Origin of the sequence: Psychroserpens sp. XS_ASV72, from assembly GCF_041224425.1 — a bacterium.
Taxonomy (GTDB): Bacteria; Bacteroidota; Bacteroidia; order Flavobacteriales; family Flavobacteriaceae; genus Psychroserpens.
Map to the genome: position 1 here is coordinate 115344 of NZ_JBGFGL010000075.1, position 115343 is coordinate 230686.

The following is a 115343-nucleotide window of genomic DNA, read 5'->3' on the forward strand; positions in this document are numbered from 1 at the left end:
ATCCTCAACTTCATTATCACTGTGTTGGCATCGCTACAGAAGCAGATGCCATACGTTCTCAAGCTAAAGCACTTAATGTGGATTCACATATTACCTTTCATGGTGTACTCAGCCATGAAGCACTTCAAGATGTATTAAACAAAACAGATATTTTTGTGATGCTCAGTTCTGAAACCAATTCAGGAGATGTTGAAGGTTTTGGCATTGCTATATTAGAAGCTAACGCACTTGGTGTTCCAGCCATTGGAGCTCTTGGTTCGGGTATTGAAGATGCCATCAAACCGAATTGTAATGGAGAATTAATTGAAGTGTCTAGTGCTGAGCAGTTTAAAATAGCAGTATCCAAAATTCTATCTCATAAAGAAGATTACCAAACACAAGCTGAAAATTGGGCCAAGGAGCACGATTGGTCCTACATAATTAAACACTATATTGCTTTGTTGAAATGAGTACATTAACCATTATTTCACATACAGAGCATTATAAATCCTCAGATGGAACCTTGGTAGGATTGGGATCAACCATTACAGAGATTAACCATTTGTTAGAGATTTTCGATCAGATTATTCATGTGGGCATGTTTCATGAAGAAGAAGCACCACCAAGTGCCTTGCCGTATATTTCAGATCGCATCACTTTTGTCGCGTTGCCTGCTTTAGGAGGTCACGGATTTATTGATAAGGTGAAAATCCTATGGAATACACCTCGAGTCTTAAAGATTGTTAGAAACAGTATTAACCAAGCAGATTATTTCCAATTTAGGGCACCAACTGGAATAGGTGTTTTTGTATTACCATACTTAACACTTTTTTCTTCTAAGAAAGGCTGGTTCAAGTATGCTGGAAATTGGAAGCAAAAAAAGGCTCCTTTGGCATATCAATTTCAACGTTGGTGGCTGAAAAAGCAAAAAAGACCAGTGACAATCAATGGTAAATGGGAGGATACACCAGAGCATTGCCTTGCTTTTGAAAATCCATGTTTAACTGAAAAAGAATTCATCGAAGGTGAAACATGTATTGAGAATAAGCAATGGAATGCAAGCGAGATTAGTTTGTGTTTTGTTGGTAGATTGGAAGACCAAAAAGGGATCGGACTTTTAATTGAGGTTTTATCAAGGCTTGACCAAAACGAAAAAACAAAACTTAAAGACATCCATATTGTTGGTGATGGTGCAAATGTTGGCACTTACAAACAAGCAGCGAGCGCAAGTGGTTTGAATTTTGTATTTCATGGTGTGTTGTCAAGAAAAGAAGTTCATCGAGTTTATAAAATATCACATGCCATTGTGTTGCCTTCAGCTTCTGAAGGTTTTCCAAAAGTTATATCAGAAGCCATGAACTATGGTTGTATACCTGTGGTGTCAAATGTGTCTTCCATTTCAAATTATGTAAAAGATAACATTAACGGATTTTTATTTTATCCAATAACTTTTGAGAATCTTGCTGATAAAATCAAAAAAATATTAAATTTGACTGATTTACAGTATTATAATATAATCAAATCCCAAAATCAGGAACTTATTAAATTTACCTACTCATATTATAACAAGCGAATAAAGGAGGAAATATTAAGATAATAGTGATTCTATTATATGAGAGATGTCAAGCATGTTTCACTTAATTTTTGACCTTTTTTTTATGCGTTTTATGGACCGATAATTTTTTTTGGTCTTTTAAAAAATTAGTTACTTTTAGCACTTGCTAGGAAACAAAGCTGAGTAGATGGTTTTAAAAAAAATATCTTGGATTTTCAAGAGACATCCATTTTTGTATATGGCGCGATTCAAGTTGTTGGCCAAAAACTCAAGCATAGAAGAGATTCAGAATTGCACTTATAATCAGTTTAATCATAAGGAAGATATTCCGGTTTACTTTCAAGAAATCAATTCAAGAGTCTTTGTGTCTGGAAAACCTGATTCAGATATGGACCTAATAAAGCAATTGAGCGTTTGGTTACAGAATAATATAAAAGGTGGTCCAGGACTAAGTGAGCCTTCAGATGAAGCCTTAAAGATCATGCTTTCTGGAAGAGGAGGAGTCTGTAGCGATATGGCTCAGGTGTTTAACAATTTTTGCGTTATTAATGATATTAAAGTGCGTGAATGGGGAAATACAAGAGCGCCTTTCAATAAGTCTTATGGAGGCCATTCATTTAATGAGTTTTATTCCAAAGAGCTAGATAAATGGATTTTAATTGATGTTTCAAGTAGCCTTTTCTTTTATTCAAAAGATAGTGAAACACCTTTGTCTGTTTTAGAGCTCTATGAGTTGGTTAGGGATAATAAGGAGGTTCTTTTCAGAAGTTTTAATACCAATAAAACACTTAATGTAGCTACAATAAACCGAAACTATCTCGATGTTGATACTGTCCCTTTTCTAATTTGTAACTATTCCAACAAAACCTATGATTCTTTTTTAAAGCGAACAAGACCCCTTATTCCAGTTTTTGTAACACACTTTATATTGTATCTTGTGGGCAAAAGTTATCATTATCGTTTTCCATTTGGAGATTATAAAAAAATTTTCTCTTAGTAGTTGATTTCTAGCTGCATGTAAGATGAATTTATTGATAAACGCTTTAGTTTACTATTGAAAACAGATATTACATATATTAATGCAATCATCTTGCATATTTTAATTGGAATGCTAACCTATTTCAATGAAAATCTTGCCAAGGTCTATTTTGCTATTGCATTGGTTTACTTTTTGTCTAAAATCATTTTATCTGAAAAATCATCCAAAACATTTCATGTTTTATGTGCCTGTGCCTATTTTGTAGGTGCTGAGGTATTGTTTAGAATCACCAGAGGATCTATTTCTTATGAAGCAGGTAAGTATCTTGTGATTCTATTTGTAATCATAGGAATGTTTTACAAAGGTATTTCGGGTAGGGCTTATCCTTATTTTCTGTATGTCTTACTCTTAGTGCCTTCCATTTTTGTGGCATCTACGACCTTAAGCTTTGATGCCAATTTTAGAACGAATATTGCATTTGTACTCAGTGGTCCGGTTTGTTTAGGTGCTGCAGCATTGTTTACATATGATAAAAAAATAACGTTCAACCAACTTAATAAGGTTTTGCTGTATGTATTGCTGCCCATAATTTCACATACAGTTTATATATTTTTTTACAATCCAAGTGTCAAGGACGTTCTGTCTGGAACAGGATCTAATAGAGATGCTTCAGGAGGTTGGGGAGCAAATCAAGTGTCAACCGTTTTAGGACTAGGCATGTTTATTTTGGTGGTTCGTTTATTTACCAAGTCACCATCATTGGGATTAAAACTATTGAATATAGGCTTATTTTCAGTCATTGCCTATCGTGCTATCGTAACATTTAGTAGAGGAGGAGTTATTACAGCAGTAGTGGCTATTTTGGCATTTCTTGCCATATATTATTCTAATGTTTCCAAGAAAAAGAAAAACGAAGTGGCATTAATGTTTATGTTTTTTGTTTTTGCGTTTAGCTTGACTTGGGTAGTAAGTTCTTCTCAAACCGATGGCTACATAGACTTAAGGTACACGAATAGAGACCACCTTGGAAGGGAAAAATCTGATGTCACGACGGGTAGAAAAGAACTCTTTGAAGAAGAACTTGAAGGATTTGTATCCAATCCTTTTTTAGGTATTGGATCCAGTAGGGCAAAAGATCAGCGTATTGAAGTTGAAGGTCAAGGTGTTACCTCTCATAGTGAGCTCAGTCGTTTACTTGCCGAACATGGTATTTTTGGCGTCATAATTTTAGTGATTCTGTTGTTTAAACCTTTAGATATGAAATCCCGAAGTAAACATAATTACTTTTTTTACGCATTCATGTGTTTTTGGTTCGCAACGATTAATCACTCATCAATGCGACTCGCTGCACCAGCATTCATATACTCCTTAGCACTTTTAAATGTAGTTAATGAAAAACGTTCTTTACATAGGAAACAACTTAATCAAGAAAACATCTAATATTTCTGGAATTCAGATTTTAGGTCCATTATTGGAAAATGAAGGTCTTAGAGTAACATATACCTCATCTCATAACAATAAGTTCTTGCGTATTATAGACATGGCTTATTCATGTTTAAAATATGCAAAGAAGGTAGATGTTGTTTTAATTGATACCTACAGTACTCAAAACTTTTATTACGCTTATATAATAGGAAGATTGTGTAAGCTATTAAAGCTAGAGTATATTCCTATTCTACATGGCGGAAATTTGCCTTCAAGGTTGAAAAACAGCCCTAATCTCAGTCAAAAACTTTTCAAAAATGCCTTCATGAATGTGTCACCTTCCTTATATCTCAAGGAAGCTTTTGAAGCTCATGGAATTAATAATATTATTCATATACCAAATGCTATTGAAATAGCGAAGTATCCATTAAAGCCAAAGGAATACAGGACGGTAAACCTCTTATGGGTACGTTCGTTTTCAGAAATATATAATCCCTTAATGGCGGTTGAAGTGTTAAAACTAATAAAAGCGCAGTATTCAGATGCCACACTTTGTATGGTTGGTCCTGATTCTGACGGAACGCAAAGCAAGGTCCAGCAATTAGCCAACACACTTGACTTACAAGTAAAATTCACCGGAAAGTTAACAAAGGAAGAATGGATAACCCTTTCAGAAAACTATAATATATTCATAAACACAACCAATTTCGATAATACTCCTGTGAGCGTCATGGAGGCAATGGCCTTAGGTCTTCCCGTAGTATCTACAAATGTTGGAGGTATTCCTTATTTAATTCAAGATGAGTTTGATGGTCTATTAGTAAATCCCAACGATAGTGTTGCTATGGCAAAAGCTATAAATGAATTGATTGATGATAAGGTTAAACGAAAATCGATCATAAGCAACGCTAGACGAAAAGTGGAGTCGTTTGATTGGGATGAGGTAAAAAAGAAATGGCTTCAATTATTGAAGGCTTAATAGCATATAGTTGATTTAAGTTTTTATCTTTAACGTTTATTTTGGTAAATGGATAAGAAAAAGGACATACATTTCGAAATCTCTGAGCGAAAAGTGCTACTGAGGATTTTTGACCTCCTTTTTATCTTTGTCGGACTCTATGTCTTAGAACTTACCTTAGATTTTGATTACTTAACTGTCAATAGAGATAATGGTGTTGCCTTATTTGTTTTGGGTCTTTACATCATGGTTTTTGGGACAATCTTTGAAATTTACGATCTTCAGAAGTCCAATAAATTAGATATTACATTCAGAAATATTGTTATTACAGCATCAACAACAGTTCTGTTTTATTTACTAACCCCTTTTTTCACCCCTTTTTTACCAGAGAACAGATTACAGATCGTATATTTTTATGTCGCAATTATCGTCATGTTGTTTTTATGGCGATTGGCTTACACAACATTCATCGTTTCACCACGCTTTTATAAAAAAGTGCTTTTGGTTGGAGAGATTTCAAATATTGAAAACATCGTCAAACCTTTACGTGAAACAGATCCTAACTACAAGATTATTGGTTTTATAAACTGTGAAAAGGAAGCAGAAGACCCAATAAAATTTAAAGGGCTCAAGGAATTTCAACCAGAAGAGCTCATGGATGTTATTCAAAAGCATAAGATTTCTGAAATATTAGTGGCTACTTACGATTCTGAAACCATTACACCAGAAATTTATCATGACTTGATCAATCTTTTAGAACATGGTTTCACCATACGGGAATACACCCAAGTTTATGAAGAGATTACCTATCGCGTACCAATCCAATTTGTAGGTAAGGATTTTTATAAGTATTTCCCGTTCAGCCGAAGCAATCAAAATACATTATATCTTTTTTTCCATAGATTGTTTGATATTTTATTCTCAATTTTAGGTTTAGTTTTGGGAAGTTTACTCTTGCCATTAATTCTTATAGGTAATCTTTTAGGAAATAGAGGACCACTATTCTATATGCAAGAGCGCGTTGGAAAAAACGGTAATGTTTTCAATATTGTTAAACTTCGCAGTATGGTTGTCGATGCTGAAACAGATGGTGCTAAATGGGCTCAGAAAAATGATGCAAGGGTAACTACTTTTGGTAAATTTTTACGTCGATCACGTTTTGATGAATTCCCACAGTTTTTTAATGTTTTAAAAGGTGATATGAGTATCATTGGCCCAAGACCTGAACGGCCTTTTTTTGTTAATGAGCTTTCAAGAATCATCCCTTTCTACGAAACAAGGCATATTATAAAACCTGGTCTTACTGGTTGGGCTCAAGTTAAAACAAGATATGGATCCTCGGTTGATGATAGTTTGACTAAATTACAATACGATTTGTACTATATCAAGCACCGAAGTATTTTCCTGGATTTTAATATTATCGTAAAAACCTTGAGTACCATTCTGTATTATAGAGGACAGTAATTACAATACTTGTCGTTTCTTTCTGAAAAACCCTATGAGAAACACAAAGAGCATGATAAAAATGCTAATACGTGCTATGTAATCACCTGCTAAAACATAAAAGGTCTTGTAGTCATTAGTAACCACTTGACCTGCTAGAGCACCCTTTTTACCATAACCCAAACGGGTCGTAATATCTCCTCTTGCATTGATAATTGCAGAGATACCTGTATTGGCACTTCTTGCAATATCACGTCTGGTTTCAATAGCTCGCAATCGCGCTAGGCTTAAGTGCTGTTTGTGGCCTTGAGATTCATTCCACCAGGCGTCATTGGTTATAATCGACAAGAAGTTTGCTCCATTTCTGATATATCCAGTAACAAACTCACCATAAACAGATTCATAACAGATGACAGGTCCTGTTTTAAACTTGCCGTTAGATGCAGTAAATACACCTCTAGAATCCTGAGTGGTTTTCATCGCTACTGTTCCACCAAGATCAATCATAGCATCACCAATGATAGGTTTAAGGATATTTTGGTAAGGAAAGTTCTCAATGCCTACAACTAATTTAGACTTATTGTATTGCGCAATAGAATCAGAAGTGTTGATGAAAATAGCCGAGTTATAATCGTCATACCATGTATTGGGTCTAAACTTATACGTGTTGGTTTCCTTGCGGATTCTATTTTTATCATTAAAAAAATCGATAAATGAGATACCTGTCAATATGTTAACCTGAGGATGTTTTGAAACATAGCGTTCCAAACGGTTTCTCAATAATGAATTGTCAAACCTACTTAAATGAGTACTCTCGGCAAAGAACGTTTCAGGCGTCATTATAAGGTCTGTTGAATCCGTTATTTTTGAATCCGAAAGTTCAACAAACAATTCCTCAAACTTTAAATTGCTCATTTGATATTTTTCAGAATACGGATCTATATTGGGTTGTAGAGCAATGATATTGATGGTTTCGCCTTCATGACTATAATTCACATACATAATTGAAGACAGTATAATTGGAATTCCAATCATTAAAGCGAGTTTTATGACCATGGATTTTATAACCGATTTCGACTTCGAGCTTAAGTAATTCAAAACACCTTTAAAGACTAATACATTTACAAGTAATATCCATAAAGTACCTCCAAAGGTTCCCGTATATTCATACCATTGAATCCATGTGATATGCTCGGAGAACCCATTTCCTAAATTTAGCCAAGGCCAAGAGAATTCCCAATTCAAATGAAGTTTTTCAAAGCTGATCCATAACGCCACTAAAAACAGAAGCGCACGATTTGTTGAAATCCGTTTGGCATATTTATGATAGATGAGGAACAATAGAGCCATCAAGGCTGAATTCACAAAAACCGCAAAAGCAGCTCCGAAAACACTAGCGTAAACCAACCAGCTGGTTGTTATAAGATTCCAAAGTACAAAGGTTAGATAAGCTAATCCGAACACCTTAAGTCCTTTCCGTTTGGTTTCAGATTGTCTGATGTTTTGTTCAGCAATCAGTAATGGTACAAAGGCAAAAAAGAGGAGTAGTGGAAATCCGTAGGTTGGCCAACCCAATGCGAATAAAAGTCCTGAACTTATGGCGAGTAGTATCCGATTCACTATCTAAAGATACTAAAATCGAGTTTCAACGAAAATACATTGCTGTATAATGCCACACTTTGATCGCCAATATCAGTAAAAGCATAATCCAACTGAATGCCTTTATATTTAAATCCCAACCCTAAACTTGGTTGGAAGGTCAGACTTTCAGAATTATCCAATTGAAGTTCATTTTGGAAGTTTCCCATGCCTGCTCTCAAAAAGACCAAATCCGTATAACCAAATTCAAAGCCTAAAGCTGGATTGATACTTGCAAAAGAGGTTGAAATAATATCGTTGTTTTCTTCAAAACGAACATTTAAATCAAAGGAAGCCAACAAGGAATAATCATAGTGAAAGATGAATTTTTTAGACATTCCGATTTGTAATTTAGGAATGGTTAACTCGGTTTTTTCAGGAACCGTTTGGTTTTGTCCATCGATCGCGTTCTGGATATCTTCAAGTTTATCTTCATCAAATGACCAAGCGTTAAAGGTTGTGGTGATGTCTCTTGCCATGATTCCAAATTTCCAATCATTTTTTGATTCAAACTGAATTCCAGCATCCAAACCAAAGCCCCAAGAATTGGCAAAATCACCAATAATTCTTCGAACTACTTTGGCGTTAACTCCATAGCTTAATCCAGGAATAGGTAAGTTTCTTGCATAAGAAAACGTTAGCGCATAGTCTGCTGTAGAAAACAAACTCACACGATCGTAATTGATGTTCCCTTGGTCGTCTATCAATTGTGTAGTGTCTAAAATGTCATCAACACCAAAACGAATCAGTGACACAGCAATGGCACTTCGATCGTCTAGCGGTTTTGCAAAGGCGATGTAATTGTAGTTGGCAATATTGGCAAAGTAGCTCGAGTGTAAGGCAGCAAGTTGGTTGTCCTCCAAATGCACTAACCCAGCAGGATTCCAGTAACCAGAGTTTACATCAGCAGTATGGGAAACCACAGCATTGCTCATTCCAAGAGCCGCAGCGTCAACACCAATATTTAAAAACTCATTAGAGTATTTTCGGGTGGTTTGCGCAGAAGCTATCAGTGTTACCAATGATAGAATAAGGAATGCGTAATTCTTCAATAGCAAAATTTTTTACAAAGATGCATAATATTTTCAATCTATTAAACTATAAAATAAAACAGATATTGCCTTTGTTTTGTTTAAGTCGTAAATAGTTTGCTATTTTTACATAAATCTTAATACATGCCATTAAAACGGTACATTCCTAATTTCATTACGCTTCTTAATTTATTCTGTGGAAGCATTGCTGTGCTCTTTGCAGTCAACAATAATTTTGTAGGTGCTGCAACCTTTGTTTTTTTAGGTGTTTTCTTTGATTTTTTTGACGGTTTTGCCGCTCGAAAACTCAATGTTCAAAGTGAGTTGGGTGTGCAATTGGATTCTTTGGCAGATTTGGTCACTAGCGGATTGGTTCCTGGAATAGTGATGTTTAAATTGATTGCGATGAGCTTGGAAGTTCCACAGTTTGAGCAAGGAGAACATTGGAGTGTTTTGATGAATTGGCAAGGACTGCAAATTGCGCCTTTATCTTTAATAGGCTTATGTATCACTTTGGCATCAGCATATCGTTTGGCTAAATTCAATATAGATGATGAACAACAAACCTATTTTAAAGGTTTGCCAACACCTGCCAACGCGTTATTGATTTTGTCATTGCCTTTAATTGTAGAATTTCAAAATAATATGGCTTTCAATGCCTTGATTTTCAATCCGTGGATCTTGATTGGAATCACTCTCTTAAGCTGTTATTTATTGAATTCAAAAATAAAATTGTTGGCCTTGAAGTTCAAGAATTTCAATTTTTCTGAAAATAAATTTAGGTATGCCTTAATTGCTTTAAGCATCGTCTTTATAATCGTATTTCATTTTATCGCCATACCACTCATCATTCTTGTTTATATATTACTGTCTTTAATTAACAACACTACGAACTAAATTATCGCTATGTTAGAAGTTATTTTTACCTTATTAATGCTCGTGCTACTACAAGCTGTATTGGGCTTTGACAATTTATTGTACATTTCTTTGGAATCTAAAAAAGCTCCTGAAACAGATCAAAAACGGGTAAGAAAAGTTGGGATTCTTATAGCTATTGTTTTAAGGATTGTTCTCCTTTTTGTCTTAGTGTCGGTTATTGATTACTTTCAAGAACCCTTTTCTTTTTTGACAGGAACAATTGAGAACGTTCTTGATTTTGCTTTCAACGGTCACAGTATAATTGTGTTGGCTGGAGGCGCATTTATAATTTACACAGCATTGAAGGAAATTTGGCACATGATAGCAAAGCATGATTTGAGTGAAGATATTGATGCCAACGGAAATGGGAAAAAGTCTTCAAATGCAGTAATCGTAAGCATTGTTTTAATGAACTTGGTCTTTTCCTTTGATTCTATTCTTGCAGCAATTGGTTTAACAAATGAAATTGAAAATTCAACAACAGCCTTTATTGTTATGGCAATAGCTATTGTATTGAGTGGTATATTAATGCTCGTTCTTGCTGATCGAATTTCAGTGTTTTTAGCTAAAAACAGAATGTATGAGGTGTTAGGATTGTTTATCCTTTTTATAGTTGGTATTATGTTGGTTACTGAAGGAGGTCATTTAGCACACTTGAAAATCTTTGGAAATGAAATTGTACCAATGAGTAAAACCACGTTTTATTTTGTCATCGCAATACTAGTGGTTACAGATATTGTCCAAAGTCGATACCAAAAGAAATTGCTTGCTGAAAAAGCTCAAAATATGGCTGACAAAGGAAATGTAAAAGAATAATTAAAAGTGTAGTTTCTTTTTACGTAACTCAAAATTCTGACCTAAATACACTTTGCGTACCATCTCGTCACTGGCAAGCTCTTCAGGTTTACCAGCTTTGAGTATGCTGCCTTCAAACATTAAGTAAGTTCTGTCGGTTATTGCTAAGGTTTCTTGTACGTTGTGATCAGTGATTAGAATGCCGATATTTTTCTTGGTGAGTTTGGCAATGATACGTTGAATGTCTTCAACAGCAACTGGGTCAACTCCAGCAAATGGTTCATCAAGAAGAATGAAGTCAGGATCGGTTGCCAAAGCTCTTGCTATTTCAGTTCTTCGACGCTCACCTCCTGAGAGTAAATCACCTCTATTGGTTCTGATGTGTCCCAAACCAAACTCCTCAATAAGAGATTCCATTTTATCGTGTTGCTCTTTCTTGCTTAGCTTAGTCATTTGCAAGACACTCAAAATATTGTCTTCGATACTAAGCTTCCTAAATACTGAAGCTTCTTGAGCCAAGTAGCCAATTCCATTTTGGGCACGTTTATACATTGGGAAGGCTGTGATTTCAGTGCTGTCGAGGTAGATATTACCACCATTAGGTTTAATAATGCCAACAATCATGTAGAAGGACGTTGTTTTTCCAGCACCATTTGGTCCCAATAAACCAACAATTTCACCTTGCTTCACTTCCAAAGACACATCCTTTACAACTTTTCTTCCGCTGTAGGACTTCATTAAATTATCGGCTCTAAGTACTTTCATATCATTGAATAAAAGCTAAAATAGGAAAATCTAAAATTCCTAATAACTCTTTATTAAAAGTTTAACGGTCTTGTTCCAGTGCATCCCAATACTCATAAGCTCTTCTCAAATGAGGAATTACGATAGTGCCACCAACCAAAGTTGCAATACTCATGGCTTCTACAACTTCTTCCTTGCTCAACCCTTCATTGTAACTAGATTCTAAATGGTATTTCACGCAGTCATCACAACGCAAAACCATAGATGCTACCAAACCTAAGAGTTCTTTGGTTTTCTTATCCAGAGCTCCTTCAGCAAAGGCATTTGTGTCAAGGTTGAAAATACGCTTGATAATTTTATTGTTGTCAGCCATAATGGCATCGTTCATTTTAGAACGGTATGAGTTAAATTCAGAAATAATATCAGACATTGAAAAGGTATTTTAAGCACTTGCTCTTTTTTGTTTTCGAGCTTGATTTTTAACAACGATTTTTGAAATATAAATACTGATTTGATATAAGATTAAAATAGGTATCGCTACAATAATTTGGCTGGCAATGTCAGGAGGTGTAATGATTGCTGAAAGCGTCAAGACGATGACCAAGGCAAATTTTCTGTACTTTTTCAGAACCTGAGGTGTTACCAAACCAATTTTTGTAAAAAAATATATGATGATTGGAAGCTCAAATACCAATCCAGACGCCAAGCACGACGATCTTACCATGGCAATATAGGAACTGATGTCAAATTCATTTGATATTTCCGGACTGATACTGTAATTGGCTAAAAAGTTTATAGAAAGCGGAGTTACGATGTAATAGCCAAACAAGACACCTAGAAAAAACAAAAAGGAAGTCGTGAAAATAAAACCCTTTGAATACTTGCGTTCACTCGCATGCAAACCAGGACTTATAAAACTCCATAATTGATATATCACATACGGAAAAGCCAAAACCAATCCTGCGTAAATAGAGGTCCATATATCAGCAGAAAATTGTCCTGCAACGGTTCTACTTTGGATTTTAAACGGAAACTCAGTAGCGCAAAAAGTGGTATCATTAATCCCAATAAACTGAGACGCTTTACATAACCATTTATAGGTTGGAAAATCCATGCGTTTAGGCGCAAATACGATATGTTCAAAAACGAATCCGCTAAAAATAAATGCAATGGTAGCACATATTAAAATGCCTAAGGTCACTCGTATCAAATGCCATCTTAAATCCTCAAGATGATCAAGGAATGACATTTCATTTGGGTTTGATTTTGCCATTATAGGATGCCTTCTTTAATTAAATCGTGAATATGGATAACTCCAGCATAAGCGCCATCTTTTTCAACTAATAATTGAGAAATACCATGTTCCTCCATCATTTCCATGGCGTCAATAGCCATAGCATCTTCTTCAATTCGCTTCGGATTTTCACTCATGATATCTTTTGCTGTTAAGTGAATGAAGTCTTCGTTTTTGGTTAACATTCGTCTTAGGTCACCATCAGTAATGATCCCAATAATTTTATCGTTATCAACAACCGCAGTAACACCTAACATTTTTTCTGAAATCTCAACAATGACTTTTTTTGCAGAGGTGTTCAGTTCTACTTTAGGTTTTTCATTTTGGGACGATAAATCATTAACTCTCAAATACAATCGTTTGCCTAAAGCACCTCCTGGATGGTATTTAGCGAAATCTTTACTTGAAAACCCTCGCTTTTCCAAAAGACAAATAGCTAAAGCATCACCCATTACCAATTGAGCCGTTGTACTTGTGGTTGGTGCCAAGTTATTCGGACAAGCTTCTTGTTCAACATACGTGTTTAACACAAAATCACATTGTTGCGCCAAGTAGGATTTGTTGTTGCCAGTAATGGCAATCATTTTGTTGTTGGCATTTTTGATTAAAGGAACCAATACTTTTATTTCTGGAGTATTGCCACTTTTGGAAATACAGATGACCACATCATCTTCCAAAATCAATCCTAAATCACCGTGAATAGCATCAGCAGCATGCATAAATACAGCAGGTGTTCCTGTGGAATTGAGAGTGGCGACAATTTTATTGGCAATAATGGCGCTTTTTCCAATACCTGTTATAACAACCCTACCTTTGGAATTGTAGATCAATTGTACTGTATTGGCAAAATCTTCAGTTAAGAGATGACTTAAATTGGCAATGGCATCTCGTTCTAAATCTATAGTTTTCTTAGCAAGATCTATAATAGATTGCGTACTGTTCAAAATTATATTTTTTTGAGTTTGATGAGTTTAAAGAAATTGTTATCTTTAGTCTTATGCAAATGTATCAAAAATACTAATAGGGATTAATGAGTGTTAAAGAAATTGATATACATTCTGCACTAAAACAATACTTCGGTTTTTCAAAATTTAAAGGACTTCAAGAAAGCGTTATTAAAAGTGTTGTAGAAGGAGAGGATGTATTTGTTATTATGCCAACTGGTGGTGGTAAATCATTGTGTTATCAGTTGCCAGCATTGATTAAGGAAGGTACAGCGATTATTGTTTCTCCCTTAATTGCCTTAATGAAAAATCAAGTTGATGCTATAAAAAGTGTTTCAGATAATGAAGGCGTAGCACATGTGCTAAACTCTTCACTGAATAAATCTGAAGTCAAACAGGTTAAGGAGGATATCAAAAATGGCATCACCAAATTACTTTATGTAGCGCCAGAATCCCTTACCAAGGACGAACATGTTGAGTTTTTAAGAACGGTCACCATTTCATTTATGGCTGTTGATGAAGCGCACTGTATTAGTGAATGGGGACATGACTTTAGACCAGAATACCGTAACCTTAGACATATTATCAAACGCATTGGTGAGAATATTCCAATCATCGGATTGACAGCGACTGCGACTCCAAAGGTACAAGAGGATATCCTGAAAAGCTTAGATATCCCAAACGCTAAGACTTACAAGGCTTCTTTTAACAGGCCTAATCTGTATTATGAGGTCAGACCAAAAACTAAAAATGTCGATGCAGATATCATTCGTTTTATAAAGAAGAACGAAGGAAAGTCAGGAATTGTTTATTGTTTGAGCCGTAAACGTGTTGAAGAATTAGCACAAGTGCTACAAGTCAACGGAATTAAAGCAGTTCCCTATCATGCAGGATTAGATCCTAAGTCGCGAGTCAAGCATCAAGATATGTTTTTAATGGAAGATGTCGATGTTGTTGTTGCAACCATTGCCTTCGGAATGGGAATTGACAAACCAGATGTGCGTTTTGTGATTCATCATGACATGCCTAAAAGCATCGAAAGTTATTACCAAGAAACTGGTCGTGCTGGTCGTGATGGTGGTGAAGGCCACTGTTTGGCTTTTTATGCTTACAAGGACATTGAAAAGCTTGAGAAATTCATGTCTGGAAAACCTGTTGCTGAACAGGAAATTGGACATGCCTTGCTTCAGGAGGTAGTAGCATTTGCTGAAAGTTCGGTGTCAAGACGTAAGTTTATCCTTCATTATTTTGGTGAAGAATTTGATAACGAAACAGGAGAAGGTGGCGACATGGATGATAATGTGCGACATCCAAAAAAACTGCATGAAGCCAAAGACGAGGTTTTGATTCTACTGAAGACCGTTCAAGATACCAACGAAAAATACAAATCTAAAGATTTGGTCAATGTGATCATTGGGTCCTCAAATGCATTGATCACATCCCATAAAACAGATACGCAGCCGTTTTTCGGTGTTGGAAAGGATAAGGACAAACGCTATTGGATGGCTTTAATCCGTCAAGTATTGGTTGCTGGATATTTAAAAAAGGATATTGAAACTTATGGAGTACTTAGGTTATCTGCTGAAGGTAAAAAGTATTTAAAATCTCCAATCTCATTTATGATGTCTGAAGACCATGTATATGATGAAGATTCTGATGACAGCATCATTACAGCTGCTAAAACTAAAGGTGGTGTTGCCGATGAGAAATTGATGGCAATGCTCAAGGATTTGAGAAAACGTAATGCCAAAAAACTTGGAGTGCCTCCTTTTGTAATTTTTCAAGACCCTTCTCTTGAGGATATGGCTCTAAAATATCCAATTACTTTAGATGAACTTAGTAATGTTCATGGTGTTGGAGATGGAAAAGCTAAAAAATATGGTAAAGATTTTGTGGCCTTGATTGAGCGTTATGTCGAAGAGAACGACATCATGCGTCCTGATGATTTTGTAGTAAAAAGTACAGGTTCCAATTCTGCGATTAAACTCTACATTATTCAAAACGTGGATAGAAAACTACCTTTAGATACGATCGCCTCGTCAAAAGGTATGTCTATGCCAGAATTCATTAAGGAAATGGAAGCTATTGTGTTTTCAGGTACAAAATTGAACATCGATTATTGGATTGATGATATTCTAGATGAAGACCAGCAAGAAGAAATCCATGAGTATTTTATGGAATCGGAAACAGACAAAATATCTGAAGCCGTAGAAGAATTCGATGGTGATTACGAAGATGAAGAGTTGCGTTTATATCGTATTAAATTTATGAGTGAAGTCGCCAATTAGTCCATTCTTCTTCATCAATTGACTCATATTTTGAGAATACAATATTTTCTTTTTTACAGTTTAAGACCATTTGCTCTACTGATGTACGATCTATCTTTGAAGCATCCGCTTCATTGATTTGAAAATCAATTTTTGTAATCCATCGTCCTTTTACGTCTGTATGGTCAGATTCCAGTTCAAGCATATCAGATTGTAATTTCAAATCTAGTCGTGGACCTTTGATGTCAATCGAAGCGCCTTGCTTCACTTTTATTTTGAAGCTTCCAACAACAACTGTTTGAAAAAAATAATAACCGCCAAGTTCATTCAAGCCAGCATACAAAACATTAGATTCTGAAATAGCGAAAGGATTATTTTCAATATCCTGAATAATGGCTTCAACTGAATCTGTGTTTTCAATCGGTTGGTCTTTAGTCTTACCTAATAAATTTTGAAGGGAGAATTTCATGTAATTGATTTCAGCAAAACTACTGGATTAGCTATCAACAACAAAATTTTGAATAGTGTTATCCTTTTTGATTCTATGCTTTTTACTCCTAGTTAACTTTGTTATCTTTGCACCTTAATTAAAATTCTACAATATGAAAGATGGTTTATATGCCAAATTCAATACTTCTAAAGGTGCCATTCTAGTCGCTTTAGAATTCGAAAAAACACCAGGAACAGTAGGTAATTTTGTGGCTCTTGCTGAAGGAAATCTTGAGAATTCTGCAAAACCTCAAGGGAAGCCTTATTATGACGGATTGAAATTCCACAGAGTGATTCCTGATTTTATGATTCAAGGTGGTTGTCCGCTTGGAACAGGAACTGGAAATCCTGGTTACAAATTTGATGATGAGTTTCATCCAGATTTGAAACATGATGGACCAGGTGTTTTGTCCATGGCAAATGCTGGACCAGGAACTAATGGTAGCCAGTTTTTCATAACGCATGTTGAAACACCTTGGTTAGACAATAACCATACAGTTTTTGGGAAGGTTACCGAAGGACAAGAAGTCGTTGATGCTATTGCTCAAGGTGATGAGATTGAAAGTGTAGAGATTATTAGAGTTGGTGATGCTGCTGAAAATTTCAACCCTGTTGAAGCATTTCGAGTATTTGAAGGTGCTCGTGAAAAACGTTTAGAAGCTGAACGTGAAGCTGCTAGAGCTGAATTGGATAAATTAGCAGCTGGTTTTGACGAAACGAAAAGCGGATTGCGCTATAAAATCATTCAACAAGGAAATGGTAAAGCTGCGGAAGCTGGTAAACAAGTATCAGTTCACTATAAAGGACAGTTAGCCGATGGAACGGTTTTCGATTCTTCGTACAAACGTAACAAACCAATCGATTTTCAAGTTGGTGTAGGTCAGGTGATTCCTGGTTGGGACGAAGGCATTTGTCTATTGAAAGTAGGCGATAAAGCACGATTGGTAATTCCAAGTGATTTAGGCTATGGTGCAGCAGGTGCAGGAGGTGTCATTCCTCCAAACGCAACACTTGTATTTGATGTAGAACTGATGGATGTGAAATAAATAATACCAAATACCAATAAAATTATAAAGCACCTATTCCAGGTGCTTTTTTTATCTCAAAATTATTTTTTTAATGATCTCTTTTCCAAGGGATTCATTGAGCATTTTAATGATTTTTTCCTTTCCGTAACTTAATTCCTCCCTAAGAACACTAGAACTCAATTGCACATGTAAGGTGTCTTTGTCCAATTGTACATTCGTGGTATAATTATTTACGCCATTTCCCATCATTTCAGCCCAAGCCTCTTTAACATTTACTTTGTCTAATCCCGATTGAAGATTATTAGCATCAACAAATTCCTTAAGTATCTCACTTATAGGTAAGTTGTCATTATGTCGTTTTGCCATATCAATTTTTTTGAGCGGATGCATTCATATTTATCGGCTCATACCTTTTATAAAGATACATATCTTTATTGGCATTAACTATTAATAACTCGGTTTCATTAGCATTTAAAACGGTTTCCTTCCATTCTGAATAAGGTGTTGAATAGATAAGATGTAAACTGTCATTAGAAATTTTAACGCTAACACCCTCTTTATCAGTAGATGTGGTATAAGTGCCTTCTAAGTTCGGTTTCAATTTGGTTCTGAATCCGGTAGTATTATCAGAAATCTCTATATACTCCACAGTATCATTGTAGGTGTATTCCTTTTTAGTACCATCGGATAAGGTGACTTCTTGAATTTCCCAATAGCCATTGATATGCTTTAATAGTTCGTTCGGATCTTTTGAGCAGCTGAAAAGAACTGCACTAGAAAGAAATAATAGTAAAAACTTCGATTTCATGGCTATAGCTTAAATATTTTATACGATTGATGGATTTGCTTCACTACATTTTCTGTACGTTCGGCATGCGTATCGCTAATGAATAACTGTCCGAAATTTTCATTGTCAACCAATGCTATGATTTGGGAGACTCGTTGTTCATCTAACTTATCAAAAATATCATCCAATAAGAGTAAAGGCGTGACACCACTTTGTGCTTTTATGAAATCGAATTGTGCTAATTTCAAGGCAATTAAAAAAGACTTTTGCTGTCCTTGACTTCCAAATTTTTTAATGGGATGGGATTCAATTTCAAAACTTAAATCATCTTTATGGACACCTACACTTGTATATTGTAAAGCTTTGTCTTTTTGGACATTTTGTTCCAGTAAGCTCTTTAAATCAGAATCGTGTAACTGACTTTTATATGCTAAAGTAATATGTTCATTATTGTTGCTAATTGCCTGATAACGAGATTTGAATATTGGAATAAATGTTTGTAGAAAAGCTTCTCGAGTTTTGAAAATCTCTTTTCCGTAGTTGTGTAATTGTTCATTATAAACCTCAATGGTTTGGGCATTGAAAGTATTGTTTGCCGCAAAGTATTTTAGTAGTGCATTTCGTTGCGATAAGACCTTATTGTAATTGATGAGATTGTTGAGGTAGGTTTTATCGCTTTGTGAAATAACACTGTCAATAAATTTTCGTCGCGTGTCACTACCTTCAATAATTAAATCACGATCTGCTGGAGAGATGATAACCAAGGGAATAAACCCAATATGGTCACTAAACTTGTCATACATCTTTCCATTGCGTTTAATAACTTTTTTTTGACCTCGTTTAAAGGATACTATGATTTTTTCAGAACGCTCGTTTTTTTCAAAAGCACCATCGACTACAAAAAAATCTGCTTCATGATTGATGTTTTGCGTTGTTACCGGATTGAAGTAACTCTTTCCGAAGGATAGATGATAAATAGCATCAAGCACATTGGTTTTACCTACTCCGTTTAAGCCAACGAAACAATTAATTTTATGGTCAAATTCGAAATCTTCACTTTCGAAGTTTTTGTAATTTACCAAACTAAGGGTCTTTAAAATCATAAAACGAGTAGAAATATTCGTGTTTTGGTCTAAAATCTCGTAAGAAGAAGTAAAAATAACAAATAATTTACCTTTTAATTCCCAATAAAAATTTTATTTTTGCGGCGCATAAATAGAGAAATATGGCAACGTATAAGAAAAGAGGTCACAAGCCAAAAACAAAAGCTGAGAAAGTTGAAGCTATAGAAGAAAACTCAACAACCGCTGAAGTTTTTAATACCTTAGATGAAGGTGCATCAAAAGCAGAAGATTGGGCAGTTAAAAATCAAAACACCATATTCATTGTTGTTGGTCTTGCTGCAGCAATTGTATTAGGATACTTGGGTTACAATAAATTTATCGCTGAGCCTAAAGCTGAAGAAGCTATGAATGAGATGTACACAGCTCAAAAATATTTTGAGGATGCTGTGAATGGTACTGAAAAAGATTCACTTTACACTTTGGCGCTAAATGGTGGAGAAGGTAAATATGGTATGCTCGATATCGTTAATGAATATGGAAGCACACCTGCAGGAAATCTTGCCAATTACTATGCTGGAATGGCATATCTTAACTTAAAGGATTACCAAAATGCAGTAAAGCATCTTAGCGATTTCAGTACTGATGATGCAGTATTGGGTCCTGTTGCTAAAGGCGGCATTGGTGATGCCTTTGTGCAGTTGAATCAACCAGAGGACGCATTGGAATATTATGAAAAAGCAATCGCAGCTTCTACAAACGATTATACAACTCCGATGTATTTGTTCAAAGCTGCTAATTTAGCTTTAGAATTAGGTAATTCTGACAAGGCATTGCAATATTTCAAAAGAATTAAAGAAGAGTTTTCAGGTTCTACGGAAGCTGCTAACATAGATGTTTTCATTGGTAGAGCTGAAGCAAAGAACTAAAAATGGCTACTGCTAACAAAAACTTATCCAACTACGATAAGATCACAATCCCAAGCGCGAAAGACTTTCGGTTTGGGATTGTTGTTTCTGAATGGAATGATTCCATTACCAACAACCTTTACAAAGGTGCTTTAGAGGCTTTATTAGATTGCGGAGCTTTACAGGAAAACATCATAAAGTGGGATGTTCCTGGAAGTTTTGAGCTGATTTATGGTTCCAAAAAAATGATTGAGCAGAATGTAGATGTGGTCATTGCCATTGGATGTGTGATTCAAGGTGAAACCAAGCATTTTGATTTTGTTTGCGAAGGTGTGACCCAAGGAATCAAAGATCTTAATGTCATTTCTGATACACCAGTCATTTTTTGCTTGCTTACCGATAATACCATGCAACAATCTATAGACCGTTCAGGTGGCGAACATGGCAATAAAGGGACTGAAGCAGCAATAGCAGCTATAAAAATGGCTGCTCTTAGACAACAGGCTTAAGTCGTCATAATTTCCAAACCAAAGAGTGTTAACATTTTTTAGGAGTGCAGCAACTGTTTTTCCTTGTAAATTCTGTACTTTTGAAATGTAACTAGTATTAGATTTGGTGGTGAATTTGTTTCGGCAACGTAAGAATAAACGCTTCAATTATATACCTAGACATTTAAGGGATTCGAACGCTAATAAGCAAGAGAATCTCAAATCGCAGTGGAATGCAATTAGGAATAAAGGCAAGCGCCAAAGTACGCCTAATAGCAGATTGATCATATTGTTGGTTGTTTTAGGAATGATAATTGCAGCTTGGTTTGTTTTAAGTCACTACGAAATATCATAATCATGGGAATTCTACACACACGCAAGAATAAAAAATACAATTACACGCCACGTTACTATAAAGGCGAAAGCAACCCTTATGAATTAAAACATAAATTTGATGATTTTAGGGTTACTGCAGGAAGTAATAAGGGCTTGAAAACTAAATTGAACAATGCTCTTGAAGATTATAAGTATAATCAAGATACTTCTGGAGCAAATAGACGTGTGATGGTCATTATAGGAATTCTAGTTTTGGTATTTTTGTTTATCATCGATTTTGATCTCTCTATTTTCTTTTCAGAACGCTAATGGCAGACATCATACAACTTTTACCAGATCATGTAGCTAATCAAATTGCAGCAGGAGAAGTCGTTCAACGTCCAGCTTCGGTTGTTAAGGAATTACTCGAAAATGCTATTGATGCCAAATCAAGCAGTATAAAATTAATTGTAAAGGACTCTGGTAAAACCTTAATTCAGGTTATCGATAATGGTGTTGGGATGAGTCCAACCGATGCGCGTTTGAGCTTTGAACGTCATGCGACTTCTAAGATACGTTCAGCAGAAGACTTATTCAGTATCAATACCAAGGGATTTAGAGGAGAGGCTTTAGCTAGTATTGCTGCAATCGCTCATGTCGAGTTAAAAACCAAAATGGAAGATGAGGAATTGGGAACTCAAATTGATATTGAAGGCAGTGAGGTGAAATCTCAAGACGTTGTTGTCACGCCCAAAGGAACATCGATTGCAGTAAAACATCTGTTTTTTAACATTCCAGCGCGACGAAATTTCTTAAAATCAAATACAGTCGAATTACGACATATTATTGATGAATTCCATCGCGTGGCATTGGCGCATCCAGATATTGCATTTACGATGCATCAAAATGGTAGCGAAACCTTCAATCTGCCACAAAGTAATTACAGACAACGGGTGGTCAATATATTTGGCGGAAAAACGAATGAAAAGTTAGTGCCTGTTGATGAGGAAACAGAAGTGTTGAAAATTTCTGGTTTTGTAGGAAAACCTGAATTTGCTAGAAAAACGCGAACAGAACAGTTCTTTTTTGTGAATGATCGCTTTATTAAAAGTGCTTATTTAAACCACGCGGTCAATTCTGCCTTTGAAGGCTTGATAAAAGAGGGAAGCCATCCGAGTTATTTTTTAAAACTTACGGTCGATCCCAAAACTATAGACATCAATATTCATCCAACAAAAACAGAAATCAAGTTTGATGATGAGCATACTTTATATGCTATTTTAAGATCTTCAATTAAACATAGCTTAGGACAATTCAACATTGCTCCAGTTTTAGATTTTGATCGTGATCAAAATTTAGACACGCCTTATGGTTATAAGGAAAAATCGGCTACAAATCCTGTTGTTGAAGTCGATCGTTCTTTCAATCCGTTTCAAGAGGACACACCTCAAAAAAGTGGAGGATTTGCTCCAAGCCATCGAAAAGTGCCAGCTGCCCAATGGGAAAGTTTGTATGTAGGTTTAGAAAGTAGAGGGACTAAATCGATTAGGGATTTTAGTGAAGTCGAATTTGAAAGTGAGTCTAAATCGGAAGAATTGTTTAGTGAAGATACGTCTTTGGATGATAAAAAGACCACGTATCAATTACACAATAAATATATTATCAGTACGATAAAATCTGGTATTTTGGTCATTGATCAACATCGTGCACACCAACGTATTCTTTATGAGCGATTTTTGAAACATACCACGATTAAGGAAGCGGTTAGTCAGCAATTGTTGTTTCCTTTACAATTACAGTTTTCAACTACTGAAATGGAAGTAATCAAACAGCTTCAACCAGATTTGGAACATACGGGTTTTGTGTTTTCCCAAGTAGAGGATACAACAGTTGAAATTACAGGCGTTCCTATTAATGTGCCAGAAAGCGAAGTCTCAATTATTCTTGAGCAACTCATTAGTGATGTAGAACAGGAAGTGCCAGATAGTAGTTTTAGTGCTACCGATTTATTGGCAAAGTCACTGTCGAAAAGTTTGGCGATTAAACGCGGACAAACACTTGATGGTATGGAACAGGAACACTTGGTGAATAGCTTGTTTGCCTGTAAGGAGCCAACGGTTTCACCAAACCAAAAGACCACATTCATAACTATGCGTGTGGATGATATTGATAAAAAATTCATGTAAGCTATATGATAAGAGGTATTACAGATGGTGTAAAGCACCTGATTATTATAAATGTTTTAATGTTCATTGGAACATTAACAATTGGTAATGGTGAATTGTTTTACCAATGGTTTGCTTTGTACTTTCCAAAAAATGAACTTTTTCAACCATGGCAAATAGTAACACACATGTTCATGCATGGGAATGCAACACATATTTTATTCAATATGTTTGCGTTATGGATGTTTGGTACTGCTGTTGAAGCCCAATTAGGGACTAAAAAGTTTTTATTTATTTATTTTTCTGCCGGACTTGGAGCAGTGCTCTTTCAGTTAGGCTATTACTATTTTAATTATTTGCCTTTATACTCGGAATTAATTTCAACAGGATTAACCGATTCAGAAATCGTTCAAATGTTTACTTCCAATGAAACCATTTCTGGTATTAATGACAGTCAGTTAAGTCTGTTGCGCGAAGCTTTTCCAATTTATAATGCCTCTATGGTTGGCGCCTCAGGTTGTATTATGGGAATTTTGGCTGCCTTCGGTATGATGAATCCAGAAGCCAAATTGATGCTTATCTTTTTGCCGATTCCTATTAAGGCGAAATATTTTATTCCTGGAATTATTTTATTGGATGTGATTTCTGCTTTTACAGGCCAATCGTTCTTCAGTCCGAGTAATACAGCATACATGGCGCACGTTGGTGGTGCCTTGATAGGATTTATCATTATGTGGTACTGGAAAAAAAATCAGTTTAACCAAAATCGCTGGTACTAATGACATCCCTGAGTCATGACATAAAAGACAAACTAAAGCGGCTTAATGTTTTTGAGAAGATCATATTAGTCAATGTCCTCGTGTTTTTAATTGGGAAATTGCTGGGTATATTCCAAAGACTTCCAAAAAATGCTGCCCTCAATTGGTTAGAGCTACCTCGTGATGTATTGGATTTTTTAATCATGCCGTGGACCATCATAACCTACGGCTTTACACATTACAGATTTATACATTTGTTATTCAACTGTTTGATTCTCTATTTTGTGGCCCGAAGTTTAGCGAACTTATTTCCAACGAAGCAATCCTTGAATATTTACTTTTTAGGGATTATTTCTGGCGGACTTCTTTTTTTGGCTGTTTATAATATCTTACCTGATTCTATTACAGTTGATGGAGGTTCGTTGGTTGGTGCTTCAGCAGGTGTTAGAGCGGTTTTAATTTTTTTATGTGCCTATATGCCTAATCGGGAAGCGCGGTTTTTTATGGTCAGTATCAAATTATGGCATATTGGTGTTGCTTTGGTAGCATTTGACTTGATAGGTTTAGTTGGTATTAATCAAGGCGGCAATGTGGCTCATATAGGTGGCTCTATCTTAGGGTATCTTTACGCTACCCAACTTCAGAAAGGAACAGATATTGGTAGTAGCTTCGGACAATTTATGGATAAGATAGCTAATCTATTCAAACCCAAGTCAACATTAAAAACGGTACATAAAAATAAGAGAGGCAGCTACGCTGGTCATAATAAAGCGGAGTTTAATGAGTTTAATAAACAAAAGAAAATCGATCTTATTTTAGATAAAATCAGTAAGAGTGGTTATGATAGCCTAACTAAGGAAGAAAAGGAATTTCTTTTTAAAGCCGGAAAATAATAGCACTATGTAAATGAAAAAGCTAAAGGGATTTGACAAGTTGATTTACATCGTCAATTCATTGACGGCTTTTGCTTTGCTATTATCTTACGTCTTGCCTTATATGGCGCCAAAACAGTTTGCGCTTCTGTCGGTATTGAGTTTAGCAGTTCCTGCTTTAATCATTGTCAATATTTTGTTTTTTGTGTATTGGTTGTTGAATGTGAGAAAGCAAATGTTGTTGTCGCTCTTTGTTTTGATTATTGGTTATAACCATGTGTTTTCGCTTTATAAGTTTTCGTCTTCAAAAAACATTGATGATAGCAAGAACATTTCCGTAATGAATTACAATGTGCGATTGTTCAATGCGTTTTATTGGATTAAGGGAAAAAATGTCAAGCAAGAGATTTCAAGTTTTGTTGCTGAACAGAAACCAGATATTTTGTGTATGCAAGAATATCGACCTCATGATTCAGTGAATTTTGTAGGTTATTTCAAATATGAAAAGTTATCGGGTAAACGTGTAAAAAACGGACAGGCGATTTTTACTAAATTTCCTATAGTTAATTCTGGATCGATAGAATTTCCTGACACTTCAAACAATGCTATTTATATTGATGTGGTCAAAGGTTCTGATACGCTTCGGATTTACAATGTGCATCTCCAATCGCTGCGAATTGATCCAACGGTTGAAAAGTTAGCGAATGAGGATTCTGAAAACCTAATTAAGCGTGTTAGCAGTACGTTTAAAACACAACAGGAACAAACCGAATTGTTTTTAAAACACAAAAAGGAATGCCCTTATAAAATGATTATTTGTGGCGATTTTAATAATACAGCGTATTCCTACGTTTATAAGGAAATAAAAGGAAATCTTACCGATGCTTTTAAATCTGCAGGAAACGGATTTGGAAGAACATTCGATTTTAAATTTTTTCCAATACGTATTGATTTTATCCTAGTCGATGAATCGTTTAAGATCAATCACTTTAAAACGTTTGATACTAAACTGTCTGACCATTACCCAATAATGGCAAAGTTTAAATTGGGAAAGTAAATTTACATCAGTAAACAGTCAACCGAATCGGCTAAAATATGTATCAAGCAACCTAAACCAATCAATCTGGTTTTCTTAATTAGTGTCAATACAACATAGCCAGCAATGGCATAATAGCTGTGAAGTGGATGGAAATTAATACTACATCTGTTGGGTTCAAAAATTGGAGTAGCCAAAAGATGGTCTAAATCTATTATCATAGTACTTATCATGATAATAAAGGCTATTTTCCATTGAGATTTAAAGACCAAAAGCGCTATAGCCAATGGAACAATAAAATGGATGCCATAATGGAGTATTGGTTGCAACATTATATGTGTAATGTCTGGGATTCCAAATAAGTTAATGAATTCGGACCTTCATTGAACAATAAGTCCAAAATACTCAGATTTTGTAAAAAGCCATGTTTGTCATCAAACACTTGATCATAAGTTGTAAAATCCTGATGGATTTCCTTTCTGCAATTCACTAAAGTTCGAGCATCCATAACCTTTTCTGGCGATTTTTCAAAAGTTTCGGTTTTTAGATATTCAAGAGGGTGTTGCAGGCATTCAAATACAAATTCAAGAGATTTAAAATTGAAATCCATGAGGTTATTGGCTTCAGCCTCAAACAAAGGCTTGAGATCGTCAATATAATATTCAAAAAAAGGAGAGGCGCTATAGGCCGATTCCAGTGATTTTAAATGCTGATCTTGCCAATTATCAATATTCGAAATTTCGACCTCTTTATACAGTTGTCGGTTTTTTTGGGAGTAGTGAACAGGAGTATTCAGATTTAAACGTCCATTGGCACCATAGATTGTAGCTCTATTTCTATAGGTTTGCTTTTGGTAGTTGTCACAAACCTCAAACACCAACTCTTTCGCCTTAACCATAGCCACAACATGTGCAATACTTGGAAAGTATGTTGGGTGCATTAAGATTGTCATGGCTAATATCTGAAAAGGATTTAACTGTTAACTTTCTTTTTCTTTCGCCACTTGTTAAAACCTATACCAGCAACTAGTACAACTAAAAATGGAATGAGATAAGAAACCGGTTTGCCTGAACCTCCAACCGTTGTAAACCAACGTTCCCAACGCGGATTTTTAAGTCCGTCCCAACTCATCCAAATAAATACAGGTTTTCCAACTACATGGTTAAATGGTACAAATCCCCAAGCTCTAGCATCTACAGAGTTATCTCTGTTGTCTCCCATCATCCAATAATAATTTTGTTTGAACGTGTAAGAGTTGGAAGGCGTACCGTTGATTAGGATTTGATTCCCTTTAACTTGTAGCGTATTACCTTCATATTCGGTTATGACTCTTTTATAAAGTGGAAGCACTTCAAGATTTAAAGCCACCGATTTACCTTCTTCTGGAATATATATAGGTCCGAAATTATCATAACTCCAGTTGTATTCAGGAGCTCTTGGGAACAACATATTGCTATCAACACCTTTTGGAGTGGTGCGTCTTGTAATTTTAGCAAAATACGGATTGTTCTTGGCTTTGTTGATGGCTTCCTCTGTCGCTTGAACTACGATTGAGTTTGGTCCGCCGGAATAAGGATTGTCGGTAATATCGTAACGCTTAAGTGCGCTCATGATTTGTTCTCCTGTAAAATTTCCTTGGAGTTCAATGTCGTAAGCAAATTGCAATTTAGCGCGATCTGGTAATTGGTTTTTCTCACCATTGATATATACATATCCATCGATGATTTCCAACGAATCACCAGGAATTCCAACACAGCGTTTTACCAAGTTGGTTTTCTTGTCAATAGGTTTGTAATAATTTCTATCTGGATTGAAATCGTTCATGTCCAGTAAGGTGTCTGCTGGCTGATTGAAAACAACGATGTCGTTTCGTTCGATATCTTCAAAACCAGGAAGCCTCATATAAGGCAACTGGAGTTTGTTTTTCCATGAGCTAGAACGTTTTTCAAAACGATCATCAAAGAGATAGGATTTTTTGTTCAGTACAGGAATCGTATCATGAACCATCGGCATTGCTACAGTGGTCATTGGTACTCGAGCTCCATAGTGAAACTTACTGACAAAAAGAAAATCACCAACTAGTAATGACTTTTCTAGAGAAGAACTTGGTATTGTAAACGGTTGAATGAAATAGGTGTGTACAATGGTTGCAGCAACTATAGCAAAAAGAATGGAACTCGTCCAATCACCTGAACTGGATTTAGGATGCAAATCTCTATTTTCAACATAGGTAACATCTGCAACATAGTTGAGGTAAAAATTATAAAAGCCTAAGGTCACAATTGCCAAAATGGTGTCTTGATAAGTGTTTTTTCCAAAACTCCTGGCAGTTTCAACCCAGACCACTGGGAACATGATGAGATTCACAATAGGAACAAACAATAATATGGTCCACCACCAAGGTCTGTTAATGATTTTCATCAAGATTACAGCATTGTAAAAAGGGATAAAAGCTTCCCAGGCTTGACGACCAGCTTTAAGATAAAGTTTCCAGGTTCCTAATCCGTGAATAATTTGGATGGCAAGGATAAAAATCAACCATTCTGTTATTGTCATACTATTTGTTTTGAGTTGTTGGTTGTCATAAAAATTAAAACGTTACGCATGCCAAATAGATTAACCAATGTTTAACACATCCTTCATGGTAAAAACACCTTTTTTATTGTGAATCCATTCAGCAGCAATTACAGCACCAAGCGCAAAACCTTGTCTGCTATGTGCGGTATGTTTAATTGAAATACTATCAATTTCAGAATCGTAATTAATGACATGTGTACCATGCACGTCTTCAATTCGTTTGGCTAAAATACCAATCTCATTTGGTTTTGGCTCATCCATAGACCAATTTTTATAATTGGTTTGTTCAATGATGTCTTTAGCTAAAGATATGGCAGTTCCACTAGGTGCATCTAGTTTTTGGGTATGATGGATTTCTTCAATGGAAGTTTTGTATTGCGGAAAGTCTTTCATCAGTTTTGCCAATACCTTGTTTACTTCAAAAAAAATATTAACACCTAAACTGAAGTTTGAAGCATATAGGAATGTCCCGTTTTTTTGTTTGCAAAGTTCGACAATGTCATCGTATCTATGTAGCCAACCTGTCGTTCCGGAAATGATAGGTGTTTCCTGTTGAATGGCTAATGAAATGTTCCCATAAGCCGAATCGGGAACACTAAAGTCAATGGCAACATCAATGTTTTCCAATGAATCGGTTTTTGTGTCTTTAGATAGTTTCAAACCTATGGTATGACCTCTTTGAATGGCAATGCTTTCGATTGCCTTGCCCATTTTTCCATATCCAAATAATGCAATGTTCATGATTTAGAATTTAAAATTGAGCGTGAGGCCTAAATCAGAACTATTCTCCATTTCATTGTATTGAAAATGAGGTCTAAGGGCTAAATTTTCATCTACATTATATTGTAATAAATGGGCGTCAACATTAGCATCAATAATATTGAGGGCATAGATTCCAACGGTAATTAATAGCGATAATTCCTTACGTCGCTTTAAGATTTTTTGGGCATTTATGAGTCCGTCAAGACTGACTCCTTGAAATTCATCATCATTAAAACCTGCTAGACGTCGTTTATAAGCATCACGATACCTATTGTACTGCTTGTTGTTAAAATCGTAAATTAAAATGCCTCCTGCAATGGCTCCAACCACTATTGGGACCTTCCAATATTTTTTATTGTAAGCTTGGCCTAAACCTGGCAAAACGGCAGAGTAGAAGGCCGCTTTTGATGGTGCCAGTATGTTGATGGGTTTGCTTTGTACAGAATCAACAACAACCATAAGATCTGTATCAACCTTGAGGCTGTCGTTTTCCTTTTTGTTTTGTGAAAAACCATAGCCCCAAAATAAGAGGCAAACAAGACCAACGATATAAAAATGCTTATTTGGCACTTTGAACTAATTTTTTGATACGGTTAAAATCTTCTTCCGAATGAAAAGGGATTGTGATTTGACCTTTTCCGTTTTTAGAAACCTTAACGCTAATTTTATGTCCAAAGTATTCCGAAAATTCTTTAACCCCTTTTTTGATGTATTTTGGAAGTTCTGTGTTTTTTGAAGAATGACTGGTTTTGGTCGGATTTTGGTATTGTTTAACCAATTGTTCAGTAGCTCTTACAGATAGTTTGTCAGTAATGATTTTCTCATAAATATCGAGTTGCTCACCCTGATTTTCAATATTGATAATCGCGCGACCATGACCCATTGAAATGAATCCATCACGCATACCTGTTTGAATAATTGGGTCAAGTTTCAGTAATCGCAAGTAATTGGCAATAGTAGAACGTTTTTTTCCAACACGTTCACTCATTTGTTCTTGGGTCAAATTGATTTCATCAATGAGACGTTGGTAGGAAAGCGCTATTTCAATTGGATCAAGATCTTGACGTTGGATGTTTTCAACAAGAGCCATTTCAAGCGATTCTTGGTCATTGGCAATTCTAATATATGCTGGAATTGTTGTTAAGCCAATGAGTTTTGAAGCTCTAAAGCGACGCTCACCAGATACGAGTTGGAATTTATTAAACTCCAGTTTTCTAACAGTAATAGGCTGAATAACACCAAGCTCTTTAATGGAAGAGGCGAGTTCTCTAAGTGTTTCTTCATTAAAATTGGTTCGAGGTTGAAACGGGTTTATTTCAATACTCTCTATGTCAAGCTCAACGATATTTCCTATGATGGTATCTGCATTTTTGTCTTTTGCAGAATTGATATCGTTATCAGGATCTTTTAGAAGTGCTGAAAGACCTCTACCTAGAGCTTGTTTTTTTGTTGCCTTCGCCATTATGCATTCTTGTTAATGATTTCCTTAGCCAAACTTAAGTAATTTGAAGCACCTTTGCTACTCACATCATATTTAATAATGCTTTCTCCATAACTTGGAGCTTCACCTAATCTTACATTTCTCTGAATGATGGTTTCGAATACCATATCACTGAAATGCTTTTGAACTTCTTCAACAACCTGATTTGATAAGCGAAGACGTTGATCGTACATAGTCAATAACATGCCTTCAATATCCAAATTGTTATTATGAATTTTTTGAACGCTTTTCACGGTGTTCAATAACTTTCCAAGGCCTTCCAATGCAAAATACTCACATTGGATAGGAATGATCACCGAATCAGATGCTGTTAAAGCATTTAATGTTAACAATCCTAGAGAAGGTGCGCAATCGATCAAAATATAGTCGTAAGCGGTTTTAAGATGCTCGATAGCAGTTTTAAGCATGTACTCACGCTCATCTTTATCAACAAGTTCAATCTCAATAGCGACAAGGTCGATATGGGCTGGAATGATATCAACATTTGGAGAGTTGGTTTCAACAATACAGTTTTCTGCCGTAGTAGTATGCTCTAATAGTTGGTAGGTTCCAGTTTCTACATTTTCAACATCAATACCTAATCCTGAAGTCGCATTGGCTTGTGGATCCGCATCAATAAGCAAGACCTTTTTTTCAAGAACACCTAAGGATGCTGCTAGGTTTACAGAGGTTGTTGTCTTGCCAACACCACCTTTTTGATTGGCAATTGCAATGATTTTACCCATTAACTGATTTGGTTTTATTGAGGTGTAAAAATACGATTATTTATGTGTTTTAAAAGTGGAAGTTGTTAACAGGTTTTCACTTTAACACGAGTTTAAAACAGCAAAAAAATCTATTGGTTTGATATGATGCTAATCTATTAGAATTTCTAAAATCTTAATAGCAGCATCACTGATTTTGGTTCCAGGTCCAAATACCGCTACAGCACCAGCATCAAATAAAAATTGATAATCTTGCTTAGGAATAACACCTCCAACGATGACCATGATGTCCTCACGTCCATAATTCTTAAGTTCCTCAATGACCTGCGGCACTAAAGTTTTGTGGCCAGCAGCCAAAGAGGACACGCCAAGAATGTGAACGTCATTTTCAACAGCCTGTTTGGCAGCTTCCTTAGGTGTTTGGAATAAAGGACCAATATCTACATCGAAACCAACATCGGCATACCCTGTAGCAACGACCTTAGCGCCTCTATCATGTCCGTCTTGACCCATTTTTGCAATCATGATACGTGGTCGTCGACCTTCTTGTTCAGCGAACTGATCTGCCAATTCGCGAGCTTTCTTGAAGGATTCATCATCCTTTATTTCTTTACTATACACACCTGAAAAAGATTTAATTTGTGCCTTATAACGACCGAACTCAGCTTCCAATGCACTACTGATTTCACCCAATGTAGCTCGGTTTCGAGCAGCATCAACTGCTAAGGACAAAAGATTCTCTTGTCCTGTCTTTGCAGCTTCAGTGAGCTTATCTAATGAGGATTTTACAGCGTCAGTATCACGAGTAGATTTAATACGCTCTAGTCGTTTTATTTGTCCGTTTATAACGGTTTGGTTGTCGACTTCTAGAGTGCTTATCGGATCTTCTTGTTCCAGTCTGTATTTATTGACACCAACAATGATGTCCTGACCAGAATCAATTCGAGCCTGTTTTCGTGCTGCGGCTTCTTCAATTCGAAGTTTTGGAATTCCAGCCTCTATGGCTTTGGTCATACCACCAAGTTCTTCAACCTCTTCAATAAGTGACCAAGCTTTATGGGCAATGTCATGTGTTAGTTTTTCAACGTAATAACTTCCAGCCCAAGGATCAACAGTTTTGGTTATTTTGGTTTCCTCTTGTAGAAAAATTTGAGTGTTTCTAGCGATTCTTGCAGAAAAATCAGTTGGCAAGGCAATGGCTTCATCCAATGCATTGGTATGTAAGCTTTGTGTGCCACCAAAGGCAGCTGCTGCTGCTTCAATAGTAGTTCTTGCCACATTGTTGAAAGGGTCTTGTTCCGTAAGGCTCCATCCTGATGTTTGGCAATGTGTTCTTAAGGCAAGTGATTTAGGGTTCTTAGGGTTAAATTGACTCACGAGTTTAGCCCATAACATTCTGGCAGCTCGCATTTTTGCGATTTCCATAAAATGATTCATGCCAATTGCCCAAAAGAAAGAAAGTCGTGGTGCAAACGTATCGATGTCCATTCCAGCTTCCAAACCTTTTCTGATATACTCAAGTCCGTCAGCTAAGGTATACGCCAACTCAATATCACAAGTTGCTCCAGCTTCTTGCATATGGTATCCCGAAATACTAATGCTATTGAATTTCGGCATATTTTTACTGGTATATTCGAAAATATCAGAAATTATTTTCATGGATGGTGTAGGAGGATAGATGTAGGTGTTTCTCACCATAAACTCCTTAAGAATATCGTTTTGAATGGTACCTGCTAATTGTTCCGGAGCCACACCTTGTTCTTCAGCAGCAACAATATAAAATGCCATAATTGGTAATACAGCGCCATTCATGGTCATGGATACCGACATCTTATCCAAAGGTATTTGGTCGAAGAGAATTTTCATATCCTCAACACTATCGATTGCTACACCTGCTTTACCCACGTCACCTATTACACGTTCATGATCAGAATCATAACCTCTGTGTGTAGCCAAGTCAAACGCGACAGAAAGTCCTTTTTGTCCTGCGGCTAAGTTGCGCTTATAAAAAGCGTTGCTATCTTCAGCAGTGGAAAATCCAGCGTATTGTCTAATTGTCCATGGTCTGCGAACATACATGGTAGAGTAAGGTCCACGAAGGTTTGGTGTAATTCCAGCAACAAAGTTAAGGTGCTCTACCTCTGAAAGGTCTTTTTTGCTGTAGTGTGATTGTACAGAAATACCTTCAGCCGTATGAAATATGCTTTCCGATTTGGGATGCGAGAATCCTTGTTTTGCCTTAGTGGTTATATGTTGGAGATCTTTTCTTTTCATTTTTGGCTAATTCAAAATTATCAGACTAATCGTGATTATGTCCAGCGTGAGGATCAACCTTGGTGTTTTGCTTTATATTTTCCTCTACAGAATTGTCTTCTTTGGTTGGATCAACATTGTTGAGTTTTGCATAATAGAGTTCCAAGGCAACATACATGGCAAGATGTTTGTCGCTATTCATTCGATTGCTATAAGTTAACAGGAGGTCCTTCAACATTCTGTAACTCATGCTATTCGTATTCAATAACGCACTGAATGTGGTTTTCAAATCGTTGTCAACGATGTTGTTTGCTATGCAATCGAAAATCTTATGCTTGTAATTTAGCGAATATTCATTGGCATCATTTACATACCATAGACCATCCACATTTTTAAGCGCCTCAAAAACATCGATTGAATGTGGTGTTGCAATCTTGTGAAAGCTAACCATGTTTCGTGTGCTTTCTTTTGTGAATTGTCGATAAGAGTACATGAGATTGTCATTGCTTGAAGGATAGCCTTTGGTTATGACATCTTCAAAATTATACAAGGCTTCTTCAAACAGTTTTTTGTTCTCGATATCGCATTTTAGAAACGTCTCTTTTTCTGAAAATTTATAGTCCAATTCAGTTTGTTCATTTTTGCAATTCACTAAAGTAATACTTAGTAAAATTAGAAATACTCGAATTTTCATAATTTATTTTTCGTTATTTAACCTATTGATATCCAGTTTTTCAGATAATCTTTTTTCAATAATAGGTTCAATTAATGTTTTAATTGGGTTTGCTTTTACAAAGGGTTTGATTTCCAATTCAGATTTCATTTGATCTTCGGGATTAGGATGTTTATTGGTACCTAATAACACCAATGCTCCGTTGTCAAATTGTTGTTGTTCTAAATGGGCACTTTCCTTAATTTTTCGTTGTATGGTTCCAGATTTTAATTGATGTAAAAATCCACCCTGAGCTTCAATATCTTTAAAAATTTGAAGCGCTTTTTCCGAAAGTTGCGAGGTAAGGGTTTCAATGTAGTAACTGCCATCGGTAGGATTGTCAACTTTATCAAAATAACTTTCGTATTTCAAAATCAAAGCTTGATTTCTAGAAATGCGTTCACCAAAATCATTCGGCTTATGGTATAAGGCATCATACGCTAAATTGTTAATGGTATCTGCACCACCAAGAATGGCACTCATGCATTCAGTTGTAGTACGAAGCATATTGGTGTTGTAATCGTAAATAGTCTTGTTTCTTTTTGACGGAGTTGCAAAAATATGGCAAGTCGGGTTTACTTGGTATTCTTGGGCTAAAACATTCCAAAGTTGTCTTAAGGCTTTTAATTTTGCAATTTCAAAGAAATAGTTAGTGCTCACAGATACATTGAAAACCACCTGAAGGGTTTCTTTTTCTTTGGAATCCAATACATCATCAAGGTGATTCAAATACTCATTGGCATGCGCCAAGGCGTATGCAAGCTGTTGAACAATATTTGCACCTGCATTTTGATAAAGAGTGGCATTGATAGCTATTGTGTTATTGGTTTTAACTATTTCATCAAAGGATTTGTGGTCACTTTCAAGATTAGAGAACCAGTTGCCAGTTTTGGCTAAATTGCCGATGATATCAGTATTGACACAAACAGATTCATCAATAGCCTTTATGTAATCAGTATCAATAAATTCAGTATTAACAAATATGTTAGTGTCTGAAGTATCAATATCTTTAATTAATGTATCTGAAGAAATAGAAGTATTTGGAATAATAAACTTTATTGACTCTGCACCTTTGGAAATAGCATCTAAGGCTTTAGAGTTGGCTTCTTCAGCCGAAGTTGCATGTATGGTCTGGCATATTTTAAAATTTGAAACTTTTGCTGAAGATAGTTCAGGTGTGTTTTCGAATTCATCCAGATGATAGAAAGGCCTTACATCGATCCCTTCATTGCTCTTCCAGATTAATGTGTCGTTGTAATCTGCACCTTTTAAATCAACTTGTATTTTTTGTTTCCATTGTTTTGATGAGACATCTGGAAACATATCAAATAAGGATTTACTCATTATTATCTTTAGTTTTTAGGCTGTCCTCGTATTCTATGATATAAATATCTTCATTCTCTTTTTTCATGTAATATTTTTCTCGAGCTAATTTTTCTACACCTTCATCGGTACTGAGCTCTTTGATGGCTTTTTTATCTTTTTCGATTTCATTTTTGTAGTATTCCTTTTCATCTTCCAGGTCACTAATGTCCTCATTGAGTTCTCTGTGGATCAATAAGGAGTTGGAATCAATAAAAAGCATCCAAACAGCAAACACTATAAATATGATGACAAATATGTTCTTAAGATATTTAAGCATTAATTCAGTTTTTCATTAATTATGGTCTTCACTATATCAACTGCAACCGTATTGTATTTGTTGTTTGGAATGATGATATCGGCATATTCTTTCATAGGCTCAATAAATTGCTGATGCATTGGCTTTAACGTGTTTTGGTAACGTGTTAGCACTTCGTCAATATCTCTACCGCGCTCCGAGATATCCCGTTTCAAACGTCTTATCAGTCTTTCGTCGCTATCGGCATGAACAAAAATCTTGATATCAAACATCTCTCTTAGCTCGGGATTGGTAAGAATTAAAATCCCTTCAACAATCATCACTTTTCTTGGTTTGGTCGCAATGCTGTCACCCGTTCTATTGTGTTTTACGAACGAGTATACAGGTTGATCTATGGTTTGTCCTTGCCGTAACTGTTTTAAGTGGTTTTCCAATAATTCAAAATCGATCGATCTTGGATGGTCAAAATTAATCTTCACACGTTCATCATAGCTTAGATGAGAAGTGTCTTTGTAATAGGAATCTTGAGAAATCACTCCAACTTCGCCTTCTGGAAGTTCATTTAAGATTTGATTGACTACTGTGGTTTTTCCGCAACCTGTACCGCCAGCAATTCCTATAATAAGCATAATTAAGTTTTAGATTGTTATAACAAATTTAGTTATTTCAGTCCATTTTAGGGCTTAATTTCGGAAACTTCTTTTTCAGAAACCATACTTCTGTTTTCATTTCCCCAACTATTGGAAATATAGTTCATAACATCAGCTACTTCAGTATCTGAAAGTCCTTGTGCAACCATAGCTGAATTGTAGGACTTACCATTAACAACAATCTCTCCATTCAATCCGTACTTAATGGCTTTGATGCTTTCTATGCGATTATTCATGAGATAATCTGACTGTGCCAAAGGGGGAAATAAATTAGGTACGCCTTTACCATTTGGAAGATGGCAGGTCACACATAAGTCACTATAAATTTCAGAACCTCTTTGGATACTTTCAACAAGTTTTGGATCCATTTTTTTTGAAGCTTGGGTATGGCTTTCAGATTTGTTATTGATTTTTTTCTTTTCAGATGAAATACAGCCAACAAGAACAATGTATAAAAACGCAAATAGGTAAGAAGGGACTCTCATTTTATTTTCTGATCAATTTAACGATTCCTAAATTTTCTACACCAACATAAATATAGCCATCAGGACCTTGTTCGACAGAGCGAACACGTCCCAACCCGTCTAATAAACGTTCTTCCTTAGTGACTTTTCCATTCTTAATGTAACAGAGGTCTAAGTACTGGAATTTTAAGGAACCAACGAGTAAATTGCCTTTCCAATCCCCATAAATATCACTGCTAATAAAGGCCATGCCACTAGGAGCAATTGATGGAACCCAGTAGTGAAGGGGTTGTTCCATCCCTTCTTTTTCAGTAAGGTCTGTAAATTTTGTGCCACTGTAATTTACTCCATAACTAATTACAGGCCATCCATAATTCTTGCCTGCTTTGATGATATTGATTTCGTCGCCGCCTCTTGGACCATGTTCATGAGTCCAAATCTCTCGAGTTATAGGATGAATCGTCATGCCTTGTGGATTGCGATGGCCATAGGAATATATTGCTTTTTTAGCATTAGGCTCATTTACAAATGGGTTGTCTTTGGGAATACTACCATCATCGTTCAATCGGTATATTTTTCCACCATCTTTTGTAATATCTTGTGGGTTCACATCTCTTTCGCCACGTTCGCCTATTGAAAAATAAAGATAACCACTGTCGTCAAAAGCAATTCTAGAGCCAAAATGTTGCCCTCTGGTTGTATTGGGTGTGGCTTTGTACAATACTTCCTTTTCAACCAAGGACATGTTTTTTAGTTTCGCTCGTATTAGGGCAGTATGACCACCTTTATCACTTCCTTCAGAAGACGCATAAGTGAAATAAATCCATCCATTGCTTTTATAGTTAGGATGGAGTTCAATATCTAAAAGACCTCCTTGACCTCGATTATAGATTTCAGGTGCATTTTGAATTTTGGTCCTCTTACCATTCTTGAAATGAATGATGGTTCCATCTTTCTCATTGATTAGTAAAGCACCATCTGGAAGAAATACAAATCCCCATGGAATATCGAGATTATTCACTACGACCTCATGGCTATGCTTTGTGTTGACGGGATTTTTATCTTGGGCACAAGCTAAAAAAGTTAAAAAAATAAATGACAGGAGAACTTTGTTTTTTAAAATCATGGATATTGGGTTTTCACTCTAAAATTAATAATAAAATAGCTCAGTTTTTAAAGAAAAGGTATATATTTGCAATCCAATTTCGAAAAGATATTCTTTTCAATTCATTCGGAGTGTAGCGTAGCCCGGTTATCGCGCCGCGTTTGGGACGCGGAGGTCGCAGGTTCGAATCCTGCCACTCCGACAAATAAAGCTGAGCATTTTTGTTCGGCTTTTTTTATGACATATAATCAAAATTGTTAATGTAATATTGGATTAATTGGAATCGCTCATTGGTGTCCAACATATTAATGGTAGCTTTGTGGCAATTTTAATAAGAAAACATAATTTATGAGTCAAGTAAAAGATAATGATACAGTGAGAGTTCATTACACAGGAAAATTAAGTAATGGTCAAGTTTTTGACAGTTCAGCTGACAGAGAGCCTTTGGAAGCTAAATTAGGACAAGGAATGTTGATTCCAGGTTTTGAAAAGGCCATCCTCGACATGAAGATAAATGAGAAAAAAACAGTGGCCATACCAAAGGAAGAAGCCTATGGTGATGTAAGGGAGGATTTATTTCATAAAATTGATAAAACACAATTGCCGCAAGAGATTAAGCCTGAAGTGGGTATGGGATTGGTATCCAGAAGTGAAGACGGAAGGGAGCACCAGTTCAAAGTAACCGAAGTTAACGAAAATGATATTGTTGTTGATGGGAACCATCCATTGGCAGGACAGGATTTAACTTTTGAGTTGGAACTGATCGAGATTAAATAATTATCTCGCTAGTTATAAAAAAAAGAGCCTTTTAAGGCTCTTTTTTTTATTCGATTCGTTTGTAGTTTTCGGAGTAGATTCTATTACCATCCTCGTCAATTTCTATCTGACTAAAACTATTGCCGTTAAAGGTTACTTCATAGATAAACTCCTTTTTTTCTTGTATGATTTTACTCATCATTTCAGATCCGTAATCTAGGACTTCTGTGAGTTGATCACCATCTAACTCATATCTTCCATAGCCAAACCATTCTGTTGAGTCTGCTGGAACATTCTTACACCACATCACTTTTGTTGGCGTATACATTTTGACTTGGCGATACCCTTTACTGGTTGTAAAAGAATCAGTGACCACATTATTGTTATAGTTGTAGAAACCAACTAGTTCCCAAGCGCCTTGAAGCTGAGTGTTTTCTAGTACTATTTCATTTTCCGATGAGGTGCCTTCATTATCATTGGTATTAGCCTTTGAATTGCATGAAGATAAAACGATACCTAATAGTATAAAATATAATAGTGATTTCATCTCGACATGATTTAATGGTTCTTTTAAAGTTACAAAAAAAAAGACATACGTGGTTATATTATTTATTCATTTCTATCATAGATAATTGCAATAATTTGATAATAAGTGTTGATAACTTCTATGTAAGTTTTCTATCAAAAACTCTACTTTTGTGATACTTAAAATCAATATATATGTCAGATAATATAGAACACGTTAAATGTCTTATCATAGGTTCTGGTCCTGCTGGATATACAGCAGCTATTTATGCTGCAAGAGCTAATATGAATCCAGTATTATATCAAGGAACGCAACCTGGAGGACAATTGACAACCACAAATGAAGTTGAGAATTTTCCTGGTTATCCTGAGGGAATTACTGGTCCTGAAATGATGATTGAGCTTCAAAAGCAAGCTGAACGCTTCGGAACAGATGTTCGTGATGGTTGGATTACCAAAGTAGATTTTTCAGGAGATATTCACAAAGTATGGGTGAATGATACTAAAGAAATCCTATGTGATACTGTTATCATTTCGACTGGAGCTTCAGCGAAATACTTAGGATTGGATTCTGAACAAAAATATTTAAAGCTAGGAGGAGGCGTATCTGCTTGTGCAGTTTGTGATGGCTTCTTCTACAGAAATCAAGAAGTGGTTATTGTAGGAGCTGGAGATTCGGCCTGTGAAGAGGCACATTACCTTTCTAAATTATGTAAAAAGGTCACTATGCTTGTGAGACGTGATGAATTTAGAGCATCTAAAATCATGGCTGATCGCGTTAAGAACACTGAAAATATTGAAATTCTTTACAACACTGAAACCGAAGAAGTTCTTGGTGATGGTCAAGTCGTTACAGGTGTGCGTGTATTCAATAACCAAACTGATGAAAGGTTTGAAATACCTGCAACAGGCTTTTTCGTGGCTATTGGGCATAAGCCTAATACAGATATTTTTAAGGATTTCCTTGAATTGGATGAAACAGGTTATATAATCAATAAGCCAGGTAGTACTAAAACCAATATTGAAGGTGTGTTTGTATCGGGTGATGCTGCAGACCATGTTTACAGACAAGCAGTAACGGCTGCAGGTACAGGTTGTATGGCCGCTTTGGATGCAGAGCGTTATCTAGCTGCTAAAGATTCCAGCTTTGAGGTGAGTACGTCAACTTATAATTAGATATTAAATTGAACAAAAAAGGCGCCAATTTTGGCGCCTTTTTTATTTAAAAGATGTTTGTCTTTTAAAGCGTTTCTGGAAGTGTATAGGTTCTGCCTTTGTTTTGTTCCTTTAAGTAAGGCATCAATGGTTCAAAGTATTCCAACATTGGTTTAGCACTCATGCCAGTACCAACACTTTCCTTTAAAAGTTCTCTCCAATCATTATTAGCGCCACTTTCAAGTACACCTCTTAAAAATGTACCAACATCCTTACTTCCAAAATAATTTGTAGCATGCGGATCTTGATTTAGGATATTCTTTGAGATATGATCATGAAACTGAAACAATAAGATATAGGAAACGGCGTAATCATAATATTGAGCCGCATCATTGTTGATATGTGTTTTTGAAGCTGCGTCGCAATATTCCTCTCCACGATCTGTTGGAGGAACCATACCTTGATATTTTTTAGCTAGTTCCCACCATTTTTTGTTGAATTGATCCTTCGGTAAATTTTCAGCATAAAGCGCATTCTCAAACTCGGTCATAACACCTGCAGAAAATGGTAAGAATACAATATTGTTCAACGCTTCTTTAAGAAGGTTTTGAGTTTCATTTATTTCAGCATCTGCATCAACTAAACCTTTTCCGGCTAAGAATGGTTTTTGCATGGCAGCAAACCCAAGTAAACTTCCAATGGCTTCATGGTAACCACGATTGGCACCTCCTCGAAGCAAAGGTGGCACATTCGGATTGGTATAGGCTTGATAGTAATAAATGTGTCCTAATTCATGGTGAATTGTTTCGTAGTATTCTGCAGTTGGCTCTACGCTCATCAAACATCTCAGATCATTTTTCAAATCCATATGCCAAGCAGAAGCATGATTGTTCTTTTTGTAAGGTGCATCGGCTGGAAGTGGATACATACTTGATTTTTCATAAAAGCTTTTCGGAAGGGCATCAAAACCAATGCTTTTATAAAAGTTTTCGCCTTCTTTTACAATCCATTCAGGATCCTTATCGGCCAAAACACCGTCAATGTCCAATCCTTCAACATTTACCAAGGCACTCCAGTCTTGTCCCCAACGATTAGGCAACCAATGTGCAGGTAGATATTCAGGAACTTCAGCATTGTATTTTTTTGCAAGTTCATAACGAGCCCAAGTATGCAGCTCTCTATATAAAGGCCAAACCTCTTTTACCATTTTGTTCATTTCATCAAGCATTTCTTGACGCGTCATTCCATAGTCGGATACTTGGTATGAGAAATAGTCATCATAACCGAGAGCGCTCACTGTTTCATTGCGTAATTCTCTTAGGTTTGCCAGGCCGTCTTTCAATCCGACACCTACTGCTTTTGAAGCTTCCCAATACTTTAGGCGTTCATCTTCTTTATTTGATTCTCTCAAAACCTTATCGATATCTCCAGTTGTGACTGAGGTTTCATTTACTTTAAAATCGAACCCAAACAACTTTTCGTTTTGAGCGTTTTCAGCAGTAATTCGCTCTTTTACCAAATCTGAAACTATTTCAGGATTGTTGGCTGCGGCATATAAAATGGTGTTGAGCTGGCGTACTTGAACCGTATCCAATTCAGCTTTATATTCTAAGAATTTTCGTGTTTTGTCAATGACTTCAGAGCTTCCTGTAAATTTAGCAAGAGCTTCGTTGGCTTGCTGAACTTTATAAGCATTTGTTGTGTCACCTGGAATAATTTTAGTGTTGGCATCCCATTCCGCTAGAGCAGAATCATAATATAATTTTACGAAGTCATTGGTGTAGTCATCTAAAAATGCCTGAACATCTTCTTTGGAAACTTTGGTTGCTTCATTTTGGTTGTCTTTCTTACAGGCTATACTAGAGAAAAGAATAGCCATCAATAAGAGTGTTTTTTTCATTTTGAGTGTATTTGAGTTAAAGTTAGGTGTAATTATTTTTCTTTTTTCTGAAGTTTAGCCGTGTCAATAAATTTGTTTAAGGCAATTTTAGGATTGCCATATAAATAGACTTCACTTGTGCCAGATATTTCCAATGTGACAGATTCTAAGACTTCAAGATAGGCATCACTTGCAAATTCATTGTTGGAGGTACAGATTTTAGCACTGAAATTTTTACCATTGAATTGAGAGTTGTTATCTGTGTTTAGTTGTAAGTTATCGGTTGTGCCTTCCACATCGATATTAGCACGTTGATATAAATCTACTTTTGTTTCTTTAGAATTGACCAAAGCATCTAATTTTCCATTATCGCTAATTTCAATTTTAGTATTTGTAGCTGTGATGTTAAGTTTTGTTTTGGATTTATCTAGACTTGTAAAGTTGAAGGAATTTGCCTTAATATTCATATAGACTCGTGAAGAGCCCGACGCTTTTAGGTAGGCATTATCAAGTTCTAAAGAAGTAAGGGACCTAATTTCGGCATTGTCGCGTGCTTCAATTCGAGAAAGTCCATCACTATAGTTGATCTTGATGTTCATTTTTTTACTAGACCTTATGTCTACTGTAGTTTTAAGCGTAAGAACACTATCTTTTACTTCAATTGTGATGTAGTCATGAAGATTATCATCTGTTTCAATTTCGACTGAAGGCTTACTGTTGTAAAACAATTCAACTTCAAAGTCTTCACCAATTACTATGGCATTAAATGGGTCGACGTAAGTTTGTTTAACGGTAACATTTCTATCGCCTTTAACTTTTTCCTCATCTTGGGCAATGCCAAGTGCATTGAATCCAATAACCATCAACAAAAACAAGGTAATATGTTTCATCTATTATCAATTAAGTATTATAGCAAATATAAAACAAAAACCATCCCAAACTCAAATTGAGCCTGAAATGGTTTAGAAAACAAGTTGGTTAGTTGGTTGGTTGTGCGCTATTGTTTTCTGATATTTCCTGATGGACCATCGTTTGTTTCAACAATTTCTGGATCACCATAATATTTTACATCACCTCCGCTGTTTGCACTAGCAGTAAGTTTTTTAGAGGTGTTTACTGTAACATCTGCACCACTATTAGCTTCAGCTCGTGTGGTTTCAGCTTTAAGGTTTTCAGCCTTGATATCGCTTCCGCTACTGGCTTCCGCAGTAAAGGATTTTGTTGTGCCCGAAAGTTTGATATCGCTTCCACTGGAAGCTTCGCAAATGATTGTTTCGGCTTCAACATCTAATTCCACATCACTTCCACTAGAGGATGAAATTTCAAGCGATGTCACAGAAATCATACCTGTAGACATTACATCACTACCGCTTGAAGTTGATAATCGCTCTAGGTTGTCTAAGCTGACCATAATTTTTTTAGAGGCAGCGTAGCTTATGTTTTCTTCAGAATAGATATGCAATACGCCGTTTTCAACTTCAGTTATAATAATATCTTGAAGATTTTCATCGGCTTGAACTTTGACACTTTCAGTGGTGCCTTGTGTTAGATAGACATCTAAACCTCTGCTGACTTCAATGGCATCGAAATCTGAGTTTAAGGTGCGTTCTGAAGTTGTTACGTTACCATTTCCTTTCACACCAAAATTGAATTGGCAGGATACCATTAAAATACTTAACAGTGTAGTTACAATGATTTTTGTTAATGTTGTCATGATTGATAGTTTTTTGCTGATATGATCAGCCGTGTTTATGATTGATTGTTTTTTTAATTTATTTTGGCATTTGATGGTCATAACTTATGACACGTTTTAAATACCATTTTCCATTTTCTATAATCCATAAATGGGAAAATTTAGCAATGCTTCCTGCAACCTCTTTGCCATTGATGGTTTCATAAAACCTATGAATGCCATTTTGTAAAGCACCATAAACTTCTCCATTGCGTTTTAGAGGATAAACCTCTAAAGATCCATCAACAAGTTCCCGTCTCGATTTGGTCTTATTATGAGCGTTGCAAATACCTTTTTTCATGGTTGCAATGAAACCAGATTTTGAGGCTTCTAATCCAGCAATATCATGATAGAATTCAAAATCTTCCGAAACAAGTTCTTCTAAGTATTGTGTTTCACACTTGTTGAATGCACATTCAAACAATAGGCTGTCCTTGCTTTTAAGTGTTTTGTATACTTCGGAATCTAATGCTGATTGGGCATTAAGGTTGGTTAAGATTCCGAAGATACACCACACTATGAAAATTGATTGATTCATTGATTTTTGATTGACGGTTCAAATATTTTAATTTTCTAACATTTTAAATAACTAAACCTACTGAACTGTAGTTTTTTAAAGATGAATTGTTAGTTGTCGTCTGAAGTGATTTCAATACCATCTTCATCAATATTGACCCTTATGCTTTCAGACTCTGCTTTTACACCTTCATCATTTATTCTTAAACTATTGTCTCTTGTGTTGATTTCAATAGTATCTTCGTTAATCTTAATTCCAGAAGCCTCATCCTTGATATCGACTTTCACTTTGAACTCTTTATCTTCAGGACAATCTAAGCAAGTCACGCCATTGGTGGTGATTTCCAAATAATGGTTTTCCATACCATTATCTAGGATATCGTTGTAATAGCTTGAATTTCTATGGAACGAATAGGTGTTTTCTTCAGCATACAAAATGGTTCCTTCAGGAAGGTAAAGCGTAACCTCAATATTTTGATCTCTATACTTGTTATCAAAATCAGTCGTGAGATAACCATCGAGTTCCAATCGCTTTCCATTTAATAAAAAGTTATAGTTTACAGCTTCAGCACGTTGTTTGGCTTCTTTGTAATTTTTCCCTTCAGCATTTTTTTCGATATTTAAATACGCCAGTGAATCTTTAGTAGATCTTACGATCAATCGAACATCACTACTGTAAATGAGTTTATTGTCATTTTCGTCGTAAACAGGTTTGAACAAATTATGATGTCTTCCAAATTGTTTGGTGTACATAGTGTTTCCTATAACAGCTAAGGTCAAGGTGTCTTTTGTTTTGATATCTAAACGTTCTTTTTTTATGACTGAAGCATCAAAGGCATGCTCACTCGCTTGTCTGATACCAATTATAACGGTACCAACCATCGCCATGATCCACAATCCTAAAAGCGTGAATTTTGCAATATTTCCAATAGATTTCAGATTGTTTACCAAAATCTTTAATCCTAAATAAAGCACAAAGAAGAATGGTACACCAATAGCAAATAAACTAATCAATGCTATAAGCCAGACTGGTGTGTTTGCAGCATTTGCGGCTTGAAAAAAGTCTAAACCAGGAAAATGGATGAAATCAACAGTACCTAGGCTCAAACAAAGGATCAACAAGGATATCAATGTGGAAGCACCAACAATGATAAGTATGATTCCAATAAATTTGGCAAACACTTTAAGGAAAAACATAATAATGTCACCTATGGTATCAAAAAAATTCTTTGAAGACGATTTTATTTTTTCGCCTTGCCTGGGTAAATCGACTTGTTTTACGGTATCTGAAACGGTTTTTGAAACACTGTCAAATCCGTCCTTGATTTTTTTTTCAATGTTGGAGATATTGACAGGCTCACCAGTCATGGTCAACTTTTCAGAAGTCGTTTTTGCTTCAGGAATCAATACCCACAATAGAATATAGAATAAGATTCCAGTTCCAGCACCAATGATAAGTAAGATCCAGATCAAACGAATCCAAAGGGCATCAATACCAAAATAATGAGCTAATCCAGCTGAAACACCTCCAATGTAAGAGTTGTCTGTATCACGATATAGTTTTTTTGATGGTCTTGAACTTGAACTATAAGTTGCTCTTGGTTCGTCTTCAAAGATTTCATCATCGACCAGATAATCTTCTGGTTGTCCCATGATTGCGATGACTTCATCAACTTCCTTGATACGCACCACTTGCTTGTCGTTTTGAACGCGCTCGCTAAACAATTCCGCAATACGTGCTTCAATATCAGCGATGATCTCAGATCGACCTTGAGAGTCTGTAAATGAACGTTTTATAGCCTCAAGATAGCGTTGTAATTTTAAGTATGCATCTTCATCAATATGGAAGAATATACCTGCTAAATTTATGTTGACTGTCTTATTCATTATTTATTTGTTTTTTGTCTTGTTACTAGGTTAACTGCATTTTGTAATTCGTCCCATGTTGTGTTTAATTCCTTTAAAAACAACTGTCCGGTTTCAGTAAGGCCATAATACTTTCGTGGTGGACCTGAAGTGGATTCTTCCCAACGATAATTGAGCAATCCTGCGTTTTTTAATCTTGTTAGTAGCGGATAAATAGTTCCTTCTACCACAAGCATTTTTGCGTCTTTGAGTGTATCAAGTATTTCTGCAACGTAGGCATCATCATCTTTTAAGACGGATAGTATGCAGTATTCCAATACACCTTTTCGCATTTGTGCTTTTGTGTTTTCTATCTTCATATTCGAATTAGATTAAATGTTGTAAAAAAACTGTTCATTTTTTGATTGATTGATTGATTTGATGTTTTTATTTTAAAAAGTCAATGGTTAACGGATAGTGGTAAAACTCACCATCTCTGGCTTTCAAGCTAGCAATGACGATAAAGACCAATTCCAGTATAAATCCGAGTATTGCTAAAAAACCAAGACTTCCTCCAATATAGAGTAGAGGAGATGGTTCAGATAAGCTTATATGGACACCATCGAAAGGATCAATATCTATAAAATTGAATCCGTCAAATAAATTAAATATGAAAAACGGAACCGACAGTAATCCTAAAATAAGCGCATACAATAAAATGCTCATTTGAAAATTAATAGCTTGCTTTCCATGGCTGTCTACAAACTCTGATTTATCCTTATTCGCCATCCATAATATGATGGGTCCAATAAAGTTTCCAAATGGAATCAAGAACCTACTAAAGGTTGATAAATGGATAAACGTGGCGATGTTTTTTTGGTGGTTGTCTAACATGATTTTAAAACATATAGTAATTTCTTATACAAATATATGTCTTAAAGAAGGTATTGTGTTACGCATAGTACTAAAAATTAACAAAATATTAACAATTGATGCTACCGTTTTTTTCAATACTTTTACTGAAAACATATTGTAGAAATGACGATCTCACCTAGAAAACTTAACACCTATCTTTTGTTTAAATTGCCTTCAGCATACCTTTGTGGTGTCCGTACCAAATCAATTAGCGATACGACTTGTGAGGTCACTGTAAAGCACAGATGGATCAATCAAAATCCCTTTAACTCCATGTTCTGGGCGGTTCAAGGTATGGCTGCTGAACTCACGACAGGAGCTTTGGTCATGTCAAAGATTCAAGCCAGTGGTAAACGCATCTCTATGTTGGTTGCACATAACAATGCTACTTTTACCAAAAAAGCTACAGGTCGTATTTATTTTAGTTGTGATCAAGGGCAAGCTGTTGATGAAGCCATTGGTAAAGCTATCGCCACAGGTGAAGGGCAGACCGTTATTCTGAATTCAAAAGGATTTAATTCGGAAGGCGTTCAGGTATCGGATTTCAATTTTGAATGGACCTTAAAGTTGAAGACTTGATTTTAGTTGAAATCTGTAACAAAACATAAAATAATTCAACCAATAAACAAATCAACCTTTAAATATAAAAACATGACATCACACGAAATAGATTACAGAATTTACGGCGAAGAAATGCAATTTGTCGAAATTGAATTAGATCCTCAAGAAGGTGTTGTTGCTGAAGCTGGAAGTTTTATGATGATGGATGACGGCATTAAAATGGAAACCATTTTTGGCGATGGCTCTCAAAAGGATACGGGTTTCTTCGGAAAGATTTTAGGTGCCGGAAAGCGTATCCTCACAGGAGAAAGTTTATTTATGACCGCTTTTTACAATGACCTTACGGGAAAACGGAATGTGTCTTTTGCCTCGCCTTATCCTGGAAAAATCATTCCTATCGATTTAACCGAATTTCAAGGGAAATTTATTTGTCAAAAGGATGCTTTTTTATGTGCTGCGAAAGGTGTCAGTATTGGCATTGAGTTTTCAAAAAAATTAGGACGTGGTTTATTTGGAGGTGAAGGTTTTATCATGCAAAAACTGGAAGGCGACGGCATGGCCTTCGTACATGCAGGAGGAACGATGGCTAAAAAGGTGTTGCAAGCTGGAGAAACCATGAAAGTTGATACTGGCTGTTTGGTCGGATTTACGCAAGGCGTTGATTACGATATCGAATTTGTTGGTGGCATCAAAAATACCATCTTTGGAGGTGAAGGACTCTTCTTTGCCAAATTGCAAGGTCCTGGAACTGTATATATACAATCCTTACCGTTTAGTCGATTGGCTGGACGTGTGTTGGCTTCTGCACCACAACGTGGTGGAAAGGACAAAGGGGAAGGCAGTATCCTTGGAGGTTTAGGCGATTTATTGGATGGTGATAATAGGTTTTAGGTACTAAGCTTTTCAGCTTAAAAATAATTGTGTGTAAATCTAACATTCATTTCTTTATATTGTACTTTCAATAAAATTCTAATTTCATGAGATCATTGTTGCTTTCAGTATTATTATCATTTGCTTTTCTAATTGGAAATGCGCAAACTGTTGATATTCCTGATGGATGGTTTGAATACGCCCTGCTAAACACATCTTGTGCTGACTTCGATGGTGATGGTATTGCAGATTCTAATGTTGATATTAATAATGATGGATTAGTTCAAATTTCTGAAGCTGAGAGTGTAATAGGTCTTTTTTTAGATGAAATCGATGCTATGACACTTGAAGGGCTTCAATATTTTACCAATCTGAGATATTTTGAAGGGTATTTCCCTGAAATAGAGAGCCTAGACCTTACAGCTCATGTTTACCTCGAAGAGCTTCAGATTTATAATTGTTTTGTATTAAATGATTTTAATATATCTGGTTTGACAAATTTAGAAACATTGACAATTTATGGAGCGTATGTGTTGAATGAACTGGATTTAACAGGGTTTGTTAACCTGGAAAATTTAACATGTTATAATTTACGCGAAGTAACTAGTCTAGATTTCTCTGAACTAATTAATTTAGTGAATTTGACCGTTTTTGAAGTTCAATCTCTGACGAGTCTAAACTTTAGTGGACTTACAAATTTGGAAAACTTAGATTTATATGGATATAACGACCTATTAATTGATATAGATTTAAGTGGATTAATTAGTTTAGATCATTTAGTTATTAATTTATTTGGAGAATTGTCTAGTTTGGATTTAAGTGGACTTATTAACTTGGAGTTCATAAATCTTAATGATTGTACTGGATTACCGAGCTTGGATTTTTCCGATCTTATTAATTTAAAATATGCACACCTTAGTGGTTGTAGCGCACTATCAGCTATTGATTTGACCGGAATTGATAATTTGTTATATCTAAATGTTTCTTATGATGATAGTTTGACTAATATTGATCTGACAGAACTGGAAAATCTTTCAACATTTAACGCCTACAGTTCTAGTTTTTCTAATCTAGATATGAGTCAGAATTACAATTTAGAATCACTAGGCCTAGGTAACTCTATTAATTTACAATATTTGAATATTAAAAACGGAATAGAAGGTAGTACAGTTATTTCAAATTGCAATAATCTTGAGTTTATTTGTGTTGATGAGAATGAATTTGGAACGATTCAATATTTAGTAGATTTTTATGATATTCCTAATTGTGAGGTTAATACATATTGTTCTTTTACTCCAGGAGGTGAGGTTTACTATGTAGAAGGTCAAAATAAAGTTGATGTGAATGCTGATGGTTGTAATGGTGACGATTATATATATCCAAACATGAATTTCGGTATGTCTAATGGAGTTGATAGTAGTACTTATATTGCGGATGTATCAGGAAATTATAGCATTCCAGTTTCAGAGGGAATTCTTACATTGACTGCTAATTTGGAAAATCAAAATTACTTTAGTGTATATCCAAATAGTCTTTTAGTCAATTTTCCTTCAGACGTTAGCCCTTATATTCAGGATTTTTGTATTACTCCAAATGATGTGCATAATGATTTAGAGGTTTTTGTGTTGCCAGTAAATGAAGCTATTCCTGGTTTCGAGTCGTTTTATAGAATTGTTTACCGTAATAAGGGAAACACAAGTTTATCAGGTACAGTCGAATTTAATTATGGGTCAAACTCCAATGTGATCCAGCTATTATCTGCGTTACCTTCAAATGATTCAGAAATTGATAACGTGTTATCTTGGAGCTTCTCCAATCTAGCACCTTTTGAATCTAGACAGATTAATCTAGAGTTTCTTTTAAATACGCCAACAGATCCATTATTTCCTTTAAATGCGAATGATGAACTCGGGTTTATTGCTAAAGTATTTCCAATAAGTAATGATGACACGCCAAGTGATAACACATTTGAGTTTAAACAAACTGTAGTCAATTCTTTTGACCCAAATGATATTACCTGTTTGGAAGGCGAATGGATTGCTCCCGAGTATGTGGGTGAATATGTGCACTATTTGGTGCGTTTTGAAAATTTGGGTACTGCAAATGCTATTAATGTCGTTGTAAAAAATCCAATTGATGCTTCAAAATTTGATGTCAACACTTTGATTCCCTTAGACGGAAGTCATAATTTCTACACTAGAATCAATGCTAACAATGATATAGAGTTTATCTTCGAGAACATTAATTTACCTTTTGATGATGCCAATAATGATGGTTATGTAGTTTATAAAATCAAAACATTAAATAGTTTGGTGCTAGGAGACGAGTTTGATAACCAAGCAGAAATCTACTTTGATTTTAATGCGCCTGTTATCACTAATGAATATACCACTGTCGTATCTGAGGATGGGTTAGGTGTAAGTGATTATGTTCGTAATCAAATCAAACTACATCCAAACCCTGTAAAGAATATACTGACCTTGAAAAGTGTCAAGATATTAAAAAAAGGAGTGGTTTATGACATGAATGGACGAGTTGTTTACGAGTCAATTTTTGGTGCCTCAGAAAACCAATTAGACTTAACTGCATTGATGCCAGGTATGTATTTCGTTGAGGTTGCATCAGGAAATCAAAGCGATATATTCAAGATTATAAAAATATAACTAGTTATAACTTTGTCTTTTTAAAGCTTATTTAGGTTTTAACATACTTTTAGCTGTTAAAATTCAGACTGTTTTTAAGAAGCAATCATTTTTTTTACTACATTTAGAAAAGTTACAATTAAAAATTATTGCTTATATAACAAATCTACTTAAACCCTAAACCCAATTAAAAAATGGCAAGAGCAATGTTTGAGTACACCAAAACTGTACTTAATAAAGTTAGCTTCGATGCTAATCTGTTCTGCAAGGAATTACAAAAAGCACTTCAACGCTTGTTACCATACGAGATTGAAGAGTTAAAGATTTTTATCAAATCCTTGATTTTACAGAACCCAGATTTAAATCAATGTTTAATACTTTTAAAACCATAGAAAAAAGCGACTTACGAGTCGCTTTTTTTATGAATTATTGTAATACTTATGTTACTGTTTTGGTAGCGGACTAATAATCTTTACGTTTTGAAAGGCAATGGCACCGCGAATGATTCCAGAAATCACATTGTGTAAAGCATCAATAATCTGCATTTTTAATTCGTTCTTATGATAAATCACGCTCACTTCTCGTGCAGGAGAAGGATCTGTAAAGTGTCGTAATCGTTCCTTTTGCTTATCACTCAATTCTATAGTGTGTAAATATGGTAAAAGCGTCATGCCCAAACCTTCATTAGACAGTTTTATCAAGGTTTCAATACTACCACTTTCCAATTGAAATGTATCTTCTAAATTGTTATTGATATTCTTGCATAGATTGATCACACCATCCCTAAAACAATGTCCATCTTCCAATAATAGCATATTGTCGGTGTCAAGATCTGAGGCTTCTATTTTCTGCTTTCCGAAAAGAACGTGATCATTTGGAACATAGGCTACAAATGGCTCATAGTACAATACACGTTCTTTAATTGTATCTAATTCAAGAGGTGTAGCAACGATGGCAGCATCTAAATGCCCATCATTAATTCGGGTGATGATTTCCTCTGTGGTATGCTCTTCTATTTTTAATTTAACTTTTGGATATTTTTTTATGAAGGCTTTCAAGAACATTGGCAAAAGTGTCGGCATGATGGTTGGAATGATTCCCAATTTGAATTGTCCGCCAATAAATCCCTTTTGTTGATCAACGATATCTTGAATACGATCAGATTCATCTACAATATTTCGGGCTTGAAGCACTATTTTTCTACCAACGTCAGTTAATTCAATAGGCTTTTTACTTCTATCGAATATCATTACATCAAGTTCGTCTTCAAGTTTTTGTATCTGTGTACTTAAAGTCGGTTGGGTAACGAAACACTTTTCAGCAGCTTTTGTGAAATTTTTATGTTCGGCTATGGCTAATACATAGTGTAATTGAGTTATGGTCATATTGATTTATTTAGGCTATAAAAATATAAAAACTATTTATAAAAACTATTACATATTAAGGTTATTATAACGTAAATTTATACTGAAATTAATAAGACAACAATAACATAACAAAATCAATTATGACATTAAATAGCATAGGGCTGGAAACCCAAAACACAAAAACAATAGCTAATGATCTCAACGGTTTATTGGCTAATTTTCAAATTTATTATCAAAATTTACGAGGCATCCATTGGAATATTAAAGGAAAGGCTTTCTTTGATTTACATGCTAAATTTGAAGAACTGTATACCGATGCCAATATGAAAGTAGATGAAATAGCAGAGCGAATTCTAACCCTTGGCGGAACACCGTTGCACACCTTTGATGATTATATCAAAGCTGCTAAAGTTCCTGTTGGAAAGAATATTTCTCAAGATGAAAAAGCAGTACGTTTAATTGTAGATTCACTAACTGAACTTTTAAAAATTGAGCGTCAAATTCTTGAGGTTTCAGACGAAGCCAGTGATGAGGGCACAAACGCCATGATGAGTGATTTCATTACCGAACAGGAAAAAACTGTTTGGATGATGAAAGCTTGGTTAGGCGAACGTGTATAACGATAAAATTGCTGTAATAAAAAGCCCTTCAGAACAATCTGAAGGGCTTTTGGTTTTATTTAAATCAACGTTATTAGTCGCAACTAAGGACTATATTATTTCCTGCAGGATTATTGGAGCTAGTTACCAATAAGCTATTAATTAAATTACAATCCAAAAAGTTCCATTCATCATTAAAGTTTCCTATTTCAGCAGAAATGCTTACGACAGGATAACCATTATTACTCATGAAAATAGACCAACTGCCTACAGTAGAAAGACCAGAACCTGTAATGCCTACACTACCATCGGAGTTAAATTCATAAACCACATTTCCGTTCACGGTCCATGGACATTCAAAAAGGATGGCTAAAACAGCATCTGTAGTACATTCGGATGTATTTCCTGAGCAATCTATAAAATCAGTTTCCGTGAATCCTTCACATTCAGCAAAACATGGGTTTGGAAACGTTCGAATAATGAGTTGACCTTCAATCTCGACTTCAACACAAACAGGATTTAGAGGTAGATTTTCACATTCAATACAAGGATTATTTGTATTGCAATCTACAAAATCAGCAGATGTGAAACCTTCACATTCTGCGTAACATGCATTTTGAAATTCGATAACATCGACACCACCAAAAGGATTTTCTATTTCAACACAAACAGGATTGTAAACATCAGGACATTCGCAACTACCTACAACTTCACCATAGCAGTCTTCCAACAAATCAATAAAATCATTTTCATTGTTAATACTCACTACGTTTCCTTCGGAATTGGTAACATCAAATGGATAGACAAAATCAAAATAGAAAGCATTGTAAAGTGCATTGTTCAGCTCTTCTTGTGAGTTTACGGTTATGGTTTGATTTTGATCTGTAATTACCGTTAATGGAAAATTAAAGGTAAAGCAATCGTTACTAGTGTTGTTATTGTAATCTTGCTGACAGTCGTCAATAAAATCTGATTCCTGGAAACCATCACAGAAAGCGTAACATGCATTTGGATAGGTAATCACAAAGCTAACACCAGCTGGATCTGTAATTTCAATACAAACAGGATCGAATTCTTGAGTACAATTGCAATTGTCTTGCATTTCCCAATTCAGGCTTTCCAATAGTTCAAGAAATTCATCTTCATTATTAATGGTAATGACAATGATAGAATCGGTAGCTGCATCATAGATTTCAACATCAAATGGAAATTCAATACCGTTGATGTATAATTCATTAGTGGAGTTAATCATGATACTGATCAATTCTTCAAGATCGTTAACGGTTACAGTAGTCCCATTGTTGAAAGATAGATTTAAAGGATAGACAAAATCAAAACCAAAGTCGAATACAATATTCCCTGAAGGGTTTGCCGATGGAATCACATCTCCTTGGCTATTAAATTGTTGTGATAACCTGTTTAAAGATTCAGTAATAGCTTGACTTTGTTGAATGTCTTGATTTTCTGAGACAGATTCATTGTTTGAACAGGCTGTAAGAAATCCTGCAAATAGAACAACACTGAAAAGAAATAATTTAAAATGTTTCATCATAGAATTTTTTGAGTTAATGTGTTTTTTGGCGATTAATCATTACTAAGACAACACGCTAAAAAAATACCCTACTTTTTTACTCAATTTTTTTTTATTTAGTTTTGGGACCACTGCTTTAGCTAATCATAGTTATGTCAAAACATCAGGAAACCATTTGCAACGCCAATACATTTAAAGCCTTGTATCAAAAGTATGCAAAAGATTTAAGACGCTTTCTTTTTTTTAAGACCCAGGATATGGATAAAGCTGAAGATGTCCTTCAGGATACATTTGTTAAGCTTTGGGAAAACTGTAATAAAGTTGATATAGAAAAGGTAAGAAGTTATTTGTATACTGTGGCTTCCAATACATTTTTGAATGTCGTAAAGCACGAAAAAGTGGTTCGTAATTATCAAGAGAACACTTCAGGTCAACATTCCAATGAATCTCCAGAGTTTATTATGATTGAGAACGAATTTATGGAAAAACTCGAACAAACAATCGAGGCTTTACCTGAAAAACAAAAAGAGGTGTTTTTACTTAGCCGAATAGAAAAAAAGACCTATAAGGAAATTGCTGATCAAATTGGTATTTCAGTTAAGGCTGTAGAAAAAAGAATGCATTTGGCACTGTTGGTCATGCGTGAAAAAATTGGAGACATATAATTTTTTTAAAATAAAAGTAGGGTATTAGAAACTTCGGTTGTCTAATTAGTAGTTTTAGGTATGAAAAAACAAGATTTACAACATATAAACGATACTTATTTAGCAAAATGGTTATCAGGTGAACTAACAGATGAGCAGTTAAAAGACTTGGTTTCTGAAGCTGATTACAATGCCTTTTTAAAATTGCGAAAAGGTGTTGATGCCTATGTTGATTTAAACACTGAAACCGATACTAGTTTTGAAGTCATTCAAAAACGTATTGCCAACACAAAGGCTACAAAAGTTCGAACACTAGGAGCGAATCGTTGGTGGATTGGTATTGCTGCCTCAATTGTTGTTTTGTTCGGTTTGTTTTATATTTTAAACAATGATGTCACTCAAATTGAAACCCAATTTGGAGAACAGAAAACCCTTGTTTTGTTAGATGGCTCCGAAGTCATCCTGAATTCCAAATCTACCATACGCTATAATGAAGCTGATTGGAAAGAAAATAGAGCACTTGAACTAGATGGAGAAGCGTATTTTAAAGTGACCAAAGGTAGTAAGTTTACTGTAAAAACAAATTATGGCACTGTTGAGGTTTTAGGTACTCAATTTAATGTCAAAACCAATTTAGATTTGTTTGAAGTAGCTTGTTATGAGGGAAAAGTACGTGTCGAGAGTAACAATGAGTCTGTTATCTTACTTCCAACAAATAATGTTAGACGTATTAATGGTTATGATTTAGAGCAATGGAATGCAGTCGAAACGGATCCAAGTTGGCTAGATGGTGAAAGTACCTTTAAAAGCGTGCCACTTAAATATGTCATTTCAGCATTGGAATCCCAATACAACGTTACTTTTGATACGACACAAATTGACACCAATATTATCTATACAGGAGGTTTTCCTAACGATAGTTTGAATATAGCATTGCAAACAGTCTTCAAGACTTTAGATATAACTTATAATGAAAAAGAAAAAGGGGTTATCTATTTGAATGTAAAGTGAAAAAATTGATTATCTGCTTTATATTATTACCTTATTTGGCCTTTTCGCAAGAAGAGGCTAAATTTTACATTGGCTTCAATAGTGAGCCGCTTGCTTCAGCTTTTGAAATTATTGAAGACACCTATCACGTTAGATTTTCTTACGAAAACACCTTGGTTTCAGATAAGACCATTACTTTAAAGAGTGAACAGCGTACTCTTAAGGAATTACTATTTGAGATTGAATCGCTATTTGAAATGTCTTTTGAGGTTTTAGACAACCGCTACATTATCGTCAACAAAAACAAAGGTACTCCACATGTGCAAGAACTGGAGCGTATTATCATTACAAGTTATCTTACAAAAGGGATATCTAAACAGAAGGATGCCACTTTTGAAATCAATCCTGATTACTTAGGAATTTTACCAGGATTAACAGAGCCAGATGTTTTGGAAAGTGTCCAATTGTTGCCAGGCGTTGTAAGTCCGAATGAAACGGCTTCAGGATTTTTGGTTAGAGGAGGCAAAACAGATCAAAATCGACTGATTTGGGATGGCATCAATATGTACCACAAAGGACATCTCTTCGGAATGTTGTCGCCCTTTAATCCCAATGCCACAAAACAAATAACCTTCATAAATAAAGGTTCTCATCCGAGATATGGTGAGCGTGCATCGAGTGTGGTTAACATGTCTACAACAAAAACTATTTCAGATTCTTTACAAACACAAATCGGATTTAATGGTATTAACGTAGATGCTTATGTTGAGTCACCAATCATTAAGGAAAAATTAGGTGTACAGGCTTCTGTTCGGTCAAGTTATACTAATATTTATCAAACCTATACTTTCGATCAGTTGGCTGATAAGGTTTTCAGAAGCACCAAAATTCAAGAGCGTTCAAATTCTGATAACGATTTTAGCTTTTTGGATTATAATTTTAAGGTCAACTTCAAACCTAATGAAAAGAATAAGGTTTATGCCAGTGTGATTTCTATCGACAATGAATTAGACTATACTGTAAGAGATCAGCAGCAAACCTTTAATGATGTTATGCGTATTAAAAATTCTGGTTACGGATTGGAATGGGAAAAAAATTGGAGTTCCAGTTTAAAGCAACACACAAGTGCTTTTTTCTCTCAATATGAATTAGATTACAACTATCTCACGTTTGAGAATGATGAGCAAATTTCTGAATTCGAGAAGCGAAACGTTATTTATGATTCGGGTATTTCAACCGAATTTCAATACCAAATAAATCCGGCTCATGCTTTAGATATAGGATACCAATACGTCTTGAAGGATGTTGGCTATATTTTTAAGAATACTGCAAATCTCGAGTTTATCCTCGATCAAGACGACTCAGAAATCCAAACCCATAGCTTTTTTGTCAACTATCATTATAAGAATCCGCGTCTTTTTGATGTTTCATTTGGTACTCGAGCCACTTATTTTAAGGAATTGGATGCTATAAGGTTAGAGCCTAGATTGGTTCTCTATAAGCAACTATTTAAGAATATAAAGCTTCAGCTTTCAGGTGAGATAAAAAATCAGGTCATTAGCGAAATAGATGAAACGATTATCAGTGATTTATCTCTTGAGAATAGACTTTGGCGTTTGGCCAATGGCAAGGAGTTTCCAATTATTAATAGCAAACAGGCATCTTTAGGGTTTATATATACCAATGACGGATGGACAATCGATGCAGATGGTTACTATAAAAAAATGAATAATATTACAGCTTTGTCCTTTGGTTTTTTGAATCCGCAAAACAGCCAATACAACTTAGGTGAACGTGATGTTTTAGGTTTGGACTTATTTTTAAAAAAGCGCTACAAAAGTTTTAGCTCATGGTTGAGCTATGGTTATAGTTATTCTGAAAGCACATATGAAAACTTAAACAACAATAATGCTTTCACCTCAAGATCTAATGTCTTGCATTCGATAAGCTCGTCGGTGAGTTATAAATTATCGAATTTCCAGATTGCTTTAGGTTGGCGTTGGCAAACAGGAAAGCCATTCACGCCTTCTGTAGTTACTAATGACGGATTTGCATTCAATAATGGAATCAATACGAGGCGCTTGCCAGATTATCATCGTCTGGATTTCTCCTCTACCTATTCCTTTAAATTTTCAAGAAACAACAAGCTTAAGGGAAAAGTTGGTATTTCTATTAGAAACATCTACAACCAAGACAATCTTTTAAGTCGTGAATACTTTGGAAATAACGATTTTGAAAATGATGTAGAACTGATTGATAAGTTTTCTTTGGGATTTACACCTAACTTGATGTTTAGATTGTATTGGTAAGGTCTTTTTACAACGTTTAAAACTTTCAAACGAGAGTTTACAACAATCCTCTGGCCTTGATTTCAAGATATTTGTTGATGGTGTCAATGGTTAAGTCTTCAGGTGATGTTAAAATAGATTGGATGCCATATTTTTGAAGTTCATTGACAATCAGTCGTTTTTCAAAAGCGAATTTTTCAGCAATAACTTTATCGTAAGCCTGTTGAACCGTTTCGGCTGGATCTTCTATCAAGGATTTTAATTCGGTGTTCTTAAAGAAAATAACAACCAATAAATGGTTTTTGGAAATCCCTTTTAAATAGGGTAGTTGCCGATGTAAACTATCCAAGGTTTCAAAATTGGTATAGAGCAAAATCAAGCTTCTATTGGTAATATTACGTTTGACGTCAGCATATAATCTACTGTAATCACTTTCATGAAAGTTGGTGTTTACATTGTAAAGTGTTTCTAAAATAAGATTCATTTGAGAACTTCGACGTTCGGCAACCACAATGTTCTCAACCTTTTTTGAGAAGGCAAAAATACCTGCTTTGTCCTGTTTTTTTAAAGCCACATTAGAAATTACTAAAGCCGCATTGATGGCATAATCTAATAAGGTCAAACCATTAAATGGCATTTTCATTACACGACCCTTATCGATAACCGAATAAACAGGTTGCGATTTCTCATCCTGAAATTGGTTAACCATAAGTTGGTTTCGTTTAGCGGTAGCTTTCCAGTTGATGGTTCTCAAATCATCACCCAGAACATATTCCTTGATTTGCTCAAACTCCATGGTATGCCCAATTTTCCTGATTTTTTTAATACCATATTGTTGCAAATTATTGCTAATGGCCATCAAATCATATTTCCGAAGTTGCATGAAACTAGGATAGGTAGGAATCATCACATTGTCATCGTAGCTAAAACGTCGCGCGATAAGTCCGAACACCGAAGTGACATAAATATTGAGTTTGCCAAAATGGTATTCGCCACGTTCTACGGGTCTCAGTTGATAAGCGATTTCTGAAATACTCGATGCCTCCAACATGCGTTCAATCTTAAAATCTCGAACCTGGAATTGTTCAGGAATTTCATCGATGATGGTTACATGAACCTTAAAGGTGTAAAAATTTTGAATCAATAAGTTGATAGAGTTATCATCTCCATTGGAAAACTTTTCAGGCAAAATCCGTTGTCCCTTAACCCCATTTTTAGCAGCAAACAAGATGATGGTATCCAAAACTGTTAAGGTTACCAAAAGCAATAGCAAGAGTTTTACGACATTAAATGCCCTAGGAAAAATGAAACTGATAACAAACAATACTATTAAAGCAATGCATGCATAAAAGAATCGATTTTGTAAATAAAATGGTTTAAGGCGTTTCAACTCTATCTAGTTCTAGTTCGTTAAGGTTTATCTTGGAATTTCTACAGCTTCAATGATTTGTTTAATAATCTGTTTGGTGGTCACACCTTCCATTTCACGTTCAGGCGTTACAATCACACGATGTTGTAAGACTGGAATGGCAGCTCTTTTAATATCTTCAGGCGTAACAAAATCCCTTCCGTTCATAGCCGCAAACGCCTTACTGGCTTTTAATATCGCTATGGAGGCTCTAGGCGAAGCACCTAAATACAAAAACGGATTGTTTCTGGTGTTTACAATCATATCAGCAATGTATTTCAACAAATGCGATTCTATGAGTATTTGCTCAACCAAATTTTGGAAATTACTGATTTGCGATTTGGTTAAATGAGCTTTAATTTGGTCTGTCTTAACAGCACCTTTTAAATGTTGCTCTCGAGTCAAAATTTCTATTTCTTCTTCTACATTAGGATAATCAATATCAATTTTGAAAAGGAATCTATCCAATTGGGCTTCAGGCAAGCGATACGTTCCTTCTTGTTCCACTGGGTTTTGGGTTGCCAGTACAATGAAAGGTAAATCCATCTCAAATTTTTGTCCGTCAATCGTAATCTGACGTTCTTCCATTACTTCAAATAAAGCCGCTTGAGTTTTGGCAGGCGCTCTGTTGATTTCATCAATAAGAATCATACTGGAAAAAATAGGACCTTCCTTAAATTCAAAATCAGAGGTTTTCATATTAAAGACTGACGTTCCTAAAATATCACTAGGCATCAAATCTGGCGTAAACTGAATTCGGCTAAAGCCTATATCTAATGATTTCGCCAATAACTTAGCGGAAATGGTTTTGGCTACACCTGGAACACCTTCAATTAGCGAGTGACCATTAGCAAGTATGGAAGCAATCAACATATCGATCATTTCCTTTTGGCCAACAATGACCTTACTGATTTCTCCTTTAATCAATTCAATACCTTCTTTAAGTTCGGTAAGATCGATACGGTTTTTGAAATTGATGTCCGCTTTGTCTTGAGACTCATTATTAACAAGTGCTTCTTCGTTACTCTCTGATGCATCAGACATTTGTTCTGCATTGTTTTCAGGTTGTAAGTCGTCGTTTTGATGTTCTAGATTATCCATAATTATGAGTTGTAAAAGGCTTCAATTGCTTTGTTCAATCGCAATAAATCTCCTTCATTGCAGGATGTTTTCGATTTAAGAAATGCAATTTGGTTTATTAATTTTTTGATATCGCTTTGATCCTTACCTGATTTTAAGGTAAGGTTTTTTATAAATTTTTCGTCTAACACTTGTGTGTCTAAATAATAAACACGTCTGATGTATTCTAGGAAATACGTGATTTTTTTATCTACCAAGTTGTCATGGTCCTTGGTTTCGTAATACAAATTACCAATAGTTTTGGTGAATTCAACGGTTGTATTCCTTAAAGGTGTAATCACTTTCACAATGCGTTGTCTTCGCTTGGCATTGAATATCATAAAAATCACGGTAGTTAACAAAACTAAATACCAAGCCCAACGCAAAGCGGGTTGACTTAATATGAACCTCAAAGGTGAATTACTAAGATTTTTTCGCGACTTATTCCTAGAATCAAAATAAATGGTATCATCACTTAAATACGACATCACACTAGAAGCGTATTTTTTATTATCCTTTTTAAGTAAATGGTAATTGGTAAATGCAATAGGTTGTAAGTGAAGGTAAAAATACCCTTTTCCCCAAGATGTTTTAATATAATTGACATATGAGGAGTCGGCAAACTTTTGATAACCTAAAACTGTTGTGTAAAAGGTGTCTATCTTTGAGAAATAAATATTGCTAAGTCCCTTTTCAATGGTAATGGAATCATTGGCAAATGTCGGATTGGTAAAAGACAATTCAGCTTTACCAGAAAAACTATAATCGTTTTGTGTTTCGATACCCAAAGAATCCATGAGATTTTCAGGGAAGTAATTGCTAGACATAAAGATATCATTTCCAAAGGAAGCAAAATCCATTAACTCTTGAGCTGAGGTATTGTCAATTTCCGGAAACTCATCAATAACCATATAAGTTCCTGTAGTCAAATACGTGGTGTCTTCCCAACTGTAGTAATCATCAAAATACTCGTAAGGTGTGGCTCTAATCTCTTGAACCTTGCTTTCAGGAAATAACTGATCTAATTCTTCGTAAAATACAAATGTACCATACGGAATTTTATGTGTTTCGTTATAAGTACGTTGCCAGTTGATTGGTGGAGGTGTTGAAAATTCAACAATAATGATTCCAACAAAAAGTAGTACCAAGATGCCTATGTAAATTTTTAGTGTTTTACTCATGATTTCACCGATTTTAGAAAATGAGTAAAGGCTGTTTTGGCTTTGCTGAATTGGGTTTCATCAATATCAAACTCACCATACCAAATGTAATTGTAGAGATAAGATGTATAGGAAAACTTTTCTTTGGTGTCTTCGGAAGCAATTTCATAGTAATAATCACTGTTGGTTTTTTCAACATCATATTCTATGATTTCAGCTTGAGTCAAGGTCTTTAAAAGCCACAGATAATAATAACGAATGGCCAATCGGAAATTATTCTCACTTTCTGCGGAAGCTATAAGCGACTGGAAATCGGCAACGTGAATGTTGCTTTCAATATCGGTTACAGGAATAATGCTTTTATCTGAAGACTTTCCGAAGACCCATTTGCCTTCTTTATTCAAAATGGCTTTTACAATAAAGAAAACCACTAGAAGAAAAATAGAAATATAAAATAGCTTGAGGATTACGTCAGTGATGTTTGAAGCCTCAGCATCAGAATTCAAATCGAATAAACTCTTGAACAAATCTGAAAGCCATTGCTTAAAACGAGTCCACCAACCTGAGTTTTCTGAGGTACGCTCATATATAAATTCATTGCCATTGTATCTGTCCTTGAGGTCTTCAAAGCTTCTTTTTTCTCTAGGTTCGGTATCGACAAATATAGAATCCTCTGCGTCCTGAGTTGCCAAGATTAAGGTTTTGGCAGATGCAAAATTCATGCTGATTCCAACAACCAAAAGAATGATATATAAACACTTTTGTCTATTCACCAGATCCAATTAAATCAATATCGCTTTTAGTGTTGATGTTTTCATTGTCTTCCTTTAAGCTATAAAAAACCACGCCTTGATTCACCTGTACGATGACGTTCAAAAATGTACCGACCAAATAGGTTAGCACAAATATGGCTATCATCATGATAGAAGCCGATTTATTAATGGCTTGCGGATCTGGATTGACTCCAGATTGGGTTTCGGTTATCAAATCAACAATGAATGCAAAATAGGGTATGAGTGCTACGACATTTTGGGCAATATAACTCATCAAATAAAAGAGTCCGACACAGCCAACGGCTGCCCAAAACTTAGAACCCATGAGTGTCCACGAATAGCCAAAGCTCTCCCAAATACCTTTTCGGTTTTCAATGTATTCAATCAAGGCACCTTGATATAGCAGACTTACAGCGCCAATCACCAAAGGAATCAAAAAAAGTCCGACAATCGTAATGGCTAATACAAATGAAGCAATACCTGCAACCAAACCAACTGGAATTACCAATAAGATGCCACAGACCAAAAAGATCAAAATCTTTCCAATATGTGTTTTATAAGAATTGATGATATCTGTTGCATTGAAATTTTTACCATCGTGTTTTGTGTACAATTGTAAATATATAGGGATGTAAGAATATGAAATGATAGCCGAAATAAGAGCAATCAAAACAAAGGCCAATGCTAGAAACACAAACCAGCCAGCATTGTTGTTTATGTACTCGTCAAAAGCGTTTGTATTGTTGGTTATGATTCCACCAAAAACGACATCAGTATAGAATTTGCTGAAAAAATAACCGATGACCATCAAGATAAGTATGAAGATACCATTTACGATAAGGTAGTTTTTGAACAGGTGTTTACCATTTCGTCTTATAAATTGAAATGTATCTTGAAAATAGGCACCAAAGTCTCTTGATTTATAGAGTTGCATACTGCTGTTTTAATTTTCGGTTAACGATAAAAGGATAAATTAAATAATAGAAAGAAATAAGGCTTAAAGTCACTAAAATGATTCCAACAGACAGCCAATTAGGCATCGTATTGGAATAACGTGTTACAAATCCTTCCAGAAAACCTGCGGCAATCGTAAAAGGAAAGGTACTGATTAAAATCTTCACACCATTTTTCACACCCATTTTAAAGGAGATGATTCTAGAAAACGTTTTTGGAAATAAAATACTGGCACCTAGAATAAGTCCTGCAGCACCTTCTATCACAATTGCGAAAATTTCCATAGCGCCATGAATCCAAATACCTCTCACACTTTCCCAAAGAACCCCTTCCTTGTGAAAAAAGTATTGAAACGATCCAACCATAATGCCATTATACAACATCACCAATGCCGTTCCCAAACCTCCAAAGACTCCATAAATAAAGGATTGAATTCCAACGTAAAGATTGTTCAATGTGATCCCGATAAAACTTCCCCAATTACTACCACTTTTGTAAACAGCAACTGGATCACCAGCCTCAATATTCTCTAAAGTTTGATTCACGTATTCGTCACCTAATATCAACCTAACAAAGGAATCATCATAAGCAGCAGAAAGCGCTCCAATGGCTACAAAACTGAGGAAAATAATAAACGCATACAACACATAACGCCTGTATTCATAGATGATAAGTGGAACTTCCGTTTTCCAAAATTGCACAAATCGATTACTGTCTTCACGTTTGGTTTTGTAAATTTTTTGAAAAGCCTTGGCCGCGAGGTTGTTTAAATACAGAATTGTTTTACTTTTGGGATAGTAAGTCTGAGCGTAAGATAAATCATTTACAAGCTGGATATAAAGTGATGCCAATTCATCAGGATTTTTAAGGTGTTTTCCAAAAATTGCCTTTTCGAAATTCAGCCATTTTTCTTTATTTTGCTTGATAAATGCAACTTCTCTCATAAGCTTTCAAATTAACACAATTAATGGTAGAGTTACAAATTAATACAACACAAAACGTGAATATAAATTTCACCGCAGCAAGTGTTGGTGAACGTATTCTAGCTTATATAATAGACATTATTATTAAGATAGCCTATGTTGTTGTGATTTATCAAATCACACTGAATGTTTTGGGTGTTGATGATATGATAGAAGATATGGATCGTTGGTCCCAAATCGCAATTATGGTGTCTTTTTACCTTCCAGTGGTTTTTTATTCATTGATTTTTGAAACCTTTCTCGACGGACAAACCATTGGAAAGCGTATTATGAAAATTAAAGTTGTAAAGATAGATGGCTATCAGGCCTCACTTTATGATTATTTGGTACGTTGGTTTTTCCGTATTGTAGACTTAAATATGGCATCAGGAATCGTGGCACTAATTGCCATTGTAACCAGTAAAAAAAGTCAGCGTTTGGGCGATATGACTGCTGGTACCTCAGTGATTACCTTGAAAAACAACGTCAATATTTCACATACCATTCTTGAGGAGTTGGACCAGGATTATATTCCTACATATCCAAACGTTATTAAGCTTTCGGACAATGATGCGCGTATCATTAAGGAAACATTCAACAGAGCTAAATCGGCAAGAGACTACGAAACACTCATCAAATTAAGAAACAAAATTATTGAGGTTGCCGAAATCAAAAAGAACAATGAAAGTGATATGGAGTTTATTGATAGGGTTCTAAAAGATTATAACTACTATACACAAGGTATGTAATGTTTTTTCAAATCATAGACATTTTAGGAACAGTAGCATTTGCTATTTCAGGAGTTTTGGTAGCGCTAAACAAAAAAATGGATCCTTTTGGAGTGCTTATCATAGCTTTTGTCACTGCCGTTGGTGGTGGCTCCCTTCGCGATGTTTTAATAGGCATCCAACCTGTTTCTTGGATGAGGGAAATGACTTATGTGTATGTGATTTTTGGTTCTACGGTTTTTGCGGTTCTCTTCAGAAACAAATTAAACTATTTACGTAAATCCCTGTTTCTTTTTGACACCATAGGTATTGGACTCTACACTGTTGTTGGTATTGAAAAGGGCATTGTAGCAGGTTTGCATCCCATTATTTGTATTTCCTTGGGAACTATGACAGCTTGTTTTGGAGGTGTCATTCGTGATATTTTGTGTAATGAGATTCCTGTAATTTTTAGAAAGGAAATCTATGCTACCGCTTGTATTTTAGGCGGACTTACGTATTTCTTGCTGCGTGAATTTTTATCTGATGCCAATTATGTTTTCGTGATTGCTGGCGTGATAGTTATTGCAACTAGGTTATTGGCTGTACGCTTTAAAATTAGTTTGCCAAGTTTATATAAGGACTAACTTCAATGCTTTTTATTCGGAATAATTGCGTATTTGAAAAGCATAACAACAGCTATAAACATTGTGGTCAAAAAGTAAAGTAGGCCAACTATCAAAAGGGTTGTGGCTTCAGAGTTTAGAGTTGGAAATTCACGAACTTCAGAAAATAATGCCAATAACATATATAAACAGGTAAGGATTAATACAATTGGTATGATTATACCTATGACTTTATTTTTGAATATGATTTGGTAGATCAGTATTGCCAAAAGAGCAATCGCTATATAGTTAATGGTCAATCCAGCTGAGAACCAATAAAATAATACGGATAGAATCAATACATATTCTGGAATGGCAAGAAGAATAGTTTTAAAGTGTTTCACGGGTTCTAATGTTGGTTAATTAATAAACGATGTCATATTGTTAAAAATTGTTTGATGTTGCTTTTTGATGTAAATAAAAAAACCCGTTAACTGTCGTAACGGGTTTGTAAAAAGGTATTGTCTTTCTTAACTATTTTGTAGTTGCAGCTGAGGTGACTGGAAAACCACGATCGCGCATTAAGGCTTCAATTTTAGCATCGCGACCTCTAAATAATTTATAAGCTTCGGCAGGATCCATAGAATTTCTTGGAGCAAACAAATATTTAACGAGTTTATCGGCAACTTCAGCATCATAGAATCCGCCTGGAGCTTCTCTGAAGGCTTCAGCAGCATCACTGGTCAAGACATCTGCCCACATATAGCCATAATAAGCTGTGGCATATCCTTCACCAGAAAACACATGTCCGAAATGTGGTGTTCTATGACGCATTGGTAATTCCTCTGGCATATTCAATTCTTTCAATGTCTTTTTCTCAAAGGCATCAATATCAATATTTGTTGGATCAGCTAAATGTAATTTCATATCAATTAATGCAGATGCCAAATATTCAGTAGTTGCAAATCCTTGATTGAAAGTTGAAGCTTTCTTGATTTTTTCTACCAAAGATGCTGGAATTGGTTCTTCAGTTTTATAATGTACCAAATATTGGTTGATGACTTCATCTGTTGATAACCAACGTTCTAATAATTGCGACTGGAATTCTGTATAATCTCGAACACCTCCATTTAAAGTTGGGTACTTTACATTACTTGAAAAGAAGTGTAGCGCATGGCCAAATTCATGGAAGAAGGTTTCGGCATCATCCCAAGATACTAGAACAGCTTCTCCTGGAGCAGGTTTTACAAAGTTTGAATTATTGGATGCCAAGACATTGGTTTCACCTTGATAAGATGTATGGCTTCTATAAGTAGTTGCCCAGGCTCCAGAACGTTTGCCTTCACGAGCAAAAGGATCTAAGTACCATAAGCCAATGTTTTCACCTGAATCTTTATCAGTTACTTCCCAAACTTTTACATCTGGATGGAATACAGGAACCTTGCCATCTTCAACTGGTGTAAATTTATAATTGAAAAGTCTACCAGCAACATAGAACATGGCTTCTCTCAATTTGTCCAATTGCAAGTATTGTTTCACCTCGTCACTATCCAAATCATATTTTTTCTGACGAACTTTCTCAGCATAAAAACGATAATCCCATGGCTCAATAGTGATATTGTCACCATTGGCATCAGCAACGGCTTGCATATCGGCAACTTCCTCTTCAACACGAGCAATAGCAGCAGGCCAAACCGCTTCCATTAATTCCATAGCATTTTCAGGTGTTTTAGCCATACGATCTTGTAGACGCCATTCAGCATAGTTGTCGTAACCTAGAAGTCCGACACGCTCTTTTCTTAGTTTCAGTATTTCAGCAATAAGTTCATTGTTGTCATATTCATCACCATTATCACCTCTCGAATAATAATTGGTCCATACTTGTTTGCGCAATTCACGTTCAGTAGAATACTTTAAGAAAGGATCCATTGAGGAACGTGTGTTGGTAATGGCATATTTACCTTCCTGACCTTTGTCGGCAGCAATTTTCGCAGCCGATTTGATAAAGGATTCAGACAGACCTCCTAATTGGTCTTCGGTAAGGTAGGTTACATAGTTTTCTTCATCATGTAAGACGTTGCTTGAAAAGGTCGTGTAAAGAGAAGATAGCTCTTTATTGATTTCAGCATAACGCTTTTTCTTCTCCTCATCGAGATTGGCACCATTCATTTCAAAACTTTTGTAAGTTAAATCTACAACACGTTGCTGGTCTGCAGGAAGTGGATTTTTCTGAGACGCTTCATAAACCGCTTTAACGCGTTCGAATAACTTCGCATTTTGAGAGATTTTAGAACTGTATTCCGAAATTTGAGGTGCTAATTCAGCTCTAATATCCCTAAACTCTGGAGATGACATATTACTGCTCATGATACCGTAATACGTATAAACACGATCTAATTCTTCACCTGAAGCCTCAAGAGGCACAATGGTATTTTCAAAGGTTGGTGCTTCTGGGTTATTGGTAATGGCATCAATGTCTTCAAGACCAAGTTCCATACCAGTTAGCATAGCATCCTTGATATCAGCAACGTTCATTTTATCGAATGCTGGTACACCTTCATAAGGACCAGTCCATTCTTGTAACAATACATTGTCGCTCATAGCTGTATCTTTTGAGGTGTCATCAGCTTTTTTTTCATCTGTCTTGCAACTTGAAAAACAGACGATACTGCAAAGAAGTGCAGCTTTTATTGAATTTGAAATCATTTTGTGAATTAAATTTGTTTTAAAGTGCTCGAATATATTGAAAATTACTTCAAAACTATGTTGGTGTTTTGTTAAAAGGCAATTGAGATATTAACAGGCTTAATCTAATATTTCAACCGATCTGATGTACACGTTTCTCAAAGGCCAATCACCATCATCAGTTTCTACTTCGGCAATACGATCGCAAACATCTAAACCGTTGATGACACGTCCGAAAATAGTATAATCGCCATCGAGTTCATAAACATCTCTTAAGGTGATGAAAAACTCATAAGGCGATGCTAATTTGTAAGGATTGTCAATATCACTACTAGGCATGGAGATGACGCCTCTGTCATGATGAAAACCTCTTTTGGTATCGGTAGGTAAAAGGTAGCGACCAATATCATTTCGCTTGCGCATAACTTTACGATCGTCAGTACTGCCTCCTTGTACAATATAGTTTTCAATGACGCGGTAAAATTGGGTATTGTCAAAATAACCTTGCTTGGTCAGGAAAATGAAATTTGCACGATGAAACTTGGTTTCGTTAAACAGTAAAATGTCGATATTTCCAAAATCAGTGACCATTCGCACCTTGTTTTCCTTGTGCTCTTTTTCATACTGCAGGAAGAACTCCATGGCATTTTTGTCGGTAAGCAATGGGTATTTGCGTTCAGGTGCTTTTTGAACAGTGTCTTTCTTCTGAACAGGCTTTTTTTCAATATTTACTGTCGATGAATCAATAGCTTTTGTATTTGTGTTTTTACGAGATTGCTTATCTTCACAATTCATTACAATCAAACATAACAATACCAATAATATCCTCGTCATTTCAAATAATGGATTTCAATACATTTCTAAGTTCAGTTTCAAAAATAAAAAATCTACAGCTTCCAGGTGAAGCCTCGCAGATTAAAATGTCGCCTCCATACCGTTTGGAATTAATTGAGCGTAACCGAAAATTAATGAAATCTGCTAAACAGGCAGCTGTATTGTCTTTGTTCTATCCCAATGAATTCAACCAAACCCATTTAATTTTGATCTTAAGAAAAACCTATAAAGGCGTGCATTCGGCCCAAGTTGGGTTTCCTGGTGGAAAAGTCGAACACGATGATGCAGACCTCAAATTTACGGCGCTTCGAGAAACGAAGGAAGAAGTTGGTGTGCCAGAACACCAAGTACAAGTGCTTAAACAGTTGACACCAATGTACATTCCGCCCAGTAATTTTACAGTCCATCCTTTTCTTGGAATCACCGAATCAATACCAAAATTCACAAAACAGGATGAAGAAGTGGAAGATTTGATCGAAGTCCCTTTGTCGCATTTTATGGAAGCCTCTTCTGTAATTACGACCTCCGTTGCAACCTCTTACAAAGTTGAGGTTCAGGTACCTGCATTTAAACTTAATGACCATGTAGTTTGGGGAGCCACAGCCATGATGCTTAGCGAAGTGAAAGACCTGTTAAAAATGGTATTGTAACATAGAGATTTTGTATGTTTGTCTTTGGACAAAAGAAAAATGAATGGGATTATTTAAACGAAATCCGTTTGGACATATATTATTTATTAAGAAATGGCTGATTAGAATCCTTGGTTTATTGACGCATCGTCGTTTTAGAGGTTTTAATGAGCTTCAAATTGAAGGCTCTGAGGTTATTAAACAGCTTCCCGAAACCAATGTGCTCTTCATTTCCAATCACCAAACCTATTTTGCAGATGTCATTGCCATGTTTCATGTATTTAATGCGAGTTTAAGTGGACGATTAGATAGCATAAAGAATGTTGGCTATTTATGGAACCCAAAGCTCAACATGTATTACGTAGCAGCAAAAGAAACCATGAAGTCTGGCTTGATTCCAAAGATATTTGCCTACACAGGTTCCATCAGTATTGAGCGTACATGGCGATCTAAAGGTCAGGATGTGAATCGTCAGGTCAAGATGAGCGATATCACCAATATTAAAAAAGCATTGGATGATGGTTGGGTAGTAACCTTTCCGCAAGGTACCACAACGCCATTTAAACCGATTAGAAAAGGAACAGCACACATTATTAAACAATACAAACCTATTGTAGTTCCTATCGTAATTGATGGCTTCCGTCGTTCGTTCGATAAAAAAGGATTACGCGTTAAGAAGAAAAATGTGTACCAATCTTTTGAAATCAAAGAGCCTTTACAAATCGATTACGACAACGAAACCATCCCAGAAATCGTTGAAAAAATAGAATACGCCATTGAGCAACATCCTTCCTTCTTAAAAGTAATTCCTCAAGAAGAGCTCATGGAAAAAGAACGCATCAATCAAGAATATCGAAATTGGTTACGCGACGATTAAATTTCTAAACTTCCAATTTTTTAAGTTCGTGGTAATTTCTGTTTAAGCGCTTCAGAAGAATACCATAAATTAACCAATAAAACAACAGTAAGATAGCGATGCCAATCGCTAGGGCTATTATGGTGACCAAAGCAATACTGGCATAGTATTTCAGCAATTCACCATTAGCTGTTGCTTGCTCAAGTAAAGCTCTTGAGTTTTCATCTTGATTAATGGCTATAGGCATCATATAAGCCACACCTATTACCAAAACAACCAAATTAAAGAACACATATTGTTTAACGGTACGTCTGGTTTTCAAGATGTTTTCCATCAGATTTTTAGCAGTATCTGCTGTATTGATGGTTTTGTAGTTCATATAAAAACGATAGAAGAAGTAGGCCAAAATGCCATAAGATAAAATCGTAATGGCAATGAATCCAAATTTCTTTTCCAAGCCTTCAATATCCATGCTATAACCCGAAGCTTTTAATCCGAAGGAAATGACAATCCAAAATACAAACTCTAGGATACTGATAATAAATATCCACTTTACAATAGATGAAGACTTTTTCAAGATCATACTGTAAATCTCCTGATACGATAACTTCGGGTAATTATCATTGCCTTTCTGCCAATCCTTTTTTAATAATTCTAATTCATCCATACCCTTACGGATTTAAGATTGTTTTTAATTTTTTCTTTACCCTGTTCATTTTTACACGTGCATTCACTTCAGTAATTCCTAAGGTTTCACTGATTTCACTGTAATTTTTATCCTCTAAATACAAAAACACCAGTGCTTTTTCAATGTCATTCAGTTGATGGACAGCGTTGTATAATAGTTTCAGTTGTTGTTCCTCGGTATCGTCATAAGGTTCAGATTTAATCTTAAACTGAACACTTTCAAACTCTTGTGTCGTGATACTTCGTTTAGATTTTCTGTAGAGTGTGATGGCGGTATTCAAACCCACACGATACATCCAAGTGCTAAACTTCGAATCGCCTCGAAACTTAGGATAAGCCTTCCACAACTGTATGGTGATTTCCTGAAACAGATCGTTATGTGCTTCTTGATTATTGGTGTATAATCGACAGACCTTATGCACAATGTTCTGATGCTTTTCCAGCAGTTCCACAAACTTATGTTCGAGTGCTTTATCCAAATTTTAATCGGTTAGTTGTCTATAAGTAGTCATCTTATTTAAATTGTTACAATCTAATTTAAATGATTCCAATTATTTTCTTTTAGGGCGTTCCCAACGCTCGCTAAGCTTCCGTCGGTCAGGCTGTCCACTATATCTTTTTAGTACCAAGGCACTAAAAAGGATGCCGTTTCCATCCTTAACGCAATTCTGGTTTCAACTTTAAGATTCCTATCACAATGCAATATTGGGCTAGGGCATAGCTCAGCATGATACTTACTGAACTCAATGGTAATGCATGGTGAAATTTATCTATGGCCAAAATACTATCGGATACCAAAAATAGAATCGCTCCTATCAAAACCCAAGTAAAACTTTTGGTGTTAACAGACTTGCGTCTAAGAAAAGCTGAAGTAGCCATACCCAAAATGACAATCATATACACCATAACAGGAACAAGCATGTCTCCCAATCCGTCTTTCAAATAGAAAAATAGAGATATGGCATAGAGTAGTAGTAGGCCTAAAAAGCCCAAAGGTCTGCTCGAAGTGTTTCTATGTTTCAGGAACACCAAAATGTACATGATATGCGCCAACAGGAAACTCACCAATCCTATGATAAAATAAGAACTACTGAGGTTGTCAAACATCAAGGAGATATCACCAAACAGCGAAAATAATAGAGCCAAAATCATAAGCAATCGCATGGATTTCCCTAGATCTTTGCTTTGTGCCAAAAAGAACATCAGCAGTGAGCTCACTATGGCTGGTTTGGTAATGTAAGTGAAATCGATAAGTTCGGTAACTAAACCACAGATAAGGTGTCCCGCTACAATTAAAAAATAAGCGACACTAAACTTTAATTCTGATTTGCTGAGCATAAGATTTATTTCTGTAAAAATATGCAATTCGTCATTCAATTTTAACAATTCAGTAGAATAGAATTTTAAAATACCTTGATCTGTTTCAATTTTGTCCTATCAATCAAAAACGAACCGTTAAAATCAATCACTATTATGAAACGCTTAGCTATTTTAATGACACTTTTATTTTCATTTGCTTCTTTTGGGCAAACCACTATAAGCGGAAAAGTAACCGACAAAAAACAACAGCCTATTTTTGGTGCCAATGTGTATTTGGAAGGCACATACGATGGTGCCACAACCAATGAAACTGGAGAGTTTTCTTTTGAAACTTCAGAAAGCGGAAGTCAGGTACTTATCATTTCGTATCTGTCTTATGAAACCAAAAAAATCGCTGGTGATGTGTCAACCCTCAATAATCTAACGATTGCGCTAAGAGATGATGTCAACACTTTAGATACTGTTGTGATTTCAGCTGGAACCTTTGAAGCCAATGATAATAGTAAGGTCTCTGTATTAAATTCCCTAGACGTAGTTACCACTGCTAGTGCAGTAGGCGATTTTGTTGGAGCTTTGCAAACCCTTCCGGGAACGTCTACAGTTTCTGAAGATGGTCGTTTGTTCGTTAGAGGTGGAGATGCAGGCGAAACACAAATATTCATTGACGGAATTCGAGTGTTTACACCGTATTCACCAACCGCCAATAACATTCCAACACGAGGCCGATATTCGCCATTTTTATTTGATGGTATTACCTTCTCAACTGGTGGTTATTCCGCAGAGTATGGAAATGCTTTGTCCAGTGTACTCTTATTGAATACTATTGATGAACCAGATCAAGAAAAAACAGACATCGGTATCATGAGTGTTGGTGGAAGCTTAGGTCATACCGAGAAATGGAACAATACCTCTTTGAGTGTCAATGCAAGTTATATCAATCTGGCACCTTATATAGCCTTGTATCCAGACCGTAACGATTGGCATAAACCTTATGAAGGAGGTCAAGGTGAAGCAGTGTTTCGCCAAAAATTTGAAACAGGAATGTTGAAATTTTATGCGGCTTTTGATACCTCAAATTTCGATTTGACCCAAGATGATATCAACGATCCTGATGGTGTACGTTTTAAGCTTAATAATAGAAATTTTTATGCCAATACGTCTTACCAAGGTCTATTGGGAAATAATTGGTCTATTCAATCGGGATTGAGCTATACCATTGCTAGAACTGATATTGATGTCAACAAAGAACTTGATGTAGCAGATGATGAAAACTCAATACATATCAAAGCGAAACTAAAAAAACGTTTCAATAGCCGATTTAAACTTGGTTTCGGATTGGAACACTTTTCAACCGATTTTGAGGAAGCTGTGAATTCAGAATTTTTTAATGGAACGTATGGTTTTACCAACAACAATACAGCGGCTTTTGTAGAATCTGATATCATTTTCAGTAAAGACCTAGCCTTGAAAGCTGGTTTACGTGCCGATAATTACGAGCTATCAAATGAATTCAATGTTGTTCCTAGGATTTCCTTAGCTTATAAAACATCAAAGAACGGACAATTGTCTTTGGCTTATGGTGATTTCTATCAGAATGCCAATAATGGTTTGTTGAAATTCAATCCATCACTCAAAACGCAAAACACCAAGCATTACATTATGAATTACCAATATGTCAATGATGGAAAAATCTTTAGAGCAGAGTTGTATCGAAAAGACTATGACAATTTAGTGAAGTACGATACTGACGAAGCAGGTTTTGATTCCAGTTTTAGTAACTCGGGATCTGGCTTCGCACAAGGATTGGATATTTTTTGGAGAGATAACAAGAGCCTTAAAAATACCGATTACTGGTTGAGTTATTCGTATTTGGATACAGAACGAAATCATCTTAATTTTCCAACCCAAGCCCAACCTAACTTTGCTGCTACACATAATTTTTCAGCAGTAGCTAAATATTGGGTTGACGATTGGAAAAGCCAAATAGGATTTGCATATACTTATGCGTCGGGACGACCTTACACCAATCCGAATACCAATCAATTTTTAGGTGAAAAAACAAAGAGTTACAATAGTGTTAGCTTGAATTGGGCGTATTTAATCAGTCAGCAAAAGATTCTTTATGTTTCTGTAAACAATGTGTTTGCCTTCAAAAACATCAATGGATATCAATATGCAAATTCACCAGATGTCAATGGAAATTTTGCAAGACGTTCTTTGGTGCCAGCTGCTGATCAGTTTTTCTTTATAGGTTTCTTTTGGACCATCAGCGAAGATGGCAAGGACAATCAATTGGACAATCTCTAGAGGCCCAAATTTAGTCACATGACAATTATCATATTTTTTCTGTGAAGTATGCAGTATCTTCATAGTATAAAATTTAAGAGTCATGAAAGCTAAAAAAAACCCAGACGTAGAAGTAGGCAGAAATAGTAGCCTCTATTTTGCTGTCGGCTTGAATTTGATGTTGCTCCTCACGTATTTTATGTTCGAACATAAAACGTATGAAAAAGATGTTACAGCTAGAGATATCGTACAAGTTGATGATTTCATAGAAGCAGATATCCCAATTGTAAATTTGGATGTGCCACCTCCACCACCTCCACCACCTCCAGCTTTGGTTCCTAATGACATTACCGTTGTGGAAGATAAAGTTGAAATAGAAGAAACTCTTATTGAGAGTAGCGAAATAGGACAAAATGAAGCTATTCAAGAGTATGTGGCTAATGTTGAAGAAGTTGTTGTTGAAGAGGTAGAAGAAGATATTGAAGTGCCGTTTGCAGTTATCGAAAACGTTCCTATATTTCCTGGCTGTGAAGGACTATCTAACCAAGATGCCATTGCTTGTTTCCAAACTAAAATGCAAGAACACGTCAATAAAAACTTTAGATATCCTGAGCGTGCATTGGAAATGCAAATGCATGGAAAGGTTTATGTTCTTTTCGTTATAGATAAAACAGGTAAAGTTACTAAGATTAAAAGTCGTGGACCAGATGAATTATTAGAACAAGAGGCAGAACGTATTATTGGTTTATTGCCAAAAATGACACCAGGTAAACAAAGAGGACGTGCTGTGAATATGCCATATAGTATTCCGATACACTTCGTCTTTAAAGAACAATAGACATTTTAATTACTTGGTTTATTATTCTATAATTTCAATTGAGAATGTAAAATCTATCAATGCAAGTTGATAGATTTTACCTTATGTAGATGTTGGTAATCAAATTAGACACCGTAGGATGATCACTTCCACCAGCAGGTTCAATAGTAATGTTTAGTGATTCGGAATTTTCTATGTAATTCATGGCTAATAAGGGTTCTTCAGTCTTAATAATTCCCATGTTTATCATTTCACCATTCACATCAGCCCACATTTGGTAATCTTGTTTCTCATCGAGTTCTGGTAACAAAGTAGTGTTTATAAAGACCGTTTTGTCTTCATCATTTACATAGCTAATTACCTTTGCATTTGGCATCAGGTCATTTCCTAAAAGGACATATTTTTTTGTATTAGGATTGTTGATATTGCTAAGCAGTGCTTTGGATTCCTCAAAATCTTTCGATAGTTGATCGATTTTAATATTGAGTTCTCGGTTTTGGTCTTCAACCAATTTTAATTGTTCTTTGGATGTGTTCCACTGTAAAAAAAGATATACAGAACCAACCAATAATAAAGCCGCAATACTAGCTGCAATGCCTAAAGGTTTGATGTTGGACTTATTTGAAGTATGCTTTAATTGCTTTATTTTAGAATTGTTTAGATTGTTTAAGAGTTCATTCTTTAAACTTGGACGTGGTTCTACGGCGTTTTCAAATCCTAACTTTTCGAAGTTTGCTTCAATTACATCCAACATTGTTTTAAGTTCAGGATAAGCAATCAAAGCTGCTTCGACTTGCTGTGTGTCACTTTCATTTAGCTCGCCTAACACATATAATTCAAGATAGCCTTGTTCTATTATGTGAGTTTTCTCCATCATCTTATCACTTCTATTAAAATCATTATAAATGTCACCACTTTGATATACAATTCTTGCAATTGTTTTAACGCTTGTTTGATATACGATTTAAAGGTTCCCAAGGGTACACCCATTTCCTCATTGGCTTCACGATGGGTCAGTCCATTAAAATATACAAGTTCAATTGCTTTTTGGTGATGGGTTTCCAAACGTTTTATAGCACCTTTCAACTTTAAATGATCAATATCGATGTTTTGCTCTTCAGTTTTACTTTTATATACACTTAAATCTTCGGTTTGGATGAGCTTTTTGTCTTTTCTAATGGCATTAAGGGCCTTATTCTTTGCAATTCGGTATGCCCAAGTATAAAACCTGCCTTTACGATCATCATAAGCGTCAGATTTCTTCCAGATGGTCATAAATGTGTCTTGCAGTAGATTTTCAGCCAACCCTTCATCTTTGCAAATTCTAATAATGATACCATATAACGCTGCCGAATACTTATCATATAACAAACCTAAAGCTGACTCGTCTTTAGATTTTAGTTTTGAAATAAGATCTTTTTCGTTATCCATTAATGTTAAAGATTTCACAAATAAAAGGTAAAGCTCATCCAGAGCAATAACTGCCGTGTAAATATAAGTGAAAGCTCTTCAATTAAAAAGAAGCGCAATAAGTTTAACCAATACATATAAAAAATTATGAAAAAGTTAGTCACTATTTTAATTGCTGTTATTGCTTTAAGTTTTAATACAACAGCTAATGCCCAAGGAACCATTGTAGATGTTGCCGTAAGCAATGAGAATTTTTCAACGCTTGTTACTGCTCTTAAATCAGCTGATCTTGTCAGTGCACTCCAAGCAGATGGCCCATTTACCGTTTTTGCTCCAACCAATGATGCCTTTGCGAAAATTGACAAGAGTACATTGAGTTCGCTTTTGGAAAAGAAGAACCAAAAAGCCTTGGCAAACATTTTAACGTATCATGTTGTATCTGGAAAATTATCTGCAAAGGATGTGGTTGCGGCCTTAAAGAAAGGTAATGGTAAAGTAGAGTTAAAAGCATTAAATGGACAAAAACTGACCGTTATGCAGAAAAACGGAAAAATTTGGTTAAAAGACCAAAATGGCAATTACAGCGAAATTACTGCAACTGATGTTATGGGTAGCAATGGTGTTATTCATGTGATTGATAGCGTAGTAATGCCTAAGTAATTAGGAAAATTGCTATGGAAAGGAGGAAAGGCATTCACATTTTGTGAATGCTTTTCTATTTCCATTTAATATTACATCCAATACTTGGTTTTTGGTCATGAGATATAGGCTTATCTTCAATTAAAGCATCTAGAGCTGATCTCATGTCTTCACCAGTAACTTCAATACCATTTCCAGGTCTAGAGTTATCCAACTGACCTCTGTAGACCAACTTTAATTGATCATCAAAAATATAGAAGTCTGGTGTGCATGCCGCATCATAAGCCTTGGCAACTTCTTGGCTTTCGTCATATAGATAAGGAAAAATGAATCCTTGCTCCATGGCAACGGTCTTCATTTTATCAGGTGAATCATCAGGATAATTTTCAACATCATTACTAGAAATGGCAATACAATTAATACCTTTTGACTTATAGTCTTTTGCCATTTTAGAGATTTCAGAATTGATATGTTTTACAAAAGGGCAGTGGTTACATATAAACATGATGACTGTTCCTTTAATGCCTTTTGCCGATTCCAATGAAACCATGGTGTCATCAACGGTATTTTTTAAGTTGAAATTTGGTGCTTTGGTACCTAATGGAAGCATATTGGAAGGAGTACGAGCCATAATTTTATTATTTTTGGGTTATGGATAATATAATAACTTTTGAAGACTTTACAAAGGTAGATATTAGAGTTGGAACCATAGTTGACGTTGATGATTTTCCAGAGGCGATTAAACCTGCTTACAAGTTGAAAATTGATTTTGGATCTTTAGGAATCAAGACTTCTTCTGCACAGATTACAACCTTGTATAAAAAAGAGGATTTATTAAACCGTCAAATCCTGGCTGTAGTGAATTTTCCCACCAAACAAATTGCAAATGTCATGAGCCAATGCCTAGTTCTAGGAGCAGTTGATCAATCAGATGTAATTTTGTTGCATCCTGAAAGTCAAGTCAAAAATGGAACAGCTGTATCTTGATTAGAGCTCTTTTCTAAAAAAAATGGCATTCATCAGTAGTTTGTTCGTTCCATACCAAAAGGCTCTGAAATTTGTATTGTCAGTAAACGCTATTACTTTTCCCGATCTATAGCGACTCACTTTAAAAGGAACGCTTGAAGCCAAACTATCCAAGTTAGATTGCGATATGTAACCACTTAAGAGCGGGCTTTTAGTATATTGAATAGGGTTATTGTAGCTTTGTTTATCAGGTTTGACGAATAGTGTATTGTTTCTGAAAAGTGCTATCTTATTATTTTTATAGCCGAAATTTATGGGATGTGAACGGTCAATTTTGGCTTCAAATATCGCACCTCCTATAACTTGCGCACCTCTGTAATTACTTCGATCTTCGTAGCTAATGCTTTCTGCTATGGACTCTTTCGATATGAAGTCTAACTTCATAAGTTCATTACCTTTTAACCATCTTAAGGCATTGCGATAAGCAATTAAGGTGCCTCCATTCTCAGTCCATTTTTTGAGATGCTCTGTGGCATTACTGTCTAGGGAACCACTTGGAACAATAATAGTGTTATACCGACTTAAATCTCTGCGACTTAAAGTTCTGGTATCAAGTTTTGTAATGCGCATATCGTATCGTTGGTCAAACAGATGCCAAATTTCTCCTGCATCGTAACTCCTAATCCCTTCACCAACTAACATGGCAACCTTTGGTTGATCAAGTGACCTAAATTGACTGCTACCTAAATCAATGCCTTCGGTAAGACCTGTAGAAACAGCATCAATTTTGACATGGGAATCTCTTGCGATACTTTGTAATAAACTAAATAAAGCCTCTGAGGAACGGTTTTGGTTTTGCACAGGAATCAATATGGTTCCATAATCATAGGTTCTACCATTCATTTTGAATGACTTCATACCGACTTTTGCTCTAATACCACTACCAAGGATGGCATTTAAAGCTTTAGGTGTGTAATACTCGTGCCATTCCATGAGATAGGCATAATTGCTTTGAGCTTCTACCTTACCAAGGTTTTGGGTTAATTTTTCTACCTTTTTTCCAGCATTGGAAAGCGAAATACCTTCAGCGTAATCTAAACCAAATGCCAAAGGGAAAGTCCATGCAGAAATGTCATAGAACAAGCTGTCTTGAAATGTTGTTCGCTTTTCAAACATGGCATTAATCAGTCGGATGTTTTTTTGATTTTTAGGAACCACATAACTATATCCTTTCTTGAAGGATTTGCCTCCTAAGGTTGCATCAGACTTAAGTTCGTGTATGTCAATTTTATGTTGCTTTAAAATCTCAGCAAGATGGTAGGTTCTTGCTGCATCTTTCTCATTTCCAAATACAATAGCTTTTCCAGATTCTTGGTTAGCTTCCTTACGAGCATTTTTATAGAATTCGTGCTGGTACTTCAAAATCTCTTCACGCATTTGTTTTGCCGCTTCGAGTGTAGATAATGCTGCGGTAAATTGATTTCTTATGGTAAACGGGAACGTGAGAAGTCCGTTTTCAGTTTCTTGTACATGACCTCTTGAGCTTCCTTGCTCAAATAAAATGCCAATACCTCCATTGATATCGGGAAACGTAGACCCTTTTCCGTAATAGAAATCGTCAAAGTTTTCTTCGGTATAATAAAAGGACCCAATTTTGTCAAGCGCTTTAGCATGATAGTTTCCGATGGCTTTTGTGAGTTCTTGGTTTAACTTTGGTGTAAGAGGATGTGTTCTTGATGGAATTCCAGGTTGAAAAAAGAATGTCGAATTGGTACCCATTTCATGATGATCGGTTAGAATATTTGGTAACCACTGATGAAACGTTTTGATACGTACTTTCGATTCTGGTAATTGCACAGGAAGCCAATCCCTATTCATATCAAACCAATAATGATTGGTTCTGCCTCCTGGCCAAACCTCATCATATTCCCTGTCATTTGGATCTGGATTTAGATTTTCACTTTTATTGGTATTTGCCCAATAAGCAAAACGTTGCAGGCCATCAGGATTATAACAAGGATCAAATAAAATAATGGTATTTTCTAATAGACTTGTAACAGATGGATCTTCGGCAGCAGCCAAATAATAAGCAACTAACATTGCAGCATTGGAACCACTAGGTTCGTTGCCATGGATTGAAAATCCTTGATAGACAACAATAGGTCTATCAGTAGCATTTAAGTTATCAGATTCGGTTGCTTGAATATGAGTGTTTTGAATACTTTCAATATTACGATGGTTTTTAGGCGAGGTAAATAGTAGCAAAGGCAAAGGTCTGTCTTCAAAGGTGTTTCCGCGATTTTCAATAGTTATGCGCTCACTACTTTCAGCCAATTCAGTCATATACTGAATGAGCTTATCATGCGTAATATGCCATTCACCAACTTGATGTCCAATAACAGATTCTGGAGTTGGGATTTCAGGATTATACGTTACGTTTTGGGGAAGGTAATACCTAAGATCGTAAGAGTTTTGACCAAACGCATTAACACATAAAAATGTAAAGAAAAGTAGTATGAATCTCATAAAGAATAGTTGTAGTGAAACCCTAAAAATAAAAAAAACCGTTGCGAGATAGCAACGGTTTAAGTGTGTTTTAACAAAGAAAGATTAAATATCTTCAAAATTAATGTCTGTAAAGTTGTCGGCTGATCTAGAACTCTCGGTAGATTCTCCACCTTCGGCTAAATCGTCATCTGAAGCATCAAAATCGTCTCTTTTGAAGTCCTTTTGATGTCTTTCACTGATGACCTCTTCACCTTTTTCATCAATGATATAATCGGTTGTTTCTTTCAGTAAGTCAAGAAATTCAATAAAATCTTCCTTGTATAGATAGATTTTGTGTTTTTTGTAATGAAAAGATCCATCGTCGTTTGTGAATTTCTTACTTTCAGTAATCGTTAAATAGTAGTCGCCAGCTTTTGTAGATCTTACATCAAAAAAATAAGTTCTTCGACCTGCTCTTAATACTTTCGAGAAAATTTCCTCTTTCTCCATCGTTCCGTGATCGCTCATAGCTAATTTTAAAATTTTAAGATGTTATTGGCTCAAAAATCATAAAAAAAACTAAAGTAAGCAACAAATACTTATAATTCTTTTGAGCTAAGTTGCTTTAAATAGAGATCTTTGTAGTAACCATCTATGTTGATCAATTGTTCATGCGATCCACTTTCAATGTTGCAACCATCTTCTAGAACAATGATTTTGTCTGCATGCTTTGCAGAAGAAACGCGATGGCTCACGATAATGGTAGTCTTACCTCGAGACACTTTTCTGAGGTTCTTTAAAATTTTCTCCTCTGTCTCAGTATCAACAGCCGATAAGCAGTCGTCGAATAGCATGATTTCAGGATTCTTGATTAAAGCCCTTGCTATAGAAATCCGTTGCTTTTGTCCTCCTGAGAGCGTAATGCCACGTTCACCAAGTTTTGTTTTGTATCCTTTTGAAAACTTCATAATGTTCTTATGAACATTTGCATCTTTTGCAGCTTCGATGACTTCATCTTCAGTAGCATCTTCTTTACCAAAACGGATGTTGTTTTCAATGGTGTCTGAAAACAAAAAGGCATCTTGAGGAACATAGCCAATGCTATCTCTTAAACTTTTGAGATGTACTTGGTCAATTTGTTTTCCATCAATTGAAATATGGCCTTCTTGCACATCATAAAGTCTTCCGATTAAATCTAGAATGGTCGATTTTCCTGAACCAGTTTTTCCCAGTATGGCTAAAGTTTTACCTTGTTCAAGAGAGAAGCTAACATCATTGAGGGCTTTAATATTGGTGTCGGAATAGGTAAAAGTTACATTTTTAAATTCAATGTTTCCGTTAATCTGTGATGGATTAGGAGCATTGTTTTTAATTTCTGGTTTCTGTTTTAAAAACTCATTGATACGCTTTTGCGAAGCCTCAGCTTGCTGTACTAAGTTAGTAACCCAACCGACTGTTGCCACAGGCCAGGTTAACATGTTCACATAAATTAAAAATTCAGCAATCGTACCAATGTCTTCAATTTCTCCATTGATATACTGCATGCCTCCTATGTAAGCTACAAGGATGTTACTGATACCTATTAATAGAATCATGGAAGGAAAAAATAAGGCCTGTACTTTGGTAAGATCAATTTGTTTTTGCTTGCTTTCAGTGGCCAACATATTAAAAGACAGGTTATTGTCGTCTTCTATTCCATAGGCTTTTATAACGGAAATCCCACTAAATGATTCTTGAGTGTATGCCGATAATTTTGAAAGATACTCTTGAACAATCGTACTTCTTTTATTGATTACTTTACTCAATTTGTAAATGATAAAAGATAAAAACGGCAAAGGTAGCATGGTATACAATGTCAGTTTAGGAGCCACATTAAGCATGTAAATTAACGCAACTATAAATAAGGTAATCATGTTTACCGAATACATGATTGCAGGACCTGTATACATTCTAACCTTGGTAACATCCTCACTGATACGATTCATTAAATCTCCCGTTCTATTGGATTTATAAAAATTAAGGGATAGTCTTTGATATTGTTGATAGACTTCATTCTTTAAATCGTATTCAATATATCGAGAAACATTAATAATGGTTTGACGCATTAAAAATGTCAGGGCTCCAGCAATAATTGCTGCACCTATAAGGTATACAATATTTAAAGTAAGCTCTTGTTTAAAGACCTCATTTGAAATACTTCCTTCAGCTCCTTTAGAAATAATCGTAATAGATTTTCCAATGAGTCTAGGTGTAAAAAGCGCAAAGATCTTTGAGCATATGGTAATGACAACACCTAATAATAATTGGTAGCGATACTTGTAAAAATATTTGTTGATGTGCCTTAGTTCCTTCATCTAAAGTGGAGCAAAATGATTGAGGGATTGTTAAATTAATTGATTAATTTTGTTAATACTTTATTATTGGCTTATTTTTGCACGCTATTTTGTGTTTTTTACAAAATAGTTTACAAACATTATTATATGACATCAGATGTTATAAGTTCTAAGGAACTTAAAAAAATCGACCCGGTTTTTGGTCAAATTTCTTATGACGACCACGAGCAAATTGTTTTTTGCAACGACAAAGATACTGGTTTAAAAGCAATAATTGGCATTCACAATACAGTTTTAGGTCCTGCACTTGGAGGTACAAGAATGTGGAACTACGAGAACGAATGGGAAGCACTAAACGATGTTTTAAGATTATCTCGAGGCATGACATATAAGTCTGCCATAACAGGATTAAATCTTGGTGGTGGAAAAGCGGTGATCATTGGTGATGCTAAAACTCAGAAAACGCCAGAGTTAATGAAGAAGTTTGGTGAGTTTGTTCATTCTTTGAGCGGAAAATACATTACTGCTGAAGATGTTGGTATGACTACAGGAGACATGGATATGGTTCGTGAAGTTACTCCTTATGTCACAGGTATTTCTGAAAGTAAAGGAGGTGCTGGAAACCCTTCGCCAATAACAGCTTTTGGAGTTTTTATGGGAATGAAAGCGGCTGCTAAATTTAAGTTTGGAAGTGATGTGCTTGAAGATAAGACGGTGTTTGTACAGGGTATTGGTCATGTTGGAGAGGCCTTGGTTGAGCATTTGGTTTGTGAAGGTGCAAATGTTATCATTTCAGATCTTAGTCAAGATCGATTGGAAGCGGTAAGATCAAAATATAATGTGACTATTTATGGTGGTCAGGATTTGTATTCCGAAGAAATGGATATCTACGCACCATGTGCTCTAGGAGCAACTATTAATGATGAAACTATAAGCAAGTTGAAAGCTAAGGTGATTGCTGGAGCAGCCAATAATCAGTTAGCTGAAGAAAACAAACATAGCAGACTTTTACAGGAAAAAGGAATTATTTATGCTCCCGATTTTCTAATCAATGCTGGTGGAATCATCAATGTTTATGCTGAGCTTGAAAATTACGATAAGCAAGAAATCATGCGTAAAACAGAAAACATCTATAATACCACTGAGGAAATCCTTATTAGGGCTAAGGCTAATAATGTCACTACAAATGTGGCTGCTTTAAATATTGCAAAAGAGCGTATTGAAACTCGAAAACAAGAACTTGCTAAATAATACTTGGTATTACGTATAGTTTTGTAGTACTTTTGCCAAGTATTTCTACAGAATCCATTTAGTGATATATAAAAGTTCTTTACATGCTTAATAGACGTCATATTCGTATCAAGGTTATGCAAACGCTTTACGCTTCCAATAGAAGTGAAAGTGAAGACATCAAACATCGAGAATCTTTTCTTGATCATAGCCTAAATTCAACTTACGACTTGTATTTGAGTCTTTTGTCCTTAATTATAGAGGTACATAAGAAAGCCATTGATCGTTATGAAAAGTCGCAACGGTTATTGTCAAAGAAAAACGGAACCCAGTCCAATAGAAAGTTTATAGACAATGAGGTTTTGGTTTTTTTAAGCAATAACAAGGCGATTACTGAAGCACTTGAAAAACGGAAACTTAATCCTTGGTATCTTGATTTTGAATATGTAGATCTTACACATAAGGCAATTGTGGAAAGTGACATTTATGAGGATTATTTAAGTACTCCTGATTCAACTTTTAAAGAAGACAAACAGTTTTTTATCAATATATTTGAAGATATCATTGCCCCCAATGATAAGCTTTATGACTATTTTGAAGACAAGAAACTTACTTGGCTGGATGATATACCAGTTGTGAACACATTTATTCTTAAGCTGGTTAGAAAATTTAAACCAAATGCCTCAGAACAGCACTTTCTTCCAAATCTGTTCAAGGATTCTGATGATAGGGATTTTGCTATGGAATTGCTCCGCAAGACCTTATTGAATCAATCAAGCTTATCTGAAGAAATTGCAGCTAAAACCAAAAACTGGGATTCAGAGCGCATTACGCAAATCGATACGGTTTTGATGCAAATGGCCATTTGTGAGTTCCAAAAATTCCCGTCAATACCTGTTAAAGTGACCATTAACGAATACCTTGAAATAGCTAAGGAATATTCTACACCAAAAAGCAGCAACTTCATCAATGGAATTTTAGATAAGATCGTGAAAGAATACAAAGACAAAAATCAACTCAACAAAGTAGGAAGAGGTTTAATGTAAGCCCTTTAAATATCGATAGGTTAGAGGTGTTCTTTCATCTAAAAAAATGCTAAAAAATTTTGATTGGAGGAAATAATCACTACTTTTAACGCCGTAATTGTTGAATACACTAAAAGTTTAATTTAAAAATAGCGTAATGAAAAAAGTAATATTAGGATTAAGTGCACTATGTATGATTGCCTTTACATCTTGTAAAGAGGATGCTACAAGTAAAATTAACTCTGAAAACGTGGCTGCAGCAGCTGAGAGAGATGCAACAGCTGGTGATTTCCCAGTAATTTCATTTGAAGAGACTGAGCACGACTTTGGAACCATAGTAAATGGAACTCCTGTAGAAACTAAATTTAAGTATACCAACACTGGTAAAGCACCTTTAGTTGTAAGTAACATCAAAAGTACTTGTGGATGTACTGTGCCTTCAGATTGGAAAAAAGATCCTTTAGCTCCAGGTGAGTCTGCTGAATTTACTGTAAAATTCAACGGAAAAGGAAACAACCAAGTTAGTAAAAGCATCACCTTAACTACTAACACTGAAAAAGGTTCTGAAGTTGTAAAAATCAAAGCATTCATTGAGCCAGATCCAAATACTGCTGACAAGAAAGCAGGTACGGCTTCAATTAAAAAGGTAAACTAAGAAACTATGATGGATTTCTTGCCTTTTATTGCCATGTTTGCTGTGGTGTATTTCTTTATGATTGCTCCTCAAATGAAAAGAGCTAAACAAGAGAAAAAATTTGCAGCAGATTTAAAACGAGGTGATAGGGTAATTACAAAAAGCGGTCTGCACGGAAAAGTTGTAGATTTGAATGACAAAGACAATACTTGTGTCATTGAAACGCTTGCAGGAAAAATGAAGTTTGAACGCTCTGCATTATCTATGGAAATGAGCAAAAAACTCAACACAGTTAAATAGTATAATTATACTCTTATATAAAAGCTCCAGAAAATCTGGAGCTTTTTTTGTTTTATACCTTTTAGGTGACTATCAAATCAGCAATTTTTATACTTATCATGAAGTCCAACACCTTTCATGATTAAAGGTGTGATTTTTTCAATTCGAGATATTTTTGTCGCCTCTCTTTTGGCTTCGGAAATATAAGAACAGTATTCTCCTTGTTTTCCAGGAGTCAATTCCTTAAACTTTGTCTGAAGCTCAGAATTGGATGCAAAGGCTGTCTTTAATTCACTAGGAATTTCTATAGCTTTGGTGTTTCTCTTCGGTTTTATTTCCTTGCCTAACTTTTGGTTTTCAATGGCTTCCTTGACGTAGGCTAAAACAAGATTTTTATCTATTTCATCAATGGAAGTAAAACGCATTTGCCGTAAAGCTTTGGTCTTTTCTTGTGCATTGACCAAGACGTTGTGCTCATCCTTAAGAAAAACGCCATTAAAAAACCAGATACCGAAATGATTTTTAAATGCACCCAAGCCAACCACATTTTTTCCATCGACAGTATATACTGGAGCACTCCATTTAAGGGTTTCTTCTAATTCAGTTGAATTTATGATGTCTCTGAGCAAAGAGAGCGCTTTGCTGAAATGGGCGTTTTTTTCAATGTACTCTTCAACCGAGCTGACCTTTTTCATGATAATAAAGTTTGAGTATTCTTAACTAGAATTCTTAAAGTTATTATTTAAAGCGCTAAGATGAAAGTTAAAAAGGAAATACTATGCTATTTTTTTGCCGTTCAAATCTAAATCTTTCAGTTCATAGATGTCTCGTTTTAAACAAATCATATCATTACCAACTTGAACAATCGAATATTTGCTTTTCAAATGGTTAATGGCATTTGACTTTTCTTCAGTGGTTAAATGCACGTGTTCAAAGAGAATTATTTGAGGTTGGTAGGATTTAAGGTCTAATTGCGAAAGTACATTCCAATCATAACCTTCCGTATCGATATGTAATAGCTGTAGTTTTTGGATGCCATGCTTTTGAAACAAACCGTCTAAGGTTAACCCAGTTAATCGCATTTCGATAATATAAGGTTCCAATGCACCATTGAGATGTTTTGTAATGTTCTCTCTTTTAAAGGAGCCTAACTGATCATACCATTTTGGTAGGTTTTGGACATGGTTTTTCGCTTCTTCCTTAACCGAATAGAAGATTTGTTCCGTTCCGTTGTTAATAGCTGAATTTTCAAAGGAAAACCTCGTCTCTTCTCCATAATTGGTCTTTAATTTTTCAAACAGATAAGGAATTGGCTCTACAAATAAAGCGTTCCATTGATCATTCTTTTTTATGAGGTCTCTCAAAGGATCACCATGCATACCATCATTGGAACCAATTTGAACAATTTGTATGGGTTCGTTAGGCAGTAATCGCTCTATCCAAACAGTTGGCTTATCAAATACATAGCGATTTTTTTTTCTGTGATATCGCTGTATTTTTTTTCCGATAAAAGGAAGCTTGGAAAGGAACTTTTTGACGTTTTTCATGATCTATAAGATCGAAAAAATAAATAATTAATTTTTAGAGGCTGTAAGTTCCGCTATTTTACAAATTACCTGTGTGGCCTTGATCATGCTTTCCACAGGCACATACTCATAACGTCCATGAAAATTATGACCACCAGCAAAAATATTAGGACAAGGTAATCCCATATAACTTAATTGTGACCCATCAGTTCCACCACGAATTGGTTTTATCAAAGGTTCAATACCAAGTTCTTCCATGGCTTGTTCGGCAATATCAACAATATGCATCACAGGCTCAACCTTTTCCTTCATATTAAAATACTGATCTTTGATTTCTACAGAAATTACTTCGCGCTCGTATTCGGAATTGATGTAGTTAGCTAACTTGTAAAAGGCCTCTTTACGAGCCTCAAAATGTTGCTTATCATGATCTCTAATGATATACTGTAAAATGGTTTCATCAACTGATCCATCAATGCCATACAAATGGAAAAAACCTTGATAGTCTTCAGTGTGCTCAGGAGTTTCCAATCTAGGTAAACCATTAATAAATTCTGTAGCGATATACATAGAATTCACCATTTTACCTTTAGCATAGCCAGGATGAACAATCTTACCCTTTACTTTTACCTTAGCACCAGCAGCATTGAAGTTTTCGTATTCCAATTCTCCAACTTGACTTCCATCCATAGTGTAGGCCCAATCGGCACCGAATTTCTCAACATCGAAATGATGTGCACCACGACCAATTTCCTCATCAGGAGTAAACCCAATACGAATTTTTCCATGCTTTATTTCAGGATGCTTGATTAGATATTCCATAGCGGAAACAATTTCAGTAATGCCTGCTTTATCATCAGCTCCCAAAAGAGTTGTGCCATCAGTTACAATTAAGGTCTGGCCTTTGTATAGCAACAAGTCATCAAAATCATCAGGAGATAAAACAATATCGTCAGTAGCGTTTAAGACAATATCTTTGCCATTGTAGTTTTCGATCACTCTTGGCTTCACATTGGCTCCTGTAAAATCTGGTGAGGTATCAAAATGGGAAATAAAGCCTATGGTTGGCACCTCATGATCGACATTGCTTGGTAATGTTGCCATGATGTAAGCCTTATCATCAATGCTTACATCAGTTAATCCTATCGCTTTGAGTTCTTCAACCAACTTATTGGCGAGATCCCATTGCTTTTTGGTACTCGGTGTGGTTTCGCTTTCTGGATCAGATTCAGTATCAATTACTACATAACTAGTAAACCTATTGATAAGGTGTTGTTTATCAATCATACTATTTTACTTTTTTAAGGTAATTACTGGAAGTTTTGACTGGTTGACTAAGTCTTCAGAGATACTTCCTGCAAACAAATGGCTGATTCCTTTTCTACCATGTGTGATCATAGCTATGGCATCCATACTGTTTTTATTGGCATAGTTCATTACAGCATTTTCAACGCTATAGTCAGCTATGTAGGTAATTTGATCTTTCCATTCTGGATGTTTCGCTTTATGAAGGAAGTTTTCTACCCGCTCTTCAATTTCTTCCGTACTGGCGAAATTGATATTAGGTCGGTTCACATGCAATAAGGTAACTTTATTGCTTAAACTGTTTAGCAACTCCATAGCCGAAGAGACAGCAGAGACACTATCTTCTGAAAAATCGGTTGCTAAAACAACTGCTTCAAACTCAACAGACTTAGGTTTGGATTTTACAACCAAAACGGGTGTATTACTGTAACGGACAACCTTTTCGGTATTGGAACCTGTAAAGACGCCATCATAATCGTTTATACCTTTTGAGCCCATTATAACCAAATCGGCTTTGAGTTGTGTAGCAACTTCATCAACTTCCTTAAGAACCTTGTGGTGTTTGATCATTGGTGTCACGGTAATTCCTTCTAGATAAGGCTTGTCAAGGAAGGATTCAAACTTTTTATTGGTTACCATTAACATGAAAGCCGTTTCTTCATTTTTTTCAGAGCTAGATGCACTAAAAATAGATTCGGAAAGTTCCAACATATGCATCACAATCAACTCTGCATTGTGTTTTTTTGCAAGTAAAGCACCTGTTTCCAAGGCATATTCAGAGTGTTTGGAAAAATCAACTGGAATTATAATTTTTTTCATGATGGGTTTTGATTTAGTTATGTTCAAAAATAGAGAAAGTATTGCAGAAAAAATATGATAAATGACATTTTCTAATTGAAATTATTGGACTTCAAAACTCTCGTTAAAGGATTAAGATTCTTATTTTTGTATGATAAAACTTGATTCATGTACAAAACCATAATCCGACCAATTTTATTTCAATTTGATCCAGAGAAAGTCCATCATTTTACATTTTCATTTATTAGGACCGTATGCAAAATACCAGGTGTTGAATCGCTAATTAATATGTCTTATCAAATTGAAAACCCTCAACTGGAACGCCAATTATTCGGATTGACTTTTAAAAATCCTGTAGGTTTGGCAGCTGGTTTTGACAAGGATGCAAAACTCTTCAATGAGTTATCAAACTTCGGATTTGGTTTTATTGAAATAGGAACCTTAACACCTAAACCTCAAGCAGGCAATCCGAAGAAGCGATTGTTCAGATTGAAATCAGATTCAGCCATCATCAATAGAATGGGTTTCAATAATGGAGGTGTTAAAAAAGCTGTTGAACGTTTGAAAAAAAATAAAAACGTACTTATTGGTGGTAACATAGGAAAAAATAAAACAACGCCAAACGAAGCTGCTGTTGAAGACTATAAAATTTGCTTTAATACCTTGTTTGATTATGTCGATTATTTTGTAGTTAACGTAAGTTCTCCAAATACACCAAACTTAAGAGCACTTCAGGATAAAGAACCTTTGACCAATTTGTTGAAAACGCTAAAGTCTGAAAACGATAAAAAACTTTCGGCTAAACCGATTCTTTTAAAAATTGCGCCTGATTTATCTGATGACCAATTAATGGATATTATTGAGATTGTTTCCGAAACGCAAATTGATGGTGTCATTGCTACCAATACAACAATTTCAAGGGAAGGACTGCATTCTAAAAATAAAGCTGAGGTTGGCGGATTGAGTGGAAAACCACTTGCGAATCGTTCAACGGAAGTTATTAGGTTTTTAGCTCAAAAAAGCAACAAAGCTTTTCCAATCATTGGTGTTGGTGGCATTCATTCAGCGGAAGACGCCCTTGAAAAATTAGAAGCTGGAGCTGATTTAATTCAATTGTATACTGGATTTATCTACGAAGGTCCGAAACTCATTAAAGACATCAATAAAGCTATATTAAAAAAAGCGAACCGATAAAACGATTCGCTTTTTTAAGCCTTAAATTACAATGACCATTAATTTTTAATGAAAGGAATTGTAGTTGAATTGCTGTCTTTTTTCAATTTAACAAAGTACATGCCTTCACTAAATGCTTCTACATTGATAGAAAGGTCAGACTCTTGTGCAATGTCTCTTTGTTCAACCAATTGTCCTAACATGTTATAAATGGAATAACTGTCTGGCAAATTATTGGTATCAGACAATTTGATATTCAACATTGAATTTGTTGGATTTGGATAAACTGAAATAGTGTTATCAGCAAAGTAATCGTTAACAGATAAAGTACCAACGATATCAATATCATCAATAGCAATATCACTATTATAACTATTACCTCGAATCGCTCTAAATCTGATTACAATAGACTGGTTTGCGTAAGCCGAAAGGTCTATTTGTCGCTGTAAGTAATCTTCACCAGTACTGGCTTGTTGCTGCCCAGAGATTACAGGAGTGACATCATTTGTAAATCCTGATCCAGAATCAATATCAACATGAAGCTCTCCCATAGAATCACCATACATATGATAGTAAAATGATAGTACAGCATCTACAGAGTTGATTTCAATACAAGGAGAGGTATAGGTAGCTACATCACCAGTTCCTGAACCTGAAGCTTCAGTGTATATATACAAACCATCTCCCATTGTTGAATTGTCACCATTAGGACCAGTACTTGTAGAAGTTGTTGTGCCTGCGTTTAGAGTCCAAGAAAATGAGGAGTTAGAATCGATCTTCCAACCGCTATCCTCTATATCTGTTAGAGCATTGAAGTTTCGGCTTAATGGAAGACTTTCGTTTGAACCAACACTAACAAATCCATCGACACTCTTTATGATTGAAGTTTGTGCATTCGAAACTACTAAACTTACATCGTAAATACCAGGTGTATTGTAAACGTGCGTTGGATTAGGAGTGGTGTAATCTGTTACTAAGTCACCATCGACATCCCATTCCCATGAAGTTGCACCAACACTACTGTCTGTGAAGTTAACCGTTAATGAATTTTGACAGGTTTGAGTGGCATCAGCCGTAAAGTCAACACTAAAAGTTGGACAATCAAAATTATTTCTGACAGTTTGATATGTAGCATAAATTCTCGCGTATTGTTGAGGTGAAAAATAGGTTCTACATGGCTTTCTTGAATATGACATCACATTTGTTGGATCTGGAACGTAAAAATCACCATTTGGATCTGTGTCACTTCCTATGTAAACACAAGAAGAAGTAACATTGGAATAAGATAAAGTAGGATCTGCAGGTGTATCACATATGTAATCTCCAGCTGTTGTACAATTTGTTCCGTCTACATACTCGTCTGGTATACTTGAGCTACCATGTGTGTGTCTAAGACTGAAAAAATGTCCCATCTCGTGCGCTAACGTGCTTCCGTTTAAAGCACATGAATTGTCCATGACAATCACATCAGGTCCTCCAGGATAATATGCATAACCACAAATAGCACTACCAGAACTGGCACGTGTTACCGAATTTGCGAAGTATATATTGATGAGACCATTAACATTGTAAGTTCCTGTCATTGCTGCTTCAGAACTATCAACATAATCGTAATAGGTACTGTTATCTATGTAATTTATACCTTCACATAAATAAAAATACATATTAGCGTTTGCATAAAAAGCATTCATGACTGCAATGGCACTATTAAGCTGAGACGTGCTTAAACCTCCAAAGCCACCAGATGTTCTGATAACGTGAGCTTTAATAGGAATTGAATAATAGGCTCTTGCCTGATTGTCATTGGTTAAAAAATCCTTTTCATAAGATTTAATCAATTCCAGGTTTTCTTGAAGAAAATTTAATGATTCAGGTGTTTCAATAACACCACATTCAGAACTGTTTTGAGAGGTCACTAGCAAAGGTAGTACTAGAAAAATTGCCAAAATAGCTAAAATGCGATGAGTAGGGTAATTTAATTTCATAGTAATGATTATATTTTTTAAGCTAAAAAGTAAAAATAAAAAAATTGGTTTAAAATACAGGCTTATATTAAAAATATTAAGTTAAACTTCTCAAATATCAGATATTTAGGCACTTAGTGTTCTTTGTGCTATGTTGTTTTTTCCTAACATAGTATTTGATCGCTAAACTTAGTTGTAATTCAATTAAGTTTTATTTTTACGGAAAATAACACATTTTGAATTTTGAATTTCTCATATCATTTGTCATTGCAACAGCTGCATTAGCACTTTCGCCAGGACCAGATAATATTTATGTACTGATGCAAAGTACGGTCCATGGAAAGACATTTGGATTGGCGACCGTTGCTGGTTTGATATCTGGATGTTTGGTGCATACCACTTTAGTGGCTTTTGGGGTTTCGGCCATTATTAAGCAGAGCGATACTCTATTCTTTGTATTGAAGCTCTTTGGTGCATTGTACTTATTATATTTGGCTTTCAAAGTGTACAATTCTAATGATAAATTAGACTTGAAATCAGATGCTGTTCCGAAAAAGAGCACAGGACAGTTGTTTAAACAAGGTTTCATCATGAATATGTTGAACCCCAAAGTCTCTATTTTTTTCTTGGCTTTTTTTCCTGGATTTTTGTTTAGTGATACACTAAGTCATGTGATACAGTTTTATGTTCTAGGACTGTTGTTCATGTTGGTTTCCGCGATTATTTTTTCAACCATTGCGATTTTGGCAGGATTTATTTCAGATTATACAATGAAACATGCACGTGTTGGACAATATCTTAAGTGGTTGCAAATTGTTGTGTTTGTTGGAATAGCGATCCTTATTTTTATGTCTGAAAATTGAATCTTCAGAACCATCATATTTGCTATCTTTGAAGCACATGAATACACCTTTGAAAATAATAGAATGCCCTAGGGATGCCATGCAAGGGATCAAGGATTTTATTCCTACCGAGAAAAAGGTACAATACATCCAGTCCTTATTGCGTGTGGGTTTTGATACGATTGACTTTGGAAGTTTCGTGTCACCAAAGGCCATTCCGCAAATGGTAGATACGGCAGAAGTATTATCAAAGCTCGACTTGAGCCATACGAATAGTAAATTATTAGCCATAATAGCCAACACAAGAGGAGCTCAAGATGCATGTCAGCATCCCGAAATTGATTATTTGGGGTATCCGTTTTCCATTTCAGAAAACTTCCAGATGCGTAATACCCACAAAACCATTGCACAATCTGTAGTGATTCTTTCTGAAATTTTAGAGCTGGCAGAACAGCACAATAAGGAAGTCGTGGTGTATATTTCCATGGGTTTTGGAAACCCTTATGGTGATCCATGGAACGTTGATATTGTAGGTGAGTGGACTGAGCGATTGAACAAAATGGGAGTGAAGATATTGTCATTAAGCGATACGATTGGAAGTTCCAATCCGGAAAACATATCTTACCTTTTTTCGAATCTCATTCCAAAATATCCAAAGATCGAGTTTGGGGCACATTTGCACACTACGCCTTCCACATGGTTTGAAAAAGTAGATGCAGCATACAAGTCAGGCTGTATGCGCTTTGATGGTGCTATTCAAGGATTTGGTGGTTGCCCAATGGCTAAAGATGAACTCACGGGAAATATGCCAACAGAGAAATTATTGTCGTATTTCACCTCTAATAAGCACAATAACCTCAATGCCATGAGTTTTGAAAGTGCTTATAATGAAGCCTCAAAGATTTTCAATGTTTACCATTAAAAAAGCATCACGTATTGTGATGCTTTTTGTGTTTTGTTATATCCCATTTTAAAATTTGATTTCCAGTCCGCCATAGGCTCCAAAAGGATGTCCAGGTCTTAAACCAGCAGGAACTCTGGAAACAGCATAGGTTTCGTCAAGAAGATTGATGATGTTTCCGGTTAAACTCAAATATTTGTTGAGGTGGTATTTTCCAGACACATCTATGACAAAATTGGAAATTACGCCATTGGTAGAATTTATACTGCCTGTTCCCGCTGAGGTCCTGAAAGCGCCATTATATCGTCCATTGATATTGATTTCATACTTTTTATGCTCTAGGGATAAAGAAGCGTTAAATTGATGCTTTGAAATATATGGCAGTTCATCACCTTCAGTGACTTCGCCCCAAAGTCCGTCATCACTTCCAAAACTGTTATCGAACTTGGCATCGGTAAAGGTATAGCCAATGGTTAAGGGCAATGCTAATTTTGAATTGTTTTCCAAAAGATCGTAATTCAATAGCAGTTCAAGACCTTTAACGGAAACTTCACCAGCATTGAATTGCTCCAAAGAACCGGTTCCACCTGTTGCCGCAAGGTCACTACCCAAAAGGTTGCTGTAATCGTTATAAAAAACAACGGCCTCACCTCTAAGTCCTTTGTAATTGAATCTTGAACCCAGCTCATAATTAATACTTTCTTCGGCTTGTTGTCCTTCTTGGTTGCTCGGTGGTGAAAACCCTTTGTGAATCCCTCCAAAAATTGTAGCGTTGTTGTTGTTGAATTTGTAATTAAATCCCATTCCAGGAATAAAAACATCCACTCTGTTTTCCCGTTCAGAAAAATCAACACCTGTTCTCCCAGGATCACTGTTGCCATAATTTTCACGGGTCAGACTTATGTTCTCATAACGTAAACCAGGAGTGAAAGTCCATTTTTTGTATTTCAACTTATATAAAACATATGAGGCAAAAGCATGTGCTTTACTGATTCTATTGGCATCCGTTCCTGGAACACCTTCAGAAGTCAAAACCATTTCTCCGTCAGTAATTTGATAGCCGTCTTTCCATTGAAAACGATCTTCCTCATCGTAATGGTAGCGCAATCCAATTTCAAGATCGTGAAAAACCTCCTCTCCAGACCAATGGTAATCCAACTTGGTCTGTACACCTTTGGAAACATAATCACGATTGTTGGCTTTGACAAATAGAGCATCAGCATCAGAATCAACAGTTCCGTTTACAATATTGAAATACTCCGAAAACTGTTCTGGAGCCTGCAAAACTGAAGCAATTCCAACCTTCGTTCCATTTACGGCAATATCATTTAGCTTATACCAATTTCTAGAAAACCCATTGTAATACGCATTGGTTGTAATTCTCATACGATTGGAAAAATCCAATTGATGTGTGGCTATGACTTGAATATGATCGTTGGTCATGACATCTTCCTGTGAACTCGCATAACGATCAAAAGGATTCCTATTAAAATCATTTTGTGTCAATCCCAAATACGTTTCATTGGACACTTCATCAGAATACTGAAACTTTATATCAAAAGCATTTTGAACCTTTGCATCGGCTTTACTATTGATTCTAAACTTAGCAACCACATCATTTTTATCAAATCCAGTATTGCTCCCATCAGGAAGATTTTTAAATCCATCAGAACTGAAATTTAAGTATTCGATACTATAACCGAAAACCTGTTTGCTATCACCAATTTTGGCATGTAGTTGGTTGGAGTTGAAACTGCCTGTACGCGCTCTCAAGTGACCTGATAATGTGCTTGGAATTTGACTTGATACCATATTGATGGCGCCTCCCGTTGTAAATGGTCCATATTGAACCTGACTTGAACCTTTTAGGATTTCGACAGCTTCCATTCTTGCAACGGAAGGGAAATAATAGGCTGCAGGAGCACTGTATGGAGCAGGAGCGACAAGAACACCGTCTTCCATGATCGAGATTTTGGCACTTCGTTGAGGTGAGGTTCCTCTCAAACTTATGTTTGGTCTTAAACCAAATCCGTCCTCTTCATAAATATTGACACCAGGTACGGTTTTTAAAACACGGTTGATATCTGAGTAACTAAATTTTGATAATTCCTCTGGGGAAATATAATAGGAGGATCCTGTTCTGTTTTTAGCTTGGTACTTATTGCCAAATATAACACTGGTTTTTAACAGGACTTCGTCCAGTTGCTGAATGGAGTCTTGTTGTTTTATGTCCTCATCGTTTTGAGCATATGAGACACCGACAAAAAGGATAAAAATTAGGGCTAATAGTTTCTTCATTTTATTTAGACTTATTATAAATAGTTTAATTCGGTGCAAAAATAGACAGCAAATTAGTCTTGTCAAAATTTATTTAGAATAAATAAAAATAAAATTTATAATGTACTTTTAAGCGTTTGAAAATCAGTTGTCTTTCATTGTGAAATATTCTTAAATTTTCAGAATTAATCTTGGGTATGGTCATTCATACTTAAAAAAAGACGTATATTTGCATGCAATTATAATCGTAATTGCATCATGACAGCACACGAAAACAAAATCGTTGGAGAAGGTCTTACCTACGACGACGTTCTATTGGTTCCAGCATTTTCTGAAGTCTTACCTCGAGAAGTCAATATCCAAACCAAGTTTACACGTAATATTACCATTAACATCCCTGTCATTTCGGCTGCTATGGATACGGTTACCGAAAGTAGAATGGCTATTGCCATGGCACAAGAAGGCGGTATAGGTGTACTTCATAAAAATATGACCATCGAGCAACAAGCTGATAAGGTACGACGCGTAAAACGTGCCGAGAGTGGTATGATCATCGATCCTGTAACCTTGCCGTTAACTGCTAAAGTTTCAGATGCCAAGCGATATATGAAAGAGCACAGCATTGGTGGTATTCCCATCGTTGCTGAAGATGGGACCTTAAAAGGCATTGTAACCAACAGGGATTTGCGTTTTGAGCATGCCAATGACAAACCGATTGTAGATGTTATGACCAAAGACCATTTGGTGACTGCCGCGGTTGGTACGTCTTTAAAGGATGCAGAACAAATTCTTCAAGAAAATAAAATTGAAAAGCTACTCATAGTTGATGATAATTTTAAACTCAAAGGACTCATCACATTTCGAGATATTACCAAGGTCACCCAAAAACCAAATGCCAATAAAGACCAATATGGCCGACTACGAGTTGCAGCTGCTATTGGTGTTACTGCTGATGCAGTTGATCGTGCTTCAGCTTTGGTGAAAGCTGGTGTGGATGCGATCATTATTGATACCGCTCATGGTCATACCAAAGGTGTGGTTTCAGTACTAAAAGATATTAAAAAAGAATTCCCAAACCTTGAGGTGATTGTTGGTAATATCGCAACTGGCGAAGCGGCTAAATATTTGGTAGAAGCTGGTGCTGATGCGGTTAAAGTTGGTATTGGTCCTGGTTCTATTTGTACCACTCGTGTGGTTGCAGGTGTTGGTTTTCCGCAGTTTTCAGCTGTTTTGGAAGTGGCTGCTGCCATTAAAGGAACTGGAGTTCCTGTGATTGCTGATGGTGGAATTCGATATACTGGAGATATTCCAAAAGCCATTGCTGCAGGAGCCGATAGCGTCATGCTTGGATCTTTATTGGCTGGAACTAAGGAAAGTCCAGGGGAAACCATTATCTACGAAGGACGTAAGTTCAAATCCTACAGAGGAATGGGATCTGTGGAGGCTATGAAACAAGGGAGTAAAGACCGTTATTTCCAAGATGTGGAAGACGATATCAAAAAACTCGTTCCAGAAGGTATTGTAGGCCGTGTACCATACAAAGGTGATTTGGTAGAAAGCATCCATCAGTTTGTGGGTGGACTTAGAGCTGGAATGGGCTATTGTGGTGCCAAAGACATTGAAACCTTAAAGGAAACAGGTCGTTTTGTGAAAATCACGAGTTCTGGTATTCATGAAAGTCACCCACATGATGTGACCATTACTAAGGAAGCGCCTAATTATTCGAGATAAAATGATACCAGCTGAAGTGGTTTTGAATTCTTGGAATTAACTAAAATTTAGGAATTCAAATCCGCAATAGCCTTATCTTTACGCTTCAATAGAATTGAATGTATGCCAACCGATAGGATACCGTTTAGAGATACCAACTATTTTTCTTCATTGATTTGTGATTATCTGGATCAGAATGACCATTTAAAGCCATTTTATAATCGTTTTCCTAAACTCGAGAATTTCAAAGAGCAAATCCAAGAAAAACAGTCAAGGTTTTCATCCGAAAACAGACGCGTTCTAACCGATGTTTTAAACACTCAATATGAATCTATTGAGAGTTCAGAATTGACACAGCAAAACATTAATTTACTTCGAGATAACGCTACGTTTACGGTTACGACTGGTCATCAATTGAATTTGTTCACTGGTCCACTGTACTTTTTTTACAAAATTGTGTCGACCATCAATTTATGTAAGGATTTAAAGGAAAAACATCCTGAAAACAACTTTGTACCGATGTATTGGATGGCTTCTGAAGATCACGATTTTGAGGAAATCAACTTCTTCAATTTCAAGGGTAAGAAAGTCCGATGGAACCGCAATGCTTCAGGTGCTGTTGGTGAGCTGGATTTAGAAGGTCTGGATTCTGTTTTTGAAGCCTTTGAAACCCAGTTGGATTCTACAGTGCAAGCGTCTGAACTTAAAACCCTATTCAAGGAAGCCTATCTAAATCATAAAAATCTTACTGAAGCGACACGCTATCTGGTCAACGACTTGTTTAAAGCTTACGGACTCGTTATTGTTGATGGAAACGATAAGCGTTTAAAGGAATTGTTTGTGCCTTATCTCATTTCGGAATTGACCCAAAAAAATAGTTTTAAAAACGTCACTCAGGCTAATACAGCCTTGAACCGTTTGGAAGAGAATTATAAAATTCAGGTGAATCCTAGGGACATCAATTTGTTTTATATCAAGGATGGTTTACGAGAGCGTATTGTAGAACAAGAAGAAACATATTATGTCAACAATACTGAGATTAAATGGAGTAAAACGGAACTAGAGAAGGAAGTCCATGCTTTTTCTGAACGGTTTTCACCTAATGTGATCGTAAGACCTCTGTACCAAGAAGTTGTTTTACCTAATTTATGTTACATAGGAGGTGGAGGAGAGTTGGCTTATTGGCTGCAACTGAAGTCCAATTTTCAAGATCAAAAAGTGGTTTTTCCAATACTATTATTACGTAATTCTGTTCTGTTGATTACAGATAAACAAAGGGAAAAAATCAAAAAGCTGAACCTTGAGGTTGCGGACTTGTTTTTGAATCAAGAGGATTTAAAATCTAAAGTAACCCAACAAATTTCTGAGATTGACATCGATTTTTCGACTCAGAAACAGCATTTAAAGCATCAATTCGAAGCCTTGTACGACCTGGCAAAAAAAACCGATGAGTCTTTTGTTGGAGCAGTAGCTGCTCAAGAGCAAAAGCAAATCAATGGTTTAAAACATCTTGAAAAACGCTTGCTCAAGGCTCAAAAACGAAAACTGTCAGATCATTTGAATCGTGTAGTCGAACTTCAAAATCAATTGTTTCCAAATCATAGCTTACAAGAACGACAGTTGAATTTTTCTGAATTTTACTTAGAATTAGGTTCTGAATTTATCCCTAAATTAATCTCAGAGCTACACCCTTTGCGTGGTGATTTTTCTATCATTACTGTGTAAACACATAAACGTTTATGGTTCTTAAAGACCAACTCAATCGTCTAATCAAATTAGAAAAAACACCAAAACGTATTGTCAGTTTGGTGCCTTCCCAAACAGAATTGATTTGCGATTTGGGATTAGAGAGCTCACTCGTTGGTGTCACAAAATTTTGTGTGCACCCTTTGCATTTACGAAGTACAAAAACTGTTGTTGGTGGCACTAAGACCATTCATTTGCACAAAATCAGATCTTTAAAACCTGACATCATTCTCTGTAATAAAGAAGAGAACACCGAGGCCATGATTGCCGATTTAGAACAGATTGCTCCAGTGCATATTAGTGATATTTATACTCTTGAAGACAGTTTAGAGCTTATTGAAATGTATGGAGATCTGTTGCATGTAAAGACAGAAGCAAATCAAATGATTGAAGCCATTCGATCTGAATACGAAGTTTTTCAGACATATATACGAAACAAACCAACTACGCGTGTCGCCTATTTTATTTGGAAAAATCCTTGGATGGTTGCAGCTAGGCACACTTTTATTGATAATATGTTAGCTGTGAATAAGTTTGTTAATGTGTTTTCGGAATTAGAACGTTATCCGGTAACAGAACTATCTGATTTGAAAATACGACAACCGGAAGTGATATTGTTGTCTTCTGAACCGTTTCCTTTTAAGGAAAAAGATAAAAAGGAACTGCATGAGGAGTTACCCAATGCAACCATTAAAATAGTTGATGGAGAGATGTTTTCTTGGTATGGCTCAAGACTTTTGAAAGCATTTCAATACTTTAAAGCGCTGCATCAAGATGTCTTGATGTAAACAACTTCAATTGAAAAATACGCTTTTTCAGCTTAGATGCTTCATGATACAAGATATCACTTTTACTGGCATCAGAATGCTCTAAATTATAAGCTTCTTCAATAAAGTGGCTGTAACGGCTTTCAAGATGCTTGAGATCGATGGGCTGGTTTTGAAAGGCACTTATCCTTCCGACTTTGCAAAAATGTGAATTCATATAGCTTATTTTGTATATATAATATACGATGTCAAATAAGCTATAGACGTGATCTTAAGTTAAATTATTGTGAACATTTGGAATGAAGATCTTATTTCTTTTTCTCGCGCGACAAAAAGTTCAGTTTGTTCATTTTGTTCAATAGCTTAATGGCGTTGTATTCTGAAATATCACTAAACGCAGAATCCGTTTGACGGAAATTATAAGCTTGTTCCATAAGTTGTTTGTAGCGCAGTTGTAGTTTGGATTGGCGATCGTCGAGTTTGGTGATAGTGTTCATTGCCACAAAATGTTAGATATTAAATATATTCAAAATTTCGTTACGGTCAAAACAAAAATTCAACCATAAAAAAATCGGCCTAATAAATAGACCGATTTTTTCCTAACTAACTTTTCTAATTCAAATAAAAGTGAAGATGTTTTCCCTTTGCTAACTGAAACAAAGATGCGATTATATTCAAAAACTAATGTTATGTTAATATTAGCTTTGTATTAAGATTGTTTTTATAGCTTTAAATTGTATCACTTGTCAATCAACCTGTTATGAAAATAATTTTATACACTACCTTATTCTTCTTGTCTATAAGCCTTAATGCTCAAAATCAGAATTGTAACTGTTGCACAGATACGCATGGTGAATTTGACTTTTGGATTGGCGAATGGACCGTTACCAATCCTGATGGCTCATTAGCAGGAACCAACCGCATCGTGAAAATTCAGGATAATTGTGTGCTTCAGGAAAATTGGACCAGTGCCAAAGGTAATTTCACTGGAACCAGCAATACCTTCTACAATTATAAAACAAAGCAATGGGAACAAATTTGGATTGACAATCAAGGGCAAAGTTTGCATCTAAAAGGCAACAAGTCTGGAAACCAAATGATTTTAAAAACGGATGAGGAAACAGACACCAATGGAAACCCGTTTTATCATAGAGTCACTTGGACACATAACGACGATGGGAGTGTTAGGCAATATTGGGAAACCATAACCAATGGAACCGAAATAAAAGTTGCTTTTGATGGCTTGTACAAAAAGACAAATTAAACTTAATCCTGAAGCGCAAATACTTTTTTAAGTAAATCTGTGGTTCTTGACGACACTTTATTTCTGATTTCCTTTTCCTCTACAGCAATCATGGTATAAACACCTTTAAGGGCTTCACCAGTCACATAATCGGTTAGGTCTGGATTTACGTTGTTAGTAAATGGAATGGCATTGTATTTTCCAATTAGGTTTGCCCAGATTTGATCGGCTCCAACTTTAGAGAAACTATTATCAATAACAGGTTTAAATTTACTGTAAAGTGCTGTTTGGGTTTTGTTACTCAAGTATTGTGTTGCTGCATTGTCTTCTCCTAATAAGATATTCTTAGCATCGTCAAAAGTAATATCCTTGACCGCACTCACAAAGATAGGAGTCGCTTCCTTAACGGCATCTTCAGCAGCTCTATTCAAGACTTTTAAACCCTCATCTGCTAGATTTCCTAAACCGATATCTCGTAAACCTTTATCAACTTTTTGCAATTCATCAGGCAATAAGATTTTCACCAGCTCATTTTTAAAAAAACCATCTTTTTGTGTCAATTTTGAGACTTGTTTATCAATGCCTTTATCTAAAGCTTGCCTGAGTCCAGCAGCAATATCAGCATTACTTAAAACATTACCACCTTGTTGAGGTAAGTTGTTGACAACATCTTGTAATTCTGCACACGCGGTGAGGTTGAACAGGAGAATAAAAACTAAAATTTTACGCATCATTTTCTTAAGAATTTGAAATACAAATATAACTGAATAGTGTTTGTAATAAATTACGAACTTCATTAAATTATTGTTTATAAATACTATTTTAGCATGATAGTTGTTATTTATTCAGTATAAAATTTTATAAATGAAGACTAAAATTTATGTGATGTTAGTCACTTTATTTTTCTCTTGTTTTTTACAAGGTCAAATCCGCTTTTCTGAAACTATTCAGGATTCCAAAATTGCCAGTCCAAACGATAATACTTTATATTTTATAGATTTTTGGGCAACCTGGTGTGCTCCCTGTGTATATGCTAATGAATATTTGGAAGTTCTGCAACGACAATATCCAGATGAGTTTTATGTTGTTTCCTTAAGCGAAGAAGTGCCCGAAAAAGTAAAACGGCATATAGAGAAGCATCCAACAGATTTAGCTGTGGCTATCGATTATCAAGGAGAAAACTTTGATGCTCATAGCGTTAAGATTTTGCCTTATGGTATCCTTGTTGACACACGAGGAAATGTATTATGGAAAGGTAGTCCGACAGATTTTAAGTCGGCTGACTTGGAAAGCTTTCTAAAAAGATACAAGGTTCAAAAGCCATATCATAAAGTGTTTAAGATTAAATCGGTAAAAGAAGATTTTAAATCAGATTACGTTCCTTCTAAAGATTTTGAAATTTCTAAAATCAAACAATTCAACAATGATATTTTAGAAATCTCTAATAAAGGAGATTTTACACACTTTAAAGGCGATTTACAAAGCATCTTGGCTTATGGCTTTAAGGTATTGAAAAACCAAGTATACCTTCCTAAGGATTTAAATCAACCTTATGAAATTTACTTCAAGGATTCCGCAAGTTTTCTAAGTAATGTCACAGATGCACTAAAGCTTAATGTATCGACTTTTCAGAATAAAGGGGAAGTTTTGGTTGTTGACAATGATGAACCGAAGCTTTGGGACAAAAATCAAATTGATTGGGGACAAGGTGCTTTGAACTACCTTATAGATGATAATCAAATTCAGGCCGATAATATGACTTTCAAGGATTTTCTTTACCATTTATCTCATTCATTGAATCTTCCAATTTCTACAACAACAGTCGTAGATTCCGAAACATTACATGATTGGCAAGTACACTATAGATTTTACGGTTTGATGCAGAATGATCTATTGGATAACTTTGGACTTAAAGTTGAAAAGAAAACGGCTGATTTTATGATTTATAACGTTACAAAAAAAGCACCTTGATCAAGGTGCTTTTTAATTATTTAGAGAGATTTATATTAGTTGTTGATAACTCTAAACTCCGTACGTCTGTTTCTTTGGTGTTGTGTTTCTGAGCAATCCACACCATTTGAGCAACGGTTTGTTAAACGTGTTTCTCCATAACCTCTAGCAGTCAAACGACTTCTTGAGATTCCTTTAGAAACTAAATAGTTTACTACTGAGTTTGCACGTTGTTGTGATAAAGACATGTTGTAATCATCATTTCCTCTAGAATCTGTGTGCGACATGATTTCAATGCTAACATTAGATCCTGTTAAGATTGGCAACAATGTTTCGTCAATAGTTTTCTTTGAAGAAGGTGTCAATCTAGCGCTTCCTAATTCATAAAAAACAGGAAGTACGTTCGGGTCAAGTAACTCACAATCTACTTCTTCCCAAGTCGTAATACCTCCTTTTTTATCAAGAATAGTTCTTGTAACTGTTTCAGTACGAGCAGGAATAGTAGTACTTCTTGTTGTAGCTGGTTGATCTACAACTAAACGCTTAATCGTTTTGTATTCAGCAGGAATTTCAACACGATCCATACGTGCAGGTGTTTTGATAACTCTTTTAGTGTATGTTGCCATTTGTTCTGAAACAGAAGAACTTTCAGTAGAAGCATCTGATGCTAATGTTGTAAATGGTACATCTTTGAATATTGCAGGATATTCAACAAAACATGCAGCAACACAATCGTCTTTGTTTACTGAAGGACAATCTTCAAGCACCTTGTATTCCCAACCTGATGTAGCTGGATAGGTTTCGAATGTTCTTGAGTCTTTTCCAAATGAAGCTGGAATAGATCTTAAATCAGTACGTCCCTCTTTTTTGACGTAAGATACTTCTACGTTTTCGTAGGTTGCAGGAACATACACAAACTTTTCAGTTGCTTCTTTAACCAATACAGTTTCTTCAACTGTTTTGTAAGTTGCAGGAATAACTTCTAGTGTCGTGTAAGATGGGTACACTTGTAATGTTTCTGTTACTTCTTTAAATGTGTCTTTGGTGATACACTTTACGTAACATTTTCCTGGTTGTGGATTTTCAGGAAGTCCTTGTGCAAAACCAAATCCTGCACTTAATAAAAAACCAATTAGAAATAGTTTTTGTTTCATTGTTTAAAAATTTAATAAGGTTAATATGATGGTTAATTCAGACAAGGATTTTGCCTGATGTCCAGAGTTTAGACCCGTTTTTTTTGGATGAGTCACATTTGTTTTGACTTTTTGTAGCGAAAAGCATTAAACAATTCGAAAACAAAGAGTACTTCTTTTGAAAAATCTGTAAATTTGCAATCCAAAAGCATAAGTAATTTACGAATGAAGCAAATAGCACCATATCACCCTAAGCACAAAGTACGAATCGTTACAGCGGCATCTTTATTTGACGGTCACGATGCCTCTATCAATATTATGAGACGAATCATTCAAGCTACTGGTGTTGAAGTCATACATCTTGGTCATGATCGTAGTGTTGAGGAAGTCGTCAATACGGCTATCCAAGAAGATGTAAATGCTATTTGTTTGACATCTTACCAAGGTGGTCACAATGAATACTTCAAATACATGCATGATCTCTTGGAGGAGCGTGGTGCTGGACATATAAAAATCTTCGGTGGAGGTGGAGGAGTGATTCTTCCAGAAGAGATCAAAGAACTTATGGATTATGGTATTGACCGAATCTACTCTCCAGATGACGGACGCGAAATGGGACTGCAAGGAATGATTAATGACTTGGTCGAAAAATCTGATTTTGCTATTGGCGATCAACTCAATGGAGAACTTGATAGCCTTCCAAAGAAAAATCCAAGAGCTATTGCACGTGTGATTTCCTCTGCTGAAAATTTTCCTGAAGTTGCGAAGTCTACCTTGGATGAGATTCATATAAAAAATAAAACATCAAAAACGCCAGTATTAGGTATTACTGGTACTGGAGGTGCTGGAAAATCGAGTTTGGTTGATGAACTGGTACGACGCTTTTTAATCGATTTTCCGAAAAAGACTGTCGGAATAGTTTCTGTAGATCCGTCTAAACGTAAAACAGGAGGTGCTTTGCTTGGTGATCGTATTCGTATGAATGCCATTAATTCGCCAAGAGTCTATATGCGAAGTTTAGCCACACGTCAATCCAATCTGGCGTTGTCAAAATATGTCAATGAAGCGGTAGAGGTACTCAAAGCAGCGGAATTCGATTTGATTATTTTGGAAACCTCAGGTATCGGACAATCAGATACTGAAATTATAGAGCACAGTGACGTGTCCTTATACGTTATGACACCCGAATTTGGTGCAGCAACACAGTTGGAAAAAATTGACATGCTCGACTTTGCCGATTTGGTAGCCATTAACAAATTTGATAAACGAGGTGCTTTAGATGCGCTACGCGATGTAAAAAAACAATACATGCGTAATAACAATCTTTGGGATACACCTCAAGATGAGTTGCCTGTGTTTGGAACCATTGCTTCGCAATTCAACGATCCAGGAATGAATACGCTCTATAAAGCTATCATGGATAAGCTGGTCGAGAAAACTGAAACTGATTTGAAATCTACCTTCGAGATTTCAAAAGAGATGAGCGAGAAAATATTTGTTATTCCACCTGCTAGAACACGCTATTTATCTGAGATTTCTGAAAATAATCGTGCTTACGATAAAACTGTTGATGAACAGGTTGAAGTAGCTCAAAAACTCTACGGTATTTTTAAAACCATTTGCTCTGTAGCTAACGTTAACACCACTGAAACCGAGTTGTCTTTACTTGATAAAAACGGATTGGATGCAGAAAGTATTCTGGAGCAAGTCAAGGATGATAACTCCAAAGATTTTCTTCAGTTGTTATTGAAAGAATTCGATCGAGTAAAACTTAATCTAGATCCTTACAATTGGGAAGTACTGATAGGTTGGAATGATAAAGTCAACCGATATAAGCAACCGATTTACAGCTTTAAGGTTCGTGATAAGGAAATTAAGATTGAAACCCATACCGAATCCTTATCACATACTCAGATTCCGAAGGTAGCACTACCAAAATACCAAGCTTGGGGAGATATTTTACGTTGGACGTTGCAGGAAAATGTACCAGGTGAATTTCCATATACGTCTGGATTGTATCCTTTCAAGCGTACAGGTGAAGATCCAGCGCGTATGTTTGCTGGAGAAGGTGGACCAGAACGTACCAATAGACGTTTTCACTATGTGAGTCAAGGAATGCCAGCCAAACGTTTATCTACGGCATTTGATAGTGTAACTCTATACGGAAACGATCCAGATCACAGACCAGATATCTACGGAAAAATTGGAAATGCTGGAGTGTCTATTTGTTGTTTGGATGATGCCAAAAAATTGTATTCTGGATTCAATCTAGCTGATGTGATGACGTCTGTGAGTATGACCATCAACGGTCCAGCTCCAATGTTGTTAGGTTTCTTTATGAATGCCGCCATCGATCAACAATGTGAGATTTACATCAAGGAACATGGTCTTGAAAAAGACGTAGAGGCAAAGATCGCCAAGATATATAAGGAAAAAGGTGTTGAACGTCCGAGTTACAATGGGGAATTACCTGAAGGAAACGACGGATTAGGATTGATGCTTCTAGGAGTCACTGGTGATCAAGTCTTGCCTGAAAAGGTTTATCAAGAGATAAAAGCAAAAACAATTGCTCAAGTTCGTGGAACGGTTCAGGCAGATATTCTGAAAGAAGATCAAGCACAAAATACTTGTATTTTCTCTACGGAATTTGCCTTGCGATTAATGGGAGACGTTCAGGAATATTTCATTGAAAATAATGTTCGTAACTTCTATTCGGTGTCTATTTCTGGATACCATATTGCTGAAGCAGGAGCCAATCCGATTTCACAATTGGCATTTACCTTAGCTAACGGATTCACTTACGTGGAATACTATTTGTCGCGTGGGATGGACATCAATAAATTTGGTCCGAACCTTTCGTTCTTTTTCTCTAATGGTATTGATCCTGAATATGCGGTTATAGGTCGTGTAGCTCGTAAGATTTGGTCGAAAGCCTTAAAACACAAGTATGGAGCAAATCCTAGAGCGCAAATGCTGAAATACCATATTCAAACGTCTGGACGAAGCTTACATGCGCAAGAAATTGATTTTAACGATATCAGAACAACTCTACAAGCGTTATATGCTATTTACGATAACTGTAATTCCTTGCATACCAATGCTTATGATGAAGCGATTACAACACCAACTGAAGAATCGGTTCGTCGTGCCATGGCAATTCAACTGATTATCAATAAGGAATTAGGTCTAGCAAAAAATGAAAATCCGATACAAGGGTCATTTATAATTGAAGAACTTACCGATTTGGTTGAGGAAGCAGTGCTTATGGAATTTGATCGCATTACCGAACGTGGTGGTGTTTTGGGTGCTATGGAAACCATGTACCAACGCAGTAAGATTCAAGAAGAAAGTTTGTATTACGAGACTTTAAAGCATAATGGGCAATTTCCTATCATTGGTGTAAATACTTTCTTGAGTTCTAAAGGGTCTCCAACAATTGTTCCTGCGGAAGTGATTCGGGCGACTGAAGAAGAGAAACAACTTCAGATCCAAACCTTAGAAAATTTACATAAGGGCAATGATACTGAGCAACTTTTAAAAGAGTTACAACAAAAGGCCATCAATAACGAAAATATCTTTGAATCATTGATGGAAGTATGCAAAAAATGTTCGCTAGGTCAAATTACATCTGCGCTCTTTGAAGTTGGTGGACAGTACAGAAGAAATATGTAGTGAATCGATTAGATTTTTTAAAATTTACAAAGTCATCATCCAATGGCGTTGTAAATGCTTGAATTTTGTCAATTCCTTTTGAAGTATAGGAAGATAATCCTTTCCATTGCTATTGCAGTGTTGCAAACGGTTACAATTTAAATGCAAACGATGTACTAAACGTTCAATTGAGGCAACATGCTTATGCTTTTTTTCTGAAAAACGTTCGGCTTCAGCTTTTTCAATTTCAGGAGCAAGCGATTCCGATTGTTGGACCATGTCACCTGAAAAATAAATATCCAGATCTTCACTGCCATCAGGTCTTAAATAAGATAAATCTTGATTAATATAGGTTGAAATACTTCTAGACAAGTAGAGTATGTCCATAGCCTTTTGATAGATAGGGAGTTCTGACAGATGAGATGGGATATTATAATTCATTTTTAATAGCAATTGTAACAAAATTAGTGACAAGTTTTCAGATTTAAGTGTCGATATTAAAGTAAAAACTTATATTTGCTTTAGAAATTAACGTATTTTACTTTATTATTTTAAAATGCAAATCGATTCCCTTAACTGGAAAATTTTGAAATGTTTGCAGTCCAATGCAAGACAATCCAATGCTGAAATTGGTAGGCAAGTGGGTATTACCTCACCTGCGGTTTCAGAACGTATTAAAAAGATGGAGGATGCAGGGATTATTGAAGGGTTTAGAACTGCTGTGTCTTATTTTGAAGCAGGTTATCAACTCAAGGCGATTATAACCATTCGTGCCTTTATGGGAAAGCTCAAACCGTTTTTGGAAAAAGTAAAAACCTTTGATGAGGTCTTAAACTGTTATCGTATTACTGGGAATGAAAACATTGTCATGGTCGTCATTCTGAAAAACCAGAAGCATCTGGAACAGTTTATTGACCAATTGATTGTTTATGGTGAAACCAAAACCCAAATTGTATTAAACGAGGTGGTAAGAGATGGTGCAGTGATTCCTATAAAATCGTAAAACTATTTTGAATTGATATGATCCACTATAACTTTGGCATGAATACGGGAGTTTTCAATAAACCATTTATGGGTTTCCATGCCACCACAAATGACGCCAGCTAGATACAATCCTTTAACGTTACTTTCCATGGTGTTTTCATTATAGGTTGGTATTAGATTATCCTCAGAGAGCGCAATGCCAGCTTGTTTCAAAAACTCAAAATTAGGGCGATAACCTGTCAAGGCAACAACATAATCATTATCGATTTCAGTCATACCTTCAGGAGTTTTTACGGTAATCTTGTCAGGCTTTATATTTTGTACTTCAGAATTAAAATAGGCTTTAATACTACCTTCCTTAATGCGGTTTTGAATGTCTGGGCGAACCCAATATTTTACACGATCGCCAATGCTAGATCCTCTTACAATCATAGTGACATGTCCTCCTTTACGCCAAATTTCCAAAGCAGCATCAACAGCCGAATTACTGGCTCCCACAATCGCTACATTTTGCATGCTGTAAGGATGGGCTTCTTTGTAATAATGATTGACCTTTGATAAATTTTCACCAGGAATATCGAGTAATTTAGGGATGTCATAAAATCCTGAGGCTATAATGATATTTTTAGCATTATATTGACGTTTTTCTGAAGTCACAACAAACAGATCATTCACCTTTTCAATACCAAGAACTTTTTCGTAAAGATTGATATCTAAATTGTTGGAAGTCGCAACACGACGGTAATACTCCAAGGCTTCATCACGATTAGGTTTTGGATGGTTACTTATAAATGGAATGTCATCAATCTCTAATTTTTCAGATGTCGAGAAAAAGGTCATATTCAATGGATAATTGAACAAAGAATTAGTCAATGCTCCCTTTTCCAAAACCACATAATCAAGATTTTTCTTTTTGCACTCTAGAGCACAAGCAATTCCAATGGGTCCACCACCAATAATCAATACGTCTTTTAGCTTCGTCACTTTTTTGAGGTTTAAGGTTCAACAAAAATACCAAACATATCATAGACGATATATTGGTATTAACCAACTTTTAAGACATTGAAAGCTTAAAAGGATTATCATATATTTGTTAAAAAGATATACTATGAGAATTGCTTTTACACTATTATTTTTGGTTGTTTTTGCTGCCTGTGCACAAGAGAAGCAACCGGTTTTAGGTGAAACTGAATTTCAAAAGGAAATGAATGCCGAATATAAAGATGCTACGACTTCGCCATTAAAAGATAAAGATCGTAAAGCATTTAAGGGATTGGATTTTTTCAAGTTTGATTCAAGCTATGTTGTCAAAGCGAAAATAAAGCGCACTCCTGACACACAATGGTTTGATATGAAAACAACAACGAGTCGAGTGTCTCCGCAAAGAACATTTGGCGTGTTAACATTTGAACTGAATGGAGAAACCCATCAGCTCAATGTATATCAAGGAAAGGAAATCATGCAAAGAGAGGGATTGGGAGATTATTTGTTTTTACCTTTTTTAGATGACACCAATGGAGAGGAAAGTTATGGTGGTGGACGCTATATTGATTTGCGAATTCCAGAAAGTGACACGATTGAAATTGATTTTAACAAAGCCTACAATCCGTATTGTGCTTATAATGATAAATATTCTTGTCCGATAGTCCCAAGAGAAAACTATTTAGCTTTGGAAATTCGAGCAGGCGTGAAGGCCTTTGAAAAATAAAAGCGCCATTAAAAAATGACGCTTTTATGTGCTATTGTTTTACAATGCGTTTTGAAAGTTTACCAATATTGGTCTTCAGCTGAAGTAAATATACGCCATTTGAAACATTGGACAAGTCCATTGTCGTAAGTGCTTCTGTAGAATGGAAGATTCGTTTTCCATTCATATCAATAAGCTCTACACTTTCAATAATTGTGTTATTTGGCAATTTAAAATTCAGTATATTTTGAGTTGGGTTAGGATAAATACTGATTTCAGATATGATTTCTGAAGCCATACTCAAGGTACCCTCGATTTCAAAATGTTGTTTTTCTAACAACGACCAAGTACCATCACTATTTTGAACTCTTACATAAACATAATGATCTCCCATGGCCAAACTTCCTGAAGTTGTAACAACAAAATCTTCATCAATATCATCTCCAGAAGTTACAATAGTATTTGCGTTACCGATACCAGGATCGATATCAATAAAATATTCTGCTGCAACAATTGAAACTGTATTGAAAAATGCAGGTGTTTTTACAGAAATAACATTATGAGTAAACAAGCTATAGGTTCCATTGGTATTGCCTACTCGAATATATAATCTATGCGTTCCTGTAGATAAACTTGCCGTTGGGATGGCTACATTCTGATTAACAGTTTCAGCATCTGTTATTGTTATATTATTACCCAAACCAATACCTGGATCAGTATTAAAGAAATACTCAATAGTATTGATGTCAGCCATATTTACACCTGCCAAAGGCACAACAGAAAAGGTCACACGATCATACATTGACCAATCATCATTTGTATTCTTTACTCTTAAAAAAGCTCTGTAGTTCCCTTGAGGCATTGTATTGGTTAAAATCGCTAGATTTTCATTCAATGTTTCACCTGAGGGTATTGAGATGTTTGTAGCGTTTCCTGTTCCAGGATCAGTGTCAAAATAGTATTCAGCAGCTACAATATCATTCGAGTTAAAAACTGCTGGACCATTAGAAATGCTAAATGCTACATTGTCATATTCACTATGCGAGCCATCACTGTTTTTGGTTCTGATAAATAATCTATGACTTCCTGTGCTTAATGAACCTGTCGGAATACTAAACGATTCGCTAATCAATTCTGAATCAGTTACCGTCAACTGAGTCCCATTACCAATGCCAGGATCAGTATTGAAATAGTATTCAAAGCCATCGATATCAGCACTATTAAACGTAGCATTGGCAGCTCTTATGCTGAAGCTTTGAGAATAGTAATAACTAGCACTACCATCATCTTTAACGGCACGAACAAACAGTTTGTGATTCCCAATTGGGAGTCCTGTTGTTGGTATATCGAAATTTTGATTAAGTATTTCAACGTCTGGATCAATATCGATGCTTATGCCGTTACCAATACCAGGATCGGTATCAAAGTAATATTCTATTTCAGAGACATCACCTTGGGCATACATCAAATATGAGGCTAGCACAAAAGCTAAATAAAGTAGTCGTTTCATAATCATTTAGGTTTTGATTATTAATTGGACTTGTTAGCGTTTGCCTGTACGTTTACATTGATGTTTTCGCCAGCATTGATTAAGTTGTTGCTAATTGTAAAACTTGTTAAGTATGGCAATTCGGTAGGATAGCCTCGCATATCAAAATCATAATCGCCATTGTAAATACCGATGTCATTTCCATCAGACCCAGCATTAAGACCAGGAGAACTAGGAGATAAGGTGAAATCGTCTTCAACTGCAATATCAAATAAGGTAGATGCCACACTAGTAAAGAATGGGTTTTGGTTGTCAAAGTTTCCAGTGCCAGGCAATGTTAAAGATATCGTA

General features: G+C 35.7%; 116 protein-coding genes and 1 tRNA gene (2 of these 117 cut by a window edge). 51 read left to right on the plus strand and 66 right to left on the minus strand.

Translation table 11 applies throughout. The features are described 5' to 3' along the window. The 6 genes from AB9K26_RS06070 to AB9K26_RS06095 form a co-directional block, all read left to right on the plus strand. Positions 1–449: the end of a glycosyltransferase family 4 protein gene (locus tag AB9K26_RS06070; protein ID WP_369971647.1), read on the plus strand. The gene continues 655 nt to the left of window position 1, outside the view; the window shows 449 of its 1104 coding nt (coding positions 656–1104); its start codon lies beyond the left edge, outside the window; its stop codon occupies positions 447–449. Further along, on the plus strand, positions 446–1576 hold the full coding sequence (locus AB9K26_RS06075) for a glycosyltransferase (protein ID WP_369971648.1): 1131 nt from the start codon (positions 446–448) through the stop codon (positions 1574–1576). The genes AB9K26_RS06070 and AB9K26_RS06075 overlap by 4 nt, the downstream gene beginning before the upstream one ends. Before the next feature lie 145 nt (positions 1577–1721). Continuing rightward, positions 1722–2531, plus strand: coding sequence for a transglutaminase domain-containing protein (locus AB9K26_RS06080; RefSeq protein WP_369971649.1), 810 nt, complete (start codon positions 1722–1724; stop codon positions 2529–2531). A 57-nt stretch (positions 2532–2588) separates the two neighbouring features. Next, positions 2589–3953, plus strand: coding sequence for an O-antigen ligase family protein (locus tag AB9K26_RS06085; protein ID WP_369971650.1), 1365 nt, complete (start codon positions 2589–2591; stop codon positions 3951–3953). Continuing rightward, complete coding sequence (locus AB9K26_RS06090) at positions 3904–4917, plus strand: glycosyltransferase family 4 protein (protein WP_369971651.1); 1014 nt, start codon at positions 3904–3906, stop codon at positions 4915–4917. Before AB9K26_RS06085 ends, AB9K26_RS06090 begins: the two co-directional genes overlap by 50 nt. A 48-nt stretch (positions 4918–4965) precedes the next feature. Next, entirely contained in the window at positions 4966–6360 is a 1395-nt protein-coding gene (locus AB9K26_RS06095; protein ID WP_369971652.1) for an exopolysaccharide biosynthesis polyprenyl glycosylphosphotransferase, read from the plus strand. Here the strand turns inward: AB9K26_RS06095 and lnt are convergent, their stop codons facing one another. Continuing rightward, positions 6361–7959 carry an apolipoprotein N-acyltransferase gene (gene lnt, locus AB9K26_RS06100; RefSeq protein WP_369971653.1) on the minus strand — a complete coding sequence of 533 codons (1599 nt, stop codon included), beginning with the start codon at positions 7957–7959 and terminating at the stop codon, positions 6361–6363. Beyond that, entirely contained in the window at positions 7959–9029 is a 1071-nt protein-coding gene (locus AB9K26_RS06105; protein ID WP_369971654.1) for a PorV/PorQ family protein, read from the minus strand. Before AB9K26_RS06105 ends, lnt begins: the two co-directional genes overlap by 1 nt. A 123-nt stretch (positions 9030–9152) precedes the next feature. On the opposite strand from AB9K26_RS06105, the gene AB9K26_RS06110 reads away from it, so the two are divergent. Both AB9K26_RS06110 and AB9K26_RS06115 read left to right on the plus strand, forming a co-directional pair. Next, positions 9153–9905, plus strand: coding sequence for a phosphatidylcholine/phosphatidylserine synthase (locus tag AB9K26_RS06110; RefSeq protein ID WP_369971655.1), 753 nt, complete (start codon positions 9153–9155; stop codon positions 9903–9905). A 9-nt stretch (positions 9906–9914) separates the two neighbouring features. Then, positions 9915–10742, plus strand: coding sequence for a TerC family protein (locus AB9K26_RS06115; RefSeq protein WP_369971656.1), 828 nt, complete (start codon positions 9915–9917; stop codon positions 10740–10742). Here AB9K26_RS06115 and lptB read toward each other — a convergent pair whose 3' ends face one another. From lptB to AB9K26_RS06135, 4 genes are all read right to left on the minus strand, one after another. Next, entirely contained in the window at positions 10743–11486 is a 744-nt protein-coding gene (gene lptB / locus AB9K26_RS06120) for an LPS export ABC transporter ATP-binding protein (RefSeq protein ID WP_369971657.1), read from the minus strand. A gap of 61 nt (positions 11487–11547) precedes the next feature. Further along, a complete protein-coding gene (locus tag AB9K26_RS06125; protein WP_369971658.1) occupies positions 11548–11895 on the minus strand; it encodes a carboxymuconolactone decarboxylase family protein in 348 nt (115 codons plus the stop codon). A 12-nt stretch (positions 11896–11907) separates the two neighbouring features. Next, positions 11908–12738, minus strand: coding sequence for a twin-arginine translocase subunit TatC (gene tatC, locus AB9K26_RS06130; protein ID WP_369971659.1), 831 nt, complete (start codon positions 12736–12738; stop codon positions 11908–11910). Next, positions 12738–13703 (minus strand): SIS domain-containing protein, encoded by a 966-nt coding sequence (locus tag AB9K26_RS06135; protein ID WP_369971660.1) that lies wholly within the window; start codon positions 13701–13703, stop codon positions 12738–12740. The genes tatC and AB9K26_RS06135 overlap by 1 nt, the downstream gene beginning before the upstream one ends. A gap of 86 nt (positions 13704–13789) precedes the next feature. Here AB9K26_RS06135 and recQ point away from each other — a divergent pair, with 86 nt between their 5' ends. Continuing rightward, on the plus strand, positions 13790–15991 hold the full coding sequence (gene recQ / locus AB9K26_RS06140; RefSeq protein ID WP_369971661.1) for a DNA helicase RecQ: 2202 nt from the start codon (positions 13790–13792) through the stop codon (positions 15989–15991). On the opposite strand, the gene AB9K26_RS06145 is transcribed toward recQ, so the two are convergent. Further along, positions 15969–16439 carry a hypothetical protein gene (locus AB9K26_RS06145; protein ID WP_369971662.1) on the minus strand — a complete coding sequence of 157 codons (471 nt, stop codon included), beginning with the start codon at positions 16437–16439 and terminating at the stop codon, positions 15969–15971. The two genes, recQ and AB9K26_RS06145, sit on opposite strands and share 23 nt — an antisense overlap. Before the next feature lie 133 nt (positions 16440–16572). Here AB9K26_RS06145 and AB9K26_RS06150 point away from each other — a divergent pair, with 133 nt between their 5' ends. After that, positions 16573–17505: a peptidylprolyl isomerase gene (locus AB9K26_RS06150; RefSeq protein ID WP_369971663.1), complete on the plus strand. Its 933-nt coding sequence runs from the start codon at positions 16573–16575 to the stop codon at positions 17503–17505. 51 nt (positions 17506–17556) lie between these two features. Here AB9K26_RS06150 and AB9K26_RS06155 read toward each other — a convergent pair whose 3' ends face one another. From AB9K26_RS06155 to AB9K26_RS06165, 3 genes are read right to left on the minus strand one after another with little or no spacing between them, the layout of a single operon-like run. Beyond that, on the minus strand, positions 17557–17853 hold the full coding sequence (locus AB9K26_RS06155) for a DUF721 domain-containing protein (RefSeq protein ID WP_369971664.1): 297 nt from the start codon (positions 17851–17853) through the stop codon (positions 17557–17559). 1 nt (position 17854) lies between these two features. Beyond that, complete coding sequence (locus AB9K26_RS06160) at positions 17855–18295, minus strand: lipocalin family protein (protein ID WP_369971665.1); 441 nt, start codon at positions 18293–18295, stop codon at positions 17855–17857. Between the two features lie 2 nt (positions 18296–18297). Continuing rightward, on the minus strand, positions 18298–19377 hold the full coding sequence (locus tag AB9K26_RS06165; protein ID WP_369971666.1) for a DNA replication/repair protein RecF: 1080 nt from the start codon (positions 19375–19377) through the stop codon (positions 18298–18300). A gap of 122 nt (positions 19378–19499) precedes the next feature. Here AB9K26_RS06165 and AB9K26_RS06170 point away from each other — a divergent pair, with 122 nt between their 5' ends. The 7 genes from AB9K26_RS06170 (at position 19500) to AB9K26_RS06200 (ending at position 25898) form a co-directional block, all read left to right on the plus strand. After that, positions 19500–20264: a tol-pal system YbgF family protein gene (locus tag AB9K26_RS06170; protein WP_369971667.1), complete on the plus strand. Its 765-nt coding sequence runs from the start codon at positions 19500–19502 to the stop codon at positions 20262–20264. A gap of 2 nt (positions 20265–20266) precedes the next feature. Beyond that, on the plus strand, positions 20267–20752 hold the full coding sequence (ribH, locus tag AB9K26_RS06175) for a 6,7-dimethyl-8-ribityllumazine synthase (RefSeq protein WP_369971668.1): 486 nt from the start codon (positions 20267–20269) through the stop codon (positions 20750–20752). A 336-nt stretch (positions 20753–21088) separates the two neighbouring features. Then, a complete protein-coding gene (locus AB9K26_RS06180) occupies positions 21089–21376 on the plus strand; it encodes a riboflavin synthase subunit beta (protein WP_369971669.1) in 288 nt (95 codons plus the stop codon). Then, entirely contained in the window at positions 21376–23232 is a 1857-nt protein-coding gene (gene mutL / locus AB9K26_RS06185) for a DNA mismatch repair endonuclease MutL (protein ID WP_369971670.1), read from the plus strand. Before AB9K26_RS06180 ends, mutL begins: the two co-directional genes overlap by 1 nt. 5 nt (positions 23233–23237) lie before the next feature. Continuing rightward, the gene (locus AB9K26_RS06190) at positions 23238–23990 is read left to right on the plus strand and encodes a rhomboid family intramembrane serine protease (RefSeq protein WP_369971671.1); all 753 of its coding nucleotides are present in this window, start codon (positions 23238–23240) and stop codon (positions 23988–23990) included. Further along, positions 23990–24862 carry a rhomboid family intramembrane serine protease gene (locus AB9K26_RS06195; protein WP_369971672.1) on the plus strand — a complete coding sequence of 291 codons (873 nt, stop codon included), beginning with the start codon at positions 23990–23992 and terminating at the stop codon, positions 24860–24862. Before AB9K26_RS06190 ends, AB9K26_RS06195 begins: the two co-directional genes overlap by 1 nt. A 13-nt stretch (positions 24863–24875) precedes the next feature. Continuing rightward, positions 24876–25898 (plus strand): endonuclease/exonuclease/phosphatase family protein, encoded by a 1023-nt coding sequence (locus AB9K26_RS06200; RefSeq protein ID WP_369971673.1) that lies wholly within the window; start codon positions 24876–24878, stop codon positions 25896–25898. Positions 25899–25900: 2 nt separating this feature from the next. On the opposite strand, the gene AB9K26_RS06205 is transcribed toward AB9K26_RS06200, so the two are convergent. From AB9K26_RS06205 to AB9K26_RS06270, 14 genes are all read right to left on the minus strand, one after another. Then, entirely contained in the window at positions 25901–26209 is a 309-nt protein-coding gene (locus AB9K26_RS06205; protein ID WP_369971674.1) for a DUF6122 family protein, read from the minus strand. After that, on the minus strand, positions 26209–26829 hold the full coding sequence (locus AB9K26_RS06210; protein WP_369971675.1) for a WbqC family protein: 621 nt from the start codon (positions 26827–26829) through the stop codon (positions 26209–26211). The genes AB9K26_RS06205 and AB9K26_RS06210 overlap by 1 nt, the downstream gene beginning before the upstream one ends. 20 nt (positions 26830–26849) lie before the next feature. Beyond that, positions 26850–28433 (minus strand): signal peptidase I, encoded by a 1584-nt coding sequence (gene lepB / locus AB9K26_RS06215; RefSeq protein ID WP_369971676.1) that lies wholly within the window; start codon positions 28431–28433, stop codon positions 26850–26852. A 60-nt stretch (positions 28434–28493) separates the two neighbouring features. Then, positions 28494–29195, minus strand: a complete 702-nt coding sequence (gene dapB / locus AB9K26_RS06220) for a 4-hydroxy-tetrahydrodipicolinate reductase (RefSeq protein ID WP_369971677.1) — start codon at positions 29193–29195, stop codon at positions 28494–28496. A 3-nt stretch (positions 29196–29198) separates the two neighbouring features. Continuing rightward, complete coding sequence (locus AB9K26_RS06225) at positions 29199–29786, minus strand: DUF5683 domain-containing protein (RefSeq protein ID WP_369971678.1); 588 nt, start codon at positions 29784–29786, stop codon at positions 29199–29201. Then, complete coding sequence (locus AB9K26_RS06230) at positions 29776–30678, minus strand: ParB/RepB/Spo0J family partition protein (protein WP_369971679.1); 903 nt, start codon at positions 30676–30678, stop codon at positions 29776–29778. The genes AB9K26_RS06225 and AB9K26_RS06230 overlap by 11 nt, the downstream gene beginning before the upstream one ends. Further along, a complete protein-coding gene (locus AB9K26_RS06235; protein WP_369971680.1) occupies positions 30678–31442 on the minus strand; it encodes a ParA family protein in 765 nt (254 codons plus the stop codon). The genes AB9K26_RS06230 and AB9K26_RS06235 overlap by 1 nt, the downstream gene beginning before the upstream one ends. 129 nt (positions 31443–31571) lie before the next feature. After that, complete coding sequence (gene scpA / locus AB9K26_RS06240) at positions 31572–33695, minus strand: methylmalonyl-CoA mutase (protein WP_369971681.1); 2124 nt, start codon at positions 33693–33695, stop codon at positions 31572–31574. A 25-nt stretch (positions 33696–33720) separates the two neighbouring features. After that, positions 33721–34368: a hypothetical protein gene (locus tag AB9K26_RS06245; protein WP_369971682.1), complete on the minus strand. Its 648-nt coding sequence runs from the start codon at positions 34366–34368 to the stop codon at positions 33721–33723. A 3-nt stretch (positions 34369–34371) separates the two neighbouring features. After that, positions 34372–35730, minus strand: a complete 1359-nt coding sequence (locus AB9K26_RS06250) for a methylmalonyl-CoA mutase subunit beta (protein ID WP_369971683.1) — start codon at positions 35728–35730, stop codon at positions 34372–34374. Continuing rightward, positions 35723–36028, minus strand: a complete 306-nt coding sequence (locus AB9K26_RS06255; protein WP_369971684.1) for a septum formation initiator family protein — start codon at positions 36026–36028, stop codon at positions 35723–35725. Before AB9K26_RS06255 ends, AB9K26_RS06250 begins: the two co-directional genes overlap by 8 nt. After that, positions 36028–36636: a uridine kinase gene (gene udk / locus AB9K26_RS06260; RefSeq protein ID WP_369971685.1), complete on the minus strand. Its 609-nt coding sequence runs from the start codon at positions 36634–36636 to the stop codon at positions 36028–36030. The genes AB9K26_RS06255 and udk overlap by 1 nt, the downstream gene beginning before the upstream one ends. Before the next feature lie 47 nt (positions 36637–36683). Beyond that, positions 36684–37142: a cytochrome c gene (locus tag AB9K26_RS06265; protein WP_369971686.1), complete on the minus strand. Its 459-nt coding sequence runs from the start codon at positions 37140–37142 to the stop codon at positions 36684–36686. 1 nt (position 37143) lies between these two features. Further along, entirely contained in the window at positions 37144–38247 is a 1104-nt protein-coding gene (locus AB9K26_RS06270; RefSeq protein WP_369971687.1) for a PQQ-dependent sugar dehydrogenase, read from the minus strand. A gap of 106 nt (positions 38248–38353) precedes the next feature. Here AB9K26_RS06270 and AB9K26_RS06275 point away from each other — a divergent pair. Together AB9K26_RS06275 and AB9K26_RS06280 are read left to right on the plus strand one after the other, a co-directional pair. Beyond that, a tRNA-Pro gene (locus AB9K26_RS06275) sits at positions 38354–38428 on the plus strand. 146 nt (positions 38429–38574) lie between these two features. Beyond that, entirely contained in the window at positions 38575–39003 is a 429-nt protein-coding gene (locus AB9K26_RS06280; RefSeq protein WP_369971688.1) for a peptidylprolyl isomerase, read from the plus strand. A gap of 46 nt (positions 39004–39049) precedes the next feature. Here AB9K26_RS06280 and AB9K26_RS06285 read toward each other — a convergent pair whose 3' ends face one another. Next, positions 39050–39529 (minus strand): hypothetical protein, encoded by a 480-nt coding sequence (locus tag AB9K26_RS06285; protein ID WP_369971689.1) that lies wholly within the window; start codon positions 39527–39529, stop codon positions 39050–39052. A gap of 173 nt (positions 39530–39702) precedes the next feature. On the opposite strand from AB9K26_RS06285, the gene trxB reads away from it, so the two are divergent. Beyond that, on the plus strand, positions 39703–40683 hold the full coding sequence (gene trxB, locus AB9K26_RS06290) for a thioredoxin-disulfide reductase (protein WP_369971690.1): 981 nt from the start codon (positions 39703–39705) through the stop codon (positions 40681–40683). A 64-nt stretch (positions 40684–40747) separates the two neighbouring features. Here the strand turns inward: trxB and AB9K26_RS06295 are convergent, their stop codons facing one another. The 7 genes from AB9K26_RS06295 to AB9K26_RS06325 all read right to left on the minus strand — a co-directional run bounded on the left by AB9K26_RS06295 (position 40748) and on the right by AB9K26_RS06325 (position 47528). After that, positions 40748–42562 (minus strand): M2 family metallopeptidase, encoded by a 1815-nt coding sequence (locus AB9K26_RS06295; protein ID WP_369971691.1) that lies wholly within the window; start codon positions 42560–42562, stop codon positions 40748–40750. Positions 42563–42594: 32 nt separating this feature from the next. Beyond that, positions 42595–43431, minus strand: coding sequence for a GIN domain-containing protein (locus AB9K26_RS06300; protein ID WP_369971692.1), 837 nt, complete (start codon positions 43429–43431; stop codon positions 42595–42597). Between the two features lie 107 nt (positions 43432–43538). Further along, the gene (locus AB9K26_RS06305; RefSeq protein ID WP_369971693.1) at positions 43539–44255 is read right to left on the minus strand and encodes a head GIN domain-containing protein; all 717 of its coding nucleotides are present in this window, start codon (positions 44253–44255) and stop codon (positions 43539–43541) included. A 58-nt stretch (positions 44256–44313) separates the two neighbouring features. Then, positions 44314–44811 (minus strand): nuclear transport factor 2 family protein, encoded by a 498-nt coding sequence (locus tag AB9K26_RS06310; RefSeq protein ID WP_369971694.1) that lies wholly within the window; start codon positions 44809–44811, stop codon positions 44314–44316. Positions 44812–44900: 89 nt separating this feature from the next. Continuing rightward, positions 44901–46676 (minus strand): PspC domain-containing protein, encoded by a 1776-nt coding sequence (locus AB9K26_RS06315; RefSeq protein ID WP_369971695.1) that lies wholly within the window; start codon positions 46674–46676, stop codon positions 44901–44903. Further along, positions 46676–47014 (minus strand): PadR family transcriptional regulator, encoded by a 339-nt coding sequence (locus tag AB9K26_RS06320; RefSeq protein ID WP_369971696.1) that lies wholly within the window; start codon positions 47012–47014, stop codon positions 46676–46678. The genes AB9K26_RS06315 and AB9K26_RS06320 overlap by 1 nt, the downstream gene beginning before the upstream one ends. A gap of 67 nt (positions 47015–47081) precedes the next feature. Next, positions 47082–47528 (minus strand): DUF4870 domain-containing protein, encoded by a 447-nt coding sequence (locus AB9K26_RS06325; protein ID WP_369971697.1) that lies wholly within the window; start codon positions 47526–47528, stop codon positions 47082–47084. A 144-nt stretch (positions 47529–47672) separates the two neighbouring features. On the opposite strand from AB9K26_RS06325, the gene AB9K26_RS06330 reads away from it, so the two are divergent. The 4 genes from AB9K26_RS06330 to AB9K26_RS06345 all read left to right on the plus strand — a co-directional run bounded on the left by AB9K26_RS06330 (position 47673) and on the right by AB9K26_RS06345 (position 52014). Continuing rightward, complete coding sequence (locus AB9K26_RS06330; protein ID WP_369971698.1) at positions 47673–48128, plus strand: DUF4442 domain-containing protein; 456 nt, start codon at positions 47673–47675, stop codon at positions 48126–48128. A gap of 72 nt (positions 48129–48200) precedes the next feature. Then, entirely contained in the window at positions 48201–49001 is an 801-nt protein-coding gene (locus tag AB9K26_RS06335) for a TIGR00266 family protein (protein ID WP_369971699.1), read from the plus strand. An 86-nt stretch (positions 49002–49087) separates the two neighbouring features. Beyond that, the gene (locus AB9K26_RS06340; protein WP_369971700.1) at positions 49088–51643 is read left to right on the plus strand and encodes a T9SS type A sorting domain-containing protein; all 2556 of its coding nucleotides are present in this window, start codon (positions 49088–49090) and stop codon (positions 51641–51643) included. A 173-nt stretch (positions 51644–51816) separates the two neighbouring features. Further along, positions 51817–52014 (plus strand): hypothetical protein, encoded by a 198-nt coding sequence (locus tag AB9K26_RS06345; protein ID WP_369971701.1) that lies wholly within the window; start codon positions 51817–51819, stop codon positions 52012–52014. Positions 52015–52065: 51 nt separating this feature from the next. On the opposite strand, the gene AB9K26_RS06350 is transcribed toward AB9K26_RS06345, so the two are convergent. Further along, positions 52066–53007: a hydrogen peroxide-inducible genes activator gene (locus AB9K26_RS06350; RefSeq protein WP_369971702.1), complete on the minus strand. Its 942-nt coding sequence runs from the start codon at positions 53005–53007 to the stop codon at positions 52066–52068. 122 nt (positions 53008–53129) lie between these two features. On the opposite strand from AB9K26_RS06350, the gene AB9K26_RS06355 reads away from it, so the two are divergent. Continuing rightward, positions 53130–53609: a Dps family protein gene (locus tag AB9K26_RS06355; RefSeq protein ID WP_369971703.1), complete on the plus strand. Its 480-nt coding sequence runs from the start codon at positions 53130–53132 to the stop codon at positions 53607–53609. 73 nt (positions 53610–53682) lie between these two features. On the opposite strand, the gene AB9K26_RS06360 is transcribed toward AB9K26_RS06355, so the two are convergent. Beyond that, a complete protein-coding gene (locus AB9K26_RS06360) occupies positions 53683–55137 on the minus strand; it encodes a hypothetical protein (RefSeq protein ID WP_369971704.1) in 1455 nt (484 codons plus the stop codon). Positions 55138–55271: 134 nt separating this feature from the next. On the opposite strand from AB9K26_RS06360, the gene AB9K26_RS06365 reads away from it, so the two are divergent. The 3 genes from AB9K26_RS06365 to AB9K26_RS06375 are packed head-to-tail and all read left to right on the plus strand — an operon-like array spanning position 55272 to position 59062. Continuing rightward, entirely contained in the window at positions 55272–55784 is a 513-nt protein-coding gene (locus tag AB9K26_RS06365; RefSeq protein ID WP_369971705.1) for an RNA polymerase sigma factor, read from the plus strand. Between the two features lie 60 nt (positions 55785–55844). Then, positions 55845–56774 (plus strand): FecR family protein, encoded by a 930-nt coding sequence (locus tag AB9K26_RS06370; protein WP_369971706.1) that lies wholly within the window; start codon positions 55845–55847, stop codon positions 56772–56774. A 5-nt stretch (positions 56775–56779) separates the two neighbouring features. After that, positions 56780–59062 (plus strand): TonB-dependent receptor domain-containing protein, encoded by a 2283-nt coding sequence (locus tag AB9K26_RS06375; protein WP_369971707.1) that lies wholly within the window; start codon positions 56780–56782, stop codon positions 59060–59062. Between the two features lie 37 nt (positions 59063–59099). Here AB9K26_RS06375 and AB9K26_RS06380 read toward each other — a convergent pair whose 3' ends face one another. The 6 genes from AB9K26_RS06380 to AB9K26_RS06405 are packed head-to-tail and all read right to left on the minus strand — an operon-like array spanning position 59100 to position 65399. Continuing rightward, positions 59100–60431 (minus strand): DUF58 domain-containing protein, encoded by a 1332-nt coding sequence (locus AB9K26_RS06380; RefSeq protein ID WP_369971708.1) that lies wholly within the window; start codon positions 60429–60431, stop codon positions 59100–59102. A 27-nt stretch (positions 60432–60458) separates the two neighbouring features. After that, positions 60459–61493, minus strand: coding sequence for an AAA family ATPase (locus AB9K26_RS06385; protein WP_369971886.1), 1035 nt, complete (start codon positions 61491–61493; stop codon positions 60459–60461). Between the two features lie 59 nt (positions 61494–61552). Next, positions 61553–62749, minus strand: coding sequence for a DUF4350 domain-containing protein (locus tag AB9K26_RS06390; protein WP_369971709.1), 1197 nt, complete (start codon positions 62747–62749; stop codon positions 61553–61555). Beyond that, positions 62746–63501, minus strand: a complete 756-nt coding sequence (locus AB9K26_RS06395) for a DUF4129 domain-containing protein (RefSeq protein ID WP_369971710.1) — start codon at positions 63499–63501, stop codon at positions 62746–62748. Before AB9K26_RS06395 ends, AB9K26_RS06390 begins: the two co-directional genes overlap by 4 nt. Next, the gene (locus AB9K26_RS06400; RefSeq protein ID WP_369971711.1) at positions 63494–64435 is read right to left on the minus strand and encodes a hypothetical protein; all 942 of its coding nucleotides are present in this window, start codon (positions 64433–64435) and stop codon (positions 63494–63496) included. Before AB9K26_RS06400 ends, AB9K26_RS06395 begins: the two co-directional genes overlap by 8 nt. After that, a complete protein-coding gene (locus AB9K26_RS06405) occupies positions 64422–65399 on the minus strand; it encodes a stage II sporulation protein M (protein WP_369971712.1) in 978 nt (325 codons plus the stop codon). Before AB9K26_RS06405 ends, AB9K26_RS06400 begins: the two co-directional genes overlap by 14 nt. A gap of 56 nt (positions 65400–65455) precedes the next feature. Between AB9K26_RS06405 and AB9K26_RS06410 the strand changes: the two genes are divergently transcribed. Together AB9K26_RS06410 and AB9K26_RS06415 are read left to right on the plus strand one after the other, a co-directional pair. Beyond that, positions 65456–66166: an RDD family protein gene (locus AB9K26_RS06410; RefSeq protein WP_369971713.1), complete on the plus strand. Its 711-nt coding sequence runs from the start codon at positions 65456–65458 to the stop codon at positions 66164–66166. Beyond that, positions 66166–66771 (plus strand): trimeric intracellular cation channel family protein, encoded by a 606-nt coding sequence (locus AB9K26_RS06415; RefSeq protein ID WP_369971714.1) that lies wholly within the window; start codon positions 66166–66168, stop codon positions 66769–66771. The genes AB9K26_RS06410 and AB9K26_RS06415 overlap by 1 nt, the downstream gene beginning before the upstream one ends. Before the next feature lie 2 nt (positions 66772–66773). On the opposite strand, the gene AB9K26_RS06420 is transcribed toward AB9K26_RS06415, so the two are convergent. From AB9K26_RS06420 to AB9K26_RS06430, 3 genes are all read right to left on the minus strand, one after another. Then, positions 66774–67133 (minus strand): hypothetical protein, encoded by a 360-nt coding sequence (locus tag AB9K26_RS06420; RefSeq protein ID WP_369971715.1) that lies wholly within the window; start codon positions 67131–67133, stop codon positions 66774–66776. Positions 67134–67263: 130 nt separating this feature from the next. Then, positions 67264–69435 carry a M3 family metallopeptidase gene (locus AB9K26_RS06425; RefSeq protein WP_369971716.1) on the minus strand — a complete coding sequence of 724 codons (2172 nt, stop codon included), beginning with the start codon at positions 69433–69435 and terminating at the stop codon, positions 67264–67266. A 99-nt stretch (positions 69436–69534) separates the two neighbouring features. Next, complete coding sequence (locus tag AB9K26_RS06430) at positions 69535–70248, minus strand: peptidylprolyl isomerase (RefSeq protein ID WP_369971717.1); 714 nt, start codon at positions 70246–70248, stop codon at positions 69535–69537. A gap of 8 nt (positions 70249–70256) precedes the next feature. Between AB9K26_RS06430 and AB9K26_RS06435 the strand changes: the two genes are divergently transcribed. Both AB9K26_RS06435 and AB9K26_RS06440 read left to right on the plus strand, forming a co-directional pair. Then, a complete protein-coding gene (locus AB9K26_RS06435) occupies positions 70257–70898 on the plus strand; it encodes a CoA pyrophosphatase (protein ID WP_369971718.1) in 642 nt (213 codons plus the stop codon). Positions 70899–70941: 43 nt separating this feature from the next. Further along, positions 70942–71754, plus strand: a complete 813-nt coding sequence (locus AB9K26_RS06440; protein ID WP_369971719.1) for a lysophospholipid acyltransferase family protein — start codon at positions 70942–70944, stop codon at positions 71752–71754. A 4-nt stretch (positions 71755–71758) separates the two neighbouring features. Here the strand turns inward: AB9K26_RS06440 and AB9K26_RS06445 are convergent, their stop codons facing one another. The 3 genes from AB9K26_RS06445 to AB9K26_RS06455 all read right to left on the minus strand — a co-directional run bounded on the left by AB9K26_RS06445 (position 71759) and on the right by AB9K26_RS06455 (position 73758). Beyond that, a complete protein-coding gene (locus AB9K26_RS06445; RefSeq protein WP_369971720.1) occupies positions 71759–72400 on the minus strand; it encodes a hypothetical protein in 642 nt (213 codons plus the stop codon). Between the two features lie 4 nt (positions 72401–72404). After that, positions 72405–72899 carry an RNA polymerase sigma factor gene (locus AB9K26_RS06450; protein ID WP_369971721.1) on the minus strand — a complete coding sequence of 165 codons (495 nt, stop codon included), beginning with the start codon at positions 72897–72899 and terminating at the stop codon, positions 72405–72407. Between the two features lie 178 nt (positions 72900–73077). Continuing rightward, positions 73078–73758 carry a lysoplasmalogenase gene (locus AB9K26_RS06455; protein ID WP_369971722.1) on the minus strand — a complete coding sequence of 227 codons (681 nt, stop codon included), beginning with the start codon at positions 73756–73758 and terminating at the stop codon, positions 73078–73080. A 135-nt stretch (positions 73759–73893) separates the two neighbouring features. Between AB9K26_RS06455 and AB9K26_RS06460 the strand changes: the two genes are divergently transcribed. Continuing rightward, on the plus strand, positions 73894–76047 hold the full coding sequence (locus tag AB9K26_RS06460) for a carboxypeptidase-like regulatory domain-containing protein (protein WP_369971723.1): 2154 nt from the start codon (positions 73894–73896) through the stop codon (positions 76045–76047). An 82-nt stretch (positions 76048–76129) separates the two neighbouring features. After that, positions 76130–76864 (plus strand): energy transducer TonB, encoded by a 735-nt coding sequence (locus tag AB9K26_RS06465; protein ID WP_369971724.1) that lies wholly within the window; start codon positions 76130–76132, stop codon positions 76862–76864. A gap of 76 nt (positions 76865–76940) precedes the next feature. Here AB9K26_RS06465 and AB9K26_RS06470 read toward each other — a convergent pair whose 3' ends face one another. Next, a complete protein-coding gene (locus AB9K26_RS06470; RefSeq protein ID WP_369971725.1) occupies positions 76941–77717 on the minus strand; it encodes an anti-sigma factor domain-containing protein in 777 nt (258 codons plus the stop codon). Next, on the minus strand, positions 77717–78274 hold the full coding sequence (locus AB9K26_RS06475; RefSeq protein WP_369971726.1) for an RNA polymerase sigma factor: 558 nt from the start codon (positions 78272–78274) through the stop codon (positions 77717–77719). The genes AB9K26_RS06470 and AB9K26_RS06475 overlap by 1 nt, the downstream gene beginning before the upstream one ends. 126 nt (positions 78275–78400) lie before the next feature. Here AB9K26_RS06475 and AB9K26_RS06480 point away from each other — a divergent pair, with 126 nt between their 5' ends. Further along, positions 78401–78913, plus strand: coding sequence for a fasciclin domain-containing protein (locus AB9K26_RS06480; RefSeq protein WP_369971727.1), 513 nt, complete (start codon positions 78401–78403; stop codon positions 78911–78913). 55 nt (positions 78914–78968) lie between these two features. Here the strand turns inward: AB9K26_RS06480 and AB9K26_RS06485 are convergent, their stop codons facing one another. Further along, on the minus strand, positions 78969–79523 hold the full coding sequence (locus AB9K26_RS06485; protein WP_369971728.1) for a thioredoxin family protein: 555 nt from the start codon (positions 79521–79523) through the stop codon (positions 78969–78971). Between the two features lie 20 nt (positions 79524–79543). On the opposite strand from AB9K26_RS06485, the gene AB9K26_RS06490 reads away from it, so the two are divergent. After that, positions 79544–79879: a tRNA-binding protein gene (locus AB9K26_RS06490; protein ID WP_369971729.1), complete on the plus strand. Its 336-nt coding sequence runs from the start codon at positions 79544–79546 to the stop codon at positions 79877–79879. Here the strand turns inward: AB9K26_RS06490 and AB9K26_RS06495 are convergent, their stop codons facing one another. From AB9K26_RS06495 to AB9K26_RS06505, 3 genes are all read right to left on the minus strand, one after another. Further along, entirely contained in the window at positions 79880–82384 is a 2505-nt protein-coding gene (locus AB9K26_RS06495; RefSeq protein WP_369971730.1) for a M14 family metallopeptidase, read from the minus strand. Positions 82385–82468: 84 nt separating this feature from the next. Continuing rightward, positions 82469–82873, minus strand: a complete 405-nt coding sequence (locus tag AB9K26_RS06500) for a PUR family DNA/RNA-binding protein (protein ID WP_369971731.1) — start codon at positions 82871–82873, stop codon at positions 82469–82471. A gap of 71 nt (positions 82874–82944) precedes the next feature. After that, entirely contained in the window at positions 82945–84699 is a 1755-nt protein-coding gene (locus AB9K26_RS06505) for an ABC transporter ATP-binding protein (protein WP_369971732.1), read from the minus strand. 126 nt (positions 84700–84825) lie between these two features. Here AB9K26_RS06505 and AB9K26_RS06510 point away from each other — a divergent pair, with 126 nt between their 5' ends. The 4 genes from AB9K26_RS06510 (at position 84826) to yajC (ending at position 87867) form a co-directional block, all read left to right on the plus strand. Then, positions 84826–85929, plus strand: coding sequence for a Glu/Leu/Phe/Val dehydrogenase (locus AB9K26_RS06510; RefSeq protein WP_369971733.1), 1104 nt, complete (start codon positions 84826–84828; stop codon positions 85927–85929). Positions 85930–86012: 83 nt separating this feature from the next. Then, complete coding sequence (nusB, locus tag AB9K26_RS06515) at positions 86013–86954, plus strand: transcription antitermination factor NusB (RefSeq protein WP_369971734.1); 942 nt, start codon at positions 86013–86015, stop codon at positions 86952–86954. A gap of 136 nt (positions 86955–87090) precedes the next feature. Next, positions 87091–87588, plus strand: coding sequence for a DUF1573 domain-containing protein (locus AB9K26_RS06520; RefSeq protein ID WP_369971735.1), 498 nt, complete (start codon positions 87091–87093; stop codon positions 87586–87588). Positions 87589–87594: 6 nt separating this feature from the next. Then, positions 87595–87867, plus strand: coding sequence for a preprotein translocase subunit YajC (gene yajC / locus AB9K26_RS06525; RefSeq protein ID WP_369971736.1), 273 nt, complete (start codon positions 87595–87597; stop codon positions 87865–87867). Between the two features lie 77 nt (positions 87868–87944). On the opposite strand, the gene AB9K26_RS06530 is transcribed toward yajC, so the two are convergent. From AB9K26_RS06530 to AB9K26_RS06545, 4 genes are all read right to left on the minus strand, one after another. Then, a complete protein-coding gene (locus AB9K26_RS06530; RefSeq protein WP_369971737.1) occupies positions 87945–88541 on the minus strand; it encodes a YdeI family protein in 597 nt (198 codons plus the stop codon). Between the two features lie 81 nt (positions 88542–88622). After that, on the minus strand, positions 88623–89393 hold the full coding sequence (locus AB9K26_RS06535; protein ID WP_369971738.1) for an FkbM family methyltransferase: 771 nt from the start codon (positions 89391–89393) through the stop codon (positions 88623–88625). A 27-nt stretch (positions 89394–89420) separates the two neighbouring features. Beyond that, on the minus strand, positions 89421–90659 hold the full coding sequence (gene pepT / locus AB9K26_RS06540) for a peptidase T (RefSeq protein ID WP_369971739.1): 1239 nt from the start codon (positions 90657–90659) through the stop codon (positions 89421–89423). A 6-nt stretch (positions 90660–90665) separates the two neighbouring features. Then, positions 90666–91496, minus strand: a complete 831-nt coding sequence (locus tag AB9K26_RS06545; protein ID WP_369971740.1) for a universal stress protein — start codon at positions 91494–91496, stop codon at positions 90666–90668. Positions 91497–91643: 147 nt separating this feature from the next. Between AB9K26_RS06545 and AB9K26_RS06550 the strand changes: the two genes are divergently transcribed. After that, on the plus strand, positions 91644–92669 hold the full coding sequence (locus AB9K26_RS06550; protein ID WP_369971741.1) for a quinone-dependent dihydroorotate dehydrogenase: 1026 nt from the start codon (positions 91644–91646) through the stop codon (positions 92667–92669). 38 nt (positions 92670–92707) lie between these two features. Here the strand turns inward: AB9K26_RS06550 and AB9K26_RS06555 are convergent, their stop codons facing one another. Beyond that, positions 92708–94633, minus strand: a complete 1926-nt coding sequence (locus AB9K26_RS06555; RefSeq protein ID WP_369971742.1) for a T9SS type A sorting domain-containing protein — start codon at positions 94631–94633, stop codon at positions 92708–92710. 215 nt (positions 94634–94848) lie between these two features. On the opposite strand from AB9K26_RS06555, the gene AB9K26_RS06560 reads away from it, so the two are divergent. Next, positions 94849–95475 carry a LysE family translocator gene (locus AB9K26_RS06560; protein WP_369971743.1) on the plus strand — a complete coding sequence of 209 codons (627 nt, stop codon included), beginning with the start codon at positions 94849–94851 and terminating at the stop codon, positions 95473–95475. Positions 95476–95512: 37 nt separating this feature from the next. Next, positions 95513–96376 (plus strand): hydroxymethylglutaryl-CoA lyase, encoded by an 864-nt coding sequence (locus AB9K26_RS06565; protein WP_369971744.1) that lies wholly within the window; start codon positions 95513–95515, stop codon positions 96374–96376. Between the two features lie 48 nt (positions 96377–96424). On the opposite strand, the gene AB9K26_RS06570 is transcribed toward AB9K26_RS06565, so the two are convergent. Continuing rightward, on the minus strand, positions 96425–98653 hold the full coding sequence (locus AB9K26_RS06570) for a TonB-dependent receptor family protein (protein ID WP_369971745.1): 2229 nt from the start codon (positions 98651–98653) through the stop codon (positions 96425–96427). A 237-nt stretch (positions 98654–98890) separates the two neighbouring features. Between AB9K26_RS06570 and guaB the strand changes: the two genes are divergently transcribed. From guaB to AB9K26_RS06585, 3 genes are all read left to right on the plus strand, one after another. Then, positions 98891–100363, plus strand: a complete 1473-nt coding sequence (gene guaB, locus AB9K26_RS06575; RefSeq protein WP_369971746.1) for an IMP dehydrogenase — start codon at positions 98891–98893, stop codon at positions 100361–100363. Positions 100364–100465: 102 nt separating this feature from the next. Continuing rightward, a complete protein-coding gene (gene bshC / locus AB9K26_RS06580) occupies positions 100466–102067 on the plus strand; it encodes a bacillithiol biosynthesis cysteine-adding enzyme BshC (RefSeq protein WP_369971747.1) in 1602 nt (533 codons plus the stop codon). Between the two features lie 14 nt (positions 102068–102081). After that, the gene (locus AB9K26_RS06585; protein WP_369971748.1) at positions 102082–102876 is read left to right on the plus strand and encodes an ABC transporter substrate-binding protein; all 795 of its coding nucleotides are present in this window, start codon (positions 102082–102084) and stop codon (positions 102874–102876) included. On the opposite strand, the gene AB9K26_RS06590 is transcribed toward AB9K26_RS06585, so the two are convergent. Next, positions 102845–103072 carry a Lacal_2735 family protein gene (locus AB9K26_RS06590; protein ID WP_369971749.1) on the minus strand — a complete coding sequence of 76 codons (228 nt, stop codon included), beginning with the start codon at positions 103070–103072 and terminating at the stop codon, positions 102845–102847. The genes AB9K26_RS06585 and AB9K26_RS06590 overlap by 32 nt on opposite strands. A 91-nt stretch (positions 103073–103163) precedes the next feature. After that, positions 103164–103352: a Lacal_2735 family protein gene (locus AB9K26_RS06595; RefSeq protein ID WP_369971750.1), complete on the minus strand. Its 189-nt coding sequence runs from the start codon at positions 103350–103352 to the stop codon at positions 103164–103166. Positions 103353–103615: 263 nt separating this feature from the next. Between AB9K26_RS06595 and AB9K26_RS06600 the strand changes: the two genes are divergently transcribed. Beyond that, entirely contained in the window at positions 103616–104119 is a 504-nt protein-coding gene (locus tag AB9K26_RS06600) for a hypothetical protein (protein WP_369971751.1), read from the plus strand. A 2-nt stretch (positions 104120–104121) separates the two neighbouring features. Here the strand turns inward: AB9K26_RS06600 and AB9K26_RS06605 are convergent, their stop codons facing one another. Then, entirely contained in the window at positions 104122–104832 is a 711-nt protein-coding gene (locus tag AB9K26_RS06605) for a DUF4197 domain-containing protein (RefSeq protein WP_369971887.1), read from the minus strand. Positions 104833–104962: 130 nt separating this feature from the next. Here AB9K26_RS06605 and AB9K26_RS06610 point away from each other — a divergent pair, with 130 nt between their 5' ends. Further along, positions 104963–106069, plus strand: a complete 1107-nt coding sequence (locus AB9K26_RS06610) for a TlpA family protein disulfide reductase (protein WP_369971752.1) — start codon at positions 104963–104965, stop codon at positions 106067–106069. A 35-nt stretch (positions 106070–106104) separates the two neighbouring features. Here AB9K26_RS06610 and AB9K26_RS06615 read toward each other — a convergent pair whose 3' ends face one another. Next, positions 106105–107202: an OmpA family protein gene (locus AB9K26_RS06615; protein WP_369971753.1), complete on the minus strand. Its 1098-nt coding sequence runs from the start codon at positions 107200–107202 to the stop codon at positions 106105–106107. A gap of 204 nt (positions 107203–107406) precedes the next feature. Between AB9K26_RS06615 and AB9K26_RS06620 the strand changes: the two genes are divergently transcribed. Beyond that, positions 107407–110853 (plus strand): methylmalonyl-CoA mutase family protein, encoded by a 3447-nt coding sequence (locus AB9K26_RS06620; RefSeq protein ID WP_369971754.1) that lies wholly within the window; start codon positions 107407–107409, stop codon positions 110851–110853. Between the two features lie 24 nt (positions 110854–110877). Here the strand turns inward: AB9K26_RS06620 and AB9K26_RS06625 are convergent, their stop codons facing one another. Beyond that, the gene (locus AB9K26_RS06625) at positions 110878–111273 is read right to left on the minus strand and encodes a hypothetical protein (RefSeq protein ID WP_369971755.1); all 396 of its coding nucleotides are present in this window, start codon (positions 111271–111273) and stop codon (positions 110878–110880) included. A gap of 115 nt (positions 111274–111388) precedes the next feature. Between AB9K26_RS06625 and AB9K26_RS06630 the strand changes: the two genes are divergently transcribed. Further along, positions 111389–111835, plus strand: coding sequence for an Lrp/AsnC family transcriptional regulator (locus tag AB9K26_RS06630; protein ID WP_369971756.1), 447 nt, complete (start codon positions 111389–111391; stop codon positions 111833–111835). 2 nt (positions 111836–111837) lie between these two features. On the opposite strand, the gene AB9K26_RS06635 is transcribed toward AB9K26_RS06630, so the two are convergent. After that, a complete protein-coding gene (locus tag AB9K26_RS06635; protein WP_369971757.1) occupies positions 111838–112800 on the minus strand; it encodes a YpdA family putative bacillithiol disulfide reductase in 963 nt (320 codons plus the stop codon). Positions 112801–112924: 124 nt separating this feature from the next. Here AB9K26_RS06635 and AB9K26_RS06640 point away from each other — a divergent pair, with 124 nt between their 5' ends. Continuing rightward, positions 112925–113524 carry a DUF1684 domain-containing protein gene (locus AB9K26_RS06640; protein WP_369971758.1) on the plus strand — a complete coding sequence of 200 codons (600 nt, stop codon included), beginning with the start codon at positions 112925–112927 and terminating at the stop codon, positions 113522–113524. Between the two features lie 31 nt (positions 113525–113555). Here the strand turns inward: AB9K26_RS06640 and AB9K26_RS06645 are convergent, their stop codons facing one another. Further along, positions 113556–115013, minus strand: a complete 1458-nt coding sequence (locus AB9K26_RS06645) for a T9SS type A sorting domain-containing protein (protein WP_369971759.1) — start codon at positions 115011–115013, stop codon at positions 113556–113558. Positions 115014–115033: 20 nt separating this feature from the next. Then, on the minus strand, positions 115034–115343 hold the 3' end of the coding sequence (locus tag AB9K26_RS06650) for a hypothetical protein (protein WP_369971760.1). It continues 791 nt past the right edge of the window; only the last 310 of its 1101 coding nucleotides appear in the window; its start codon lies off the right edge, out of view; the stop codon is at positions 115034–115036.

What these genes read in the sequence shown, in the direction of transcription:
- AB9K26_RS06075 (WP_369971648.1), top strand. Translation starts at nt 446, where the DNA reads ATGAGTACATTAACCATTATTTCACATACAGAGCATTATAAATCCTCA.
- AB9K26_RS06080 (WP_369971649.1), top strand. Translation starts at nt 1,722, where the DNA reads ATGGTTTTAAAAAAAATATCTTGGATTTTCAAGAGACATCCATTTTTG.
- AB9K26_RS06090 (WP_369971651.1), top strand. Translation starts at nt 3,904, where the DNA reads ATGAAAAACGTTCTTTACATAGGAAACAACTTAATCAAGAAAACATCT.
- AB9K26_RS06095 (WP_369971652.1), top strand. Translation starts at nt 4,966, where the DNA reads ATGGATAAGAAAAAGGACATACATTTCGAAATCTCTGAGCGAAAAGTG.
- AB9K26_RS06110 (WP_369971655.1), top strand. Translation starts at nt 9,153, where the DNA reads ATGCCATTAAAACGGTACATTCCTAATTTCATTACGCTTCTTAATTTA.
- AB9K26_RS06115 (WP_369971656.1), top strand. Translation starts at nt 9,915, where the DNA reads ATGTTAGAAGTTATTTTTACCTTATTAATGCTCGTGCTACTACAAGCT.
- lptB (WP_369971657.1), bottom strand. Translation starts at nt 11,486, where the DNA reads ATGAAAGTACTTAGAGCCGATAATTTAATGAAGTCCTACAGCGGAAGA.
- AB9K26_RS06125 (WP_369971658.1), bottom strand. Translation starts at nt 11,895, where the DNA reads ATGTCTGATATTATTTCTGAATTTAACTCATACCGTTCTAAAATGAAC.
- tatC (WP_369971659.1), bottom strand. Translation starts at nt 12,738, where the DNA reads ATGGCAAAATCAAACCCAAATGAAATGTCATTCCTTGATCATCTTGAG.
- recQ (WP_369971661.1), top strand. Translation starts at nt 13,790, where the DNA reads ATGAGTGTTAAAGAAATTGATATACATTCTGCACTAAAACAATACTTC.
- AB9K26_RS06145 (WP_369971662.1), bottom strand. Translation starts at nt 16,439, where the DNA reads ATGAAATTCTCCCTTCAAAATTTATTAGGTAAGACTAAAGACCAACCG.
- AB9K26_RS06150 (WP_369971663.1), top strand. Translation starts at nt 16,573, where the DNA reads ATGAAAGATGGTTTATATGCCAAATTCAATACTTCTAAAGGTGCCATT.
- AB9K26_RS06155 (WP_369971664.1), bottom strand. Translation starts at nt 17,853, where the DNA reads ATGGCAAAACGACATAATGACAACTTACCTATAAGTGAGATACTTAAG.
- AB9K26_RS06160 (WP_369971665.1), bottom strand. Translation starts at nt 18,295, where the DNA reads ATGAAATCGAAGTTTTTACTATTATTTCTTTCTAGTGCAGTTCTTTTC.
- AB9K26_RS06165 (WP_369971666.1), bottom strand. Translation starts at nt 19,377, where the DNA reads ATGATTTTAAAGACCCTTAGTTTGGTAAATTACAAAAACTTCGAAAGT.
- AB9K26_RS06170 (WP_369971667.1), top strand. Translation starts at nt 19,500, where the DNA reads ATGGCAACGTATAAGAAAAGAGGTCACAAGCCAAAAACAAAAGCTGAG.
- ribH (WP_369971668.1), top strand. Translation starts at nt 20,267, where the DNA reads ATGGCTACTGCTAACAAAAACTTATCCAACTACGATAAGATCACAATC.
- AB9K26_RS06180 (WP_369971669.1), top strand. Translation starts at nt 21,089, where the DNA reads ATGGGAATTCTACACACACGCAAGAATAAAAAATACAATTACACGCCA.
- mutL (WP_369971670.1), top strand. Translation starts at nt 21,376, where the DNA reads ATGGCAGACATCATACAACTTTTACCAGATCATGTAGCTAATCAAATT.
- AB9K26_RS06190 (WP_369971671.1), top strand. Translation starts at nt 23,238, where the DNA reads ATGATAAGAGGTATTACAGATGGTGTAAAGCACCTGATTATTATAAAT.
- AB9K26_RS06195 (WP_369971672.1), top strand. Translation starts at nt 23,990, where the DNA reads ATGACATCCCTGAGTCATGACATAAAAGACAAACTAAAGCGGCTTAAT.
- AB9K26_RS06200 (WP_369971673.1), top strand. Translation starts at nt 24,876, where the DNA reads ATGAAAAAGCTAAAGGGATTTGACAAGTTGATTTACATCGTCAATTCA.
- AB9K26_RS06205 (WP_369971674.1), bottom strand. Translation starts at nt 26,209, where the DNA reads ATGTTGCAACCAATACTCCATTATGGCATCCATTTTATTGTTCCATTG.
- AB9K26_RS06210 (WP_369971675.1), bottom strand. Translation starts at nt 26,829, where the DNA reads ATGACAATCTTAATGCACCCAACATACTTTCCAAGTATTGCACATGTT.
- lepB (WP_369971676.1), bottom strand. Translation starts at nt 28,433, where the DNA reads ATGACAATAACAGAATGGTTGATTTTTATCCTTGCCATCCAAATTATT.
- dapB (WP_369971677.1), bottom strand. Translation starts at nt 29,195, where the DNA reads ATGAACATTGCATTATTTGGATATGGAAAAATGGGCAAGGCAATCGAA.
- AB9K26_RS06230 (WP_369971679.1), bottom strand. Translation starts at nt 30,678, where the DNA reads ATGGCGAAGGCAACAAAAAAACAAGCTCTAGGTAGAGGTCTTTCAGCA.
- AB9K26_RS06235 (WP_369971680.1), bottom strand. Translation starts at nt 31,442, where the DNA reads ATGGGTAAAATCATTGCAATTGCCAATCAAAAAGGTGGTGTTGGCAAG.
- scpA (WP_369971681.1), bottom strand. Translation starts at nt 33,695, where the DNA reads ATGAAAAGAAAAGATCTCCAACATATAACCACTAAGGCAAAACAAGGA.
- AB9K26_RS06245 (WP_369971682.1), bottom strand. Translation starts at nt 34,368, where the DNA reads ATGAAAATTCGAGTATTTCTAATTTTACTAAGTATTACTTTAGTGAAT.
- AB9K26_RS06250 (WP_369971683.1), bottom strand. Translation starts at nt 35,730, where the DNA reads ATGAGTAAATCCTTATTTGATATGTTTCCAGATGTCTCATCAAAACAA.
- AB9K26_RS06255 (WP_369971684.1), bottom strand. Translation starts at nt 36,028, where the DNA reads ATGCTTAAATATCTTAAGAACATATTTGTCATCATATTTATAGTGTTT.
- udk (WP_369971685.1), bottom strand. Translation starts at nt 36,636, where the DNA reads ATGCTTATTATAGGAATTGCTGGCGGTACAGGTTGCGGAAAAACCACA.
- AB9K26_RS06265 (WP_369971686.1), bottom strand. Translation starts at nt 37,142, where the DNA reads ATGAGAGTCCCTTCTTACCTATTTGCGTTTTTATACATTGTTCTTGTT.
- AB9K26_RS06270 (WP_369971687.1), bottom strand. Translation starts at nt 38,247, where the DNA reads ATGATTTTAAAAAACAAAGTTCTCCTGTCATTTATTTTTTTAACTTTT.
- AB9K26_RS06280 (WP_369971688.1), top strand. Translation starts at nt 38,575, where the DNA reads ATGAGTCAAGTAAAAGATAATGATACAGTGAGAGTTCATTACACAGGA.
- AB9K26_RS06285 (WP_369971689.1), bottom strand. Translation starts at nt 39,529, where the DNA reads ATGAAATCACTATTATATTTTATACTATTAGGTATCGTTTTATCTTCA.
- trxB (WP_369971690.1), top strand. Translation starts at nt 39,703, where the DNA reads ATGTCAGATAATATAGAACACGTTAAATGTCTTATCATAGGTTCTGGT.
- AB9K26_RS06295 (WP_369971691.1), bottom strand. Translation starts at nt 42,562, where the DNA reads ATGAAAAAAACACTCTTATTGATGGCTATTCTTTTCTCTAGTATAGCC.
- AB9K26_RS06300 (WP_369971692.1), bottom strand. Translation starts at nt 43,431, where the DNA reads ATGAAACATATTACCTTGTTTTTGTTGATGGTTATTGGATTCAATGCA.
- AB9K26_RS06305 (WP_369971693.1), bottom strand. Translation starts at nt 44,255, where the DNA reads ATGACAACATTAACAAAAATCATTGTAACTACACTGTTAAGTATTTTA.
- AB9K26_RS06310 (WP_369971694.1), bottom strand. Translation starts at nt 44,811, where the DNA reads ATGAATCAATCAATTTTCATAGTGTGGTGTATCTTCGGAATCTTAACC.
- AB9K26_RS06315 (WP_369971695.1), bottom strand. Translation starts at nt 46,676, where the DNA reads ATGAATAAGACAGTCAACATAAATTTAGCAGGTATATTCTTCCATATT.
- AB9K26_RS06320 (WP_369971696.1), bottom strand. Translation starts at nt 47,014, where the DNA reads ATGAAGATAGAAAACACAAAAGCACAAATGCGAAAAGGTGTATTGGAA.
- AB9K26_RS06325 (WP_369971697.1), bottom strand. Translation starts at nt 47,528, where the DNA reads ATGTTAGACAACCACCAAAAAAACATCGCCACGTTTATCCATTTATCA.
- AB9K26_RS06330 (WP_369971698.1), top strand. Translation starts at nt 47,673, where the DNA reads ATGACGATCTCACCTAGAAAACTTAACACCTATCTTTTGTTTAAATTG.
- AB9K26_RS06335 (WP_369971699.1), top strand. Translation starts at nt 48,201, where the DNA reads ATGACATCACACGAAATAGATTACAGAATTTACGGCGAAGAAATGCAA.
- AB9K26_RS06340 (WP_369971700.1), top strand. Translation starts at nt 49,088, where the DNA reads ATGAGATCATTGTTGCTTTCAGTATTATTATCATTTGCTTTTCTAATT.
- AB9K26_RS06345 (WP_369971701.1), top strand. Translation starts at nt 51,817, where the DNA reads ATGGCAAGAGCAATGTTTGAGTACACCAAAACTGTACTTAATAAAGTT.
- AB9K26_RS06350 (WP_369971702.1), bottom strand. Translation starts at nt 53,007, where the DNA reads ATGACCATAACTCAATTACACTATGTATTAGCCATAGCCGAACATAAA.
- AB9K26_RS06355 (WP_369971703.1), top strand. Translation starts at nt 53,130, where the DNA reads ATGACATTAAATAGCATAGGGCTGGAAACCCAAAACACAAAAACAATA.
- AB9K26_RS06360 (WP_369971704.1), bottom strand. Translation starts at nt 55,137, where the DNA reads ATGAAACATTTTAAATTATTTCTTTTCAGTGTTGTTCTATTTGCAGGA.
- AB9K26_RS06365 (WP_369971705.1), top strand. Translation starts at nt 55,272, where the DNA reads ATGTCAAAACATCAGGAAACCATTTGCAACGCCAATACATTTAAAGCC.
- AB9K26_RS06370 (WP_369971706.1), top strand. Translation starts at nt 55,845, where the DNA reads ATGAAAAAACAAGATTTACAACATATAAACGATACTTATTTAGCAAAA.
- AB9K26_RS06385 (WP_369971886.1), bottom strand. Translation starts at nt 61,493, where the DNA reads ATGTCTGATGCATCAGAGAGTAACGAAGAAGCACTTGTTAATAATGAG.
- AB9K26_RS06390 (WP_369971709.1), bottom strand. Translation starts at nt 62,749, where the DNA reads ATGAGTAAAACACTAAAAATTTACATAGGCATCTTGGTACTACTTTTT.
- AB9K26_RS06400 (WP_369971711.1), bottom strand. Translation starts at nt 64,435, where the DNA reads ATGCAACTCTATAAATCAAGAGACTTTGGTGCCTATTTTCAAGATACA.
- AB9K26_RS06405 (WP_369971712.1), bottom strand. Translation starts at nt 65,399, where the DNA reads ATGAGAGAAGTTGCATTTATCAAGCAAAATAAAGAAAAATGGCTGAAT.
- AB9K26_RS06415 (WP_369971714.1), top strand. Translation starts at nt 66,166, where the DNA reads ATGTTTTTTCAAATCATAGACATTTTAGGAACAGTAGCATTTGCTATT.
- AB9K26_RS06425 (WP_369971716.1), bottom strand. Translation starts at nt 69,435, where the DNA reads ATGATTTCAAATTCAATAAAAGCTGCACTTCTTTGCAGTATCGTCTGT.
- AB9K26_RS06430 (WP_369971717.1), bottom strand. Translation starts at nt 70,248, where the DNA reads ATGACGAGGATATTATTGGTATTGTTATGTTTGATTGTAATGAATTGT.
- AB9K26_RS06435 (WP_369971718.1), top strand. Translation starts at nt 70,257, where the DNA reads ATGGATTTCAATACATTTCTAAGTTCAGTTTCAAAAATAAAAAATCTA.
- AB9K26_RS06440 (WP_369971719.1), top strand. Translation starts at nt 70,942, where the DNA reads ATGGGATTATTTAAACGAAATCCGTTTGGACATATATTATTTATTAAG.
- AB9K26_RS06445 (WP_369971720.1), bottom strand. Translation starts at nt 72,400, where the DNA reads ATGGATGAATTAGAATTATTAAAAAAGGATTGGCAGAAAGGCAATGAT.
- AB9K26_RS06455 (WP_369971722.1), bottom strand. Translation starts at nt 73,758, where the DNA reads ATGCTCAGCAAATCAGAATTAAAGTTTAGTGTCGCTTATTTTTTAATT.
- AB9K26_RS06460 (WP_369971723.1), top strand. Translation starts at nt 73,894, where the DNA reads ATGAAACGCTTAGCTATTTTAATGACACTTTTATTTTCATTTGCTTCT.
- AB9K26_RS06465 (WP_369971724.1), top strand. Translation starts at nt 76,130, where the DNA reads ATGAAAGCTAAAAAAAACCCAGACGTAGAAGTAGGCAGAAATAGTAGC.
- AB9K26_RS06470 (WP_369971725.1), bottom strand. Translation starts at nt 77,717, where the DNA reads ATGGAGAAAACTCACATAATAGAACAAGGCTATCTTGAATTATATGTG.
- AB9K26_RS06475 (WP_369971726.1), bottom strand. Translation starts at nt 78,274, where the DNA reads ATGGATAACGAAAAAGATCTTATTTCAAAACTAAAATCTAAAGACGAG.
- AB9K26_RS06480 (WP_369971727.1), top strand. Translation starts at nt 78,401, where the DNA reads ATGAAAAAGTTAGTCACTATTTTAATTGCTGTTATTGCTTTAAGTTTT.
- AB9K26_RS06485 (WP_369971728.1), bottom strand. Translation starts at nt 79,523, where the DNA reads ATGGCTCGTACTCCTTCCAATATGCTTCCATTAGGTACCAAAGCACCA.
- AB9K26_RS06490 (WP_369971729.1), top strand. Translation starts at nt 79,544, where the DNA reads ATGGATAATATAATAACTTTTGAAGACTTTACAAAGGTAGATATTAGA.
- AB9K26_RS06495 (WP_369971730.1), bottom strand. Translation starts at nt 82,384, where the DNA reads ATGAGATTCATACTACTTTTCTTTACATTTTTATGTGTTAATGCGTTT.
- AB9K26_RS06500 (WP_369971731.1), bottom strand. Translation starts at nt 82,873, where the DNA reads ATGAGCGATCACGGAACGATGGAGAAAGAGGAAATTTTCTCGAAAGTA.
- AB9K26_RS06505 (WP_369971732.1), bottom strand. Translation starts at nt 84,699, where the DNA reads ATGAAGGAACTAAGGCACATCAACAAATATTTTTACAAGTATCGCTAC.
- AB9K26_RS06510 (WP_369971733.1), top strand. Translation starts at nt 84,826, where the DNA reads ATGACATCAGATGTTATAAGTTCTAAGGAACTTAAAAAAATCGACCCG.
- nusB (WP_369971734.1), top strand. Translation starts at nt 86,013, where the DNA reads ATGCTTAATAGACGTCATATTCGTATCAAGGTTATGCAAACGCTTTAC.
- AB9K26_RS06520 (WP_369971735.1), top strand. Translation starts at nt 87,091, where the DNA reads ATGAAAAAAGTAATATTAGGATTAAGTGCACTATGTATGATTGCCTTT.
- yajC (WP_369971736.1), top strand. Translation starts at nt 87,595, where the DNA reads ATGATGGATTTCTTGCCTTTTATTGCCATGTTTGCTGTGGTGTATTTC.
- AB9K26_RS06530 (WP_369971737.1), bottom strand. Translation starts at nt 88,541, where the DNA reads ATGAAAAAGGTCAGCTCGGTTGAAGAGTACATTGAAAAAAACGCCCAT.
- AB9K26_RS06535 (WP_369971738.1), bottom strand. Translation starts at nt 89,393, where the DNA reads ATGAAAAACGTCAAAAAGTTCCTTTCCAAGCTTCCTTTTATCGGAAAA.
- pepT (WP_369971739.1), bottom strand. Translation starts at nt 90,659, where the DNA reads ATGATTGATAAACAACACCTTATCAATAGGTTTACTAGTTATGTAGTA.
- AB9K26_RS06545 (WP_369971740.1), bottom strand. Translation starts at nt 91,496, where the DNA reads ATGAAAAAAATTATAATTCCAGTTGATTTTTCCAAACACTCTGAATAT.
- AB9K26_RS06550 (WP_369971741.1), top strand. Translation starts at nt 91,644, where the DNA reads ATGTACAAAACCATAATCCGACCAATTTTATTTCAATTTGATCCAGAG.
- AB9K26_RS06555 (WP_369971742.1), bottom strand. Translation starts at nt 94,633, where the DNA reads ATGAAATTAAATTACCCTACTCATCGCATTTTAGCTATTTTGGCAATT.
- AB9K26_RS06565 (WP_369971744.1), top strand. Translation starts at nt 95,513, where the DNA reads ATGAATACACCTTTGAAAATAATAGAATGCCCTAGGGATGCCATGCAA.
- AB9K26_RS06570 (WP_369971745.1), bottom strand. Translation starts at nt 98,653, where the DNA reads ATGAAGAAACTATTAGCCCTAATTTTTATCCTTTTTGTCGGTGTCTCA.
- guaB (WP_369971746.1), top strand. Translation starts at nt 98,891, where the DNA reads ATGACAGCACACGAAAACAAAATCGTTGGAGAAGGTCTTACCTACGAC.
- bshC (WP_369971747.1), top strand. Translation starts at nt 100,466, where the DNA reads ATGCCAACCGATAGGATACCGTTTAGAGATACCAACTATTTTTCTTCA.
- AB9K26_RS06585 (WP_369971748.1), top strand. Translation starts at nt 102,082, where the DNA reads ATGGTTCTTAAAGACCAACTCAATCGTCTAATCAAATTAGAAAAAACA.
- AB9K26_RS06590 (WP_369971749.1), bottom strand. Translation starts at nt 103,072, where the DNA reads ATGAATTCACATTTTTGCAAAGTCGGAAGGATAAGTGCCTTTCAAAAC.
- AB9K26_RS06595 (WP_369971750.1), bottom strand. Translation starts at nt 103,352, where the DNA reads ATGAACACTATCACCAAACTCGACGATCGCCAATCCAAACTACAACTG.
- AB9K26_RS06600 (WP_369971751.1), top strand. Translation starts at nt 103,616, where the DNA reads ATGAAAATAATTTTATACACTACCTTATTCTTCTTGTCTATAAGCCTT.
- AB9K26_RS06605 (WP_369971887.1), bottom strand. Translation starts at nt 104,832, where the DNA reads ATGATGCGTAAAATTTTAGTTTTTATTCTCCTGTTCAACCTCACCGCG.
- AB9K26_RS06610 (WP_369971752.1), top strand. Translation starts at nt 104,963, where the DNA reads ATGAAGACTAAAATTTATGTGATGTTAGTCACTTTATTTTTCTCTTGT.
- AB9K26_RS06615 (WP_369971753.1), bottom strand. Translation starts at nt 107,202, where the DNA reads ATGAAACAAAAACTATTTCTAATTGGTTTTTTATTAAGTGCAGGATTT.
- AB9K26_RS06620 (WP_369971754.1), top strand. Translation starts at nt 107,407, where the DNA reads ATGAAGCAAATAGCACCATATCACCCTAAGCACAAAGTACGAATCGTT.
- AB9K26_RS06625 (WP_369971755.1), bottom strand. Translation starts at nt 111,273, where the DNA reads ATGAATTATAATATCCCATCTCATCTGTCAGAACTCCCTATCTATCAA.
- AB9K26_RS06630 (WP_369971756.1), top strand. Translation starts at nt 111,389, where the DNA reads ATGCAAATCGATTCCCTTAACTGGAAAATTTTGAAATGTTTGCAGTCC.
- AB9K26_RS06640 (WP_369971758.1), top strand. Translation starts at nt 112,925, where the DNA reads ATGAGAATTGCTTTTACACTATTATTTTTGGTTGTTTTTGCTGCCTGT.
- AB9K26_RS06645 (WP_369971759.1), bottom strand. Translation starts at nt 115,013, where the DNA reads ATGAAACGACTACTTTATTTAGCTTTTGTGCTAGCCTCATATTTGATG.